Below are 88473 nucleotides of genomic sequence, written 5' to 3'. Positions count from 1 at the left end.
TACACCGGAACAAGAGAAGTCTTGTTCCACCCGTCAGCCGAAGGGCTGAAGGAATCAAGCCGCTAAACGTTTCGCAAACGTTCGTATCCAGTTTTCAGGGTGTAACAACCCTTATGATGATCGGTCCATAGCCGAGCCATCCCGTTTGGTAGCAATGGCGAAGGGGAACCACGCGTACCCATCCCGAACACGACCGTTAAGCCCTTCAGCGCCGATGGTACTTGGACCGCAGGGTCCTGGGAGAGTAGGACGTTGCCAAGCACGAGAAGCCGACCGCAGTTCTGCGGTCGGTTTTTTGTTGTCTGCTGGTATCCTCCCTGAATGGTATTTCACCCGGTTTGTTCCTTGCCCTCCAGTGATCCCCACTTCTGGCTATAACTCCTTTACAACTCCATGTATCGGTATGCTCATACTACATAGGAGAGCAATGATTGAGGATGATGGGGGGTATTTATTATCATTATGACTATATGGGTTAAACGATGCTTGGTCTTGGTGCTATCAAGTTTAATGATATCAGGTTGTGCAGGATGCAGCACCAATCATCGAAGCGGCAAGTCATCGGCTGAAATATCGGAAAAGAACCAAGCACAACAAACAATCGACCAATCATCCAGCCGTTCATTATCTACTCACTCTCAATCCCAACGAAAAGAACCTCCTTCTCTCCCCACTGTCTTGAATGCTGACCATAAAGAGCAGATTAGAAAGCCAAGCGAACCCGTCAGAGGGATATATGTCTCCGGATGGGTCGCTGGCAGCCGGAAGTACATGGACCGCCTCATTCACCTGATAGATACGACGAACCTGAATGCCATGGTTATCGACGTGAAAAATGACTATGGCGAACTAACGTATCGTTCCAATATTCCGGAGGTACGTACAATGGGAGCCGCCTCTCATCCAGCCATCAAGGATATTCATGCTTTAATCAGCAGGCTGAAATCCAGGAATATTTACTGCATCGGCCGTATTGTTGTGTTCAATGATCCGTTATATGTGCGGAAGAAGCCACAGATGGCATTTCAAAAGAAAAACGGTGGTGTATGGCTTGATCGTCAAGGAAAGGCATGGATCGACCCTTATCAACCGGAACCCCGTTCTTATAACATCGCGATAGCAGAGGAGGCGGCCAGCCTCGGGTTTGACGAGATCCAGTTTGATTATGTCCGTTTCCCGGACAATGGAGCAAAAGTGGACACAGAAGTGCGGTATGCAGATATAAATGGCAGCAGCAAGGCTGAGGTTATTCAGTTATTTTTGCAGCAGGCCAAAGATCGTCTTCACTCTGCGGGAGTACGCATTTCGGCGGATGTATTCGGCTTGGTAACATCATCCAAGGATGATATGGGGATTGGACAGTCATGGCCGGCCATAGCGAGCGTAGTCGATGTTATCTCACCCATGACATACCCGTCCCATTATTCGCAGGGAATGTATGGAATAAGCAGCCCTGATCTCCAGCCCTATAAGGTTATTCGCAAGGCCATGGCGGATGCGATGCGGCGCAATAAAGCGTTGAATGCCACCCCCAAAAAACAGGCTGCACAAATCCGCCCTTGGCTCCAGGGCTTTACAGCCACCTGGGTACACCCGCATCAGCGTTATGGGGCGCATCAGATCAATAAACAAATTCAGGCTGCGAATGAGCAAGGTGTAAAAGAATTCCTGCTTTGGAGCTCCAATTGTAAATATGATTATCGTTCATGATTGGAGTATTAAGAGGGCATCGCGAATCCTTGACAGCCCCTAACCCCTCTGCTAATATTGCAATAATATAAGTGAGTCGAATCAATTCATTCACAATAAGAAGCCCGATTTTGAAATATAAGAAAGTATCGATTAGCTCCATACTTTAATTATATTTTTAAGGGAAGGAACATGGCATACCGCCGAAAAGGAATAAAGGCGAGCGTAAGATGAAATGACTTTTCGGCTCGTCTGCGTTAACAAATGTTTTCTTGCACAGCGGTGGCCGTTTCTTCCCTCTTTCGGAAACCATTTGAAGGAGGATCATATCAGTGTGGGAAAATAAATTCGCCAAAGAAGGATTAACCTTTGATGACGTTTTGCTTGTACCCCGTAAATCGGAAATTTTGCCTCGGGAGGTTGATGTTTCGGTCAGCCTGAGCGCCAACGTGAAGTTGAATATTCCGCTGATCAGTGCGGGCATGGATACAGTAACGGAATCGGCTCTGGCGATCGCTATGGCCCGTGAAGGCGGTATTGGAATTATCCATAAGAACATGTCCATCCAGCAGCAGGCCGAGGAGGTTGACCGGGTTAAGCGCTCGGAGAGCGGCGTTATCACGAACCCTTTCTCCTTGACGCCTGATCATCATGTATATGACGCTGAGGAATTGATGGGCAAATACCGGATATCCGGCGTTCCGATTGTAGATGAGAATCAGAAGCTGGTTGGTATTTTGACAAATCGCGATTTGCGCTTTATTCACGATTATTCGATGAAAATCAGTGAAGTGATGACCCATGAAGAATTGGTAACCGCTCCTGTAGGCACTACGCTGCAGCAGGCGGAAGGTCTGCTCCAGAAGCATAAGATTGAGAAGCTTCCGCTGGTTGACGATACCAATACCCTTAAGGGACTTATTACGATCAAGGATATTGAAAAGGCGATTCAATTCCCTAACGCTGCCAAGGATACACAAGGCAGGCTGCTCTGCGGAGCGGCCGTAGGCATAGCCAAGGACACACTGGAGCGCGCTGAGGCGCTTGTACAGTCCGGTGTGGATGTTCTTGTTGTGGACACAGCGCACGGACATCAGATCAATGTACTGGATATGGTGAGAAAGATTCGTGAGAAATATGAGAATCTTGTTATCGTAGCCGGCAACGTGGCGACGGGTGAAGGTACGCGCGATCTGATCGAAGCCGGAGCATCGGTCGTTAAAGTGGGCATGGGACCTGGCTCGATCTGTACAACACGGATTATCGCCGGTATCGGGGTTCCGCAAATTACAGCTATTTATGACTGTGCCAGTGTGGCACGTGAATATAATATTCCGATTATCGCCGATGGCGGTATCAAATACTCAGGTGATGTTACCAAAGCAATCGCTGCGGGTGCAAGTGCGATTATGATCGGCAGTTTGTTCGCCGGAACGGAAGAAAGCCCGGGCGAGTCCGAAATTTATCAGGGACGGCGCTTTAAGGTTTACCGGGGTATGGGTTCATTGGGGGCAATGAAAGAAGGCAGTAAGGACCGGTACTTCCAGGAGAATGAGAACAAGCTCGTGCCTGAAGGGATTGAGGGACGCGTAGCATACAAAGGACCGCTTGCCGATACGGTACATCAATTGATTGGCGGTTTGCGTTCGGGTATGGGGTACTGCGGAACGAAAAGCATCGAAGAGCTGAAGCATGACACACAATTCGTTCGCATCACCAATGCCGGTCTGCGCGAGAGCCATCCGCATGATGTTCAAATCACTAAAGAAGCACCAAACTATTCTCTGTAATCTATCATTAGAGTTATTTAATCATATTGTCAGCTTCGCTTGTTGTAAACCGTGATACGGATCGGATAGAATTCTAGATAGAAGGTTCGTGCCCAGGCAGGAAGATGGTGGGATCACCATTTTCCTGCCTCTCTTTTTTCATGCGCGTTCCATGTGGTACAATAATAGATAGATAATCTACTGGAAGAGGGAGAGAAGACGTTGGAACGGAATAAAAGACCGGTACGTCTCGTATCGGCGATATCCGCATTGTTAGTCGGCTTGCTTTTTACTACGATTATAGGTTCGACGTCGGCTTACGCCGCTGCTGCAAAAGATGCATTCACACCGAATTCACTTGGACTTGAGGTTCAATCGGCCATACTTATTGATGCGGATACCGGTCAAGTGCTTTATCAGGTAGCGCAGGATGAAGTACGCCCCCCTGCCAGTATGACGAAGATGATGTCGGAATATATCGTTTTGGAAGAAATCCAGCAGAAACGTATTAAATGGGACGACATTGTAACGGTAACGAAGGAAGCAGCTTCCACGCCTGCGGATGGATCTCAAATCTACTTGGCTGAAGGCGATAAGCATACGGTAAAAGACTTATATATTGCCATGGCAGTAGGTTCAGCCAATGACGCGACTGTCGCGCTGGCGGACCATATCGGCGGCGGTACCGAGCAGGGATTTGTTCAGAAAATGAATGATACCGCAAAATCGCTGGGGCTGAACTCCGCTCATTTTACAACCGCCACAGGACTGCTCGACACAACGGTGATTTCCGCAGCTGATCTGGCGAAGTTCGCAAGGCTTCTTCTGCAGAAGCACCCGGAATTCCTGGACTATTCTAAAATTCAATCCTATAAATTTCGTGAGCGCGACAAAGAGCCCATGATCAACTGGAACTGGATGCTGGGCAGCAATAAGGATGTGCCGTCCTTTAAGAAATTTGCCTATGAAGGTTTGGACGGAATGAAGACAGGCTACATCGGAGCAGCCGGCTATTGCTTTACGGGAACAGCCAAGCGCGGCGATTTGCGCCTGATTAGCGTTGTCATGGGAACAAGTACCAAGGAAGCCCGTTTTTATGAGACAGCAAAGCTGCTCGATTATGGCTTTAACAATTTTGAGAAGAAAACAGTAGTCGCTCCAAAAACAGTGGTAAAAGATGCGGAAACGGTCAAAATAAACAAAGGCGTTTCGAAAACTGCTCCTATCGTGACAGCGAACGATATCACATTCCTGGTCAAAAAGGGTGCAGCACCGCAGATTTCCGCTCCTAAAGTAACCTTGCAGACAGAAGATAAGCTGGTAGCTCCAATCAAGCAGGGACAGGTTGTCGGAACAGCTACCTATTCGTATAAGGATGCAGATACAGGGGAAACCATTGAAAAGAAGGTTGACCTCATTTCTTCCGAGAATGTGGATAAAGGAAGCTGGTGGCGCCTGATGTTCAGAGCGATCGGCACTTTCTTTGCCGGACTGTTTAATGGGATAGTGGACTTGTTCTAATTTAATCCAATACCAAGCATTTCACTATGGATTAAATGGTTGTCGATTTTGATTGGATCATGTAAAATAAATGGTTAGAGCTAACTCGGATATTCGAGGGATGAGAACATTATTTTAGGAGGACTTGGGAACATGGAAACAGGAACATCACGTGTAAAAAGAGGCATGGCAGAAATGCAAAAAGGCGGCGTCATCATGGACGTTATGAGCGCCGAGCAAGCCAAAATTGCTGAAGCGGCAGGAGCTACAGCGGTTATGGCCCTTGAGCGTGTGCCTTCCGATATTCGCGCCGCAGGCGGCGTTGCCCGCATGGCCGATCCAACGATTCTCGAAGAAGTTATGAAAGTCGTATCCATTCCGGTTATGGCCAAAGCCCGTATCGGACATTATGTAGAGGCGAGAGTGCTTGAAGCACTCGGCGCTGACTACATTGACGAGAGTGAAGTGCTTACGCCGGCAGACGAAGTGTTCCATATCGATAAACGCGACTTCACTGTTCCCTTCGTAAATGGCGCCAAGGACCTGGGAGAGGCGCTGCGCCGCATTCAGGAAGGTGCAGCTATGATGCGCACGAAGGGTGAGCCTGGAACGGGTAATATCGTTGAGGCGGTCCGTCATATGCGTATTATTACAGGTCAAATCCGTAAGGTGCAAAACCTTGCCAAGGATGAGCTGTATGCGGAAGCTAAAGTGCTGGGTGTGCCTTATGATCTGTTATTAGAGGTTCACGAGACCGGCAAGCTTCCGGTTGTAAACTTCGCGGCAGGCGGTATTGCAACTCCTTCCGATGCTGCACTCATGATGCATCTGGGTGCTGATGGCGTATTTGTAGGCTCGGGTATTTTCAAATCCGACAATCCGGAGAAATTTGCCCGTGCTATCGTAGAAGCAACAACCCATTTCACCGATTACAAGCTGATCGCGGAAGTGTCCAAGAATCTTGGCGCTCCGATGAAAGGCATTGAAATATCCAAGCTTGATCCAGCTCAGCGAATGCAGGATCGCGGACTGTAAGAGCAGCTAGCCGGTAAAGAAAGAAGGCATAACGAATGAAGATTGGCGTATTGGCGCTGCAGGGTGCTGTTGCTGAGCATATGCGAAGCATTCTGGCAGCTGGCGGTGAGCCTGTTGCGGTCAAGCAGTCCGGGCAGCTGGACGAGCTGGACGGTCTTATTATTCCTGGTGGAGAAAGTACTACGATCGGCAAACTGATGCGCAAGTATGATTTTATGGATGCTATTCGCAGCTTCTCAGATGCCGGCAAACCGATTTTCGGTACATGCGCAGGGCTTATTGTGCTGGCCGACCAGATAGAGGGTCAAGAAGAAGCGCATTTGCAGCTGATGAATATGACGGTGGCGCGCAATGCCTTCGGACGGCAGCGGGAAAGCTTCGAGACGGATCTAGCCGTTATCGGAATCGATGAGCCGGTAAGGGCCGTCTTCATCCGTGCGCCGCTTATTAAGGAAGTGGGCGAGGGTGTTGAAGTGCTGTCCACTTATAACGACGAGATCGTAACCGCAAGACAAGGGCATCTGCTAGTATCTTCCTACCACCCGGAACTTACGGATGATTATCGTCTGCACGCGTATTTTTTGGACATGGTTAAGGAAGCGGCTGCCGAGTCCGCGCGTTAGAAGAGCCGGAGACTGCGAATTCGCAGTCTCTTTGCCAATAGATACGAGTGTTTAATTAGAGAGGGGTTACCTTTTCGTGTTGGATGTTAAATTGCTAAGAAATGATTTTGGTAAAGTTGAACTGGCACTCAAAAAACGCGGGAAATCTGCCGAGCTCATCAGTGAATTCCCGATTCTGGACACCAAGTGGCGCGATCTGCTGCAGGAAAGCGAGCAGTTGAAAAGCCGCCGCAACACCGTCTCTCAGGAAGTGGCCAAGCTGAAGAAAAGCGGCGGCGACGCAGAAGCCCTTATTGTGGAAATGCGCGAGGTCGGGGACCGGATTAAAGTGCTCGATGAGGAAGTGCGTGTAGTCGAAGCGGAAATTGCCGAGCTGACGCTGGCTATCCCGAATATTCCGCATGAAAGCGTGCCTGTTGGTTCTTCTGAGGCAGATAATGTGGAGATTCGCCGTGTCGGTGAAGTGACGGAGCTGCAGTTTGAGCCAAAAGCCCATTGGGAGCTTGCTCAGGAGCTCGGTATTCTTGACTTTGAGGCCGCCGGCAAGGTAACAGGCTCGCGGTTCGTGTTTTACCGCGGACTGGGTGCCCGTCTGGAGCGTGCGCTTATCAACTTTATGATGGATTTGCACAGTGACAAGCATGGTTATGAAGAGTTGCTTCCACCTTACATCGTAAATCGGGATAGTCTGGTTGGGACCGGTCAGCTGCCAAAGTTTGAAGAGGATCTCTTTAAGCTTGCAAATACCGAGTATTATTTGATTCCGACGGCGGAGGTACCGGTAACCAATATTCACCGCGACGAAATCTTGTCAGCTGATGATCTGCCCAAAAATTTTGTCGCCTACAGCGCATGCTTTCGTTCGGAAGCCGGCGCTGCCGGCCGCGATACCCGCGGACTTATCCGCCAACATCAATTCAATAAGGTGGAGCTGGTAAAGCTGTGCAAGCCGGAGGAGTCGCATGCGGAGCTCGAATCGCTGACTCTAAACGCGGAGACTGTGCTTCAGCTGTTAGAACTGCCCTATCGAGTCCTGACGCTCTGTACGGGCGATATGGGCTTCTCATCGGCCAAGACCTATGATATCGAGGTCTGGCTGCCAAGCGGCGGTACATACCGGGAAATTTCCTCCTGCTCCAACTTCGAGGACTTCCAGGCCCGCAGAGCCAACATCCGTTTTCGCCGCGATTCCAAGAGCAAGCCGGAATTTGTGCATACCCTTAACGGCTCCGGACTTGCTATCGGCCGAACGGTCGCCGCGATTCTGGAGAATTATCAGCAGGCTGACGGCTCGATTATCATTCCACAAATCCTTCGTCCTTATATGGGGGGATTAGAGGTAATCGGCGTACGTACCTGATCTGTTGCCACAGGTCAAAATTGGTGTTGCATATCCATTTTGGCCTGTGGTACAATATATCTTGTGGCCAAAAGCCACATCTTATCTGGAGAGGTACCGAAGCGGTCATAACGGGGCGGTCTTGAAAACCGTTAGGGCGCAAGTCCACGTGGGTTCGAATCCCACCCTCTCCGCCAACTATAAGAAACCAACGTCCGGGCATTTTGCCCGGGCGTTTTTTGATTTCTCTGATATGCCAAATTTCATAAGAAGATAACGGGTTCCGATTTTTTCTTTGTGTCCGCTTCTACACTGGAGGGACTGCATAAAAACCGCCCCATGTCGGCATATTATCCGCATGGAGGTGGTAAGGGATGAGTAAACAAGATGAGCTTCAGATGGATCAGCAGCAGTTGGTTGATGCCTGGCAGCGCACGCTTCCGGAATATGTGAATGAGGCGGATCGCGTGTCTGTTTTGGCAGATGAGGCTGATGCACAGACACTGCGTATTACGTTGGATACCGCAGGCCATCAAATGTACAGCTTTGACTTTAAAGCGACCTATGTGGACAGCCGTGAAATCAAGGTCACGTTGATTGATGTGGAAAAAGACGGCCGCTCGGTTGACGAGAGAACGCCGATCATCCAGCAGCTTATAGAAGATTACACCCGTCATATTCATGAATGCGCCCAGGCGCTTCACGTACTGACGAATGTATAGATAGACGATTGGACAGCTACTGAAGGGGAGGCTACACCGCTATGACTAAAAATAAAGGCAGCGCCGATAAAAACTTGAGCAATGTTGTAGAGGCGCTTGATATCAATCCCGTTAACAGCCATCATGCCCAGCAGCTTCAGCAGGACAAGAACGATCGCCGCCATCAGGATGCGCTCAATCATGATGAGCCGACCGATTTGAAGCATCCGCGCAGCTAGAAACCAGCAAGAAAGGAGGGCAAAGCGATGAGCAAGCCAGACAGTACTCCGGTCCCTAATCCTTATGACCATCAGGAGAAGCCAAAAACTCGCAATCAACAAGAGCCATTGTCGGGCTCCAAGAAGGTGAAGCAGCTCAATCATACCCGTCATCACAATCCTCAAGGCTGATAAGCTAAAGATTTGGTAAATAATGATTATAGCCCTTTTTTTCCGGTTAATTAACCGGGAAGCAGGGGCTTTTTTTATATGCCTGAAAACAGACAATAGTCTTTTCGAACTGGCAATTATGGTTTAGAATGAGAGTTGCGTTAGAAAATGGAGGGGAAATCCGAGATGAAGAGAATCAAAACCGGATTCATTGTTTTACTGGCTGTCATGATGGTTGTCGTGGCAGGCTGCAGCAAGGGGAAGCCGCCTAAAGAAGCTGTTACATCGGCATTGACCAACATGCAGGAAGCCAAATCCATGAGCTTCAAAGGAACCTTTGGCATTGACAACGTTACGCTGCCGGACAGTGCCGCAATGGACAGTACAAATGCTGCCGTGGCATCAGGAGTCGTTAATTTTCTTAAAGGCGCTACGATTAATATGAATGGTGTCATTCAGACGGACCCGCAGCACGCCGAGTTCACACTGGATATGGCGCTTGGCAGTGAAGATATGAAATTCAATCTGAAAATTCCGATTATCGTGACGGATGAAAAGGTATGGGTTAAAGTGCCAACTATCCCGGGCTTCCCCATTCCCGAAACGATCGCCGGGAAATTTGTCGAGATTGATGTGAAGAAGCTCGCTGAAGAGCAGGGCGGAGCTGCCATGCCGGATGCGGCAACCATACAAAAAATGAGTCAAGACATGATGAAAACAACCCTTGATAATTTTGATGAAAAGACCTATTTCAGCGAGCCCAAAGCCGGAGATATCAAGTGGCTACCGGAGGACTATAAAGCTGACCAATTTGTCCGCTTTTCGATTAATCCGCAAAACTTTGAGACAGCGATCACCACTGTAATTGAAAAAGTTGCACCCCAGATCATCGATCTTATTCTTAACAATGAAGCGTATATGAAAACACTCCAGACCAGCAAGGAAGATCTGGAGCGGGCCAAAGCGGAATTGGAAGGCAAGGAAGAAGGCGAAGTGAAGGATGCGATCGCTGAGGTCAAGAAATCCCTTAAGGTCAATGAATTCACGTTGACAAGCGGTATCAAAGACAATTATCTGACGTATCAGGATATGACGATGAATATGGACTTTATTGATGAGACCGATACAACCAAGCTCGCGGCTCATATGTTTATGACGTATGCGGATATCAACAAGGACGTGACATTCGAGTACGGAATCCCGACAGATGCGATTCCTGTGGAACAGCTTCAGGAACTGCTGGTCCCGCAAGGATTGGGCGATATGTCTGGCATAGAAGAGCTGCCGGATTCCACGAAGGGACTTTGAGTTGATTTTGCGCATTGCCATGCAATAATTTAAAAGTGCGTTCTTCGAGCCCGAGCTCAAGAGCGCACTTTTTGATTATTTAGACGAGTTATGAAACCGTACCCTGCTTATTGTTTGCTGATTTGGCGGTAGCCGGAGGGTGTGAAGCCGCTATGCTCCTTAAACAGGCGGGAGAAATAAAATAAGGTCATCCCTACACGCTCTGCCACTTCGGAGACAGGCATGTCCGTAGTAGACAGCCATTGTTTGGCTTTGTCGACACGCATGGCGTTGAGATATTGAATGGGAGAACTCCCGGTGAACTGTTTAAATACCTGGATGAAATAATTGGGATGGTAATGAACCAGCTTGGCCAATTCGTCGATTGTCAGCTGTTCTTCAAACCGCTGCTCCATGTAAGAGATCGCGGTATGGATTTTATCAACGACAGCAGAGCTCCGATTGAGCTTGATTTCCCCGATTTGCTCGATGAAGCAAGCCATGATCTCCATAATCAGCGAATTGACACGAAAGCTCGCGGCGATCGTATCACGCTGGATATATTGCTTCAGCGAGGCGAAAAGAAAGATCCAATGCTTCCAGCGCTCTTCGTCGTCGACAGTGAGAATATATGGAGTTTCCATAATATCGAACAATCTCAAATCTCCCAAAGTAGCGGTGAAATGACACCAGTACTTTCCGTAGGTTTCATCGCTGATGGTGGAATAGCTTTGGCGTACGCCTGCAGGCATCAGTACCACCTGTCCCTTGACGGGATAATACTCCTCGTCCTTGATACGAATGAGACCTACACCCTCCTGGATCAAATAAAAACGGTTAAAGGTGGGAACATGATCGAATTCCTGCCAGGAACGCTGTACTTTGGTATATTCTGCGGTCCATACCCGGAAGCGGGCAGAAGCCAGAAGTTCTTCCCACAAGCGGCTGTTTTCATCCGGCATAAAGGTTGTACTCTCCCTTTTTGGGCATATATTTAGACATATCCTGAAAAAATAATTGCCCTGCTTCGATGGCAGAGATCGAGGCAAGGCAAGAGGCTTCTGGTAAAATGGCGCGCCCGATACGATTCGAACGTACGACCTGCAGTTTAGGAAACTGTCGCTCTATCCTGCTGAGCTACGGGCGCGCGGCAACATTTATAATATCACGTTTCCTTTAGGCCGTGCAAGCCTTAACGAGGAACAGTGAGAAGCAAACGCGGGGAAACAGTTAAACAGCGGTAAACGTTGGAGTAAGAACAAGATACTAAAATTTCTTGATCCTCCACAAATAATCCTGACAATCAAACGATTTTTATCGAAAGAAGCGGGTTCCTGTTGTTTTGTGTCGAAATATTCCCTAAAATACTGTCGAATCCTCGACATGTTTTTACAAAATCCTGTAATCGATAGGGGTATAATTAACTTGTTACTGTTTGTAACCCAAGAGGTGATAGGAGCGATTAGCAAGGAGTCATGAACGACAAAAAAAAGCTGCTCGACGAGTTGCACGTTCTTCGCATCAGACTATTGGAGGCTGCGGAGACGCGCGGAAGTTTAACCGACCCAGAAGTTCTTGCTATCAGTGAAGCAGCCGATCAGCTTATTGTCACCCTACAATATATCCAGAAAAGAGAGTTAAACCGGCAGAGGCATCCTACTCCTTTATCATAGCAAATCATCATCTACAACCGCCCTCTTAATCGACGAAAAAATTGCGTGAGCAAAGCTGAGCATTCTTCCTGCAATAGTCCGCTGACAAGCTGGGTCTCATGATTGAACCGCGGTTCCTGCAATAAATTCATTAATGTACCCGCACAACCCGCTTTAGGGTCTGCTGTGCCGTACACGACTTTTTTTACACGACTTTGGATAAGGGCTCCCGCACACATCGGACAAGGCTCCAGGGTGACATACAGGGTGCAATCCAGCAGACGCCAGGCGCCAAGCTTGCGGCTGGCCTCACGTATGGCAATGATTTCGGCATGCGCGGTGGGGTCCATAGAGGTCTCACGTAAATTATGTCCTCTACCGATGACTTCATCGCCATGTACGATTACCGCCCCGATGGGAACCTCCCCGAGCCGTTCGGCTTTCAATGCTTCTTCAATTGCTTCCTGCATCCATTGCCGGTCTTTGTCCTGAAAATAAAAGTTATCCATAGAACGTCTCCTCCATCTACTCGACATATTGTGCCACGAACAGATATTCGTTGTTAACAGCATGTGTATAGAATTGTGTATAACCGATCCGTTATGCACAGATTTATACACATTACCGAAATTAATTTGTGGATTTGGGGATAAAATTGTGGATAACTATGTGAATAGTCACTTTTTTGACCCATTTTTAGTCTGTAATCATGGCTGCAGTTACTTTCATTTTATGACAAATATGTTATGATCCAAGTAGATGTCCACAAGCGTGCAAAAGGGTGTGTCGTTAGTTGTCGGTAAAAACGAAGCTATCGTTCATGATTTCGTTCATCGTATTTTTGCTGCTGATTGTTAATGTGATTTTGAACGAATATTCGACCAGAGTCAACATGAAGGCTGAGGTTGAATCAAATATGACCCATATCAGCGAGCAAATCGCCGCCTCCGTAGCCCAGCACACCAGAGAGTATGAATTATTGCAATCGGTATTCGACGAAAAACTGAAGATGGCTTCAGCGGAAACAGCCAAGCGGCTGCAAGACAGCGCAAATCCCGTTACCAGTGAACAGCTGGGACAGCTGGCCAGTCAGCTGGGTGTGACCCAGCTCTCGCTCATTGTACCCATAGATGGAGAATATATCATCAAGCAATCTTCCGATTCGCAGTTAAGCGGACTTAATATGAAAAGCCTGGGGAAGCCTGAGCAGCTGCTAAAGCAGGGACTTACCAATCATTCAAGTGAAGCGCTGCAGAGACTGGGTTATTATTTCTGGTCCGGACCCATCGAAATAAATACAGCTTCAACGACTATGGCCTATCCCGGCAAGTGGGGATTCTATATGCTGAACGATCAGGAATCTATCATTGGCAGCTATATTCAAAATAATCAAACGGAGGGTTATGGGGAAATTAACAGTCCCACTTCCGTATTATCCCAAACCATGACTAATAATCTGATTATTCTGGAGATCAGCGGCTTCAATCCGTTATTATTTGGCAAAGAGCCCGTCGGTGAAATCCCAAAAATGACCAGCGCGCAGCAGATGGCGGAACATCCGGTTTCATTCGGCAGCTATCATTACAGGCAGCCCCAAATGGATGAGAGAAATATTCTTGCGGCATCCCGGGGCCAGAACGTTTTTCGGTATACCACCGTTCAGGGCAAGGATGTGATAAAAAGCTTCGTCAAAGTCGCCGCTTCTGTCCCTTATGTCATTGGCCTGGTGTTGGATGGACAGCCGCTAACGAATAAAATCGATGAACAGCGCAACAACCAGATTTTTATTTCCGCTATTCTTCTTATTATTGTCGTGTTCTGCAGCTATTGGTTGTCCGATATTCTGATACGTCCCATCCGATCGATTTTATGGAAAATCAACGAAGTTTCCTATGGACGTTTTGATAATTCAATTGAAGTCAAGCGCAAGGATGAGCTTGGGCAGCTGGCCCAGCGGGTCAATGCCATGTCCAAGAACCTCGGGATTTATATGACCAAGCTCAAACTGGCATTCGAAGAGAACCGTTCAATGAAAGAATATTTGGAATCCTTCATTAACCATACGACGGATGCGATCCATGTGGTTGATCTGAGCGGACGCATTACCCAGGTGAACCGGGCATTCGAGCAGCTGTTCGGATACACAGCGGATGAGGCAACAGGTCATACCCTTCCACTGGTTCCGGAGCATTTGCATATGGAAGAGCTGCAAATGATGGAAGGGCTCAAGTCGGGCAAACATTTGACAGCCAGGGAAACGATCCGGGTCAACAAAAGCGGGGAGTGGATTGCCGTCAGTGTGACGACATCGCCGATCAGGGACAAGCATGGAACGATCCACGCGATTGCGAGCATCACCCGCGACATGACGGGCCGCAACAAAATGGAGGAGCTGCTGCGCCGGTCAGAGAAGCTCACGACGGTCGGACAGCTGGCGGCAGGGGTCGCCCACGAAATCCGCAACCCGTTGACCACGCTTCGCGGATTTCTGCAGCTCCAATTGGAGACAAACAAGCTGAATACCCGGCATGTCGATATCATGCTCTCCGAGCTGGATCGGATCAATCTGATTGTGGGAGAGTTTCTGATCCTCGCCAAGCCCCAGGCTACCCGGTTTGAGGAGAAGGATGTCCGTTTTATTCTGGGGGATGTCATTTCCCTGCTGGACAGCCAGGCTCATCTATGCGATATCGAATTTATTGCCAACTTCAACATGGACTCCTGCCTGATCTCCTGTGAGGAAAATCAATTGAAGCAGGTCTTCATCAACCTGCTGAAGAACGCCATCGAGGCGATGCCGGACGGCGGGGAAATTCAGGTCAACATCGACAGCAAGGGAAGCAGCGAAGTGTCCGTATCCATAATCGATGAAGGAATCGGCATCCCGGAGGAAATGATCTCGAAGCTTGGCGATCCTTTTTTTACCGGTAAGGATAGCGGCACGGGGCTTGGGATTATGGTCAGCCAGCGGATTATTGAAAGCCATCATGGTATGATGGAGATCAAGAGCAAGGTCGATGTCGGCACAACGGTAACGATCACCCTGCCGCTTATTCAGAAGCCTCGGGAAGAGACAAGCGAAGATCAACCGAATCATGTACAATAGTAGCTGCAGCGACATACAAAGCAAACGGTGCGGGGTGAACTTTCAGCTTGAGAATTAACAAATTTATTAGTGAAACCGGATATTGTTCCAGACGGGAAGCAGACAAGCTTGTCGAGTCGGGACGCGTGACGATTAACGGCATAACAGCAGAGCTCGGGAGTCAGGCGGAGCTTGAGGATGATGTAAGAGTGGATGGGAAGCCGATAGGCGAGCAGAAGAGCCATGTGTATCTTGCGCTCAACAAGCCGATCGGCATTACAAGCACAACCGAAGCTCATATTGAAGGCAATATTGTTGATTTTATCGGTCATGAGGAGCGGATATTTCCGATTGGGCGTCTGGATAAGGATTCGGAAGGACTCATTCTGCTGACCAATGACGGAGATATTGTGAATCGTATTCTGCGGGCAGAAGGAAGGCACGAGAAAGAATATATCGTAACCGTTGACCGGTCGCTAACGCCGCGGTTTCTCAAGGCGATGAGCGAGGGCGTCCGGATTCTGGGCAGCATGACGCTTCCCTGCAAAGTGACGAAGGAAGGGGACCGTGTCTTTCGTATTATTCTGACTGAAGGTAAAAACCGCCAGATCCGGCGGATGTGCGCAACCTTCGGTTATCAGGTGCACGGCCTTCGCCGCGTCCGCATTATGAATATTCATCTTGGTGAGCTCGGAAGAGGCAAGTGGCGTGACCTGACAAAAGGCGAGCTGCAGGAGCTGATGGCGCTGCTGGAGAACCATGGGTGAGAGGGCAGGCAATAACAAGCTTTATATGCCAATGCCTCTTGAGAGCAGCATAGCTGAGGTTGGCCCGCAATCTCGCATATAAATGAATAAACCAAAAACCAACGTTTCCAGCAGATATGCCGGATTTACGTTGGTTTTTTTGTAAGGTACCTTTATATAAGTTATGCGGAGGATTGACCAAGACTTGAAATAATAAGAGTCTTTAGGCTTTTGGGGTTGCTGGAATTTCCTGAGCCTTGGTGGCATCCATGAATTTACGGATAATGGATACTTCCACGCGGCGGTTCTTGGAGCGGCCGAGCGCCGTATCATTGGTGTCCACGGGACGATACTCTCCGTACCCGATAGCGCTGAACAGCTTCGGATTCAGGTTCTTGTTAAGCAATAAGACATCCATGAAGCGTATGGCGCGTGAGGAGCTCAAATCCCAGTTGGATTGAAATTCCGCGGTCGAAATCGGCTCATTGTCGGTATGCCCGGATACGACGATTTCATAGTCGGAATAAGGCTGCAGCATGTTCGCGATCGCTTTCGCAAGTATGCGCGCTTCCGGCTTGACTGTGGAGCTGCCGGATGGGAAGAGCGCATTGTCGCTTATCGTAATCATAAGCTGCGATTGATTAAGCTTTGTATCGAGCTGAGTTGTGAGGCCGTTCGTCTGGATGTATTTATCAATCTGCTTCTTGAGGTCCTCCAGCTCCTGCTGCTCCTGCTTCATCAGCTCATTGCGCTTCGCATCGGTGGTGGCATCCTCCGGCTTGGTATGGTTTTTGTCATCCCGGTCCAGATCCTCGCCATTACTGACGACGGAGGTATTATCCAGAACGCCGACACCGCTGTCGAGTGCCACGTTAAACGCTCTGCTCATATCCTCAAACTTCTTGGAATCAACAGAGTTCATTGCATATAATACGATGAACAAGGCGAGCAGGAGGGTAAGCAAATCGGCATAGGGGATCAGCCACGACTCGTCGGCATGTTCTTCGTGATGCTCGCTTTTATGCCTTCTGCTCATTGCCCTCCGCCCCCTTCTCACTCATTTTCAAACGTTGAGTAGGTGTTAAGTATACAGACAGCTTCTGATTGATTGCGATGGTCGATACACCGGATTGAATGGACAGGAGGCCTTCAACCATCATCAGGCGAAGCTCGACTTCACGTTTGGAGAGACGCTTGAGCTTGTTGGCAATCGGATGCCACAGCACGTAACCGGTGAAAATCCCGAGCAGAGTAGCAATGAAGGCCGCTGCGATTGCATGCGCCAGCTTCTCCATGTCGCTCATATCTGCCAGTGCGGCAATCAGACCGATAACGGCGCCGAGAACCCCAAGCGTAGGGGCGTACATGCCGGCCTGGGAGAAAATAAGGGCTCCGGCGCGGTGGCGCTCTTCTGTAGCGGATATATCCTCAAGCAGCACGTCGCGTACAAAATCCTGATCGTTCCCGTCTATAATCATCCGCATTCCGTTGCGAAGAAAAGGATCCTGGATATCATCGACCTGGGTCTCAAGTGCAAGGAGGCCTTCGCGGCGGGTGATGGTAGCCCAGTCCATGAATAAGCTGATAAGCTCTTCACGCGGCAGCAGCTTCTGTGCGATGAAAGTCATCTTGAGCAGCTTAGGGAATTTTGCGATCTCGTTCATGGGAAAAGCAATGAAGAGAGAAGCTGCGGTACCCACGATAATGATCGTGAACGCAGCGGGATTGACCAGACTGCTGAGCGGCGCATGCTTGAGCGCCATACCAAGAATAACAGCCACGAGCCCAAGCACAATACCAATAATCGTTGATTTTTCCATGACACACCTCGTCCGATAAAATATTGACAATGGGATAGCTGCCGAATTAAGGCAGCTCGGATCCCGTTGTTAGAATTGCAGGGCGGTACACGGAGTGTCCGGCTGACAAAATAAAACTTCTTTCGACAATGCAGTCTATATCTATTTATCGTCAAAATCAGCGTGTAGATTAGAGCAATTTGGATGTTTTAGAAGCAATTGATTATTTTTTATGTGATATTCGTGTAAAATGATGATGAAGAAGCTCCATTTGAGGGTAAAGGTGGTTATAAGAGATGGGCGTTAAGCACGCTAGAGAATATACCGACATTTTGAAGGATCTGACCGAGGCAATCGGGTCGATTGAGGACAGTTATACTTTTTTTGAAATGGAACGGGCGGACTGGATGGCGCTTGAGCCGCAGCAGCGGACCGAGCTGATGGAGGTTCTGGCGGATGACCTGTTCTATGCGCTTGGCGAGGATTCCGTCATTGAAGTCGGGCAGGGAGTGGTCAATTACCGTTCCAAACACCATTGCATCGAGGTATCGGTCGATGGGAAGGAAAGCCGGATTGTCCGCCTGATTTAAACCGTTGGATGAAGGAGTGAGTATCGTGGCCAGAGTGGAAAAACTGCCGAAGGCGATAGTGGATGAAGCGATATCGGGACTTGAGAACTGGGATCGCGAGGATGAGAAATGGATGCGGGGCAGCTACAAGCTGGGATCGTTCAAGGATGCGATGGCATTCGCCCAGCAGGTCGCCGTCATTGCCGAGGAGATGGATCATCATCCATATTTCATCATCGATTTCAAGAAGGTCATTCTTCGATTGAGCACTCTGGATGCTGGCGGCTTGACAGAGCTGGATATCCAAGCCGCCAAACGCTACAATGAGGCCTCGCTTGCTTATCTTTAGGAAATAGAAGGCAAACAAACAGATGTGTGGACTCCAATGCCGTGTGCCTAGGGCAGTTCTTGCCCTTTACAACGATTCGACACTATTTTACAATAAGAAAAAAGTGTTAATTGTTAGTAAACATGACATTAAGATATCATGAGGGGCGCGGCGGCGATGACGGAAGCACACAGCATGACGTGGTCAATGGAAGAGAATACGGTTGATCAACTCATCCCGTTTTACCAGCCGGTGCTTGCGCTCGATACCAGGCTGATTATGGGCTACGAGGCGCTTGGCCGTATTCGAACCCGTCAGGGAGTACGCAGCCTCGGGCCATTTTTTGAAAACAAGGCAATATCGATGGGGGAGCAAATTCGCGTTGACCGGCTCTTGCGAGAGCAGGCGCTGGCCAAATTTGCCGCGGATTCCGCATCGTCGGACCCGGGGATGCTGTTTCTGAATTTAAAGCCCTCCTGGATTTTTCAGACCTATGCGAATACCGGGGAACTGCCGACGCTTCAGCTGCTGGATAAGTATGGTGTCGATCCTGCCCGTGTGGTGATCGAGATTACGGAGGAGTCGTTTCTGGATCCTATGGAACGGCTGCGGGCTGTTGTCGACGTTTACCGCAAGGAAGGCTGCCGGATTGCCATAGACGATGTAGGCAGCGGATTCAGCAATATGGACCGGATTGCGCTGATTCAACCCCATATTCTGAAAATCGACATCCATATGCTCCAAAAAAGCGAGCTTCACAGCGGCTATTACGGCGTTCTTCGTTCCTTCTCCACGCTGGCCGACCAGATCGGCGCTTCGCTGCTGCTTGAAGGTGTGGAAACGGAGCAGGAGCTGCAGCGCGCCATCGAGATTGGTGCGAGGTATGTACAAGGGTATTTGTTTGCTCCGGCAGAGCCGGAATTCAGGCCCTCGGACAGCTTTGCCGGATTGATCGAAAAAGGGCTGGAACAGCGTCGCTCGCGCATCATTCTGGCTGAGCGTTATTGGACTTTCGAGGCGGAGAAGCTGCGGCTAATTGTGGAAGCGGCCTGGGAGGCAAGAGCGGAAGGCTGCCCGGAAGAGGCGGAGGATACCGTTATCGAGCAAATTCTCCCCAAACTGGAGTCATCCTGTATCCGCGTTTATATGTGCAGGGAAGACGGCATTCAGATCTCATCCAACTATCATCGGATTATGGGAGAAGACTGGAAGCGGGAGGCAGCCTTCCGAGGGCTGAATTGGAGCTGGAGGCCTTATTTCATCCCGACTTCAGTGGAGCTCGAAGGAACGATGCGCGCCGCGGTGTCCCGAACCTACACGGATCTAGACTCCTTCGACCGCATTCGAACAATCTCTATGCCGGTAGGCAGACGCGGTCTGTTATTCGCGGATTTAATCGACCCTGAAGGGGAAAGCTGACAATCTCGCGGCATGACATAATAAAGAAGACATACCAGCTGCTCGGCGAGAGGAGCGGGTATGTCTTTTTGTTATGATCGAGGGAAGAAACTAAGCTAGGGCCGCCAGGGACGGCGAAGCGATCACTTCTTATAAAAAACGTGTTGTTAATTCTCAGAGGATACTTTAGGAAATAAGGACAGGGCATAGAGCGCGGACAATCCTACGATAATGTAAACGATTTTGGCGCCGACTGTGTCCGAACCGTCGAAAATTTCCGATACCACATCATACTCGAACAGACCGACCAATAGCCAATTCAACCCTCCAATGATGAGAATAATCAAGCCAATGATATTCAACGTTTTCAAATGGACCCGCCTCCTTGAAAATGGTATGCGAAGCACGAGAACGAAGCTGATGGATATGCTGCGCTCTTCACACCCCATAATACGATTATGCAAAGCGGGGATATTTTAGTACGTATCGTGAGTGCCCGCATTCTTATGAGGCATTCATCGGCTCGGGAGAGTAGGTCATGCAGTGCACTTCGATTGGGCCGTCAACCGTCCTCCTGATATAGGTATCGGTAATCACAAACCCGGCTTTCTCATAGGTGCGGATCGCCCGCAGGTTCCACACATGCACTTCAAGATCCAATATATCTTCAGGCGCGCGGCTGATTCCTTCTGCGATGATGGTTTGCAAAAATTGCAGGCCAAGCCCGTGTCCGCACAGATCCGGACGCATGCCCAGACCAATCCGGGTAACGCCGAGCAGAGGGAAGAACTGGATAAATCCGATCAATTCGCCATCCGCATCCACGACTGCGCAGTACTGCTTCTCCCGGATCTCGGGATCGCCGAACTCCAGACCGAGCTGCAGCATGACCTCCCATGACGACCAGTTATAGAAATCAAAAGGAGGCTCATAATGCCAGCTGCAGAGCTCTTCGGCCTGCTGGGGCGAGAGCGCCGTTACGGTAAAGCTGGAATTATTGGCTGTACGTATGAGATTCATGTTTAGGCAAGCCTCCTAATGGGGATCATGACGGAAAGGATGATTGTTATTATAGCAAATTGGTACGAATTCTAGTGGAGGAAATATCCGCCTGATCGGTTTGAAATGTCTTCCTGACGGTTAAATAATAATAGGTATTGCCGAAGATGTCCACACAAGGAGGAATTACCATGCTTTTTTCTCATATCGTGGTCGCTTATGACGGTTCTATGGCTTCTGTGAAAGCACTTAATACCGCAATTGAGCTGGTGGAAAAGAAGCAGGCGAATAGAATTACCGTGGTTCATGTATACAGTGTTCCCTACATGGCGATTGCGGATTCGGTTGTATCGGTGCCGAACTCCGTACAGCGGGAATGGCTGGAGAAGGCGCAAAAATTGCTCGCTGATGCCAGCGAGAAGATCTCGCAGCTGCCTTATGCAAATACGGTTATTCTGGAGGGCAGTCCGGCTGAAGCCATTCTGCAGTATACGGAACAAAACGGGGGCAATCTGATTGTGATCGGCAGCCGCGGACTTGGTGGACTACGCGAATTTATGATGGGCAGCGTAAGCCACAACGTCGCCCAGCATGCGAGTGTCCCGGTGCTTATCATTAAATAAAATTGCAGTGAAGATGTCCATTAGGAAGCAGTTAGAATAGATAGTAAAAGGGCCGTAATCCCGCGCTGCAGCGTTGGATTTACGGCCCTTTGTTCACGAAAATAACCAGAAAGGCGGCTCCTGCTTGCAGCAGGGTTTATTTGCCCAGCAGAATCCGGGTGTAAGGCGAATCAATCGGCATGAGAATAACCGGCTCGTTGGAGAGCGTCGTCACATAGCTTTCCAGGGTACGGTAAAAGCTGTAGAACTGAGGGTCTTTTCCGTACGCCTCGTTATAGATTTTGGCGGCTTCCTGCTCGCCCTGGGCAATAATTTTCTTGGCGTCGGCTTCTGCCTGGGCCAGAAGCTCGGTTGCCGTGCGGTCGGCCTTGGACGTGATTTTGCGGGATTCCTCGTCGCCTTCGGACAAGTAGCGGGCCGCGATCGACTGACGGTCCGAAATCATCCTGTTATATACGCTCTGCTTGTTCTCTTCCGGCAGATCGGTCCGTTTGATCCGGACATCGATAATTTCGATGCCGTAGTTATCGCGTATGAGGGCAGTGGAAACGTCAGCCGTAATTTCATCGTTAATATTGCCGCGTTCCGTATTCTCGCTGATAATATTGTCATAATTGATTTCCGACAGCTTGCGCCGGACCGAGTTGTATACGGCTTCGTCGATCCTCTGGATGCCCACCGATATGGTCTGGGCTGTCTTGAGGAAGAATTCAGGGTTGTCAATCCGCCACACCGTATAATTGTCAACGATGATCGGCTTCTGGTCTTTGGTCAGAATGGCAGTAGGATTGCTTTCATATGTCATCTGGTACTTTGGCAGTGTAGAGACATTTTCGATAAAGGGAATTTTGAAGGCCAGGCCGGGTGTCTTCTCTACCCTGACAGCCTCGCCGAATTTGAGCACCACCTTGTACTCGCCTTCTTTGACAATGAACATGGAGGTGAAGATCAGGATGATCACAACGACAGCTCCGGCTAAACTCAGAATCATTCGTTTACTCATGGCGTTGAACCTCCCGAGGTCGTACCAGATGAAGTTGTAGAAGGTGTGGTCGTTGTCGTTGTGCTGCCGCTGCGCAGAAGCTCATTGATTGGCAAATATTTCACGGTATCCCCGGCTGAATCAGAGATGAAGATTTTGGCCTTCGGCAAAATTTTCTCCAGCGTCTCGACGATCAGACGGCTTTCAGTGACATCGGGATTTTTCTTGTATTCGGTGAAAATGGCGTTAAACTGGGCGACATCGCCCTCTGCGTTCAGAATCCTGGATTTCTTCGTTCCTTCCGCATTCTCGAGCAGCGCCTGCGCTTCACCGCGCGCTTTGGGGATTTTGTCATTCTCGTATTTGGTTGCATTGTTGATCTTCGTATTCTTCTCCTCACGGGCGTTGGTAACCTCGCGGAAGGCTTCTTCGACCTGACCGCTTGGCGGTTCGATGTCCTGGAATTTAATATCGATGATCTGCATGCCGGTGTGGTATCTGCCCTGCAGCTCGAGCAGTCTTTCGCGGACTTTATCCTGGATCTCGGTCTTCCCGTCGGTGATGGCATAATCGAGCTTCTCTGACCCGATTACCGAGCGGATGGAGGAGCTGGAGGCATTGCGCAGAAATTGCTCCGGATTATCAATGTTGAATAAGTATTCATGAATATTGCTGATTTTCCACTGGACGACGGCGTCGGCAGAGACAATATTCTCATCGCCGGTAATCATCATGGCTTCTTCATCAACCGGCGTAATGGTCGCCCCGTCCTGACGGTAGCCGATGTAAATGCGCTGCGTCAGCTCGGCGGGTACGATAATGACCTGCTGAATTGGAAAAGGCCATTTGAAATGCAGCCCGGCCGTTGTCTCGCCTGTATATTTGCCGAAAGTCAGAATAGCGGCTCTTTCCTGTTCCTGGACCGTGTAGAAGCTTGAATATCCAATAATAATGACAAGCAGGATCACGACCCCGATCGCGATCTTTTTGAACAAGCCTGGCGGCAATTCGGGTTTGTTCTTTTTACTTTCCATTCCCACGAGTTCCATTCAATCACGTGCCTCCCTTATCTTATTACTGTATAAATCTGTCTCTGTAGGAAGTCTATACGCAGCGAGGGGTATATAGGTCTCATAAATAAATTTTACCCGGATAGTTAGGTCTTCCTTGATAAATTCCCCGCGTGGTATGATAACGTGGTCTGCATATGGGAATCAGGAAGGGAATTATACGTATGGCTCGATTGGTTTTTTTGGGTTGTGTCGCTTATTTTGTTGTCGGGTTAGGGCAGCTCGTTGTTGGAGCTGTAATGGAGCCCATGGTCCATGCTTACGGGATTCATTACGGAGATGGCGGACAATTGGTCATGAATTCGTTCCTGGGCGGCATGGTGGGCGTTCTGCTGGCGCCCTGGATGATCAGACGGATCGGCAAGAAACCGCTGCTGCTGCTGGCACTGGGCATCATTGTGGCAGGGGAAGCGGTATACGCGCTGCAGCCGACCTGGGGATGGATGCTGACTGCGGCACCGTTCGCCGGATATGGTCTGGGAACGATGGAAGCGATCGTCAGCGCCTTCATCATCGGCGCATCTGCCGGTAATGCCAACGTGGCGATGAGCCGGGTGGAGGTATTCTTCGGCGTTGGAGCGCTGCTGATGCCATTCGCCGGGGCGGCGCTCATTGCAAGCGGGCATTGGGTCGCGGCTTTCGGCGTCGTAGGCGGAATGGCTATCGTAACTTTGGTCCTGTGGCTGCTGTTCTGGCCATCTATTCTGGATCGTCCAGCCGTTCATCAGGCTCATGAAGCGAATGAGGCAGGGCAAATGCCTAGCCGTTCGCGCATCATAGCTGTGCTGACCGCTTGCTGCACCTTCTTCATCGTGTATGTCGGAATGGAGATGAGTTTTGTTCATTATCTGCCATCACTGCTGGTGCAGAGTAATGGACTTACGGAGGAAGCGGCTTCGCTGTCCTTAAGCGCCTTCTGGGGCGCGATGGTGCTGGGCAGGCTGGCAGCCGGCCAGATGGCGGACCGATGGGGCGGCGCGGCGTATCTGTTCACAACCTGCGCCGTGACTTTTGTGCTCTTCGTGCTGATGGGCGGCTTCGGGGGGCCGTGGGCGATGTTTCTGTTCACCTTCGCGGCCGGGCTTGCGATGTCAGGGATGTTCGCCATTGCGCTTGTGTTCGCCAATCGCGCGCTGCCCGGCATGACTGAGCGGACCATCAGCCTGCTGATGGCCTGCGGCGGGATCGGCGGAGCGTTCATGCCCCGGCTAACGGGATGGTTCCTGGACGAAAATGGTGCGGACGCTACGCGCTGGCTGTTCGCAGGCTATGCGCTTCTCATGTTTGGCGTCGTAATTTGGGCGCTGCTTGTATCAAGGCCAAAAAAGCAGTCCATGCAGACTGCAAACCATGTAAGACTTCATTCCACTCATTCGTAAAGGAGACAGGCCTATATGAAAGCTATTGTAACGGCAGCCTGGCTGGCCGGGCATGCACAGGACAAGGACTTGGTCATCGCGGATTGTCGATTCCGACTGGATGATGTCGCTGCGGGAGACAGCGCCTATCAAGAGGCTCATCTTCCCGGGGCTGTCCGTCTGGACCTGGACCGCGATCTTACGGGGGCGAAGGGCGAGCACGGGGGCCGGCATCCGCTGCCGGACCTGGCGCAGCTGGCCGCGAAGCTTGGCAAGCTTGGCATCGGCAACGGGACAACGGTTGTGGCTTACGACGACCAAGGCGGCGCTATGGCCTCGCGTCTATGGTGGCTGCTGAGGTATATGGGGCACGATGCCGGGGCTTACATTCTGGATGGCGGGTATACCGGATGGGAGAAGGCGGGTTATCCGCTGGATTCGGCGGTTCCTGAGCCGAATCCGCAGACGTTCCGTCTGCAGGTCCGCGAGGAGCTGACCGCGGATGTGGAGGAAGTGCGCGGCAAGCTGGGCCAGCCGGGCGTCGTGCTGGTCGATTCCCGCGAAGCGCCGCGCTACCGCGGCGAGGCGGAGCCGATTGACCGCGCAGCCGGGCATATTCCCGGCGCGGTCAATCATTTCTGGAGCGAAGGGCGCGGCGCAGACGGAGCCTGGAAGAGCGCCGAGGCGCAGCGGGAGCGCTTCGCGGATCTGTCCAGGGACGATGAGATCATCGTCTACTGCGGCTCTGGCGTGACCGCCTGCCCGAACGTGATGGCATTGGAGGCGGCGGGTTTTACCCGGGTGAAGCTGTATCCGGGGAGCTGGAGTGATTGGATTTCGTACGAGGGGAATCCGGTGGCGGTAGGGAACGAAGAAGAGCGAAAAGACGGATAGTAGTATGCGGAGTGCAAATACAGAGCGTGGCGGGATGACCGCGCGCTCTGTATTTTTGTTGTCTTCAAGTCAACATGGAGTCAGTAGCTAAAGAAGCGAACGTATCTGCTTTTGCTATTCGACACTTCAAAAAACAATGGTGGTGTATAAATGAACATGATCAGCCTGCTGGATGATAAATCGCTTAAGTCAATCGAAAAAAGAGAAGCGATCGTTGACGCAATAAAGAGCGGGGAGATAACGACCGCTGCTCTGTATTTTTTTTGAACAATCAGAAAGGCTGAAATGTGGCCTCATCTTTTCTGATCGTTTGGAGGAAGAAACTAACTTTACGCATAAGGACGGCGAAGCCTTTTCTTCTTATATAAACACAGGGACGGCCGGAACTCCTTCTCTAAGGAACGGCTATTTTAACAACAAAAATATATCTAATATCGTCACAAACATATTGTAAAACGATAAATATATGTTAAAATCGAATTAATTCTTCTAAAGTGAGGGGCTTTTTTATGAAACGAGGAACAACACTATTTTTAAAGGTAGCTGTTATTCTGATTGGAATCCCAGTTCTTGCTTTATGCATCTTTTTGGTGCCTGAGATTGCGAATTATGCGGTTGAATTGTATCCGGATATTACGTATTTGAAGCATCTCGTGTTTATCGATATTTATGCATCGGCGATCCCTTTTTACTTCGCTCTGTATCAAGCTTTTAACCTTTTGAGCTACATTGACAAGAACACGGCGTTCTCGGAATTATCCGTGCGGGCTTTAAAGAATATCAAAAACTGCGCGATCGCAATCAGCGGCTTGTATGCGGCAGGCATGCCGCTCTTTTATCTCATCGCGGAGAAAGACGATGCCCCGGGAATCATCGTCATTGGATTGACTATTATTTTTGCCTCTATGGTGATTGCCGTTTTTGCCGCCGTTCTCCAAAAGCTCTTAAAAGAAGCTATCGATATCAAATCGGAAAATGACCTGACGGTCTGAGGTGAATATTATGGCGATCATAATCAACATTGATGTGATGTTGGCTAAACGAAAAATGAGCGTAACCGAACTTTCGGAGAAGGTTGGAATCACAATGGCTAACCTGTCCATATTAAAGAACGGAAAGGCAAAGGCGATTCGATTATCCACTTTAGAGGCGATTTGTAAGGCTTTAGCATGCCAGCCGGGAGATATTTTAGAATACAAAAGCGACGAGACCGAAGCATAAGGGAGGCATAACGATGGACAATAACAATCTCATTACCGAAAACATGGATAATCCCCGTGAGCTGGAGAGAATGTTTAGAAAAACCCCCGAAGCCTTTAAAAAGTCATTCTCCTACGCATGGGAACAAAACCCCGATTCGCAGGTTCTTGCCGTTTGGCAGGAAAGGCTGCATTTCAAGGAGACGGAAAATACTGAAAAGACTTCTTTGATTCAGAAAAGTTTCTTATTCATCGGTATTTTAGCAATCCTGGCGGGGATATGCACGAGGCTCCTCTTTCAGTTTACCGAACAGGAAGCAATAGCCCCGGTCAACCTTGTTTTCGGCATACTTCCCTTTATGGCTATCTATTTTGTATACAATAATCCCTCCAATAAAAGCGTGATCTATACCCTTTCATCGTTATTCCTGATCTCCGGATTTTATCTGAATATGCTCCCGCTAGAGAATAAAGACAGCATTATCATGGCTTATCTTCACCTTCCCATTTTCTTGTGGGTAGTTATGGGGCTGGCATTTACAGGAAATGAATACGGCAGAGGCAGCGCAAGATTAGCCTATCTTAAATTTAATGGGGAATTTGGCATCCTGTACGCCTGCATGGCCATAAGCGGAATGGTGCTAACCGCAATAACGATGCAGTTATTTAGATTTGTCGGTACGGATATTTCGGAATTCTACTTCAAAAATGTCGTTTTATTCGGTGCTGCCGCCCTGGCAATCGTGGCTGCATATTTGGTATCAAGGGACATTAAGCTTGCAAAAAATATAGCGCCCTATATAGCCAAAATTTTCAGTCCGCTTGTACTGGCAACATTGCTGGTCTACTTTATAGCGGTTATTTGGATTGGAAAAAATCCATTCCTGGACCGCGATTTCCTCTTGGTTTTCAACGGAGTGCTCCTTAGCGTATTGGCCGTCACCATTTTCTCCATTACCGAACGCGGCACGGACGAGAAAATGAACGTTTCCGATTATATTAATATTGCCCTCATTGCCCTTGCTCTTATCATTGACGGTGTAGCCTTATCGGCCATCGTGTTCAGGCTTTCTTCCTATGGGATTACGCCCAACAGACTTGCTGTTTTAGGCGTAAACCTGCTGATTTTTGCCAATCTCATTTGGATTATTCTTTCTTATGTGCGTTTTCTACGAAACAAAACCGGACCGTCAGCTATTCAGGATGCCGTTACGAAGTATTTGCCGGTCTACGGACTGTGGGCTGCTTGCGTTACCTTTACTTTCCCTTTGTTGTTTAGGTAGAAAGGATTTGCATTACTATTGCGACTGTTATTCAGCATATTGTCGAATGCCACAAGACCGTGCAGTGAATCCGAAATGAGTGAGGTAGTGCAGTTGGAGTGACTGGATCAGCTATGAAGGGAATCCCCGCGTGCAGCTGATTCAGCTCAAGTTATCTTTCGACCGCGACCCTATCAAGTAGCCGATAATCGTCGATTCGACGGGGATCACCACGAGCGTCCACATATCCTTTAATCCAAAGTCGGCCGAACGGTATCGGTCGGGCGTCAACGTATAGACAAGGGCGATGAGAAGAACGCCGAGTGCGATCGTCCCTACGATATACAGGCGAACATTTTCTCCTGATCCGAAAAATTTGCCAAGAAAGCCGAGCTCCGCTTTGCGTTTATCACTTTCCGCGTTCGCCGCTATGATCTTGCTCGCTACTTTCGGGTCCTGGATTTCGATCTTATTCATGCTCCGCGACCCCCTCGCCCGAGAAAAATGTAAACGTCAGCGCCCAGGACGACGCATCGAAATTTATGGTCACCTCGTAACGCAGAGAGAGTTTGCGGTTGTTCAGGACGCCAAGATGGACCATGTCGTCGTTGCCGGTCGGCTTGCCTCTTGGAAAGTTGACACACGCGATCCGGACCTCATTGTAACGAACAAGCCGGATATCCGTCATGAAATCGTCCCTCGACGGTTCGTGTTCGATGCAGAAGACGAATGTTAACGGATCGTTTTCTTCCGACAACACGATTTCGATGGGACTCATCCCATAGGCGAATACTCTGCCGTGATACACAACTTCGAATCCTCCAGACGTAATTTTCATCTTTATCCCTCCGAGGCGATCTGTCATCGTACGAGCTTCCTTGTTATAGTGTACGAACGAGTGGACGGGATCATGTCAACAGTCGGTCTGCCCACGTGAATTGCACATCGGGGAACGACCGGCTAAACTGTATGGCGAGACGGCTGTGTTTCTCCTTGCGCCAAGGAAACACGGCCCTTTTTGTTCGCTGCATAATTTTTCGTCCTAATAGTTGCAATAACCTTCTATCTCGCATATACTGAAATTAGTTGCAATAACATCCTATATTAGGAAGGTGAATCAGATGGAAACGGATGGGGCCCATGAATCCAAGGGAGCTGTTGAATCGCACGGGAAGTACATTTCGGCCATTTATCGCCATATGCAGGTTCTGATCGCAGCCGAGCTGGCGCCTTTTCGCATCGGGAGCGGGCAGTATATTTTTCTGATGGCGATCTCGGGCCAGGAGAAAATCACGCAAAAGGCGCTGAGCGAGGATCTGCTCATCGATAAGACAACGACCGCGAAGGCGATCGCCAAGCTTGAAGCCGAGGGATACGTGCGGAGGGAAGCCGATCCCGCCGATAACCGCTACCAGCTGCTCTATCTGACGGAAGCGGGCAGGGCGGTGGTTCCGAAGGTTCAGGAAGGATTGAACCGCATCAAGAACATCGCCCGAAAGGGCATCAATGACGAGGAGTATGCGTTCATGCTGAGCCTGTTGAAAAAAGTGCTCCGCAATGTGAGCGAATAGAAGGGAGGCGTTGATCCATGAGTGCGAGTGAAAAGGCCGGCTTGACCGATGAGCTGCTATCTTGGGCAGGCGTGACGGTGCAGCCCCACCGGTTCGGAGGAATGGAGTTTCAGCTGGAAGGCAAGGAAATCGGGCATCTTCACGACGATCGCCTCTTCGATCTGCTTTTGCCGAAGGCTGAGCGCGATGTGTGGATCCGTGCGGGAAAAGCGGAGCCGCATCATATTTATCCGGAGTCGGGCTGGATATCCATTTATATGAGAACTGAGGAAGACATTGCCCATGCAATCGAAATTGCGCGTGCCAAATACGAACGTATGACAAGAAGGAGGATGGAATCATGATTATGGCTTGCCCGTTTATCGTGGTCGATAATTGCAAAGAAGAGATTAAGTACTATCAGGACGTGCTTGGCGGCGAGATTAACATTTTGAGAAAACAGGGGGAGGAGGTCTTTAACGCGGATCTGCATCTGGGCGGCGTTACGATTAAATTTGGCGACACACAGGCAGCCAGGCCTTCATTGAAGGGCGATTATGTGAGGGTCTTCCTGAAAATCGAGACGGAAGAAGCGTTTCGCCACATATACGGACAATTCGCGGCAGGCGGCCATATTAATACGGATGTGTACGAGGCTCCGTTCAACGGATTGCTGGCCGTCGTCACGGATCGGAACGGCGTTTGCTGGGTGCTTTCTTATTATCGGGAGTAGTTGAAAGGATTGGAGTCAGAAAGGTGTAAAAAATATAAAACCGGGAAAGCCTCCGCTGAAAGGGAGCTCCCGGTTTTTTGTCAGCCTTATCTTCTTATATCCAGACGAATTAGACGCACGTAAACGATTCGATCCGCTGAAGATCGAGGCCGGAGAACATCCAGAAGAAACCGTTCCAGCGAAATCCGGCTACGGACGTCCGGCCGACGAAGACGGGGTAAAACCAGAAGCCTGGACCGCCGCGGGGCCAAATGTACGTATAACGGAACATGCAGCGGGAGATCGCGCCCGGATCAATGGCAAGCGTCGACGCTAGGGGCTGCACTGGGATGTTTTGAGGCGGCGGTGAAGAGGGGGGCTGCTGCCCGCCTTGCATTTGGAAGGGAGGCGTAAAGGCCAAGATAATCACTCCTTAGTGGTTGGTCAGTTGCCCTGCACCCTTAGAGCAGGGAGATGGTGAGAAGATTAAACAGAACGAGAGGGAGCACAAATCTGTTGTAATAAGGATTAGGGGGAACGGGAAAGAAACCGCGGTTGTGGACCTCGTTCAACAGGCAGATGTAGACAATTCCCCTGTCGCAATGAACGATGTGTCCCTCGAAGACATCGCCGTCCATGGTCTCGATCCTGACCAGCCGGTTGGCGTGGCGGCCGCACAGCTGATGCAGATGGTCTCTAATGGACCGCAGCGTCTCATGATGGTTGGAATCACACTGATAGATCGGGCTCAGCTCGGGCTGAACCGTAGTTTTCGAGCTCATGGCAAAGACCTCCGTATTCATTCGAACATGGAGTATTCTATGCAGGAGCCCAGTTAGGCGTTACAGATATCCCGAACAAGGGCAATCACGCGGGGATGATCGGGCAGATTGCAGAGGTCAATACGTGGAGCTTCCGATTTACAATTCACGACTTGGGCGCTTGCCCCCGTTCAGGTTTCAAAAATCACTTCACCCGTGCGGGACAAGTCGTAGCCCTGGATGGATTTGAGCTCATGCTTGAAGGAATCGGACCGCAGGATTTGTTTTAAATATTCGATCCATTCGAGGTTTTGCGGCAGTTTTAGCATCACAAGATCGTATCTTTCCGTAATCAGCGGGATAAAGTCAACCCCTGCCACCATATAGGCTGCTTTCTCGATTCCAACGCCAACATCGGCCTCACCCAAAGCGACTTTTCCGGCAACGCCCATATGATTGGATTCCTCTGTCTCATAGCCCTGCAGGTCTCCAGGCAGGATGTTATGAAGCCGGAGCTGCTCGTCCAACAGGATGCGCGCCCCGGATCCTGGCTCACGATTAACCAGGGAGAGACCCCGTTTGCTCAGATCCGCCCATGCCGTTATGTTTTTCGGATTTCCCTTTTGCACATAAATGCCTGCGGACCGCATGACGAGATTGATGACCAGCAGCGGGCGGCCTGTAAGGATTTTGCGAATATAGGATATGTTGTACTCCCCGGTGTCTCCGTCAAGCAGATGGGTGCTGACCAGATCAACCTCGCCCCGGTAGAGGGCGATCAGGCTGTCCAGACTGCCTACATAGGAGCGAAGGGGACGAATGGCTTTGGTCGTTTTTTCAAAATGCTTGGCCAGAATATCCAGACTTGCATCCTGGCCGGTGATGATCATGGATTTTACCCCTCCATGCTGGATGTCCCCACTCCTGAAACCATGATCGGCCGACACCGCTGATGGCGCGAATGAATCCCCTTTCTCCCGCTTTTTATACGCCTCCAGATCCACCGCATCCACCCGCATCTGTCTGCCGACCCGATAGGAGGGGAGCTTTCCTTTTTTAATCAGATCGTAGACCGTCAGCTTGGAAATTTTCAAAAGCGCAGCGATTTCCTCGGTCGTATAGGAATCATTGTTCATTCGGATGTCCACCTCAATGTATAGCTTGATGTATTCTATGATAGCAGGTTTTCATTTTTCCGTGAATATTTATGTCTGTTTATGGCTATTTATATGTAAACCGTATTAGATATATTTAAAAAGCTAAAGATCTGTGCTAATATTCTTCCTATACCTATCAAGTTGAATAAGGCGGGATGAAGCGGATGAAAAAGAAATATTTCATTGTTTTAAGTTTGGTATTGATGATGGTGATGAGTCTGGTTCCGGCGGGTGCATTCGCTAAAGAAGCCCGGACTGAACTGGTGATCTCTGCAGCGGCCAGCCTTCAGGATAGTCTGCTTGCGATCCAGCCTCAATATGAGAAGGAGCATCCGGGGGTCAAGCTGTCCTTTAATTTTGGCGCATCCGGAACGCTCCAGAAACAAATCGAGCAAGGCGCGCCTGCCGATGTTTTCATCTCTGCCGGCGCCAAGCAGATGAAGTCTCTGGTGGATAAAGGCCTCATCGATTCGGGCGATCAGACCACTATTCTTTCCAATGATCTAGTGCTGGTCATGCCCGTTAATACCAAAATCAAGCTTGCGAAGCAAACCTCCGCAGAATTGACAAAAAGCGAATTCAAGCATGTTGCCATTGGAATTCCCGAGACGGTTCCGGCTGGACAATACGCGCAGGAAACGCTGCAATATTTGAAGATTTACGATAAATTGGGACCCAAGCTGGTGCAGGCCAAGGATGTCCGCCAGGTGCTCACTTACGTAGAAACGGGCAACGCGGATGCGGGATTCGTATACCGGACTGATGCTTTGACCTCCAAAAAAGTGAAGATTGTGCTTACGATCGCCCGGAAGGCCTACGAACCGATTGTTTACCCTGCCGGCATCATTCAAGATACCAAGCATCCCAAAGAAGCAGCGGATTTCTACAGTTATATTCAAGGTAAGGCCGCAACAGCGGTGTTCCTGAAATACGGATTTAAACTCCCTGCAGCATCTTGATATGACGATCAACTGGCATGATTTTATATCGCCTGTTCTATTGTCATTGAAGATCGGATTCGTCTCCAGCATTGCGGTGTTTCTGTTAGGGACTGCTGCTGCATGGCTGATGACGATAAAGCGGTTCTATGGCAAAACGCTGGTGGAAACCGCGTTTTTGCTGCCGCTGGTGCTGCCCCCGACGGTTGTCGGGTTTGTGCTGCTCATTGTGATCGGCCGAAGAGGCTGGATTGGCGAACTATTCGAGCGGCTTTTCGACAATACCCTGGTATTTACCTGGTGGGCTGGGGTTCTGGCTTCCATTGTCATTTCCTTCCCATTGGTCTATATGACCATCAAGACAGGCTTTCTCTCCATCGATAAAGATCTGCAGGATGCCTCGCGATCCATTGGCGCGGGAGAGTGGCAGGTGCTCCTGTGGGTAACCCTGCCTTTATCGGCCAGAGCGCTGGTGTCAGGCTATATCCTGGGTTTTGCGAGAGGGCTGGGGGAGTTCGGAGCGACGATCATGGTTGCCGGAAACATTCCAGGCAAAACCCAAACGGTACCCACGGCCATCTATGTGGCCGTCGATAATGGCAAAACGATGCTGGCCTGGTATTGGGTCATCTCGATTGTAATTACTTCATTTTTCATGTTGTTGATCGCAAATTTGAAGAGGAATTAAATGATAGTTGCCATATTGCGCTATTATGGTGAAATAGAGGAGCGGCTGCAGTCTTGATGGATGCAGCCGCTCTTTTTTGCATTTCGAGCCGATTCAGCCGCATTCTTGCAATACTGAATGCGGACAAGGAAAATACCAGTTATTTGTAGAATTTATTGAGGGATATAGTGAATCAGAAGACAATGGAAGCAAACGATTCCCAAATTGCGTGTGAAAGGATAAATATGGAAATATCCGACCTTGATCTGCCTCAAATCAAGCAGAAAATATATCGGTATTGTTTGCGGATTACGCAAAATCAGTGGGAGGCTGAGGACTTATCGCAAGAGGTTCTCATTAAGATATTTCGTGCGGTGGAAGCGGTCCCCTCCAGAACAGTAACGAATGCTTATCTGTATCGCATCGCCAGCAACGCCTGGAAAGATAAAATAAAGATGGATAGTCATCGTGTGCAGATAACCGACGCGGCTTTGATCGATACAGCCGTCCATGATGGAGAACTATCCACACGGGAGCTGCTGGAGGCTCTTGCTGACCGGATATCGCCACGGGCTATGGTCATTCTTTTGCTGATGGATGTGTTTGATTTTACAGCCAAAGAAACGGCAGAATTCCTTTCATCCACAGAAGGAACCATACAAGTGACATTGGGACGTGTACGGACAAGGTTGAAGAAGCTGGCGCTGCTTGCGGAAATGGATATGAAGCCGGGAGCACATGATCGGAATACGCATTCAGGGTTACTGGATCTGGACTCGCTTGTGGAAGCCTTTAAACGGAGAGATCCTGAAGCGATATGCAAATCGTATCTGGGGCTTGTCAGGCAGCGGGTGAGAATCAGCAAATTAAGCTGGGTAGAGGGCAAGCTTGCTTTCTATATTGAGGATCCTGATGGAAACCGGTTCTTGGTGACGGAATAATAAGATAATTAAGGGGAGGCTGATTATGAAAGGTCCGGATTTTAATTTCGATCAACAAGAACAGGTGCAGGTCATTGAGGCCGCGGAACGATTTGCCAAAATGGCCCTGGAGAACGATCCAACGGGGCATGATTGGTGGCATATCTACCGGGTCGTCAATATGGCAGGAAGATTGGCGCGGGAGGAAGGAGCCGACCGCTTTATCTGTGTGTTGACCGCGCTGCTGCATGATGTTGCGGATGAGAAGCTCAACGAGTCCAAGGAAGCGGGACTCCGGAAGGTCAGCGATTGGCTGGAATCCCAACCACTATCAACCGTGGATCAAGAGCATGTGATGGAGATCATCTCCACGATGTCCTACAATGCCGGGACAAACCCGCCCATGCGTACGTTGGAAGGAAAAGTGGTGCAGGATGCGGATCGTCTTGACGCGATCGGGGCCATAGCAATCGGAAGAACGTTCCTCTACGCGGGATGGAAGGGCCATCCGATTCATGACCCGCACCTGCCGCCGCGCGATGCAATGACAACCGGGGAGTACCGCCAGGATAAAAGCTCGGCCATCAATCATTTTCACGAAAAGCTCCTTAAGCTCAAGGACCGAATCAATACCTCTTCGGCCAGAGTGATCGCGGAGGAGCGGCACCGCTATATGGAGCAGTATGTAGAGCGGTTTTATCAGGAGTGGGAAGGGCAAGTGTAAGCGGGAATGCAGGCGCTGCAAGTAATAATAGTTATTCAGGGGCTGTGACAGGCTGCCGCAAGGCAGCTTGCTGCAGCTCTTTTTTTCATAAAGGGTGTTGAAAATAAAACCCTTCTTGTTGACACTCTGTTGTCAACAAGGATGGTCTAAGATAAGTATAAATTTGGTAATGAAAGGGGATATGGAAATGAATCGGAAGTTGGAGATGCAAGATACGGGTGGAAATCAGCGGGCAATAACAAACTCCGCAGAAAATTTCTTTGTGAATTCAGCTTGCATTGGCTGCGAAGTCTGCAGTCAGTTAGCGCCGGATATATTTTCTGTAACAGACAGTCATGCGATCGTCACACAGCAGCCTGAGCAGCAGGAGGATAAGCGCCGCGCTTTCCATGCATTGTTGGCCTGCCCGACAGCAGCCATAGGCAGCAGGGAGAAAGAAGGACTCTCCACAGCGTTAACGGACTTTCCGCTATGGCTAGCGGAGAATGTATACGATTGCGGCTTTACATCGGCCAAATCCTATGGGGGCCACAGCTACTTCATTGTGCATCCGGATGGCAACTGGCTGATTGATTCCCCCCGCTTTGTTCCGGCCTTGGCCAAAAAGCTCTCAGAGCTGGGAGGGGTGCGAACGATCTTTCTCACACATTATGATGACGCCGAGCATGCCGATGCCGTTATTTATGCCAAAAAGTTCGGAGCAGAGCGTATTGTTCATATCGAGGAACAGTCAAGGATCGGGGAACAGTCAAAGACTTCACAGCCGGAGGCAGCCGAGCATTTAATCGAAGGGAACGCCCCGGTAAACTGGCATCCGGATTTCCGGTTTCTAATCGTCCCGGGACATACCAAAGGTCATATGGTACTGTTATATAAAGGAAAATTCCTGTTTACGGGAGATCATCTCTTCTGGCATAAAAGGACCCAATCCCTTGGAGCCATCCGCGAATACTGCTGGTATTCCTGGCCTGAGCAGGTGAAGTCCATGGAGCGCCTGGCTAAAGAAGAGTTCGAGTGGGTTTTGCCGCGTCACGGGGACCAGATTCAACTCGAAGAAAGTCAGATGAAGCCAGCAATGGAACGGTTGCTCCAGCATATGAATGAGATCGACTGAACCGCCGCGGCTTGGCGTGGGGCGGTGTCTTGCACGAATTGCTGCTGCCTCGTGCTGAGAGCGTCCGGCACCGTGCCGGAGTATGGGCGAATCGCCGCTTAGGGTGAATATTCGGAGTGGGAGGGGCTGCAATGAAGCTGGAACGGCTTATGGCGATCACGATGCTTCTTTTAAACCGCAAACGTGTGCAGGCGCAGGAGCTGGCTGATCGGCTGGAGGTATCCTTGCGTACGATTTATCGTGATATGGAGTCATTGAGTCTCTCCGGAATTCCGATTGTATCGCACACGGGGACGGACGGCGGCTTTGAAATCATGGAAGGCTATCGGCTGGACCGCCAAATGCTTACTTACGATGAACTGACTGCCTTGATCACCGCTCTGCGGGGTCTTCAGTCGACGCAAGCGATGGATCGCCTGAATATGGATCGTCTGCTTCAGAAAGTCGGCGCATTGGTCTCACAGGCGGAACAAGGGCGTCTGGCTGATCGCGATCACATACACATTGACTTTACTCCCTGGAAGAACAGTGAGTCCGAACGAAACAAATATGACGCTCTGCTCAAGGCTGTACAGGACTATAAGTTGATCAGCTGTGCGTATACCGACAGCCAAGGGGGGAATACGAAGCGGTGCATTGAGCCGATAGGGCTGGTGCTCCGGCGGTACGATTGGTACCTGCAAGGCTATTGTCTGGACCGTGAGGATTATCGGACATTCAAGCTTTCCCGTATCCGGGGCCTGAGCGTGTTGGAAGATTCCTTCCAACGCAGGAATGTGCCGCTTTCCAATCTGAATGAACGATGGAAAGCGCCCGGGTATACGGAGACAATCGACCTTGTACTCAGATGCTCAGGCGAGTCTATAGCTTCGGCTGCGGACCATTTTGACGAGAGTGAGCTGGAAAGGCTGCCTGATGATTCCATTATGGTGCGGACTACACTCCCGAATGAGAAGTGGGTGATCGGTTTTTTGCTGCATTTCAAGTCCGATGTGCTCGTTCTTGAACCCGCTTACATTGCGGCAGAGGTCAGGAGGGTAGCGCTGGAGATATCCGCTTTGTATCGCGATTCCGGACAGAGAAGTGTGATGGGCAGCCCGGAAGAACCGTCAGAGGTTAGAGGCCGGTAACGTGGGGTTTTTCACTTGAGAGCTGAGGGAGGCCGGGTTCAGCCGGTTCTTTTTATGGATTTTATACTTTATTTATAGTTTGTTTACAGATTGCAGAGAGCGGGGGATTAAGATAAGAATAAGAACGTCAGCAGAATGAAGCCTGGAGTGGAATTCGTGAAACAGAAGAAAAGCTGGTGGATTTTGATTTTGGTCTCTTTTGGAATTATGATCCCGTTCATGGTTCCCTATTTGACCCTGAACCCTGCGAACAGCCGTATTAGCATTACATCGGGGACGGTGCAGTATCCGGTGCTGGTTGCTCATATTGCTTTTGCGTGTATAGCGTTAATCGCAGGGTTCCTTCAATTTGCGGACCGTATACGGCTTCACCGCCCCAAGCTGCACCGCTATGCGGGCCGGGTTTACGTAGGAAGTGTTTTGACAAGCGGGCTTCTTGCCCTGGTATTGGTCTTCTATGTCGGGGATTTCACCAAAGCTGTGTCTTTCCTGGTGTTATCGATTCTGTGGATGCTCACATGCTGGAGAGGTTACCGGACCGCTGTTCAACACAAATTCGACGAGCATCGCATATGGATGATACGCAGCTTCGGGTTCACGTTAGTGGCCGTGAGCGCCAGGCTCCTGGTGCCCCTTCTTCTTCTGACCTACTATATGTTGAATAATTTCTCCCTGCCGGGAGGCCGGGAAAGGATGGTCGGGGAAGTATTGAACGTGAACATCTGGGCCGGTATCGCCTTGAATGTCGTCATTACAGAGTGGGTTGTGCTGCGAAAAATCAAGAGAGCAGGAATATAAAATAATTTTCGTCCCTGTTTGGTTTTCATTCGCATTCTCGTTTATTAGAGGTGAGTCTATTAGGGAAAGGGTGTTAGGTATGTCAAGTAATAAGCTGCAAGGCAATGGCTTGAAGTGCATCTGCTCGGTGTATGTGCCTGTTAAAGACCCGATCAAATCTGCCCATTGGTGGCAGCAGCATTTCGGGTTGGATTTTGCCGTTCCTTTCAACCCTGAGGAAGCGCAAGCGATCATGAAGCTTTCTGACGGACAATGGCTGCATCTGGTTGAAACGAAAGGCAATATTGATAATCGATTTGTCAACAAAGCAGGCTACGAAATGTTCCGCTTAACCTTTGAAGTCAGGCAGATCGAGGTGCTGCATGATCATTTGCTGGCGAATGGCGTGAAGGTTGACGAGCTCAAAGACCGGGGCAGCTGCGGCATTAACTTTGTATTTTATGACCTGGATGGGAATAAATTTGATATCAATGAAAATGTGAGCGTGCAGCGGGGACCCGAAGAAATTGACAAAGTGAAGCAGCATTTATTCTCGCATGCGAGATAGGAAGGGCAAAAAAAAAGGAAAATGCGATCCCAAAGGACGCATCTTCCTTTTTTTGTTTGTAATCGATTATTAATAAGGTGCGGATATGGCAACCGCTTGGTAGGATTTCGTTCCATAGTTCCATACAATATAAGCAATTACACAGCCATCGTTTGCGGTGATGCTCGTTGAATAGGGGCTGCCTGCATCCGCCCACTGCCATCCGCCGTATTTATAGGTGCCGGAAGGATCGTTTTGAGCATTCTCCGCATTCTCAAAAACGCCAACCCAGTCCCACCTTCCATAAACTTGAGGCGTTACGCTCCAATTAAGTATAAAATCTCCTTCATGTACTCCCAAATTAACAGAATAGGAAACGTTACTTTCGGATGCCTGCAACGGTGCTGCTTGATCCTGCAGTAGTTTGGCTTGTTCTGCCGGATTCTCGGCTCTTGCAATTAGATCTTCACTCATCAATTATGCCTCCCATCAAATATAAATCTTTCTATATTTTAGAATAATTACATTTTATGTATATGATTCTAAAGTATGCAACATGCGGCAAACCAGAAAATAAAGCGTTGGATTTTGCAGCTGATACCACATCAAATCAGGTTATGTGTTTTGCTTCTCCTGCAGCAAGGTGATCCAGGCCTTTGTTTATTCTCTCGTACTTAAATACTGCCATCTCCAATCAGGAGTTCTCCGCTGCCGGGCCGCCCATGCGGGGCCATTGCTCAACTCTTGTCCGTTTGCCCGTGCAGGACGCTTCACAACTATGCGGTCATTTTGAAAAAGAGAGCATTATCGGTTATTCACAAATGGGACGTATCCTACTATACTGTTTATAGAGAGAATGATAATCAATATCAATTAAAACGAGTAGGGAGTTAGAAAAAAATGAAGGTCATAAACCGTTTCATGTACACTGCTATCACGATTGTAATCATCAGCATGCTGGCTGCATGCGGCAGCTCTGTCAACGATCCGGAGACATCCGCCTCTGCAAATACGGAGCAGCCTGCCAACGCCGCAGACACTGCAAACTCCGCAAATACTGCGGACACGGAAGGAAGCGCTCCGGCCGATGCCGACTCATTCCGTCTGCTGACGGATGTCATGGGCCATGAAGTGAAGGTGCCGACCCATCCGCAGCGCGTTATTGCTCCATTCATAGAAGATCCGCTAACAGCCCTCGGCATAAAGCCCGTTGCCCAATGGGGCGCAGCGGGCGTTCCGCAGCATTATTTGCAGGACAGGCTGGCGGATGTGCCGGTACTGGACATGGCGGGAGGCTTGAAGCCGGAAGAAACGCTTTCTTACAATCCGGATCTCATTATTTTTCTGGCTCCAACCTATCTGGCCAACGGCACCTACGAGCAGTATGCCAAAATAGCACCAACCTTCGTGCTGTCCGACAATGAGGCTGATTGGAGAGGAAATCTTCAGAAGCTCGGCGCTTTGCTTAATCAGGACGAAGCGGCGGAGAAGGCGATTGCCGACTACGATCAGAAGCTAAAAGAAGCCAAGGAGCAGCTGGGAAGCATACCCGGCAGCAAGACGGCCATTCTCATGCAGGCGGGCGACGAGAAAGGCTTCAAGCTGTTCGGCCCCAAATTTTATGGAGGCTCGATACTCTATGAGGCGCTAGGCTTCAAGCAGCCTCAGGTACTTAAGGGCGACTACGAGACCTACTCGCTTGAGACACTTGCACAGTTAAACGAGGTCGACTATATCTTCGTGATTTCGGGCGAGGGACGCGCCAAGCCGCCGGTTGACAACCCCTTGTGGCAGGGATTGCCTGCGGTCAAAGCAGGCCGCGTCTTCGAGGCGGATTCCGGGCATTGGTTCAATGCCAATCCGATTGCGAACGGCTTGATGATTGACGATGTATTACGGGATGTTCATGAATAACAGGCGCGAGATCGACCTGCAGCATTCTGCTGCGGGTCTCATTTGCTATAAGCTGCTGAATGTCGGAATCGTCAGGAGCACCTTGCGTTCTCCCCTGCAGGAGCGTCATTTCGTAGAGACGAAGTCCCATCTGCTCATTCTCACTACTGCCCGCAGCGGGCAATTGGTCATCGATGGACGCCCCTGCCCCCTTCGCCCCGGAGCGGTATTCGTCTGTTCGCCCGGCCAATTAGTTGAAGTGACCAACTTTTCAGGCAGCGAATCGGGGCTGCTGCTGCTCTATTTTCAGATACATATCCTGCCGCCGGAAGAAGGGGCCGTTATCTCCTCGCCGCCGCCGGAAGCTGCTTTCCCTTTTTTGGGTGAAGCCCTGGTAAGCCCGACTTCACTGGTCATCCAGCTGTTCGACATGATAAGCTCCAATTGGAAAGAAGGGGTTTCCTCGGCAAGGCTTCGCTGTGAAGCGGGACTCCTCGAGCTTCTCAGCCTTGTATTGGGTTATCAGGAGCAGCAGGTGGCCCTTGCGCTTGAGAGCGCCCGCCTGGAACTGGAGCGGCATTACCGGAGCGAAATCACCATAGACAGGTTGGCGGGTATCGCCGGTCTGAGCCGGTATCATTTTATGCGGTTATTCAAGGAACGCTATGGCAGAGGCGTTATGGAATACCGGACGGATCTCCGGCTCATGGAAGCCAAACAGCTTATGGAAGGACCGGCTGCCCTCCCGTTAAGCAGCATTGCCTATCAGATCGGCTATAAGAATGAGAACTATTTCAGCAGCCTGTTCAAAAAGCAGACCGGCATTGCCCCAGCTGTCTACCAGCGCAACCAGAAATGCAGGATTGCCGCCTACAGCTGGATCAATTTCGGACAGCTGCTTGCGCTGCAGATCATTCCCTTCGCCGCGCCGTTCGATCAATACTGGACGGATTACTACAGAAACAGGTACAAATATGAAGTAAAGGTGCCCTTAAGCCATCAGTATGAATTCAACCGCGAGGCATTGCGCAAGGCGGAGCCGGACTATATTATCGCTATGGACAGTCTGATTCCGCCGGAGGAGCAGGAGAAGCTTCGGCATATTGCGCCGGCCCTGTTCCTTTCCTCGGAGGAGGATTGGCGCCAGCATCTGCTGCGCATAGCGGAATTTCTGGGAAGAGCGGAAGAGTCGCTCCAATGGCTGAACCGATATAACCGCAAAGCGGCCGCGGTAAGGGAACAGCTTAAGCCCGTTGTAGGCGGAGATACCGTGCTGGTTCTCCTGATCAGCCGCGACCAGCTGCATGTTTGGGGAAGCAGGGCGGGAACGGTGTTGTATGATGATCTGCAGCTTGCCATGCCGCAAGCTGTGGCTGATTTTGATTGGAAGAAGCTGATTCGACTGCATGAGCTGGAGGCCTTCCATGCGGACCGGATTCTGCTTCATGTTGAGGGGGACGATGGCTCGCAAGCCGCATGGAGCATGCTGTCCCAGAGGGATGGCTGGAGAAATCTAAAAGCCGTTCGGGAGAACCGGGTTCACCTGATTTCCGGCTATCCGTGGTTCGAGGTCCCTTGGAGCGAGTATACGGCGGATAATTATGACCGTTTTATTGGTGAGGTGCCGGGGTTGTTTGACAGCGGCGCCTTTCTAAACTAACAGGCAGGAATCCTTTCTGATCGTTTTTAAAAGACATTTTCATACCTAATCCGGAAAGGGGCGAACCCATTGCACGCGATACTAATCAATCCTCCCATTAAAAACCACGAGGTGCCCGACCTGAGAGAGCTGGTCGGCTGGGAGAGACGGGATCAAGACTTCCCGGCTTTATTGGAAAAATGTAATTTCTGGGCTGGATTGAGGGATGCAGACGATACCCTTATTGCTTTTGGATATATTTGTGGAACGGGATTACAGCATGGCTATATGGAGGACATCATGGTGCACCTGGGTCACAGGAAGCAGGGGGTTGGCGTGGCCCTGGTAAACGGCTTATTGAGGGAAGCGGAGCGCAGAGGGCTGGAGATTGTGACAGTGACCTATGCTCCCGAGCATGCCGAGTTTTATAAGCAAGGAGGGTTTATCCCCTGCCCTGGCGGAATTTGGAGAAAATAATTTTATACTTGTTTGCATGCGGTCCCGCTTATCTAACCTGACGGTTAGACAGACGGGGCTTTCTTTTTTCTCATGTAATTATGTATAGTAGTGTCTACAACGACATGACGGAAGGGAGTACAGGATTTGATCAACCTCGGACGCTTAAACACGCTGCGCAATCAAATCTTCCTCGGTTTCATGCTCGTTATGGTGATTGTGCTGACATCAGTGGGGGTTTTTATGTATGATCAGGTCTCGGTCCTGCTGCGCAACAGTGCGGAAAAGCATATTCAGCAGACCGCCGTTCAGGCGACGGGCAAGCTGGATGTGCTGCTGCAGCAGATTGACACGCTCACAGGGCAGGTGGCGACGAATGCATCGGTCCAGCGGCTGCTGACGCAGGAGACCGAAGGGAACCCGATCAGCTTCGAAGAGCGGCAATCGCTCCAGCAGGAAGTGCGCAAGTATGAGGCGTATGCCACCGGCATACGTTCGCTTGAGCTGTATACGACCAATTACCAGCGGCTGCTGCCGCTCGATGACGTCAGTTTGAACAGCCGTGTGCCGGATGAATGGATCCTCCGCGTGGACGATGGAAGAGGCCGCCTTATCTGGTTCGGACTTGATCCGCGGGATCCGGATGTTGTTATCGCGATCCGCAGCATCCGGCTGATCGACCGCTCGTTCTCGCATGCCGGATATATCATGGTTTATATTGAGAAAAGCAATTTTCAGCTTACGGATCGTGCCTCGGCTGCCGGGAGCGGGACGCGCGAATCGATGGGGCTGTTCGATGAGGCGGGGCAGCAAATCTTTTCCGATTTCACCACAGAGGCGGATGCGGCTGTGATGCTGAATCATGGGGGAGAGACGATTACAGTGGGCGGCGAGGATTATATTGCCGTTCAGAAGCTGTCGGAGGCAACAGGGTGGAAGCTGGTCATCCTGACTCCGGTCGATTATGCGACAGAAGGCATCTCCGTACTCCGCACGGCTGTTATCGTATCCGGCGCTGTCGGCGGCTTGCTGTTTCTTGTTTTTACCTTTATTCTATCGACCATGATTACGCGCCCGATCCTGAATCTGATCAAGGTGATGCGCGGCGCCCGGTTCGGGACACTCAGGCCAAGTACGATAACGTCCACGACGATGGAAATCAACGAGCTTAACAATACGTATAACCAGATGGTCGCTTTTCTCAACGAATTGATTGAAGTCGTTTATCAGAAGGAAATCATCCAGAGCCGTACCGAGCTCAAGGCGCTGCAGGCGCAGATTAATCCGCATTTTCTGTTCAACACCCTGGAAGCCTTCTATTGGGCCCTTGATGAAAAAGGAGAAGAGGAGCTCGCGCAAATTGTCGTCGACATGTCGGGGTTATTCCGGTATGTGATCAACCGGACGGACGATGACGAATGGGTGACGATCGGGGATGAGCTGGATCATGCCGAGCGGTATTTGAAAATCATGAAAATGCGCATGCTCGACAGGCTGTCGTGGCGGATTGATTCGGATGCCGCCAGCCGAAGCGTGCCGCTGCCGAAGCTGCTGATTCAGCCGCTCGTCGAGAATGCAATTTTACACGGAGTGGAGCAGCGGGTAGGTCCGGGCAGCGTAATCCTGCGCGTCGAGCCCTCCACTCGTCCTGGATATACGCTCGTAACGGTAACCGACGATGGCCCGGGCATGGATGCCGATAAACTCCGTTCCTTGTATGCTTCCATGCAGGCTGGCCGCAGCAGCTCCTCCAAGGGCAAAGGAATAGGCATTGCCAACGTAGAGCGGAGACTCAAGCTCATTTATGAATCGGAGTCAGGCGGACTGGATATCCGGAGCGGGGAAGGTCAAGGCACTGCCGTCTCCTTCGAAATACCGAATGAATACAGGGAGGATATTAGACGTGAAGACGATATTGATCGTGGATGATGAGCCAAGAACGAGAGAAGGCGTTTGTAAAACATTGAAAGCGTGGTCATTGGGCCGACATCATATCGAGACCGCATCAAGCGGTGTTGAAGCGCTGGCATGGCTGCAGGAGAACGATGCGAACCTTCTCGTAACGGATATACGGATGCCGGAGCTCGGGGGACTTGATCTGGTAGAGAGGATCAGCGGCATGGCTCATCCGCCGGTCGTCATCTTAATCTCCGGCCATCCGGAATTCGATTATGCGCATAAGGCGCTGCAGTATGGCGTCGTGGAGTATTTGCTGAAACCGCTGGATAAAATAAAGCTGGTTCAGGCGGTGGAGCTGGCCCTTGCGCGCGAGGAAAATATGAATCGGATCCAGCGGATGGAGAAGCTGGTCGATTCGAAGCTGATGGGAACGGCGCAGCAGGACAAGGTCTACAGCGTACAGGTGCGCGAGGCAATCCGTTACCTGGACGAGCATCTCCCGGAGTCGGTATCGATGAGCGAAATGGCGGATCATCTGCATATGAACGCCAGCTACTTCAGCGTCCTGTTCAAGGAACAGACGGGGCTGACGTACAGCGAATATTTGACCAGACGCAGGGTGCAGCTGGCCAAAGAGCTGCTCGCGAACACGCGGCTCTCCATTGCCGAGATCGCCGAACGGGTCGGCTACCAGACGGCCAAATATTTCGTGAAGGTCTTCCGTGCCCTCGAAGCTGTGAGCCCCGGTCAGTTCCGCCAGGGCATCATGGATTCCAAGGAGGATCGAATCCAATAATAGTGGTATTAGTCCCAATCCCTGTGACCTTATGGCGCTGCCGCAGCCTTGCTATACTTTTATTAAGCGGTTTCAAGCCGCCTGACATCATTAGAAATGGGGTTGTAAACGTGTTCAACAAAAAATGGACGGTACTGCTGCTGACATTAAGTCTTGCTCTGTTTGCCGCAGGCTGCGGTCAAAGCGGGAATGGCGGAAACGGCGGAAATGAAAGCGCCGGTGAATCCCAAGGCGGCGCAAACGAAGGCGCCGAGAAGATTACAATCAACTTCATGCATCTGTGGCCGGAAGGCGTATCCGCCGGACAGAATAAAATCGTCAATCAGATCATTACGGAATATCAGACCGAGCATCCGAATGTAACGATCAAGCAGGAAGTGCTGGAGAACGAGCAGTACAAGAACAAGCTGAAGGTGCTGTCCGCATCCAATGAACTGCCGGATGTAGGCGTAACCTGGGCAGCGGGATTCCTGCAGCCTTACGTGGATGGACAGCTGTTCGCACCGGTAGACGATCTGCTGAGCGGCGAGCTGAACGGGAAATTCGTAGCGGGCACAACAGAAGCCTATGCGATTGGCGGTAAAACGTATGCGCTTCCACTGGAGTTCAACATCGCGCCGATCTATTATAACAAAGCTATCTTCGAAAAATATAAGCTTGAGATTCCGCAAACCTATGATCAATTCAAGGCTGTTGTGAAAACGTTGTCCGACAACGGCGTCGCTCCGATTGCACTCGGCAACAAGGACCGCTGGACCGGATCGCTCTGGTATATGTATCTGGCTGACCGCATCGCAGGCCAAGAGGCCTTGACCCAAGCGTTCAGCGGCGCCGGATCATTCAAAGACGAAGGGCTCGTGAAGGCCGCTGCCGAGGTTCAGTCGCTTGTTGACAGCAACGCCTTCATCAAGGGCTTTAACGGCTTGTCGAACGAGGAGGCTAAGTCTGAGTTTCTCAACGAAAAAGCCGCCATGTACATGATGGGGACATGGGAGCTTCCGAACTTCACGACAAACGAAGATATTCCGCAGGAGTTCCGCGACAGCGTAGGCTTCTTCAAATTCCCGACAGTCGATGGCGGAAAAGGGAACATCGACAGCTGGGTAGGCGGTCCGGGCGTAGGATTATTCGTCGCCGAGAACTCCAAGGTCAAAGAAGAAGCGAAGGCATTCGTGGAATACTTCGTTACCAAATGGGGCGATCAATCCGTAACCGGAGCGGGCGTTATTCCGGCAACGAAGGTCGATACGGCCTCGCTGCAGCTGCCGCAGCTGTACATCGATCTGTTCAATGAAATGAATCAGGCAAGCAGCATCACGTTGTTCGCAGACGTTCAACTGCAGGCGAACGCTGCGGAGACGCATCTTAATATGATCCAGGCGCTCTTCGGCAAGGAGACAACGCCGGAGAAATTCTCGGAGGAGCATGACACGGCCGTCTCCCAAGGCAAATAACGGTTTTTGACAATTGTGCAAATGGAGCCGGACTTGAAACCCGTCAGAACCGCGGTCTCAAGCCCGGCTCCAAATGACTGTTAAAGAAAGGAGCCTGGCCAACTTGGATAAAGTGCTTTCCAACAAAAAAATAATCGCATTGTATGTGCTGCCTTCCCTGCTTTTGATTCTGGCTATTATCTACATTCCGATTGTTCTGACGGGCTATTACGGGTTAAACGAATGGAATGGAATAGGCGCCATGAAATTCATCGGGCTGGACAATTACGCAGCCTTGATCAAGGACCAAACGTTCTGGAACAGTGCCTGGCACTCGTTTCTGCTAGCCTTATTTTCCGGCATCAGCCTTATTTTCTATCTGATTGTTGCTATGGTACTGGCCGCCCGCATCAGGGGTGCGAATCTGTTCCGCAAAATCTACCTGATTCCTATGCTGCTGTCGTCCGTTGCGATTGCGCAGCTGTGGCTTCGAATTTTCCACCCGACGAACGGGATTGTGAACAGCTTACTGGAATCCATCGGCATTGCGAACCCTCCCGCCTGGCTTGCAGAACCTTCACTTGTTTTGTTTGCCTTGTTTATTCCGATTTTATGGCAATATGCGGGTTTCTATATTCTGATTTATTACGCTGCGCTCAAGAATACCCCGGCTTCTCTGGAGGAAGCGGCGAAGATCGACGGAGCCAACGCGCTGCAAATCGCATGGAAAATCAAGCTGCCGCTAATTATGGAAGTGTTCAAAGTGACTATCGTGCTGGCGGTTGTCGGTTCATTAAAATATTTTGACCTGATTTTCGTTATGACGGATGGGGGTCCCAATGGCGCGAGCGAGGTCATGGCATCTTATATGTATCATGAGGCTTTCCGGGCTTATGATTTTGGCTATGGCAGCGCGATTGGCTTCTTCCTGCTTGTTATCTGCCTCGTCGTCACTTGGGTCATTCGTAAACTAACGGTTACGAAAGATACGATCCAATACTCATAAGGAGGGAACATTCATGATTTCCGGAACCGCAGGGAAGCTGCAGGGATTAACGAAGAGCCCGGGAGCAGGAATGGTTGGCAAGCTTGGCTACGCCTTGCTGTATTCGGTGTTAACCGTCGTGGCCGTGCTGCAGTTGTTCCCGCTTGTGTGGCTGCTGTTCTTCTCGCTCAAAAATAATCAGGAAGTCTTCAACCTTCCGCCATTGTCGCTGCCCGTGCATCTCCGCTGGGAAAATTATGAGAAAGTATGGAGCGCCGGAAATATCGATGTTTATTTCTTCAACAGCGTATGGATAACGATTGCAGCTACGCTGCTTACCGTTGTCCTGGGCAGTCTGGTCACCTTCGCCATTACGAGGATGAAGTGGAAAGGAAGCTCCCTCGTGCTCGGCCTGTTCATGGTGGCCATGATGATTCCCGTCCACTCTACGCTTATTCCGCTGTTCAGTCTTTTCAACAACATCGGCTTGACGGATCAACCGTTATCGCTCATTTTGACTTATGTCGCATTCAACATGCCGATCACCATAATGATCTTGTTAGGCTTCTATTACGCATTGCCGCGTGAAGTGGAGGAAGCGGCGGTCATTGACGGCTGCTCGGTAAACCGGATGTTCATCCAGATCGTATTCCCGATGACGAGCTCTGTTCTCGCAACGACCGCGATCATCAATATGATCTACAACTGGAACGAATTTATTTTCGTCAATACGTTCATCAGCTCGGATGCCTACAAGACGCTGACCGTCGGCGTTCAGAACTTCATCGGGCAATATTCCACCGATTGGGGGGCCATCGGGGCGACGCTCATGATCAGCATTCTGCCGATTCTGGTCACCTTTCTGTTCCTCAGCGACCGGATTGTGGAGGGCATCGCCGCAGGCTCGGTCAAAGGCTGAGGCGCAGCACAGCAATGCACAGTACACTTGCTAAGCGTTCATAGCCGACTCGACCATACGGGAATGGCCGCGGGCTTGCTGCAGTTAAAGCTCATGCGGGCTGCCTGCCAGAACAATGATGGCAGCATGATGAAGGAGAAGGACGCCGGAGCTATGACCGACCAGAAGGACAATATGTCCAGCGGGAACATGGCAAAGAACGATGGCATGTCATCGAATAATGGAAAGTAAACGGATCTGAAAAATGAAGGCCGGGTCCCTCCTAACTGGAGGAATCCGGCCTTTTAACGTTTAGGGTCTGGGAGGAAAGACGCCTTCAAGCGAAATAATGAAGCTTAAGCCCAAATATGGCTGCATATTGTTATGAGGCTGGCTACCTCCGCTTATCCCGAGGGCAGTCTGGTTCATCTGCGTATTGGGGGTCGTCCCGTAGACGGCGGAGACCCCGCGTCCCTGTACAATTCCTGCCCATACTGCATGTGCAGGAGAAGTCGCAACGCCAGCAGCAACCGCGGCAGGGGTATGAGAGTGTGAGGGGATCTGGGCAGCTAATAACGCTGCGGTTTGGCTTCCGCCTGTTTCTCCCAGATAGCGTTCTGTAAGTCCAGGACCGGTACCCTGCTGCATAGGCGCCATACCCGACAAATTGGGAAGAGCGAAGTTTGATTTGCCGTCGCCGCCATAAGTCGTACCTAATATAGAGAATAAAGCCGTGTTTGAAGCGATCGGCATTAATTGCCCATTGCAAAGCGCCCAGCCCCTTGGCGCAAAGTTGCCTGCGAAGATACGAATTTCACCAAAATACGGATCAGACATCTGTTTAGCCTCCTTACGATTTTTTAATTGCGTGACGGGAATATGCCTTGGGTGCAAATACAATAATTCATGGTTAAGTAGGGCTGCATATTCGTGTGAGCCTGACTGTTTCCGGCTGTGGTGAGCGCGTTCACACTCATTTGGGAATCGGCTGATGCCGCAAAAGAGTTGGTGCCATTTCCGGCAGGGGCCCACGTATCTCCAGTTGGCGAGTAGGAGGAAGAGCCCTGCTCACTAGCCATGGCTGTATGATGATGAGCGGGCATTTCATTAATGGTTAACGTATGGCTTTCTTCCCCGCCCATTTGCCCCAGGCTAATCCCATTACTGGTATGTACAGGAGCTCTCCCTCTCAGATCAGGCAGCTTAAAGTTGGTCATACCGTCGCCGCCATAGGTGGTGCCCAGAATTGAGAACAAGGCCTGGTTCTGATTGATGGCCAGCGTCTGGCCCATGCATGGCTGCCAGTAGCGGGGAGTAAAGCCGAACCCGAACAACCTGATATCGCCGATAAATGATTCTGACATCTGATTTTCCTCCTTTTATGCTTGCTGCGGGTAAATACCGGTTGTCGACATAATAAAATTGATCGCCAGAAACGGCATGACATTATCATGCGGCTGACTTCCGCCTGCAGCCAGTACGGATTGCGCATTCATCAGCTTAGTCGGCGTTTCGGACGAATAAATGTTTTGATTGGTCTGGGCGGCCCAAACCGCTCCTGAAGGCGATAGCTGGGTACCTGGCTGTGATGAGGCATTAGGAACATGGGTATGAGCGGGGAGCTCATTTGGCGTAAGTGTAACCGTCTCCGTTCCTGCTTGCTCACCTACGATAAAAGTCGTTCCCGTTTGAGGATTTGTACCTTGGCCAACCGGAATACGACCCGTTAGATTAGGCACTGCAAAATTGGTTACTCCGTTTCCTCCATAAGTCGTTCCGAGCAGGTTGAATAATACATCATTCTCTGAAATGGACAGCAAACGGCCATCACATAATACCCAACCTTGCGGAGCAAAATTGCCGGCGAACATTCGTACTTCTCCAACATACGGATTCATGTCATCTTCTCCTTCTCAAATTCTGCATCTATTAAGAAATCGGCAGGCAATATGCTTATACCGAGAACTTCGTAATCAGAACAACGTTTATGGACATGCTGGCTGCTTCGTATTGTTCGTCCACACCATCCGGCAGTGAAGCTGTTCTTCCATCACGACAGTGAAGCCCAGTCTGGTGTATAAGCGTTTGGCCGGATTATCGTGCTTGACCGTTAAGCGCAAGGACAAGCCCGCTGCACGGGCTTCTTGCTGAAGCTGCTTTATGATTTTGGTGCCGAGTCCGGCATTCCGGAATGACGGAGCAATAATGATATCCACCAAAACAAGCTCATGCCCATCTGCTGCCGTCTGTAGCTTTCCTGCACACCGTCCATGAGACTGGATGAGGCGGATCCGATTATCAGGATACTGCATGCGGTAGGATTGCTGCTGGAACTGATACTGCATAGCAAGAAAGGCCTGCTGCTGCTCCGCATTCCAGTCCCAAGCAGCGACTTCCGCTGCACGGGTGGAAGCATACAGCTCATAGAATAACGGTTCGTCATCCTGAGTATCCTTCAACTCAATTCGCATAGCTTCCCCCTCTAGATGAATTGGCCTGTTTGAAGCAACTTGACGATCACAGCAGCAAGCTGTGCCCGGGTCATCGGCTCAGCGGGATTGAGCCGGTTATCGCTGCCGTTCACGATACCCAGCTTGATTGTAAGTCCCGCTGCGGACCTGGACCAGTTCTTCAGCTTGTAGCTATCCTTGAATGACGACAGCGCCGCATTCTGGTCTGCCTCGGAAAAGTCGGGATTCAAGTCCATCACATGGAGCGCGCGGGCCAGAATGACCATGGCTTCCTCCCGCGAAATATTTCCTCCAGGTCGGAAGGAACCGTCGGCATAGCCGCTTATAAGATCATATTCGGAAGCCAGTTTCAATGAAGATGCGAACCAATCATCCTTGCTCACGTCCGAGAAGGTATTGTCTCCCGTTTCCGTTTCATTGTACAAGCCGAGCGCTCCGGTAATGATGGCGGCGAACTCTGCGCGGGTTACGCCGCGGTTGGGCTCAAAAGCATCCTCGCCCGTGCCCTGGACGATTAAGCGCGATGCCAGGTCGTCGATATACGGTTTTGCCCAGCCGCCCACATCGCTGAATGTTTTCTCGAAATCGATAAGCGCGAATACCCCGTTCGCAAAGCTGTGGACCTTTATGGCAAACTGGCCGTTCTTGCTGCTGATTTTGGTTGGGACATGAACCAGCCTCCCGTCAGGCAGTAAAAGCACGGCGGTCTTGGGTGTTTTACCCTTGAGCTCTTCCTCGCCATAAGTAATGGTAATGTACCCTTTGACCGAAGATAGATTAACCCTTGAATCGCCAGTCTGGTAGTACAGCTGATAGCTCATTGGAGTAACTAATAATTCATAGCCCTTTACCTTGGCCAGGTCCGCCAAATGGCCGGTGGTGGTTTGATCAGCCGGTTTAATTTCAATTTTCAGCTGCGTGTCAGCATCCCCCCAGCCGCCCAGAATGTCACGAATAGCGGAGGAGGAAAGTCCGTAGCCCGTTCCATTCACGATGAGATTGAGCGATTTGGTCCCATGATCCAGTTGGTTCAGCAGGTCCTTATCCAGTCCCAGCTCAACATGGCCACCATAAGCGCCAACATCGATCGTAAGCTCTCCATCTTTAACTTGATCAATGAGCTCCTTTACTTGGCTGCCCATGAGGGAAATGGCGAGGATTTCGTGGCCATCCTTCGTGATCACTTCTGTCTTCACATCCGTATCATCAAGTCCTTCGATCTTGACAGGAGGCTTCGCCGGCGGCGGGCTTTCATCTTGACCGCTGCTTCCTTGATCATCGTCATCTTGATCGTCGTCGTCTCCGCCTCCGCTGACAGGCGGCGGATTATTCACAATCGTGACCGTTGCCAGGCTTGAATCCGCTTGCCCGTCACTGGCTCTGTATGTGAAAGTCACATTTTCGTAGTACCCGTACTCCGGTACGTAGCTGAACGAGCCGGCAGCGGGATCCAAGGTCAGCACACCTTTGGCAGGCTGGTCGACGACCTGATAAGTTAATGCATCTTGTTCAACATCCCCGGCAGTAAGCCGGTCTTCAATCCTCTGGCTCGAGGACGTCTTGAATTGCAGGCTGTCTGCAGCCGGCGCATCATTCACGGAAGCTATCGTTATCCTGGCAGTGCCTGGAGTTGAAGACATGACCGATGCTGCGGCTGCCGTCCATTCAAAAGAGGTCTCGCCAAACCAGTTTGCCGCAGGTACAAACTGCAGGTCAGAAATGTCCGTTATGGCGATTCTGTCGCTCGCCAGGACATCGGTCCCTTTAACCTGCAGCTTACCGTTTGCGGGAACCGAAACGACAGTGATTTCGTCCAGCGCTTGACCGTCTGCATTGGTGATGGAGAGGTCGGCAGCGCTGAAGATATATGAAACATCTTCCGCCCCGTCAACACTGCTTTCATTCACGACAGGGATGGAGCGATAGGTGATATTGTCCGAGAAGGCAGCCGCATTTCCGGCTTTGTCCCGCAGCTGCACGTATACGCTTTTGTCGCCGAAGCCGCCCGCAAGCGTCCAATCAGCCGTTCCAGCCGCTTCGACCCAATCGTCATCGTCCCATGTTGTGCCATCGTTCGACAAGCGCATCTCGAGCGGACTGGCATCTGTGCTTGCTACAGCAAGCTGCACCTGGGCATCAGTAGTCCTTGCATCATCGTTGTTTATCACAAGGCTGCCTGCCGGCGCCGTTTTGTCGATCGTGAACGACACCGAAATACTGTTGCCATAAGCGTCGGTAACGACGAGTGTATAGGTTCCTTCCGCAGTAACGCCCGTTCCGCTTGTGAAGGCTGACCCATTCAATTTCGCCGACACTCCTGTATGATTATCCTCGAAAGCCGGAGCGACAGCGGTTTTGTAAAATCCCCCATTCGTTATTCCACTTACTGTGGGCTTCGTCTTATCCAGACTAAAATGCACGGTAGCCTCATTGCCGGCTTCATCTGTCACAATGAGCGTATGATCGCCCTCGTTGGTGACTGCGGAGCCGCTCTCAAATGCAATACCGTCCAATTCTCCATTTCCTTCATTAAAAGTCACCGTCACATTGTCTTTCAATTTGTCGTCTTCACTTACGCCAGTGACAACCGGAAGGACCGTATCCACCGTAATCCCGTCACTGTACTGAACCGTATTCCCGGCTGCGTCCTGCAGCTGCATATACACGGATTTCTCTCCGTCTCCGGCTGTTAATGTCCAGCTGTAGCTTGCCGCCGCACTGACCCAGCTGGCCGAGCTCAAGTCACTCTCAACATTGGCGAACCGCATTTGAACGGCGGAGGTATCAGAGTAATCGACCGTCAAAGCGACATTCGTCTTATTCGTCGAATTCCTGCCCGCTTCGATGGAAACAGATCCCGCCGGGTCGGTCTTATCTATCGTGAACACCGCCGTCTGCGAATTGCCGTAACCGTCATTAACAATTAAAGTATGGGGTCCTTCTGCTGAAATGCTGCTTCCGCTTGTATACGGATTACCATCCAGAGTGGCCGTTGGAACGGCATCCGGATTGGAGTCACTGAAGGTCGGGGATTGATCCGTATTATAAAATGAACCGGTTACAACCCCTGTTATCGTTGGGGCTGTTTTATCGATGCTGAAGCTCACGGTCGTTGTGTTAGCTGCCAGATCTGTTGCAACAAGTGTGTAATTGCCCTCAGCGCTGATCTGATTCCCGCTGGTGAAGGCAGAGCCATTCAAGGCGGAGGATTGCAGATTGGGCTCTGTGATGGAGATTGTCACGGTCTGATTCGTTTTCAACAGATTAGTGACACCGCTTACAATTGGAGCTGCTGCGTCCAACGTAATCGTGCTGCTTTTGTTCGTGACATTGCCTGCCGCGTCGGTTAATCGCATGTAGACTGTTTTGGAACCGTCGCCTGCAGACAGCGCCCAGGCCTTCGTTGTGCTGAAGGCTTCTTTGGTGCTCCAGCTCAAATTATCATTCGAGAATTGCATCTCGATACTGTCATTGTTGGGGTCCGACGCCGTTAAGTTTAATGCCACAGCGGTGCTGTTGGTGAATGTAGCTCCGTTATTGATGACGATAGTGCCAGTCGGCGGTTCATTCGGCATATACACATATTCGAGATAAGGACGGCCGATACTCCCGCTTTCCTGATCATCCAGCATAATGATGTTTTGTTTAACCCCGCCGGGATCAGTAACATTGTTGATATCAGCTTCCGTCGCTCCGGTTAGAGCAAAGGACGCTATATTATCCGGGACTCCAAGCTGAGCTTCGATAAAATCTGTTACATCAAACGCCAGCTTGATGTTATCGGAAGCATAAGTCGCAAAAACAAATGATTTTGTTCCCAGAAAATCAGTGGCCGGATTATAGGCGGGTATATCGTTAAAAGTCGTTCCCTCCTCCGTCCAATTATCCAATAAGGTGCCATAAAGCTTCACGTAAGGTTCTATTGTGGATTGCGCGCGTGAAACATAGCCAGGAAGGATAGGGATGATCAGCTTGACTGATTCCAGAGCTCTGCCAGCTTGTATAGCCGCTAGCGGGAATTGCAGATATGTGGAATGAGTGCCGTAAGCGGCATCGTAGCCGATGTAATTTTTGTTCGCTTCTCCATCGAGAACGAGGCTCGTGTCGTCGAATTTATCCTTCGCAGGATAAATGGGGGCTTCGGCACCCGCCGCATATACCGCAGCCGGGGGAATAGCCTGCTGGAACAGCATAACAACGAGAGTAGCGATTAATAAGATGGCTAACTGCTTCTTCATCATTTCCCTCCTTGTTTGCTTGAAAATGCCGGGATTTCATTTCACCAAAAAAATAAGCGGTTCTCCAGAAAGACGGAGAGCCGCTGTATCGATGATGACTATTTCCTCATGGTGGTGTATACAATGCCCACTGAGTATGAAAATGGATTTCTTAGATTACATTAACATGAATTGAATAAATTTACACTAAGGATTTTATGGGTTTTTCCGCTGTCATATTTACTAGAAATTTAGGGGGGATACTGGATTGGACTTCCTTGTGTGCCCTCCAGGAGCTTGGGTTCAAAAATGTCTGACGGTGGAACGAATCATTGACAGCCCATCAGAAACAGCTTAAATTAACATTGACTGACTAAATCAATCTGTTATCTTTTGCTATTTTTCCACTGTGTAACTTGAGACTCGGAACTGCTATGATGAGATCAGAATATGTCCAAGAGGGAATGAGAACATTGGCGCCATTAAACGAAGAACAATTGATACACATCCGCGATGAACGCACAGAACAAATTATGGCCGCGGCACTTCAAGTATTCGCCCGCAGGGGGATCATCGGCACCAAAATGAGCATGATCGCTGCGGAAGCGGGCATTAGCCACGGTCTCCTCTACCATTACTTCAAGTCAAAGGACGAGCTCTTTACGACGCTCGTTCAGCGTGCGGTGACGGAATCGATATCCGCATTGAAGAATGTTTACCAGCTGCCGGGATCACCGATCGACAAGCTGAGAAGTTTGACCGAATCTATGATAGAGGCGGAAGGCGCTCCTTTTTTTATGCTGGTTCATCAGGCGCGTACGTCGGATGGCGTTCCGGAGGAATCCCGGCAGCTGCTTAAGGAATATCCGATGAACGCCTATGTGGATATCCTGCTTCCTCTATTGAAGGAAGGCCAGGAGGCCGGAGAGATTGCGCCGGGCCGGCCGGAGGATCTGATTGCAGATTATTTGTCTGTGCTTTCCGGCCTTATGGTGCTGGATGCGAAGCAGACGGAGGATTACCGGATGCCGGAGGTAGACAGACTGCTGCGGATATTAACGTAAATGAAGTCGAGAGCAGCAAGGGATAAATTCAATGACTTCACTGGCCGTTATTGTCAGCATAGCCGGGGTATAATGTTGATATAAGCGTATCGAATGGAGGGACCAGGATGGAATGGAATTACTATAATACGTTCATTACGGTAGCCCGTGATTGTCCTGCCGAGAAGGGCATGACACCGCCTGACAAGAAAAGCGGAAAAACAAAGCCCGGCATTGAGTTCGAGCTGGTCGCGGATCATCCCTATGCATACACGCAAGAGGAACTATTATTTGAAGTGCACATCAGGCACAAGGAAATTCCGGAAGAGGAGCTGGAGGCGCGGGGGACGCAGATGAAAGATGAATTTTATCAGAAGCCGATGCCCTGCCTGCGGGCATCCATGCTACCGAAGAAATACGGGTGGGGCATCCATTTCAACGCCGAGGGGAAAATGGCGCTCATCCCGGTGGACTCCCCGGAATATCACCGTTTTGTGAACGGGGAATACGAGGATGTAAGGATCGTGCCGGCGATGAGCAACAGCAAGGCAAAATAACACCGCTTACGCATCAAACAGGCCGGGAAACGCCGTCATGGGTTCCCGGCCTGTTTGTGTTGTCCTTTGCCGACAAAGGGCGGTAAGCCGATTCTTCTTAACCTTATAGCATTTGTTTCACGCCTGTAAATGTCTATAAGGTTTGAGGGAAGAAACTAACTTTGCCGCCAAAGCACGATATGGCCGTTTCTTCCTACGGAAAAAATCTGGCTGCTCATGCGAAGAAATGTTCTGCGTACGCTGCGACAGTTAATCATGTTCCCATAAGGAAAGGTTTGTATTGACAGGAGAAATAGGGTCTGATAACATGCTAAATGATAATGATTCCCATTATCATTTAGTGGCGAATGATTAACTGATGATTACTCCGGGAGGTTTACCATGTTACAGAGAAAGTCGTTTTTTATTACTTCGGCAATCATTATGATGCTGTCCGTGCTCATTACAGCTTGCGGATCAACGAACAGCGAGACGAACGGCGGCGCTGAGCCGAACACACAGGCAGAAGCGAACAAGACCGCAGAGGAAGCAGCGGAAACAGATAAGGAAGAGGAGCCTGCGGCTGCTGAATTCCGTACCTTCGAGACTGATAAAGGGCCAGTGGAGATACCGGTGAAGCCGCTCCGCATCGTGACGGATTATTATGGCGGGGAACTGCTTTCTGTAGGAGCAAATGTGATCGGCATTGAACCGACGACCTTCGACAATCCATTCCTGAAGGATCTGCTGAAGGATGCCAAGGATGTAGGCGCGCCTATCAACTCGGAGAAGGCATTGGAGCTGGCGCCCGATCTCATTGTCGTCATGTACGACGACAGCTACGAAGCGTTATCCAAAATCGCGCCGACGCTGCATATCCCCTTTGGCACCGCAACCAACATTCGGGAGACAGTGAGATTGTTCGGAGACATCGTAGGCGAACCTGAGAAAGCGGAGCAATTCCTTGCGAATTACGAGAAGAAGGCCGAGGAAGGCCGTGCGAAGCTGAAGGGGGTTGTGGATGAGAATGCAACCGTGGGCTTGTACGAGCTGACTGATAAAGGGGAATTGTGGATATTCGGCGACAATGCCGGCCGGGGCGGGCAAGCGGTATACGATGCGCTGAAATTCAAAATGCCGCACAAGGAAAGCTCGGGCGAGCAAACGCTGCAGCTGTCCATGGAGGTGCTGCCGGAATATGCGGCCGACTATATGTTCCTGACGACCTACGATCCCGAGAAGAAAGGGGATCAGCTCAAGAAGCTGAAGGCCTCTGGCGTCTGGTCGGGGCTGGATGCCGCGAAGAACAACCGGATTTTTTATAATGATTATGATACCTTCTACCGTTATGACCCGATCGCCATTGTCGGACAAATTGATCTGATTGCCGATATGCTTATTGAACAAGCCAAGGAGAGTCAAAAGTAAGACTCGCCCTCGTCCCCGATCAAAATGAGAAGGCGACTCCCCGCTAAGCTCAAAGAGCCCCATACCAAGGCAGCCTGCCTCGGATGGGGCTTCTTTGAAAGCTTCAGGCTTGCGTGTCCGCCAGATTCAGAACAACCGGGCAATGGTCGCTTCCTGTAATATCACAGTCGATCTGCGCGTCAAGCAGCTGGCTGCCCAGCCTTGCGGATATCAGGAAATAATCGATCCGCCATCCGACATTGCGCTCTCTCACCTTCGGCATATAGGACCACCAGCTGTAAACATCTGTCCGCTCCGGGTAGAGATGCCGGAAGGTATCGATAAATCCGGCCTCCAGCAGCCGGGTCATCTTGTCACGCTCTTCCGCGGTAAAGCCCGAATTGCCGTGATTGGCTTTGGCATTCTTCAGATCGATCTCCTGATGGGCCACATTCAGATCGCCGCAGACAATAACGGGCTTCTTGGCATCCAGCTCCAGAAGATAGGTCCGGAAGCGGTCTTCCCATTCCAGCCTGTACGGCAGCCGGGTCAGATCGCGCTTGGCATTGGGGGTATAGACATTCACGAGGTAGAAGTCTTCGAATTCCAGGGTAATGATGCGTCCTTCGGGCTCTTCATCCTCCTCCATGCCGTAACGGACCGACAGCGGCTTGATCCGCGTGAATACGGCTGTTCCGGAATATCCTTTCTTAACGGCATAGTTCCAATACTGCGTATAGTCTTCCCCATGATCCAGGCTGATTTGTCCTTCCTGGAGCTTCGTTTCCTGAATGCAAAATATATCGGCTGCCGTTTCCTTGAAATACTCATTGAATCCTTTGTTCACGCACGCTCTCAGGCCATTCACATTCCATGACACCAGCTTCATAATTCCCAGGTCTCCTTGCTGATCGTTAGATGATTGCTTCTACCAGTTTATCATAGAAAGCCGTTCTTCTTATTTCGATTTAGTAGATCTCGGCATTCTTCTCCTTCGTCGCAAGTTAAACAAAGGCCGGGATCACTCATCCAGTGAGAGATTCCCGGCCTTATTCATGCTCTGCTTCAAGGCAGCGCATAACGCTTCTGAAGCTGCGCGCACATCGCCTCCAACGCGTCTGCCTCCGGCATGCGGAAGAGTCCCGCTGGAGCAGCTGTCTCCTGCGGGTTCCGGTTCGCATGGACCGCTTCCTGAACAGCATGCGCGAATACGGCTGATCCGCCGGCTCCGACGACGGATCTTTCCTCCAGGCTGGTCATCCGGTCATCTTCGACCTGCGGATAGGCAGAGGGGGCCGCCCCTGCGGCTGCCCGCGCATAGAAGGCCTGAACCAGCTCTGCGCGTGATCGTCCCGAGCCTTCCACTATAATGAAGGCCTGAATGATGGTGGCGCGAAGCTGCCTGCGCTGGGCAATTCCGCAGAACTTTAATCCCTGGATATGCAGGTCATAATCGCCCGGGCAATAGGAGCCCGCTACCTCGCCCTTATTCGCTTCAGCGCCCAGAGAAGCCACGGCTCTCCGGATCAAGGCGTACATCCGGTCAAAATCGCGGTAAATCCCCTGTCCCTTAATGCCCTCACCAGGCAGGATCAACGAAAGATTCACGACGCCCATGTCCAGCGGAACGGCGGCTCCGCCTGAATGGCGGACAAGCGTCGAATAGCCTTCGCCCGCAAGCCAGCGCACAGCGTTGGCAGCGCCGGGCAAACGGCTGTCCCGGGAGCCGATCACGAAGGCCCGGGGATGCCGCCAGAGATGGCATACCGGCGGGCCGCCATCTCCGGTCTGCCTCCCGATCAGCTCGTCCAGAGCGAAGGGATAGCTTATATCTTGGTCATTCTTTTCATTCGTGCGGTCGAGCAGCACCATGCCGCGGGTCCAATCCCATTCATCCTCGGTCACTGCAAGCTCCCCTGTCCGGTCCTATTTTCCCCATGAAGAGGAATGCTGGCTAACAGGTTTCAGTATAAACAACAAAAAGAGACTCTTCAACCGGATGGAAGAGTCTCTTTTTGCCGCTATGCAAGGAACTTGCCGGCACTCATGGTTTCGCCAGCCGATGAATATCCTCACATTCCAGAATGGACGCATCATAGCCCTTATTTATGGTATGGATCATGGCCATTCCCAGTTCATTCAAGGAAACCGCGTATTTGGGCAAAAACCGCTTCAGGAAGGGATAAAACAAGGACAGGACGGAGTAATAGCCATGCGTGTTTTTCATTCCCTTGATGGGATGGATATAACCTGGGCGGAACATATACGCTTTTTTGAAAGGGAGCTGCAGCAGACGGTTCTCCGTTTTTCCCTTTACCCTGGCCCACATGCTTCTGCCTCTTTCGCTGCTGTCTGTGCCGCTTCCCGAGACGTAGCTGAACACCATATCCGGATTTAGGCGGGCAAGCACACTGGCCGCATGAAGAGTGAGATCATAGGTCAAGCGGCTGTATTTAGCCTCCTTCATACCCGCCGAGGATACGCCCAGGCAGAAGAAACAGGCATTGTACCCGGTTAATTGCGGCTCTATAAGGGACAAGTCAAAGAAATCCTGGTGCAGAATTTCAACAAGCTTGGGATGGGACACGCCGCAGGGCTTGCGGTTGATGACCAGAACGCGTTCCACATCCGGATGCGCTAGACTCACATGCAATACACCTTCTCCAACCATTCCGGTGGCGCCTGTAATAATCACTCGAATGTTGGAGGTATCAGAACGCAGAGGCATCATGTTCTCCTGCTTTCTTTATCGGATTCATCTTATAACTCGCATGTTAAATGATCATTCAATTAAAGTCAAATTGTAATGTTTAAACCGGCTGGAAGAGGCGGTCCAGATGGCCGGAGATAATAGACATCATCTGTGCTTGGCTGAACTGCTCCGGGTAGACGGTATGATGCAGGACCAAACCGTCCACAAGCGCATGGAGCCTGCCCGCCTCGTACTCAGCATCGATGCTTTCCCTGACCAGCTTGCCGGCAATCAGAGAATCGATCATTTGGCGAAAAGCGGCACGAAGCTCGTCATGAACCTCATGACTCAATGCCCGGATTGCAGGATCAGAGATCGCTTTCCCCGCAAAAACCAGCCAAACCTCGGATTCGCAGCGCCGTTCTTCATCAAGAGGTACCAGCTCGGCAATGATCATTTCCATATCAAGCCGCGAATTCCCGCTGAACGGCAGATTTTTAATACGATGGTTTACACGCTGTGAAACAAGCCTCATGGCAAAAGCCAGAAGCTCATCCTGGGTAACAAAATAATGCCGCAGGGATCCAAAGGAAATACCCGTTTCCTCCGCAATCCGGCGGACGGTTGCACCATCCAGGCCATCCCGGCGTATGACCCGCCAAGCGGCTTCGGCAATTTGTTCTTTTCGCTGCTGGTGATTCACAATTTTAGGCATAATTTATTATAACACGGTTGTATTATAAAACAAACGCGGTATAATTTATATCGTACAGTTGTATTAAGAAGAAACAGTCGAAGTCTATATATGTATAAAAAAGGAGAATCAAAGATGATCACTGTCGTTATCATTGGCTGCGAAATTGCATTCTGGATATTTGTGCTGGCCGGACTGGTATGCCGATACATCCTGAAAGCGAAGAGAACAGGCGCCATACTGCTGTATTGTACCCCTGTCATTGATCTCATACTCCTTATTGCTGCCGTCACCGATTTGCGGGGAGGCGCGGAAGCCAGCGCTGCTCACGGTCTGGCTGCCATCTACATCGGCGTCTCCCTGATCTATGGCCACGGGATGATAAAGTGGGCGGATATCCGCTTTGCCCAGCGTTTTGCCAATGGTCCGGCTCCAGTCAAGAGAGTCAAGCATGGAAAGGAGCATGCCAGGAATGAGCGGAAAGGCTGGTTTCAGCACGCGCTTGCCTGGGGAATCGGCTGCGCGATCCTATATGGAATGATTGTGATGGTGAATGCGGGAGACCGGACGGAGGGGCTTATGCAGGTAATTCGGATATGGTCGCTCGTGCTCGCTATAGACTTTGTGATCAGCTTCAGCTACACGTTGTGGCCAAAGGCCCGGAAGGATACTGCCTCTTAATTCACCGATCGGATTGAATGGCGGGCAGAGCAGTTTGTGAGCCAAGCTTCACTTATGAGGCGCAAAGATACCTTGAATTAGCGGGGCGCAGCTGATGTGGAAGCAGCCTGAAAGCCGCGGATTTACTGGACTTGTAAGAAGATATTGCTTTTTTGTAATTCCGAATAATACTAAATGATATCAAGTGTTACTATTTAATAAAGATGATTTTTTCAACAAACGAGAATGGAAAAATCTTGCTTGCTGATCGCTGACATTCGATACCCAGGGTCATTTTCTCTGCCCTCCGCGATGAGGACGGGGGCATCAACGCCAAGCGGAGGGATGTCTGTCAGCTGGCTGTTTGTGGCTCAATTAGGTTCGGTTGACCCTTCTTAATCGGATCATAAGGGATATATACGTCATCAGCACCGGGATGCTGATGACAGCTCCGAGTGCAATCAGGACTCTCAGCGTGTTTGCCAGAGCCAGCGCAGCCTCGTCAATGGATGGAACAAACAGAAGCAGCGCCAGCAGGACGAGCGTCAGGACAGGCGCCAGCAGCAAGGGCCTCATCATCTTGACAGAGCTATTGTACTTCTCGTAATGGGTGTCGTTATCCGTGTAAATCGGCGCAGTTCCCTTCCTGGCGGAAAAGATGTGGATTCGCTCGCTTGAGCAGACCTTGTGCCAGCCTCCAGCTTCGAATAGTTCCACGTAATCAGTCATATCGCGTTCATTCACCTGATTGTAATCCACGCAGTAGGTTAACTGCTGCGGCTCGCTTCGCCGCAGGCGGTATCCAAGGAAAGCAAAGGATTCGAGAATCCATCCCTTGGCCGCCAGGCGGCTCAGTCTGTCCATGTCTCGTTCCTCAGTGAAGGCAAGTCCCCCGGAAGCCATATATTTGTATCGTTTACTCATAACCTGATTCCTCCTTCGAAGAATGTAAAGCTTGCAATCCATGCTGCGCCATGCGGGAGCGGCGCTCAATCTCCTCCGCGACAATTCGCCTGCCTTTCTCCGTAATCATGTAAGTTTTGCGCCTATCGTTATCCTCTTCCTCTGACAGCACGATATATTGGCTTCCCAGCAGCTTTTTGATCAAGGTATAGGCCGTAGCAGGCCCGATAATGACTTCTTTATCCGTCAATTGCTCGATGTAGCTCATAATGCCATATCCATGTCTGGGAGCGAGCACGGACAGCAGAATATAATAGGCGGCATCCGTTAATTGCTCATTATCCAGAGAGTTGCTTCGGGACAAATAAATACCACCCTTCCACTTTTATATCCATAATGGATATATCTATTACGGACATAATAACAAGCCGTTTTGCGGCTGTCAAGCTTCCTTGTGAAAAATGGGCAGCGAAAGCGCGAAAACAGCAATGCAGAGGACGGCGAAGCCGTTTCTTCTGATATTTCTGAGGGAAGAAACTAACTGCGCCGCCAAAGGACGGCACGGCCGTTTCTTCTTAGGATAAAAAAACAAAAGCCGGGCACCGCTCACTGATGGAGGGGAAACCCGGCCTTATTTTGTAACTAGCTTTACCAGAGGCTTTGCAGCGCCTATCCCTCAATCAGGACAAAGGGACCTTTACCGAAAAATTGCCGAGGATCTGGATCGGTTAGTTCTTTCTGGCGGCCAGAAGAAAAAGGCCTCCTGTCAACATGCACAGGAAGCCTGGTAATCAATGTTATTTTTTGCGCCAGGGGAAATGTATAAGAAGGCAGAACAGTGCTGGCTTCCGCTACATATACGGGCCAGGGGCCGTGATCCTAAATCTTCTGGCCATCAAATTGTTGGGCCAATAGCATAGCGAGGCCAGAGTGGCTTAACCATTCTGCGTCATGGACTGCGCTGCAACTACAGCTGCTAAACGACCAGCTGGCTGTCATAAATAAATCTCCGCCTCATCCACTTTCCGCTGGCCGGAGGTTATGGAGGGAGCGTCTCCAATGACCGGCGCCGCTTCTCCTGCCTGCAGCATTCGTCTGATCAGTGTTTCACGGAGATGGTCCGACACCGCGCGGTGGGAATCGAAGCCTGCCAGATTCGTAAGCTCATAGGGATCGGCATACAGATCATATAGAAATTGCTCGATATACCGGTCGGCGGATGCCGCAGGTGGCGCGTCGGTATCCGAGGCTGTTACGCCGTACTTCCAGCGCTGTGTGCGAACCGCCCGACCCGTCTGGGATTCGCTGATCTGCACGAATACTTCGCCGGGCCAATCGCTGCGCCCGCCATTTAGCAGCGGCATGATCGATCCGCCCTGCATATGCCCGGGAACCGGAATACCGGCAGCCGCAAGCAGCGTCGGGGTAAAATCGACCAGACTGACCAGCTCCCTGATCTGGCCGCCTCCAGTAAACCGGCCGCCGTAGAGCGCGGCGGGAACGCGGATAGAGCTTTCGTGGCAGGAGCGCTTATATTCGGAGTTGCGCGTTTTGAAATGCGAGCCGTGGTCGGAAGTAAACAGAATGATGGTGTTCTCCGTCAAATGCAGGCTTCGAAGCGCGTCCCGGATCCGGCCCAAGGCCTCATCCAGGCGCTTCACCATGCCGTAATAGCCGCCAAGCTGCTGATGCGCCGTCCCTCCGAGCGCGGCCAGGTCAGGCGGAGTCCATCTGCCGGTATAGGCATCGCGGTACACATCCGGAGCGGGATAATCGTCCCGGCGGTTCTGATGGTGGGGCTCCAGATAGGACAGGAACAGAAAAAACGGCTTGTCCTTGCGCTTGTCGATAAAGCGCACCGCCGCATCCGTTAGCGCGTCGACGCGGTATCCCGGCAGGCTGACAGGCTGCTCATCGTTGTCATAAAGCAAAGTCTCGTACGCATCCGACGTATGCTCCAGCGCGTCCGCAGCCAGCCAGTAGTTGTAGCCGCCGCGCAGATGCTCCGGCACCGGCTTGTCGCGGGTGACGGCCAGATGCCACTTGCCGATATAGCCGGTGTCGTACCCGGCTTCGTTGAAATAATGGGCGAGCGTCGGCAGGTCCTGACGCAGGGGTATCCCATTGCGGTAGCAGCCGGTCTCGGTGGCATACAGCCCGGTCTGCAGGCTGGAACGGGCCGGCGCGCATACCGGCTGGCATGTGAAGGCATGCTCCAGATGCGTTCCGGAACGGGCCATCTGGTCGAAATTCGGCGTCAGCCCCAGCGGATTGCCGTGCACGCCTGTCGTGTCCCAGCGCTGCTGGTCGGTAAAAAACACAATCACATTCGGCTGCTCTGCCGCTTCTTTTCCGGTTCTGCGGGCAGCAGCGTCCTTTTCAATTTCCGCCACTACGATTCCTCCTAAAAGTTATTGCATGATTAACCTTAAGCATTCCGACCCTGCCGGATGCCCAAGCGACCACTCACTTCGAAAGCGATACTTAAGATCGTCATGTTCAACCCTTCAATCCCGTTGTGGAAATTCCTTCGATAAAATACTTTTGCGCCAGAAAAAAAACGAGCACACAGGGCATAATGGCCACGACGGACATAGCCATCACCTGGTTCCAATGAACCGCCCCTTCATTGTCAAGCGTCATGCGCAGCCCGAGGGAAACGGGGAACTTCGACACGCTGTTGATATAGATCAGGGCGTTGAAAAACTCGTTCCATGTCCATATAAACTGGAAGAGCGCAGCGGTAATCAGAGCCGGCACGGTCAGGGGCACCAGCACCTTGGTCAGAATACCCAGCGAGCCGCACCCGTCCATTACCGCGGCCTCGTCCAGATCCCGGGGAATGCCGCGCAGGAACTGGATCAGCAGAAAGATAAAAAAGGCGTGTACGGCCAGCAGAGCGGGAACGTAGAACGGCAGATACGTGTTGAGCCAGCCGAAGCGGCGGAACAAAATATACCGCGGGACGAGGACGACCGCATCAGGCAGCATCAGAGTCGAGATCATCAGGGCGAACAGGAGCCGCTTCAGCGGAAAGCGGAAACGGGCAAATCCGTACGCCACAAGTATGCTGGACAGCACGGTCAGCACCACTACCGGAATGACCAGAATCAGCGTATTGCGGAAAAAAACGCCAAAATTATTCGCGCCGATACCCATCCAGCCCTTGCTGTAAGAATCCCATACAAAAGATGACGGCACAAGGCCGATCGAGGAAAATACTTCGGCGTTCGGCTTGAACGATGCCGACACAAGCCAGATCAAGGGATAGACAAACAAAATGCCGAATACCGACAGCAGCAGAACGACTGTCGTATTTCGCCGCAGCGTCACAACCGCCCACCCCCGTCCTCATAATACGTCCAGCGGCCCGAAAGCTTCATCAGGACGTAGGTAACCGTCAGAATAATAAGGAACAAAATCCACGACAAAGCGGAAGCGTACCCCATTTTGAAATAATGAAAGGCGTTATCATACAGCATCAGTCCGTACAGGTATGTCGATTTCACGGGTCCCCCGCCCGTTATGACGAATGCGGCGGTAAACTGCTGGAAGGCGCCGATCGTCTGCATCACGAGGTTGAACAAAATAACGGGTGTAAGCAAAGGCAGCGTGATATGAAAAAACATGCCAACCCTCGAAGAGCCGTCTACTCTTGCCGCCTCGTACAGCTCCTTCGGAACCTGCTTCAGGCCGGCCAGGAAAATAATCATGGACGAGCCGAATTCCCAGACCGGCAGCAGCGCGATCGTAAATAAGGCAAGCTTCGGATCGCCAAGCCAATTGACAGGGGGAATGGAAGCCGCCGCAAGCGCATGATTGACCAGTCCGTCGCGCATGAACAGAAACTTCCATAACACGGACACGGCGATACTGCCGCCCAGAATGGATGGCAGATAATAGATTGTCCGGAACCAGGCGATTCCCCGTACCGGCAAATTCAGCACAAGCGCCACCAGCAGGGCGAATATCAGCTTCGCCGGAACGGCCATCGCCACATAGATGGCCGTGGCCTTCAATGATTTGATGAAATCGGGATCTTTGGTGAAGATCCCGATGTAGTTTTGCAAGCCCACCCACTCAGGGGGACGGATCATGCTGTAATCCGTGAACGAATAAAACAGCGACGCGCCAAACGGATAAAGCGTCAATACGAGGAAGCCGATCAGCCAGGGACTTATATAGACCAGTCCGATATATTTCTTCATTGTCTCTATTTAATATCCTTCAGTTTTTCCGTCATTCTGTCCATCAGCTCCCGGGCCGCCTGCTCCGGCGTTATCCCGCCGAACCCGACCTGCTGCAGATAGTCCGTCGCCAGATCCGACAGCTCCTGATTGCCGCTGATGCCGTTCACGGGATCCCCTGGCTTGGCCAGCGCCAGCTTGACTGCTTTGGCGACCGTCGGGTCAATTTTATTGTTCTGGACCAGCAGCTCCGAATTGCTCTCCACCGGCGGTACGCTGTAGACGTCGCCCAGAATAAGCGCGGCTTCGGGGTCGGTCAGCAGCCAGCTCGCGAATTTGGCGGCTTCCTCCGGATGCTTGGAGGCTTTATTGATGGCCAGCGGATTGCTTGGATTGACGAGCACAGCTGAAGTCTTCGCATTCGCGGGAATCGGATATGTCGTGACGTCGATATTCGGAATGACCGATTTCAACGCGACCAGCGTGGAGGCGAGGCCGAAGCTGAGGCCAATATTGCCTTTTTGCCATGCGGTATTCTGCGTGATATCCGGGTACAGACTGCTCTCTGCCAGAGGCTCAAGCACGCCGTCGTCCAGCAGCTTCTTGTAATACGCCAGCGCGTCGGTCAGCACAGCCTGATCAAAGCCGAGCGTCTTGTCGTCCTGAATCCACTGCTTGTTTGTTTGCTGGCGGACGTAAGGCTGCAGAAATCCGCGGACATCCAACGATGCCAGCAGATAGGCGTCCGGATCCTGCTGGTGAACCTTCCTGCCGATTTCGTCAATTTTCGCCCAATCCCAGTTCGTGTCCTCGGGAATGCCGAATTTCTTGAAGAAATCCTTGTTGTAGGCGATCACCATGCCGTTGACGCCCATCGGCAGACCTACGAGCTTCTGATCAAACACCGTATACTTATTCAGAAAATCGGGATCAAACGCATCCAGATTGATGTTTTGCTTCTGGGAATAAAGATCAAGCACCAGATTGCCCTTAACGGCGATATCATCGATCCAGTCAACCGACAGCGGCGTCAGATCAGGCGCGGTTCCGCCCGAGAGCTGAGTCACAAGCTTCTGGTAATAACCGTCAAATCCGCTGTATTCCGGCTCAATCGTAATGTTCGGATTCTTCTTCGTATACGCGTCGATGGCTGCCAGCAGCGCTTTATGCCGGTCCTCCGAGCCCCACCAGGCAAATCTCAGCGTCACCTTTTCGTTAGACTGTCCCGCGTCATCCGCCTGTGTTGCATTGCCCGTCTGGGCCGGATTGCCGGCAGCGTTTGTCCCGTTTTCGTTTGCTCCCGTGCCACAGCCCGAAAGCGCGGTCGTCAACAATAATATGAAGCTTATAAGACTTATCAGTTTAATCGGATTTCTCATTGCAGGTTTCCTCCCCTTTGTCTGTTCATGCCTATATTCAAATATAAGCGGAATACTCGGAAATAAAAAGATGTGCTTCTTGGTATTTGGTATCACTCGCGGGCCATTTGGTGTTGAAAGGTATCCTGAACCGGGATCGCACCATCTGCGGAGAATTTATCCCGATTCCGCAGGCGATAAGCGAAGGCAAACGCCGCCTGATGCAATTTTTCTGTACAAGATCCGAAAAGTCCGCTATCCTTTTTAATATATCCGATAGGATTACTCTTATTTAAAGAGGCTTGTATTCTGCAGGAGATGAGCGATAATGTACAAACTTGTATTGGTGGACGATGAAGTCGAAATCCGCAGCGGATTGGCGCAATATTTTCCCTGGAATCAACTCGGGTTTACGATTGCGGGGACGTTCGGGAATGGACGCGAGGCGCTCGATTATATTTTGGCGCATCCCGTGGATGTTCTGCTGTGCGACATTGCCATGCCGGTGATGGACGGACTTGAGCTTGCCAGAACACTTCATGAGAGCGGCCGCCGCATCCGCATCGTACTGCTCAGCGCCCACAAAGAATTCGAATATGCCAGAAAGGCCCTGGCTTATGATGTGAGGAGTTATATTGTCAAGCCTACCGGCTTCGAGGAGCTGTACGGCGAGTTTTCGAAAATCCGGTCAGAGCTGGATGAAGCAGCAGCGGCACAGCCGCATGACGGCGGACTGTCTGATTCAGACAACGGCGGTTCCTTTCACGAGAAAGTGATCGAAACGATAAAGCGGTATGTGGAGCAGCATTATGCCGAAGCGTCCCTGGATGAGGCGGCGCGGCTCGTGAGAATGAATCCGGACTATGTCAGCAAGTTTTTCAAAACGAGGACGGGCCGGAATTTCTCGGATTATATCGTGGAGGTCCGGATGAACAAAGCGGCCGAGCTGCTGCGGGACATCCGCTACAAAACGTTTGAAATCAGCGAAATGGTCGGCTACAGCTATCCCAAAAATTTCACCCGCACCTTCAGAAAATATTTCGGCATGAGCCCCCGGGAATACCGTAATGGCCGGGAACAAGAAAGAAGCCCCGAATGAGGACCCGGTTTTTTATTAAAAATCTGCTGCTGTTCCTGTTTCCCCTCCTGATCCCGGTCATCATTCTGGGCACATTGTCGATTGTCGTCACCAAGCAGTATATTCAGGGCGAAATCAATAAAAACAATCTGGTTTTGTTCAATCAGATCGACCGCAATATGGAGCTTATCGTGGACGAAATGAATTCGCTGAACGTCAGTCTGGGCAACTCGGAGGTCGTCTTCAGACTGGGAGAGATCATGCGCACCCAGACCCTGACGCTGGAAAATCTGCGGCTGATGAAGACGATGCTCAACTACATCAACGGCCCCTCCAACGCCAAGCCGTATATGGAGTCGATCTATGTCTATGTCAACAATCCCTATCGCCAGTTCCTGGCAAGCGGCGAGGGGCTGGTCCGGCTGCAGGGATTTAATGATCCCTCATGGATGGACAGCTTTGCCGCGCATCCGGATCGGACGGCCATATGGACGGAATCCAGGAGGATCAGGCGTTATTCGTTCGAAGCGCCGGTCGCCGTCACGACCTTGTATCAGAATCTGGTGTCGAATGTGCAGGATCGTCCGAGCGGCGTTATCGTGCTCAACATTGATACCGGTTGTATCGAAAAGCTGCTTGCCGACATGACGACTTATCCTGATCAGCAAATTTTTGTTATGGACGAAAGCGGCAGTCCTGTCTTTCAGACGCATACCCAGACCGGTTCCCCGATTCCGGATATCGGCCGGATTCCTTATTCGGACCACTCCGCCAATTGGAAAACGGGAGGGACGACATATCTGGTCTCCCAGTTTAAGGCAAAGTCCGGATGGACCTACATCTCGGTGACGCCGAGGCTGTCGCTCAACCGGATTCCGTTCCAGCTTAGCGCGCTCACTGTGTTTTTCGTCCTGCTGTCCTTTGTATTGGGACTTGCCCTGACCTGGCTGCTGACGCAGCGCAGCGTCAGACATATCCGCCGCATTATCGAGCTTATCCAGCATGCGGAGACTGGCGCGCCGCTGCCCGAAGCCGATTCCGCCCGCAAGACGGACGAATACGGCTATATCGCGCAGAGGATTATCAAAAATTTTATCGAGCGTCATTACCTGAGTGCGCAGCTCGCGGAAAAAAAATATAAGCTCCGGACGGCCGAGCTGCTGGCGCTGCAGGCCCAGATCAATCCCCATTTCCTGTTCAACACGCTGGAAACGATCTATTGGAAGGTGCTGGGCCTGACGGGCAAGTCAAACGAGGCCAACCGGATGCTGGAGAATCTGTCGGCGCTGCTCAAATATTCGCTGGACACGCCCAATGAGATCGTGCCGCTGGCGCAGGAAATCGAGTCCGCCAAAACCTATATCCGAATCCAGCAGATCAGGTACAAGGACCGGTTTGAAGCCGTCTGGCAGTATGATTTCGAGGAGCTTCAGGATGCCGGCATAGCCAGACTGCTGCTGCAGCCGCTCATCGAGAACTGCATGAGCCATGGGCTCCGGGAGCAGGAGGTCAAGCTGCGGATCAAAATCAAGCTGGCGCGCCTGCCCGGCCATATCCGCATTGCCGTCATCGATGACGGGCCAGGGATGGATGCTGCGATTCTGCAGGAGGTGCGAAGCCGTCTCGAATCGGAGGAAGAGGTATACCGTCATATCGGATTGGTCAACACCGACAAACGGATCAAGCTGACGTACCAATCCGCCGAGGGTCTGACGATTCGCAGCAAACGACGCTGGGGAACCGTCATTACGATGGCCATTCCGCTGCAGCGGCCGGACGGGGGCGGGGAGCCTGAATGAAGCGTTCCCCGTTATCGTCGGCTTTCCGGAAGGCAGGAGCTTGCGAAGCGCCGCCCGAGCATAACCTGAAGATGAAGCTTTATGAAGGTCAGCGGGATGGCCAAACCTCTCCGCTTCTTGGGGTATCATGGCGGAAATCGGAATATTTGCGCTCCAGGATCTCACGCCCAAGCTGCTCGGCGGCAGACACGGGGGAACTCGGGTCGCGCGTTACCTCGCCGCGGCTGTTGCCAAAGCCGCGGACAACACCTGCAAATTCAGAACGGGTATAACGGGAAAACTCCTGAATCTGATGAATGATGCCGAGCGACGCACCCGGATACGTTTCCTCGGAGGCAAGAACGAGACCGATCCGCTTGCGGGTCATTCCCTCGGCGACCTGGACGGATTCCGGGTGCGAGGCTGCATAATAGCAGAATGTACGGTCGAAAAAGGATTTCATCTGGCCGGACAAGCCGTACCAATAGATGGGCGAGCAGAAAATCACGCCCTGCGCGGGAAGGAACTCGTCGATGAACAGAGAACGGAAGCTGTCGTTAATGGAGCATTCGCCGCTTGGAAGACGGCAGGTCCGGCAGTCGCGGAGAAAGCTGGAAATATAGTCGTCAACGAAGCGGAGCTGAACCTGCGTACCCGCTTCCTCCGCACCGCGTTGAACGGCGGCGGCAAGTGCCGCTGAATTCCCGTCGCGCCGAGGGCTGCCGACAAGAATAAGCAGTTTTGGTGATTCGGTCAATGTATTCATTTCTTTTTCCCCTTTGCTCTTCGATTTGCCTATCCGTATGGCTGATTTCATTGTAAACAAGGATTTTCATATCGTATAATGATTGATATTCATATTCCTATCATTATTTTTGATATCAAATCGGAGGATCTGCTCATGGAATTGACTGACCTTAACGTTTTTAACATAACCGCTGAGGAGGGCAGCATATCCCGCGCGGCTGAGCGGCTGCTGTACGTGCAGTCCAATGTCACGGCGCGGATTCGCAAATTGGAGTCTGAGCTCGGGGTTGCGCTGTTTCACCGGCATTCCAAGGGCGTTGTTCTTACGGAGAAAGGAGTCCTGTTTCGGGAGTATGCCCACAGGATTCTGAGCCTGTCCCAGGAAGCGGTAAATGTCGTTCAGGAGACATCTTATCCGAGCGGCCCGCTGGCTATTGGAGTTGTGGAGACCGTAACCTGCGGCAATTTCATGAATGCCCTGTCTGACTTTCAAACCAGCTATCCCGATGTCTCGCTGTCGTTATCGACCGGGAACCCTTCGGAACTGCTTGCAAAAGTGGTGAACCACCAGCTGGATGGAGCGTTCATTACCGGTGAAATAAAGTCATCCAGGCTGGTATTCGAATACAGCATGCAGGATGAAATCAAGCTGCTTACCAAGCATACGCTGGAGGGTGATCCCGACTTATCGGGTATGAAATGGGCGGTTTCTCCACGGGGCTGCCCCTTTCGGGCGATTTTGGAAGAGTGGCTGTACAGAGAAGGGATTCCACTTGTGAATATGATCGAGATCGGTTCGCTAGAAACGCTGCTGAGCTGCGTGCGGTCCGGACTTGCTTCCACGCTGCTGCCGGAAGCCGTCTTGGCAGGAGAGTATGCGGTTCTGCGCAGCAGCCCCATTCCAGAGGATTTCCGGTATATCCAAACGAGCCTGGTCCGCCGCGATGACCGGTATTCCAGTAAAGCCTTTGCCGCCTTCGTGGAGCTCATTAAAGAAAATGGCTTGTAATCCTGCCCAGCGCCTGATCGCCGGAAGGCATCCATATTGCTTGACTGACTGCAGCTGTCAGTGAAGGCTCTGTATAGTTAGCGGTGTAAGGAAATTGGAACCGGAGGGATCGGATATGTTTACAAAAATCGATGATTTTGTGCAGGAATTCGAAATGGAGTCTGCTGTCACCATGCGGGTTCTGGATTCGCTTACCGATGAATCGCTGACACAAGCCGTTTCGGCAAATCAGCGTACTTTAGGCCAGATTGCCTGGCATCTCGTAGGCTCCATTTACTACATGACCTATCTTGGATTATCCTTTGACGAGCCTTTGGAGGATAATGGCGCGCCTGCCTCGGCGGCAGAGATTGCCGGTGAATACCGCCGTATCGGACAAGCCATGCTGCGCGCGGTAAGAAGCCAATGGACCGACGAATCCCTTGCTCAGGTGGTTAATATTGCAGGCGAGGATTGGCAGAACGGCGCTTCTTTACGGTATTCGCTGCGGCATGAGATTCACCATCGCGGCCAAATGACGGTCCTGATGCGTCAAGCCGGTTTGCGCGTTCCCGATGTGCTGGGCCCGACTCGCGATGACTGGATTGATAAAGGAATGGAGCCTTATGCCTGATGGAACAAGAGCGCCCCTCGCGAGGCGCTCTTTCCTTTTCGTTACCAGTACGGCAACTCTCCGAAAAAAAACATACAACCCCATGATTGGAGTCGGTGTTTGCATGAACCGATTCAGTTTGCGCCTGCATTCATGTAAGCACGATGCCTGAGTCCAATAAAGCAGCCCCAATATGCCTGCCATGCCATTCGTCGACAGTGTAATCCTGCTTGGCGGTTGGCAGGTAGGTAGAAACGTTATTAACGATAGAGAAGAGGTATAAGCCGCACAGGAATCAAACGCCTGCCCCGCTGACAGACGCCGCCTGCTATAATAGAATCAAGCAAAATAGAGGCAGAGGAGTGTTTATAATGCCTAAGCTGGTGCCTTACATTTTTTCTGAGGATGCGCATGCGCAAGGGAATTATTATGCAGAGGTTCTGCGCGGCGAGATCGTAAACTTGAGGCATTATTCCGATCTGCCGGATATGCCGCAGGAGATGCAGGAGAGAGTGCTCCATCTGGAGCTCAGAGCCGGGGATCTGAAGCTGTATATGGCGGATATGACTCCGGCAAGAGCGGGTAACCGGATTGACCTCACGCTCGAATGCGGGTCGGAGAAGGAGGGCACCGGTATATTCGATAAGCTTGCCCGGGAAGGGAAGGTTATTTTTCCGTTTGGAAGGATGCCGTGGGGCGCCTTGCTTGGGCGGGTGGAGGACCGGTTCGGCATTACCTGGCAGATTGCCGCCGACTGATGAAAGGTTTAGGCGGGCTTTGGCTAATACGGCTTAACCGCGCAGGAAGTCCGGTCCCATTTATCCTTAGCGTTGACGTTCTGGCTGTAGCTGTTATGGCTATTGCCGCCAGGTCGGGGAGTTTCTTCTTTACAAAGATCTCATGGGAGGATACGGTGCTGGCCTTTTGTCCAGATGCCCCTCACACTAATGAAATTGGATATCATGTTCGGCGGCGTCAGCTGCAGCGAAGCCCAGCAGCCGCTGGCCTTCCTGGGCAAGAGCGGCAAGGTCCTCTTCGGACAGCGGCTCAAAGGGCTCGATAACCAGAGTGGCGCTGTTCCGGCGGCGCTCTATTCTCCATACTCCCCGGGCCAGCCCGTCAACCAGTATCACAGCCCGAATGATTCCGTTGATGGTAAAGACCAAGGGCCGGTGCCGGTCGGCGATGATCCTGCTGCGGTCGGCATAGGATAGCAGCATGTTGTCGAACTCGCCGAGGAACCGCGGCGGAGCGGGCGTATCCGGGTCCGGCAGCGAAGCGTCCGGCAGGTCAAACAGCTCCCGGCCATGCTCGTCGCGGAATGTTCTTAAGCCGGGCCGCATAGCTTCAATGACCCCGCGCAGCCGGGTAAGGCCCGACCACACCTGCATATCCTGAACAGACGCGGGCCCGAATGCTGCCAGATAGCGCAGAAGGACATGGGCGACCGAAGTATTTTGGTCAAGCTCCTGTCCGAGCCAGGACTCTGCCGAGGTATGGGCAGCCTGCCCGCTTTCGCCCCAGATTCCTCTGGGCGGAATCTGGACGAGCGGCACCCAGGTGCGTGCGGCCGCTGCAAGGGCGCCGGGCTCGCGCCCGGGCCACCGCTCGCTGAGCTTTGTGCCGAGCTCACTGAAGGTCAGGGGATGCTCATCGGCCAAAGCCCGGGCGGCAGAGGCGAGCTCTTGCGGATCCAGCCCTGTCAGATGCTTGCCGTGGTTGCCCTTCAGTCCCCGTTCCAGAACAGGCTGCAGGAGAGGGCGCAATGCCAGGCAATCACGGGCGGTGACCAGATGGATCGTGGAGCGCATCAGGGCTATGCGCACGGCGCTCCGATCCCTGATCATCGCTGCCAGGTCGTCCTGATGGAAGCCGCTCAGCCGCGACCACAGCCCGATATAAGGCGGATTCGGCGCCTGGGCCTGCATGCCGACCAGATGCTCCAGAGCATCCGGAACAGACAGCTTCGAGCGTCGCAGCAGAAGCTGCCGCTCAAGCAGCGCCCGTCCCAGCGCCCGAGGTCCCAGCACAGCGGTCTTGCCGCCCGTACCCCGCCCATTAGATGCGCCTCCCGAAACCTGCGATCCCATCGTCAATCCAGTGGAAGCGGCTGAAGCCGGAATTGAGCCGGACAGATCGTCTGTGGGCGGATTTGATTGATCCGATGGAACGGTGGCGATGGCGGGCGGATATATATCGTTCTCTGATGCAATTTTACTGCTGTCTGAGGGTAATTCATTGTGTATGATCATTTTGGATAACCTCCTTGTACATGGCTCCCTACCTTTACAAGTATGAGTATATAACAAGAACCCTGACCACCTATTGTCAGGGTTCCCATTGAGGCTAATCAAATTAGAAGCTATACCACGCCTTGGTCGATCATCGCATCGGCTACTCTGATGAATCCTGCGATATTGGCTCCGGCGAGCAGGTTCCCGGGACGGCCGTATTTCTCTGCCGCCGCCACGCTGATATCATAAATATTTTTCATAATGACATGCAGCTTCGCATCGACCTCTTCGAACGTCCACGACAGGCGCATGCTGTTCTGGGACATTTCCAGGGAAGAAACGGCTACTCCGCCTGCATTTGCTGCTTTAGCAGGGCCAAACAACACATCATTGCTCAGGAATAAATCGATTGCATCCAGGGTGGAAGGCATGTTGGCTCCTTCGCCAACCGCTTTGACCCCATTGGCCACCAAGGTACCCGCCATCTTGACATCAATTTCGTTCTGAGTTGCACAGGGAAGCGCAATATCGCATGGAATGGACCAGATACCCTCACAGCCTTCGGAATAAGTGGCATCGGGGTGTTCATTCACGTATTCGCTCATGCGGCCCCGCTCCACTTCCTTGAGGCGTTTAACGGTCTCAAGGTTAATTCCGTCCGGATCATAAACATAACCGGCTGAGTCGCTGCAAGCCACGACATGGGCTCCCAGCTGCTGCGCTTTCTCAATGGCATAGATGGACACATTTCCTGAACCCGAAACGATTACCCTGCTGCCTTCGAAGCTCAGACCTTTGGAGGCCAGCATTTCTTTTACGAAGTACACGCAACCATAGCCGGTAGCTTCTGTCCGACCCAGGCTTCCGCCATAATGAATGCCTTTGCCTGTGAGGACGCCGGATTCATTGCCGCCGCGGATTCGTTTGTATTGGCCGAACATATAGCCGATTTCCCGGGCTCCCACGCCGATATCGCCTGCCGGAACATCGGTATCCGGACCGATATATCGATATAGTTCCGTCATGAAGCTTTGGGTGAAGCGCATGATTTCGTTATCCGATTTGCCCTTGGGATCAAAGTCGGAGCCGCCCTTGCCGCCGCCGATCGGCTGACCGGTCAAGGCATTTTTGAAAATCTGTTCAAAGCCCAAAAACTTGATTATGCTTGCGTTGACGGAGGGGTGAAAACGCAGACCTCCCTTGTAAGGGCCAAGCGCGCTGTTAAACTGTACGCGGTAGCCGCGGTTTACCCGGACCTTGCCGTTGTCATCAAGCCAAGGAACCCGAAAATAAACAACACGCTCCGGCTCAACGATCCGCTCCAGAACGCTGTGCTCCATATATTTGGGATGATGCTCAAACACAGGGACAAGGGAATCCAGTATTTCTTTGATTGCCTGGTGAAATTCGCTTTCATAAGGATTGCGGTGAATGACTGTTTCATAAACAGACTGGACATATTGTTGGGCTGAGGTTTGATTCACAGTAGTTATCAAGTAAACAGCTCTCCTTTTTTGGTAACTCCAGATTGGTAATGACAAGGTCCAAGGTTATTTACAGCAGTCCGCGGCGAAGCTCCTCCGGTGATTTGGGAGATAAAAGTCCAAAAGGAATATCGAATACGGTTTTGGCTCCGGCAACCCCTTCGCTGCTTAAGCGGTAAGCTGCCCGGGCATAGGCGACCAGGACGCTGGCTGTAAATTCCGGATTGCTCTCCAGCTTCAAGCCGAATTCCATAATTTGTTTCGTTCCTTCACCCGTGACGCCGCTGCGGATAACGAAGCCGCCATGCGGCATGCCCTGATGCTCCGCTGCCAGCTCCTCTTCAGTAATGAAGGTAACCGTGGTGTCATAATCGGAGAAATAGTTCGGCATGTTAACGATGGTTGCACGGATTTGTTCCTGATCCGCGCCTTCCTCCGCCACAACATAGCATTCTCTCAGATGCTTCTCCCGGGTAGGCAGCTCTGGTGTTTCCCCGGAACGGATACGGTCAATGACAGACTGAACAGGGACGGTATACTGGACTCCTGCCTTCACGCCTGCAACGCGGCGAATGGCGTCGGAATGGCCCTGACTAACGCCTTTGCCCCAGAAGGTGTAATCCTTGCCTTCGGGCAGGATCGCTTCGGCCAGCAGCCGGTTAAGCGAGAACAATCCCGGATCCCAGCCTGTCGAAATAACGCTGACGTTGCCGCCTTGCTTTGCTGAAGCATGCACGGTATCGAAGAATTCGGGAATTTTAGCATGGGTGTCGAAGCTGTCGACGGTGTTGAACATCCGTGAGATGAACGGGGTTTGCTCAGGGAGATCCGTTGCCGATCCGCCGCATAGAATCATGACATCTATATGGCCCTTGAATGCTTCGATCGTAGAAATATGTTCAAAACGGGTGCCATCTCTGCCTGCGTCTAATTGTTCGGGTTGTCTGCGGGTGAACACGGCAACCAGCTCCACATCCGGATTCTGGCCAATTGCTTTGTGAACCCCTTTACCGAGATTTCCATAGCCTACAATTCCGATTCTAATAACTTTTTGCAGAAAAAGCCCTCCTTGTGCCATACTTCAGATTTTTTTAAAGATCTTTATTCATTATAAAGATCTTACACGAAATGTAAACTATGAAGCTGTGAAAATGGCTAAAATAACGGTTAAATGCCATGGGCTGGGCGCTCTTTTTAATGAATTCTTTGTATCAACTGACAGATGCATTCCATTAAATTGCACCACCTGATTTTATTTGCCGCATCCTATACATAAACAGGCTCTGTCCTCCCGATGAAAGGAAGGCCAGAGCCTGCAGCTTGTCATTATGCAGATTGCTTTCGTGAGTTTATAGCGGATTCTCGCCCGTACTCTGGAACAGCTCGATAATTTCGCCGTCCGGTCCCTTGAAGAAGGAGAGGCGCACCGGTATTCCGCCAAGCACGGCATTCTTGGGCTCTACCGTAATTTCCATGCCCGCTGCTCTGGCGAGCTCTGTCGCGGCATCCACGTCATCCGAACGCAGGGCCAGATGGAGAAAAGCGCCTTCCGGTTTCGGACCTTTGGTTCCGCCTGCGAAGACCTCCAGATAATTGCCGTCGCCGGTATCGAGCATAATCGCCCGGCTGTCGCCTTCGCCCCAGCGGACCCTGTCCGTGAAGCCAAGAACTTCCGTGTAGAATCGTACGGTTGCGTCAAAATCATAGACCCGAATCGCGACATGATGAAAACCGCCGCCGCCTATTTTCGTATTGCTGCCCATAAGGCCACCCGCTTTCATAGAAAGTTAGTCCTTCCCTAGTATAAACGGTCCGGGTATGGATGCCAACGGGTTGGGGCTGGACAGCGGGGGAGAGGCATGATAGCATTCACGAACAAGGCCCATATGCATGGATGATTTCCGGGTAATTTCCAATCCGGAACGGGCGGGCTTCATCATACAATATCAATTGATAGGAATGAGTGAGCAGGGAAATGAACAATTCAACCTCTATAGCCAAAACAAACCAATCTACCAGCCGGCTGCGGCTTGCTATTATACTTGGCTCGCTGGCTGCTTTCGGACCGCTTTCCATGGATATGTATCTGCCTGCGCTGCCGGCTCTCGCTGCTGAACTGGGCTCCGCCACCTCTGTCACACAGCTGAGTTTGACCGCCTGTTTGCTTGGTCTGGCGCTTGGCCAGCTGCTTGCGGGTCCGGTCAGCGATGTGCGCGGCCGCCGGATTCCTCTTATAATCGGCGTTGCTTTATATGCCATTGTCTCTCTTTTATGCGTATTCTCCCCGAATATATGGGTCTTTATCGGGTTGCGGTTCATCCAGGGTCTGGCGGGCGCTGCGGGAATAGTAATCTCCAGAGCCAGTGTGCGCGACCTCTATTCGGGTGTGGAGCTGACGAAGTTTTTTGCCCTGTTAATGCTGGTCAATGGGGCGGCCCCCATACTGGCGCCGATTATCGGTGCGGAAGTACTGGAATTCACCTCATGGAGAGGCGTGTTCAGCCTGCTCAGCATCATCGGCGTGCTCATGCTGCTGGCAGTCCTGTTCGGTATGAAGGAAACATTGCCCGCAGAGCGGAGATCAAGCGGCGGAATGCGCCACACACTGACGACCTTCCGGCGTTTAACGCGTGATTCGATGTTCATTGGCTATGCCTTGACGCAGGGCTTTGTGATGGCGGCGATGTTTGCCTATATCTCCGGCTCGCCGTTTGTGCTGCAGGAGTTATTTGGTGTTTCTCCACGGATGTTCAGCCTGATCTTCGGCATTAACGGGGCGGGTATTATCGCGGCCAGCCAAATCGCCGGCCGTTTGGCCGGCCGGGTTCATGAGCGGAAGCTGCTCGGCAGCGGCCTGATGATGTCATCGGCCGGGGGAGCTCTGCTGCTGCTCGCTGCCGCGCTGCAGGCAGGGCTTTATATCGTCATTCCGGCCTTCTTCCTGGTGGTTTCGAGCGTGGGCCTGATTGCAACGACGACCACATCCCTGGCTTTGCAAAGCCAGGGCCAATCCGCAGGCAGCGCTTCCGCTCTGCTGGGAATGCTCTCTTTCATTATCGGGGGCGCGGCGGCTCCGCTTGTCGGTATCGGGGATAATCAGAACGCCTGGCCGCTGGCCATTGTCATGTCGGCTCTGGTAGGTGCAGCGGTGTTATGCTTCTTCTTCGTTGCCAGAACGAAGAAACAAGCTGCAGCTTCTCCGCACCCGCGATAAGATATCAGATACCAGAAACCCTGTCCGGCCCTGCGGCCGGACAGGGTTAGGCTTTATTTTACACGCCGGAATGTACGAGTTTCACAGTTATTTATTTCGATAAGGTCTAAGGGAAGAAATTTATTCTGCTGTAAAAGAGCCGGTTTTTCTTTTCTTCTGTTGCTCAAAGGATTGTGCCAGCCCCTGCCTCGAGTATCCTCTTCAGCTCCCTGTTCCGGTGCTCCAGGAATTTCTCCATATAGCGCTTTAATACAGCGCGTTCGGCTATCCGCCCGACCCACCCCAGCGGAGCTTCAAAATATAACGTATCCTTCATCATAGTGATGCCGCCATGCTCCTCAAAGGTATGGATATGCTTCAAATATTTGAAGGCACCCCGCTGCATTTCATCGACGAAGCGGAATGGCGCGTTGAATTCCGTTATTTTGGAGGTCAGGCTCTGCCGGATGCCGAAGTGGGTCGCCCGGAAGGTGACCGTCTGATGGGCGTCTATCGGCCCCGATGTAACGCCGCCGAACGCTTCTTCCTTCGTATGCTTCCATACTGTACGGGTATGGAGGCTGATATCTCTTGCCGAGTCGAAGCATAGCGTTATCGGAGCTTGAATGTCGATTTGAGTTTGTACCTTTACCATAGCGGTATTCGCCTTCTTCTCTTAAGGATCAGGATCGATCGAGGGCAGCCTTTGAAACGAGAATACTGATCCGCGAGGAGAAATCCATTCTGACCTTTTGGCCAAAAATGAATTCTGGAGCATCGCAGCTGTTTTTGTTAGAATGAGAGCAGTTGGTTTTTGTACACGCGCAAGCAAATTTCTATAACCAGACGAAGGAGCTGAACACAGATGACGCAAGAATGGATCCAGCATTCCGTTATTTTCAATTTGAAGCACAAGAAGGGCTCCGAAGAGGCCAGGCAGTTCCTTGCCGACGGTCAGGAAATTCTCAGCTCCATACCGGTTGTGAAAAATTTTCGCGTATACCGCCAGGTCAGCGCCAAGAACGACTACGACTACGGCTTCTCCATGGAGTTCGCGAATCAGGAGGAGTACGAAACCTATAACGCGCACCCGCTCCATACCGCATTCGTACAGGAGCGCTGGGTGACAGAAGTGGAGCGTTTCCTGGAGATCGACTACCAGCTGTAAGCACTTCACACGCAGCGCGCCGCAGCAGATTTCATATAAAAAAGAGCAATGAGCGAAGCCGGGCTTCCGTGCATAGCTCTTTTTTGCTGCTGTCAGCCTAATGTCCGCTGCAGAAATTCCATCACTTTGCGGCCGTGCTCTTCTCCGGTCTCATGGCCGTTAAAGGGATAATCGAGGATCTGCTTGCTGCATTGCAGCTTATTATAGACCGCATAGATCGTTTCGGGGATGCACACCGTATCCTTCCAGCCAACAGACATTAGCAGCGGAGCGGTGATGCGCGGAGCCAGATTCAGCATGTCAAAATGGGCCAGCGTATCCAGGACGCGCTCCAGCTGATGGGGATGCCGCTTCAAATATTGGGCAATTTCCGTCAGCGAACCGGTAGAATGCATGAGGCCGTAATCCATATGGCACATATTGGGGATATCGGCAACGACGGCAGCCACCTTGGGATTCAGCGCGGCTGCGAGCAGCGAGAGCCCGCCTCCCTGGCTGCCCCCGACAACCGCGACTCTTGCCGGATCAATCTCTGGCTGCTGCGCTGCGGCATTGACGCCGCGGACAGCATCCAGCGCCAGCGCTTGATAGTAGCTGTACTCCTTGTCCAGCACCCCCATGGATACCCAGCCTTTGGATGATCCATAGAGCTCCTTCATCTCGTTGCCGGTTTCTCCGCCCTGGCCTCTTGCATCCAGCGCCAGAACGGCATAGCCCAGCAGCAACCAGGCGGCATAACGCTCAGGCAGTCCGCGGTCGCCCGTATATCCCTGAAACAGGACGATGCATGGCGGCTTGGCCTTCCCTTCGGGCTGCTTGCGCGGTACCATAAACCAGCCATGAAGTGGCGTATGATCATAGCCTTTGTAGGTGAGCTTATCAACAGCAATAGTGGGAAACGGAGAGTCCTGTTTTTCCCGTTTCACCTCCAGCGGTCTCTCTGAATCCTGCCGCAGAACCGTTTCCCAGTACAGATCGAGCTGTGCCGGATCCATGGTGGAGGCTGGGGCATATTGCTCCAAATCCCTTTTACGCCGCGCTATCGCGTTCATCCTGATCTTCCTCCTTCAATTGGACATGCAAGAAGAGATGTGTTCGGCCCATAACAGACACGTATTTACAATAACATGATTGCTGGCGGCCGAGTAGACTTCTCTTTCAACCAGGTACTCCGGCAGGCTCTGCACGAGAAAATAAAAGAAGCCAAGCCCAGGTCCAATTGGACCCGAGCTTGGCTTCTTCGAATGCATAGAAATTATATAGCTAGAGCACCTATAAATTTCTATTATACGCTGCTTATATTTCGGAGGGAAGAAACCTGGCTTGGCCGCCAACGGACGGCGCAGCCGTTTCTTCTTATCCGGCCATTAACAAAGGCAGGGCAGCTTCTTTGTCCTAATCCTGATGTCTGGAGGGATCGGAGGAATTCTCTTCGAATACCTCTGCGGCTTCCTCCGCGGAGAACTCCGTATCTTCTTCCTCTGCGAGAGGCATTTTATTCAACTCCGTAGACTGTACGTCTGCTTTGGATGCTTTGTCTTGTGGGTTTGCCACGTAGACACCTCCTTTTTCAGTATAACAACAATCATTAGTTTTCCGTATTTTGGGGATTTTATGCAAACCTCCCATTCATTGAATTTCTCCCTGCGCGTTCTGCATTCAGTTAATATCGCTTGCCCACAAGACGAGCGCCCGATTGTCGCGTTCGGCGCCAAGAGCGCGCAGCTCGGCGGCCATATCCGATTCGGCAATGTCCTCGCCGTTCCAGCGTTCAATCTTGATCCTGCTCAGCCCCTGCTGGCGCAGTACGGTCCGGAACATATGCTTCAACAGATCGGGCATATCCACGGATTTGGTTATGGCTTTCGGCCGGGCAGAACCGGGTTCGGATTCGGGAGGAGATTCCAGCTCCACGATCCGGCGGCCATTGTTCTCGATCCAGAAGCGCCACTGGCCCCGGTATAGCACCATATAGTTGCCCCTCTTGCGGGAAAAGCTTGCCCCCTGGACGGCAGGCCAATCTGCGGCCAAACCAAAAGGATTGGCGGGATCGACGGCGGCGAGCACCGTGATGGAATCGCCACTACGGGCCGATACCGGCTCACGTACGGAAGCGATCTGCTCCCGTCTGGCAAACTGCAGATTAGGCACGCCCTCGACAAGAAGGCCGCGCGTTACCACGCCCCAATGCTCCAGCTGCCGCAGCACGGGCAGCAGCTCATCCCAGCTGAACGGCGAGAGATGCGAGACTAATTCCTTGGATATAATGCCGTAGCTGTCCAGTAAATGCTGTGTCCAGTACAAGGCAGGCTCAGCCCCGGCTTCAACCGCCGACGGATTCTGGGCAGCTTCGGGCTGCCCGCGGCCGGGCTCCGCGCTGTCATGATCGTGCAGGGAGCCAACCCAATACCAGCGCCCAAGGCCTGATCCGGTCTTGGCATGCTGTTTGCCCTTGGCGATCAGCTGCAGGCGCAGCGGCGCGAACTGGTCGTTCGAGACGCGGCCCTCCCACACCAGATCGATCAGGTCGGCCAGCAGCTCGGAAGGCGGCTTGCCATAGTCGCGGCTCAGCTTGGTGAGGAAGCTTGCCCCGCTATTTTGAAGCAGAGCGAGCAGCTTCGGGTTGCCGGACTGCTCAGCCGGCGGCTGCTTCACATAAGGCGTATAAAGCGGCTTTGCATCAGCGAGGAAAAAGGCGATTTTACCTTCCTTCTCGCCCTCATCCTTGCGCCCCAGCCACAGGACTTCACCGGATGCGCAGAGCAGATCCAGATCCTCCTTGCGGTAGCCCGTGATCCGGGCAGGGAAAATAATCGATTCCCAGTGCGATGCCGGCAGATAAAATCCCTGCAGCCGCTCAATAATAGTCCGCAGGCCGTCAATGCCGCTGAGCTGCGTCCCGGGCAAAGCATGCTGCAGCATCGACATATGCGCGCACCATCGAATCGGATCGACGGGCTCCGCCTGCTTGCGAGCCTGCTCCATGGTCAGCCGGATCAGCCGTTTAGCCACGCTCCGGCTCGTCCAGATCCGCTCGTCCCTGTCAGCGGCGAAGGGGGCCTGCTCGATAAGATCCAGCCGGATCAGCGCCAGAATAACATGCTCGGCATCCGTTGCAGTGAGGGCCGGATACCGCCCGCGGAGCTCCTCCTCGGTGAAGGAGAGTCGGTGCTGGGCGAACCGTCCGGCAACGAAGGCAATCGAGCCGTCCGTCCCGGGAAAGCTCTCGTACATATCATTCTCGTCCGTACAGATATAACGGACTTCCCCGCCGAACGTCATGGTCATCACGCTGCCCGATTGCTGCAGAACGTTAAGCCAATCCGAACAATCCCCGGCAGCGCCCGCAATTGCTGCGATTTCCCCGAAAGAAAGATCCCCCCGCCATTTGAGCAGCGTGTACAGCTCGCTTGAGGAAGAGGGGATGAGATCCCCGCTTTCCAGCCGCTTGGCCTCATCGTCGGCAATCAGCGGATCGATGGCCCGGCGCACGGCATCCTCGCCGAACAGCTCGCCTGCAAGCGTCCTGCTGACGCTCATCAGCTGCAGCTGCGTAGCTTCGCTTAAGCCGTCGCCTTCATAGATTTGCGCATTCACGTATTCCCACAGGAACTGCGCGGCAAAAGGCGACGGGTTATTCGTTTCCTGCACCACGATATCCATATATCCCGTCGAGATGTCTGTGAGCAGCCGCTTCAGGCCGTTGATATCCAGGTACAGATGAAGGCATTCCCGCATCGCTTCCTGCAAATAAGGAAAATGCTCCGCGTACGGCAGGGATTGCTTCAGCAGCTCTTCGCTGCGAAGGCGCTTCTGCCACATGGGCGTGCGGGTAAAGCTGCGCGAGAGCAGCAGGGACGTCTCGGCTATACGCCGGAAGGCGATGGCCAGCAGCGGCGATCCGGCGATCGCTTCCGTCATAAGCGGCTCGATGCTCTCCGGCGTGATATGCCACAATGTCTTCAGCCAGGAAGCATCCCATTCCGGCAGCACCAGCTCGATGCCGTTGTCTTTGGCATTGCCGTACATCTTGTAAGGAAGCAGCCGCTTGAACTGATGTTCAATGGCAAGCAGCCAGGTCCGGTTGATCCGGCGGCCGAACGGATTGTGGATAATAACCCGCGTCTGGTTCATCAGATCGCGGTAATGCTCAATGACGATCCTGCGGTCAGTGGGCAGAGCCAGCGCCCGGTGCTGGGATTTGGCAAATCCGATGAGCTCTGTCGCAGCATTTGCATCTAGTCCGTACTCCGTGTCCAGCCAGAGGATGGCCGCGATTTCCGATTCATCCGGCAGGGGCTGATCCGTCCCGCCCCCGCCGGAATTTCCCGGCAAAGAAACGGGCTGCACGCCGGTGTCCTCTTCCCCCCAATGCATGCGGGCCTCCAGCTCGCCCATGAATTGTCCCAGCTTTACGCCGAGCTCATAGCCCCGTCCCCCGGATTCCGCACGCCAGAAGGGAATTTCACTGAAGCGGTTCGGCGCTTCCCTCACATAAACCCGGTCGTTCTGGATGGAGCTGATCATCCACGAGGACGTGCCGAGCTGAAACACATCTCCAACACGGCTCTCGTGGATATATTCCTCGTCCAGCTCGCCCAGATGGACGCGGCTATCCGCGTGGTGAACCGGATACGCGGAGCTTTGCGGAATCGTGCCCGCTCCGGTGATCGCGGCCATGGCGGTATTCGCCCGCTTGCTGAGCAGGCCGCGGCTGCGGTCCCAATCCATAAGCGGCTTGGCGAAGGGATAAAAGCCGGCCAGCACCTTCAGCGAAGCCTCCAGGCGCCCCATTGGAAACTCGCGGTAGCATTCGCTCCGCGAAATAAGCGCGTGGAGGCGGCTAACCTCCAGATCCTCCGCCGCGACCATCGCTGTAATCTGCTGGGAAAGCACATCAAGCGGCTCCTGCGGCAGTACGATCTCCTCGATATCACGGCGTGTGATATCGCGGCAGAGCACGGCGGATTCCGGCAGCTCGCTGCGGCCGCGGGCCAGGATGAAGCCGCGGCTCACATCGCCCACGGCATGCCCGGCGCGCCCGATCCGCTGAATGCCGGCTGCGGCCTGCTTCGGGGAATCGATCTGAATGACCAGCTCGACATGTCCGACATCGATGCCGAGCTCCAGTGACGAGGTGGCCACGAGGCAGCGCAGCTCGCCTGCCTTGAGCATGTCCTCGATCGTTAGCCTGCGCTCGCGAGCGAGGCTGCCGTGATGGGCGCGCGCCATTTCATAGCCGGCATGCTCGTTGAGCCGGAGCACAAGCCGCTCGCACAGCCGGCGGCTGTTGACGAAGATCAGCACAGACCGGGCGTCGTTCATTAACTGGAACACCCGGTCAACGATCGGCAGCCAGACGGCTTCGCGAGTCTTGGCCGGCTTGCTGAGATCGGGCATCGTAACCCGAACCTCAATGGACTTTGACATTCGGCTCAGGACGACCGTAACAGGCCGCTGACTGTAGCCAAGCGGGTGCGGGTGCTGCCCGGTCTCTGCACCCACTCCGGCTGCAGGTGGCATGGAGCCGCTATTTTGTACGGAATCCGGTGTTGCTGAGGAGAGAGGAAGCCCGCCCGCCTTGTGCCCGGAGCTCGTATCCGCTTTCTGCGGGCTGACGGCTTCCTCCCGGCCGCCGGCCGCCCGCGGCGCGTCCGCAGCTGGATGGCCGGCCGCCGCATCGGCCCGCTGCTCCCAGCCTCCGAGGAAGCGGGCAACGCGTTCAAGCGG

90 protein-coding genes, 2 tRNA genes and 1 rRNA gene (1 of these 93 cut by a window edge) are annotated in these 88473 nt (G+C 51.8%); 55 read left to right on the top strand and 38 right to left on the bottom strand.

The genetic code is table 11. The annotated features are described in order from the left end of the window. The first annotated feature begins 144 nt into the window (after positions 1 to 144). From rrf to AC0YOA_RS33840, 12 genes are all read left to right on the top strand, one after another. Positions 145 to 261, top strand: a 5S ribosomal RNA gene (rrf, locus tag AC0YOA_RS33895). A 201-nt stretch (positions 262 to 462) separates the two neighbouring features. Beyond that, complete coding sequence (locus tag AC0YOA_RS33890; RefSeq protein ID WP_475790335.1) at positions 463 to 1710, top strand: putative glycoside hydrolase; 1248 nt, start codon at positions 463 to 465, stop codon at positions 1708 to 1710. Between the two features lie 311 nt (positions 1711 to 2021). Further along, positions 2022 to 3479, top strand: coding sequence for an IMP dehydrogenase (gene guaB, locus AC0YOA_RS33885; protein ID WP_210046888.1), 1458 nt, complete (start codon positions 2022 to 2024; stop codon positions 3477 to 3479). Positions 3480 to 3680: 201 nt separating this feature from the next. Continuing rightward, a complete protein-coding gene (locus AC0YOA_RS33880) occupies positions 3681 to 4979 on the top strand; it encodes a D-alanyl-D-alanine carboxypeptidase family protein (RefSeq protein WP_379113794.1) in 1299 nt (432 codons plus the stop codon). A gap of 132 nt (positions 4980 to 5111) precedes the next feature. Beyond that, entirely contained in the window at positions 5112 to 5993 is an 882-nt protein-coding gene (gene pdxS, locus AC0YOA_RS33875) for a pyridoxal 5'-phosphate synthase lyase subunit PdxS (protein ID WP_210046887.1), read from the top strand. 35 nt (positions 5994 to 6028) lie between these two features. Next, positions 6029 to 6616 carry a pyridoxal 5'-phosphate synthase glutaminase subunit PdxT gene (pdxT, locus tag AC0YOA_RS33870; protein ID WP_475790334.1) on the top strand — a complete coding sequence of 196 codons (588 nt, stop codon included), beginning with the start codon at positions 6029 to 6031 and terminating at the stop codon, positions 6614 to 6616. 76 nt (positions 6617 to 6692) lie between these two features. Beyond that, positions 6693 to 7976 carry a serine--tRNA ligase gene (gene serS, locus AC0YOA_RS33865; protein WP_475790333.1) on the top strand — a complete coding sequence of 428 codons (1284 nt, stop codon included), beginning with the start codon at positions 6693 to 6695 and terminating at the stop codon, positions 7974 to 7976. A gap of 87 nt (positions 7977 to 8063) precedes the next feature. Beyond that, positions 8064 to 8152 (top strand) — tRNA-Ser (locus AC0YOA_RS33860). Between the two features lie 177 nt (positions 8153 to 8329). Continuing rightward, a complete protein-coding gene (locus tag AC0YOA_RS33855) occupies positions 8330 to 8677 on the top strand; it encodes a hypothetical protein (RefSeq protein ID WP_475790332.1) in 348 nt (115 codons plus the stop codon). Between the two features lie 41 nt (positions 8678 to 8718). Then, complete coding sequence (locus AC0YOA_RS33850; RefSeq protein ID WP_210046883.1) at positions 8719 to 8895, top strand: hypothetical protein; 177 nt, start codon at positions 8719 to 8721, stop codon at positions 8893 to 8895. Positions 8896 to 8922: 27 nt separating this feature from the next. After that, entirely contained in the window at positions 8923 to 9066 is a 144-nt protein-coding gene (locus AC0YOA_RS33845) for a small acid-soluble spore protein P (RefSeq protein ID WP_475790331.1), read from the top strand. Positions 9067 to 9231: 165 nt separating this feature from the next. Next, positions 9232 to 10353, top strand: coding sequence for a hypothetical protein (locus tag AC0YOA_RS33840; RefSeq protein ID WP_475790330.1), 1122 nt, complete (start codon positions 9232 to 9234; stop codon positions 10351 to 10353). Positions 10354 to 10460: 107 nt separating this feature from the next. On the opposite strand, the gene AC0YOA_RS33835 is transcribed toward AC0YOA_RS33840, so the two are convergent. Both AC0YOA_RS33835 and AC0YOA_RS33830 read right to left on the bottom strand, forming a co-directional pair. Next, positions 10461 to 11294, bottom strand: a complete 834-nt coding sequence (locus AC0YOA_RS33835) for a helix-turn-helix domain-containing protein (RefSeq protein WP_475790329.1) — start codon at positions 11292 to 11294, stop codon at positions 10461 to 10463. Between the two features lie 108 nt (positions 11295 to 11402). Then, a tRNA-Arg gene (locus tag AC0YOA_RS33830) sits at positions 11403 to 11479 on the bottom strand. A 328-nt stretch (positions 11480 to 11807) separates the two neighbouring features. On the opposite strand from AC0YOA_RS33830, the gene AC0YOA_RS33825 reads away from it, so the two are divergent. Continuing rightward, positions 11808 to 12005, top strand: coding sequence for a Spo0E family sporulation regulatory protein-aspartic acid phosphatase (locus AC0YOA_RS33825; RefSeq protein ID WP_210046879.1), 198 nt, complete (start codon positions 11808 to 11810; stop codon positions 12003 to 12005). Positions 12006 to 12016: 11 nt separating this feature from the next. Here AC0YOA_RS33825 and tadA read toward each other — a convergent pair whose 3' ends face one another. Beyond that, complete coding sequence (gene tadA / locus AC0YOA_RS33820) at positions 12017 to 12493, bottom strand: tRNA adenosine(34) deaminase TadA (RefSeq protein WP_379113796.1); 477 nt, start codon at positions 12491 to 12493, stop codon at positions 12017 to 12019. Between the two features lie 284 nt (positions 12494 to 12777). Here tadA and AC0YOA_RS33815 point away from each other — a divergent pair, with 284 nt between their 5' ends. Then, positions 12778 to 15090, top strand: a complete 2313-nt coding sequence (locus tag AC0YOA_RS33815) for a PAS domain S-box protein (RefSeq protein WP_475790328.1) — start codon at positions 12778 to 12780, stop codon at positions 15088 to 15090. A 47-nt stretch (positions 15091 to 15137) separates the two neighbouring features. Then, positions 15138 to 15836 (top strand): pseudouridine synthase, encoded by a 699-nt coding sequence (locus AC0YOA_RS33810; protein WP_475790327.1) that lies wholly within the window; start codon positions 15138 to 15140, stop codon positions 15834 to 15836. Positions 15837 to 16038: 202 nt separating this feature from the next. On the opposite strand, the gene motB is transcribed toward AC0YOA_RS33810, so the two are convergent. Both motB and motA read right to left on the bottom strand, forming a co-directional pair. Then, a complete protein-coding gene (gene motB / locus AC0YOA_RS33805; RefSeq protein ID WP_475790326.1) occupies positions 16039 to 16851 on the bottom strand; it encodes a flagellar motor protein MotB in 813 nt (270 codons plus the stop codon). Next, positions 16835 to 17635 (bottom strand): flagellar motor stator protein MotA, encoded by an 801-nt coding sequence (gene motA, locus AC0YOA_RS33800; protein WP_475790325.1) that lies wholly within the window; start codon positions 17633 to 17635, stop codon positions 16835 to 16837. Before motA ends, motB begins: the two co-directional genes overlap by 17 nt. A 275-nt stretch (positions 17636 to 17910) precedes the next feature. Here motA and AC0YOA_RS33795 point away from each other — a divergent pair, with 275 nt between their 5' ends. The 3 genes from AC0YOA_RS33795 (at position 17911) to AC0YOA_RS33785 (ending at position 19930) form a co-directional block, all read left to right on the top strand. Beyond that, positions 17911 to 18204, top strand: coding sequence for a hypothetical protein (locus AC0YOA_RS33795; protein WP_210046875.1), 294 nt, complete (start codon positions 17911 to 17913; stop codon positions 18202 to 18204). Positions 18205 to 18229: 25 nt separating this feature from the next. After that, a complete protein-coding gene (locus AC0YOA_RS33790; protein WP_475790324.1) occupies positions 18230 to 18532 on the top strand; it encodes a 4a-hydroxytetrahydrobiopterin dehydratase in 303 nt (100 codons plus the stop codon). A gap of 156 nt (positions 18533 to 18688) precedes the next feature. Beyond that, positions 18689 to 19930: an EAL domain-containing protein gene (locus AC0YOA_RS33785; RefSeq protein ID WP_475790323.1), complete on the top strand. Its 1242-nt coding sequence runs from the start codon at positions 18689 to 18691 to the stop codon at positions 19928 to 19930. Positions 19931 to 20076: 146 nt separating this feature from the next. Here the strand turns inward: AC0YOA_RS33785 and AC0YOA_RS33780 are convergent, their stop codons facing one another. Both AC0YOA_RS33780 and AC0YOA_RS33775 read right to left on the bottom strand, forming a co-directional pair. Then, positions 20077 to 20280, bottom strand: coding sequence for a DUF378 domain-containing protein (locus AC0YOA_RS33780; RefSeq protein WP_475772025.1), 204 nt, complete (start codon positions 20278 to 20280; stop codon positions 20077 to 20079). A gap of 133 nt (positions 20281 to 20413) precedes the next feature. Continuing rightward, positions 20414 to 20929 carry a GNAT family N-acetyltransferase gene (locus tag AC0YOA_RS33775; RefSeq protein WP_475790322.1) on the bottom strand — a complete coding sequence of 172 codons (516 nt, stop codon included), beginning with the start codon at positions 20927 to 20929 and terminating at the stop codon, positions 20414 to 20416. Between the two features lie 170 nt (positions 20930 to 21099). On the opposite strand from AC0YOA_RS33775, the gene AC0YOA_RS33770 reads away from it, so the two are divergent. Beyond that, on the top strand, positions 21100 to 21531 hold the full coding sequence (locus AC0YOA_RS33770) for a universal stress protein (protein ID WP_210046871.1): 432 nt from the start codon (positions 21100 to 21102) through the stop codon (positions 21529 to 21531). A gap of 136 nt (positions 21532 to 21667) precedes the next feature. On the opposite strand, the gene hflC is transcribed toward AC0YOA_RS33770, so the two are convergent. Then, positions 21668 to 22534, bottom strand: a complete 867-nt coding sequence (gene hflC / locus AC0YOA_RS33765) for a protease modulator HflC (protein WP_210046870.1) — start codon at positions 22532 to 22534, stop codon at positions 21668 to 21670. Further along, positions 22531 to 23562: an FtsH protease activity modulator HflK gene (gene hflK, locus AC0YOA_RS33760; protein ID WP_475772028.1), complete on the bottom strand. Its 1032-nt coding sequence runs from the start codon at positions 23560 to 23562 to the stop codon at positions 22531 to 22533. The genes hflC and hflK overlap by 4 nt, the downstream gene beginning before the upstream one ends. Positions 23563 to 23747: 185 nt before the next feature. Between hflK and AC0YOA_RS33755 the strand changes: the two genes are divergently transcribed. The 5 genes from AC0YOA_RS33755 (at position 23748) to AC0YOA_RS33735 (ending at position 28317) form a co-directional block, all read left to right on the top strand. Further along, positions 23748 to 24962 carry an MFS transporter gene (locus tag AC0YOA_RS33755; protein ID WP_475790321.1) on the top strand — a complete coding sequence of 405 codons (1215 nt, stop codon included), beginning with the start codon at positions 23748 to 23750 and terminating at the stop codon, positions 24960 to 24962. Positions 24963 to 24977: 15 nt separating this feature from the next. Continuing rightward, complete coding sequence (locus tag AC0YOA_RS33750; RefSeq protein WP_475790320.1) at positions 24978 to 25835, top strand: sulfurtransferase; 858 nt, start codon at positions 24978 to 24980, stop codon at positions 25833 to 25835. Between the two features lie 509 nt (positions 25836 to 26344). Continuing rightward, positions 26345 to 26827 (top strand): DUF2975 domain-containing protein, encoded by a 483-nt coding sequence (locus AC0YOA_RS33745; RefSeq protein WP_475790319.1) that lies wholly within the window; start codon positions 26345 to 26347, stop codon positions 26825 to 26827. Positions 26828 to 26837: 10 nt separating this feature from the next. Beyond that, complete coding sequence (locus tag AC0YOA_RS33740) at positions 26838 to 27056, top strand: helix-turn-helix domain-containing protein (protein WP_475790318.1); 219 nt, start codon at positions 26838 to 26840, stop codon at positions 27054 to 27056. A gap of 13 nt (positions 27057 to 27069) precedes the next feature. Continuing rightward, a complete protein-coding gene (locus tag AC0YOA_RS33735) occupies positions 27070 to 28317 on the top strand; it encodes a DUF4153 domain-containing protein (protein ID WP_475790317.1) in 1248 nt (415 codons plus the stop codon). A 141-nt stretch (positions 28318 to 28458) separates the two neighbouring features. Here the strand turns inward: AC0YOA_RS33735 and AC0YOA_RS33730 are convergent, their stop codons facing one another. Beyond that, positions 28459 to 28773, bottom strand: coding sequence for a hypothetical protein (locus AC0YOA_RS33730; RefSeq protein ID WP_210046862.1), 315 nt, complete (start codon positions 28771 to 28773; stop codon positions 28459 to 28461). Next, on the bottom strand, positions 28766 to 29134 hold the full coding sequence (locus AC0YOA_RS33725) for a DUF6864 domain-containing function (protein WP_475790316.1): 369 nt from the start codon (positions 29132 to 29134) through the stop codon (positions 28766 to 28768). Before AC0YOA_RS33725 ends, AC0YOA_RS33730 begins: the two co-directional genes overlap by 8 nt. Positions 29135 to 29417: 283 nt before the next feature. On the opposite strand from AC0YOA_RS33725, the gene AC0YOA_RS33720 reads away from it, so the two are divergent. From AC0YOA_RS33720 to AC0YOA_RS33710, 3 genes are read left to right on the top strand one after another with little or no spacing between them, the layout of a single operon-like run. Next, entirely contained in the window at positions 29418 to 29867 is a 450-nt protein-coding gene (locus AC0YOA_RS33720; protein ID WP_475790315.1) for a MarR family winged helix-turn-helix transcriptional regulator, read from the top strand. 17 nt (positions 29868 to 29884) lie between these two features. Beyond that, positions 29885 to 30211, top strand: a complete 327-nt coding sequence (locus tag AC0YOA_RS33715; protein WP_475790314.1) for a luciferase domain-containing protein — start codon at positions 29885 to 29887, stop codon at positions 30209 to 30211. Beyond that, positions 30208 to 30579 carry a VOC family protein gene (locus AC0YOA_RS33710; protein ID WP_475790313.1) on the top strand — a complete coding sequence of 124 codons (372 nt, stop codon included), beginning with the start codon at positions 30208 to 30210 and terminating at the stop codon, positions 30577 to 30579. The genes AC0YOA_RS33715 and AC0YOA_RS33710 overlap by 4 nt, the downstream gene beginning before the upstream one ends. Positions 30580 to 31019: 440 nt before the next feature. Here AC0YOA_RS33710 and AC0YOA_RS33705 read toward each other — a convergent pair whose 3' ends face one another. Together AC0YOA_RS33705 and AC0YOA_RS33700 are read right to left on the bottom strand one after the other, a co-directional pair. Beyond that, positions 31020 to 31340, bottom strand: coding sequence for a hypothetical protein (locus AC0YOA_RS33705; protein ID WP_210046857.1), 321 nt, complete (start codon positions 31338 to 31340; stop codon positions 31020 to 31022). Between the two features lie 170 nt (positions 31341 to 31510). Beyond that, complete coding sequence (locus tag AC0YOA_RS33700) at positions 31511 to 32455, bottom strand: substrate-binding domain-containing protein (RefSeq protein WP_475790312.1); 945 nt, start codon at positions 32453 to 32455, stop codon at positions 31511 to 31513. A 185-nt stretch (positions 32456 to 32640) separates the two neighbouring features. Here AC0YOA_RS33700 and modA point away from each other — a divergent pair, with 185 nt between their 5' ends. The 8 genes from modA to AC0YOA_RS33660 all read left to right on the top strand — a co-directional run bounded on the left by modA (position 32641) and on the right by AC0YOA_RS33660 (position 39314). After that, complete coding sequence (gene modA, locus AC0YOA_RS33695; RefSeq protein WP_475790311.1) at positions 32641 to 33435, top strand: molybdate ABC transporter substrate-binding protein; 795 nt, start codon at positions 32641 to 32643, stop codon at positions 33433 to 33435. A gap of 1 nt (position 33436) precedes the next feature. Continuing rightward, positions 33437 to 34102: a molybdate ABC transporter permease subunit gene (gene modB / locus AC0YOA_RS33690; protein WP_475790310.1), complete on the top strand. Its 666-nt coding sequence runs from the start codon at positions 33437 to 33439 to the stop codon at positions 34100 to 34102. A 224-nt stretch (positions 34103 to 34326) separates the two neighbouring features. Continuing rightward, positions 34327 to 35022 (top strand): RNA polymerase sigma factor, encoded by a 696-nt coding sequence (locus AC0YOA_RS33685; RefSeq protein WP_475790309.1) that lies wholly within the window; start codon positions 34327 to 34329, stop codon positions 35020 to 35022. Between the two features lie 25 nt (positions 35023 to 35047). Beyond that, positions 35048 to 35725, top strand: a complete 678-nt coding sequence (locus AC0YOA_RS33680; protein ID WP_475790308.1) for an HD domain-containing protein — start codon at positions 35048 to 35050, stop codon at positions 35723 to 35725. Positions 35726 to 35912: 187 nt separating this feature from the next. Beyond that, positions 35913 to 36839, top strand: coding sequence for an MBL fold metallo-hydrolase (locus tag AC0YOA_RS33675; protein ID WP_475790307.1), 927 nt, complete (start codon positions 35913 to 35915; stop codon positions 36837 to 36839). Positions 36840 to 36970: 131 nt separating this feature from the next. Then, positions 36971 to 37969 carry a helix-turn-helix transcriptional regulator gene (locus tag AC0YOA_RS33670; RefSeq protein WP_475790306.1) on the top strand — a complete coding sequence of 333 codons (999 nt, stop codon included), beginning with the start codon at positions 36971 to 36973 and terminating at the stop codon, positions 37967 to 37969. Between the two features lie 156 nt (positions 37970 to 38125). Then, complete coding sequence (locus AC0YOA_RS33665; protein ID WP_475790305.1) at positions 38126 to 38767, top strand: DUF2306 domain-containing protein; 642 nt, start codon at positions 38126 to 38128, stop codon at positions 38765 to 38767. Positions 38768 to 38846: 79 nt separating this feature from the next. Next, the gene (locus tag AC0YOA_RS33660; protein WP_475790304.1) at positions 38847 to 39314 is read left to right on the top strand and encodes a VOC family protein; all 468 of its coding nucleotides are present in this window, start codon (positions 38847 to 38849) and stop codon (positions 39312 to 39314) included. 69 nt (positions 39315 to 39383) lie between these two features. On the opposite strand, the gene AC0YOA_RS33655 is transcribed toward AC0YOA_RS33660, so the two are convergent. Beyond that, positions 39384 to 39770, bottom strand: coding sequence for a hypothetical protein (locus tag AC0YOA_RS33655; RefSeq protein ID WP_475790303.1), 387 nt, complete (start codon positions 39768 to 39770; stop codon positions 39384 to 39386). 423 nt (positions 39771 to 40193) lie between these two features. Between AC0YOA_RS33655 and AC0YOA_RS33650 the strand changes: the two genes are divergently transcribed. The 9 genes from AC0YOA_RS33650 (at position 40194) to AC0YOA_RS33610 (ending at position 49544) form a co-directional block, all read left to right on the top strand. After that, a complete protein-coding gene (locus AC0YOA_RS33650) occupies positions 40194 to 41207 on the top strand; it encodes an ABC transporter substrate-binding protein (RefSeq protein ID WP_475790302.1) in 1014 nt (337 codons plus the stop codon). Continuing rightward, entirely contained in the window at positions 41200 to 42846 is a 1647-nt protein-coding gene (locus AC0YOA_RS33645) for an AraC family transcriptional regulator (RefSeq protein WP_475790301.1), read from the top strand. The genes AC0YOA_RS33650 and AC0YOA_RS33645 overlap by 8 nt, the downstream gene beginning before the upstream one ends. Positions 42847 to 42915: 69 nt before the next feature. Beyond that, on the top strand, positions 42916 to 43302 hold the full coding sequence (locus tag AC0YOA_RS33640) for a GNAT family N-acetyltransferase (RefSeq protein WP_475790300.1): 387 nt from the start codon (positions 42916 to 42918) through the stop codon (positions 43300 to 43302). 126 nt (positions 43303 to 43428) lie between these two features. Next, entirely contained in the window at positions 43429 to 45210 is a 1782-nt protein-coding gene (locus AC0YOA_RS33635; protein ID WP_475790299.1) for a sensor histidine kinase, read from the top strand. Continuing rightward, positions 45185 to 45976 carry a response regulator transcription factor gene (locus AC0YOA_RS33630; RefSeq protein WP_475790298.1) on the top strand — a complete coding sequence of 264 codons (792 nt, stop codon included), beginning with the start codon at positions 45185 to 45187 and terminating at the stop codon, positions 45974 to 45976. The genes AC0YOA_RS33635 and AC0YOA_RS33630 overlap by 26 nt, the downstream gene beginning before the upstream one ends. Before the next feature lie 110 nt (positions 45977 to 46086). Next, a complete protein-coding gene (locus AC0YOA_RS33625; RefSeq protein WP_475790297.1) occupies positions 46087 to 47430 on the top strand; it encodes an extracellular solute-binding protein in 1344 nt (447 codons plus the stop codon). 103 nt (positions 47431 to 47533) lie between these two features. Continuing rightward, on the top strand, positions 47534 to 48415 hold the full coding sequence (locus AC0YOA_RS33620; RefSeq protein WP_210046842.1) for a carbohydrate ABC transporter permease: 882 nt from the start codon (positions 47534 to 47536) through the stop codon (positions 48413 to 48415). Positions 48416 to 48428: 13 nt separating this feature from the next. After that, on the top strand, positions 48429 to 49313 hold the full coding sequence (locus tag AC0YOA_RS33615; RefSeq protein WP_475790296.1) for a carbohydrate ABC transporter permease: 885 nt from the start codon (positions 48429 to 48431) through the stop codon (positions 49311 to 49313). 75 nt (positions 49314 to 49388) lie between these two features. Next, complete coding sequence (locus AC0YOA_RS33610; protein ID WP_475790295.1) at positions 49389 to 49544, top strand: hypothetical protein; 156 nt, start codon at positions 49389 to 49391, stop codon at positions 49542 to 49544. Positions 49545 to 49604: 60 nt separating this feature from the next. On the opposite strand, the gene AC0YOA_RS33605 is transcribed toward AC0YOA_RS33610, so the two are convergent. From AC0YOA_RS33605 to AC0YOA_RS33585, 5 genes are all read right to left on the bottom strand, one after another. Beyond that, entirely contained in the window at positions 49605 to 50129 is a 525-nt protein-coding gene (locus tag AC0YOA_RS33605) for a phage tail protein (protein ID WP_475790294.1), read from the bottom strand. A 23-nt stretch (positions 50130 to 50152) separates the two neighbouring features. Then, complete coding sequence (locus AC0YOA_RS33600) at positions 50153 to 50656, bottom strand: phage tail protein (protein ID WP_475790293.1); 504 nt, start codon at positions 50654 to 50656, stop codon at positions 50153 to 50155. Between the two features lie 15 nt (positions 50657 to 50671). Further along, positions 50672 to 51190 carry a phage tail protein gene (locus tag AC0YOA_RS33595; protein ID WP_475790292.1) on the bottom strand — a complete coding sequence of 173 codons (519 nt, stop codon included), beginning with the start codon at positions 51188 to 51190 and terminating at the stop codon, positions 50672 to 50674. 87 nt (positions 51191 to 51277) lie between these two features. Then, positions 51278 to 51763 (bottom strand): GNAT family N-acetyltransferase, encoded by a 486-nt coding sequence (locus AC0YOA_RS33590; RefSeq protein ID WP_475790291.1) that lies wholly within the window; start codon positions 51761 to 51763, stop codon positions 51278 to 51280. 11 nt (positions 51764 to 51774) lie between these two features. Further along, the gene (locus AC0YOA_RS33585) at positions 51775 to 56004 is read right to left on the bottom strand and encodes an S-layer homology domain-containing protein (protein ID WP_475790290.1); all 4230 of its coding nucleotides are present in this window, start codon (positions 56002 to 56004) and stop codon (positions 51775 to 51777) included. A gap of 449 nt (positions 56005 to 56453) precedes the next feature. Between AC0YOA_RS33585 and AC0YOA_RS33580 the strand changes: the two genes are divergently transcribed. The 3 genes from AC0YOA_RS33580 to AC0YOA_RS33570 all read left to right on the top strand — a co-directional run bounded on the left by AC0YOA_RS33580 (position 56454) and on the right by AC0YOA_RS33570 (position 58987). Further along, on the top strand, positions 56454 to 57044 hold the full coding sequence (locus AC0YOA_RS33580; RefSeq protein WP_210046840.1) for a TetR/AcrR family transcriptional regulator: 591 nt from the start codon (positions 56454 to 56456) through the stop codon (positions 57042 to 57044). Between the two features lie 107 nt (positions 57045 to 57151). Next, positions 57152 to 57580: a DUF6157 family protein gene (locus tag AC0YOA_RS33575; protein ID WP_475790289.1), complete on the top strand. Its 429-nt coding sequence runs from the start codon at positions 57152 to 57154 to the stop codon at positions 57578 to 57580. A 381-nt stretch (positions 57581 to 57961) separates the two neighbouring features. After that, complete coding sequence (locus AC0YOA_RS33570; protein WP_475790288.1) at positions 57962 to 58987, top strand: ABC transporter substrate-binding protein; 1026 nt, start codon at positions 57962 to 57964, stop codon at positions 58985 to 58987. 103 nt (positions 58988 to 59090) lie between these two features. On the opposite strand, the gene AC0YOA_RS33565 is transcribed toward AC0YOA_RS33570, so the two are convergent. The 4 genes from AC0YOA_RS33565 to AC0YOA_RS33550 all read right to left on the bottom strand — a co-directional run bounded on the left by AC0YOA_RS33565 (position 59091) and on the right by AC0YOA_RS33550 (position 62373). Further along, positions 59091 to 59855, bottom strand: coding sequence for an exodeoxyribonuclease III (locus AC0YOA_RS33565; RefSeq protein WP_475790287.1), 765 nt, complete (start codon positions 59853 to 59855; stop codon positions 59091 to 59093). Positions 59856 to 60031: 176 nt separating this feature from the next. After that, positions 60032 to 60871, bottom strand: a complete 840-nt coding sequence (locus AC0YOA_RS33560) for a lipoyl protein ligase domain-containing protein (RefSeq protein WP_475790286.1) — start codon at positions 60869 to 60871, stop codon at positions 60032 to 60034. A gap of 139 nt (positions 60872 to 61010) precedes the next feature. After that, on the bottom strand, positions 61011 to 61697 hold the full coding sequence (locus tag AC0YOA_RS33555; RefSeq protein WP_475790285.1) for a Rossmann-fold NAD(P)-binding domain-containing protein: 687 nt from the start codon (positions 61695 to 61697) through the stop codon (positions 61011 to 61013). 79 nt (positions 61698 to 61776) lie between these two features. Further along, positions 61777 to 62373, bottom strand: a complete 597-nt coding sequence (locus tag AC0YOA_RS33550; protein WP_475790284.1) for a TetR/AcrR family transcriptional regulator — start codon at positions 62371 to 62373, stop codon at positions 61777 to 61779. 114 nt (positions 62374 to 62487) lie between these two features. Here AC0YOA_RS33550 and AC0YOA_RS33545 point away from each other — a divergent pair, with 114 nt between their 5' ends. Next, the gene (locus AC0YOA_RS33545) at positions 62488 to 63033 is read left to right on the top strand and encodes a hypothetical protein (RefSeq protein ID WP_475790283.1); all 546 of its coding nucleotides are present in this window, start codon (positions 62488 to 62490) and stop codon (positions 63031 to 63033) included. 354 nt (positions 63034 to 63387) lie between these two features. On the opposite strand, the gene AC0YOA_RS33540 is transcribed toward AC0YOA_RS33545, so the two are convergent. From AC0YOA_RS33540 to AC0YOA_RS33515, 6 genes are all read right to left on the bottom strand, one after another. Continuing rightward, on the bottom strand, positions 63388 to 63936 hold the full coding sequence (locus AC0YOA_RS33540; RefSeq protein ID WP_475790282.1) for a DUF2812 domain-containing protein: 549 nt from the start codon (positions 63934 to 63936) through the stop codon (positions 63388 to 63390). Further along, a complete protein-coding gene (locus AC0YOA_RS33535) occupies positions 63929 to 64279 on the bottom strand; it encodes a PadR family transcriptional regulator (protein WP_210046205.1) in 351 nt (116 codons plus the stop codon). Before AC0YOA_RS33535 ends, AC0YOA_RS33540 begins: the two co-directional genes overlap by 8 nt. Before the next feature lie 631 nt (positions 64280 to 64910). Further along, positions 64911 to 66308 (bottom strand): sulfatase family protein, encoded by a 1398-nt coding sequence (locus AC0YOA_RS33530; protein ID WP_475790281.1) that lies wholly within the window; start codon positions 66306 to 66308, stop codon positions 64911 to 64913. Between the two features lie 106 nt (positions 66309 to 66414). After that, positions 66415 to 67248 (bottom strand): carbohydrate ABC transporter permease, encoded by an 834-nt coding sequence (locus AC0YOA_RS33525; protein WP_475790280.1) that lies wholly within the window; start codon positions 67246 to 67248, stop codon positions 66415 to 66417. Continuing rightward, on the bottom strand, positions 67245 to 68123 hold the full coding sequence (locus tag AC0YOA_RS33520; protein WP_475790279.1) for a carbohydrate ABC transporter permease: 879 nt from the start codon (positions 68121 to 68123) through the stop codon (positions 67245 to 67247). The genes AC0YOA_RS33525 and AC0YOA_RS33520 overlap by 4 nt, the downstream gene beginning before the upstream one ends. Positions 68124 to 68128: 5 nt before the next feature. Further along, positions 68129 to 69481, bottom strand: a complete 1353-nt coding sequence (locus tag AC0YOA_RS33515) for an ABC transporter substrate-binding protein (protein ID WP_475790278.1) — start codon at positions 69479 to 69481, stop codon at positions 68129 to 68131. A 307-nt stretch (positions 69482 to 69788) separates the two neighbouring features. Here AC0YOA_RS33515 and AC0YOA_RS33510 point away from each other — a divergent pair, with 307 nt between their 5' ends. Continuing rightward, entirely contained in the window at positions 69789 to 70559 is a 771-nt protein-coding gene (locus AC0YOA_RS33510; RefSeq protein ID WP_475790277.1) for a response regulator transcription factor, read from the top strand. After that, positions 70556 to 72337, top strand: a complete 1782-nt coding sequence (locus tag AC0YOA_RS33505) for a cache domain-containing sensor histidine kinase (RefSeq protein WP_475790276.1) — start codon at positions 70556 to 70558, stop codon at positions 72335 to 72337. The genes AC0YOA_RS33510 and AC0YOA_RS33505 overlap by 4 nt, the downstream gene beginning before the upstream one ends. An 88-nt stretch (positions 72338 to 72425) precedes the next feature. On the opposite strand, the gene AC0YOA_RS33500 is transcribed toward AC0YOA_RS33505, so the two are convergent. After that, positions 72426 to 73082, bottom strand: coding sequence for a flavodoxin family protein (locus AC0YOA_RS33500; RefSeq protein WP_475790275.1), 657 nt, complete (start codon positions 73080 to 73082; stop codon positions 72426 to 72428). 135 nt (positions 73083 to 73217) lie between these two features. Here AC0YOA_RS33500 and AC0YOA_RS33495 point away from each other — a divergent pair, with 135 nt between their 5' ends. The 3 genes from AC0YOA_RS33495 to AC0YOA_RS33485 all read left to right on the top strand — a co-directional run bounded on the left by AC0YOA_RS33495 (position 73218) and on the right by AC0YOA_RS33485 (position 75422). Next, positions 73218 to 74072 carry a LysR family transcriptional regulator gene (locus tag AC0YOA_RS33495; RefSeq protein WP_475790274.1) on the top strand — a complete coding sequence of 285 codons (855 nt, stop codon included), beginning with the start codon at positions 73218 to 73220 and terminating at the stop codon, positions 74070 to 74072. Positions 74073 to 74187: 115 nt separating this feature from the next. Further along, positions 74188 to 74685 carry a DinB family protein gene (locus AC0YOA_RS33490; protein ID WP_475790273.1) on the top strand — a complete coding sequence of 166 codons (498 nt, stop codon included), beginning with the start codon at positions 74188 to 74190 and terminating at the stop codon, positions 74683 to 74685. Positions 74686 to 75035: 350 nt separating this feature from the next. After that, on the top strand, positions 75036 to 75422 hold the full coding sequence (locus AC0YOA_RS33485; RefSeq protein WP_475790272.1) for a VOC family protein: 387 nt from the start codon (positions 75036 to 75038) through the stop codon (positions 75420 to 75422). A 186-nt stretch (positions 75423 to 75608) separates the two neighbouring features. Here AC0YOA_RS33485 and AC0YOA_RS33480 read toward each other — a convergent pair whose 3' ends face one another. The 4 genes from AC0YOA_RS33480 to AC0YOA_RS33465 form a co-directional block, all read right to left on the bottom strand. After that, a complete protein-coding gene (locus tag AC0YOA_RS33480; protein WP_475790271.1) occupies positions 75609 to 76916 on the bottom strand; it encodes a winged helix DNA-binding domain-containing protein in 1308 nt (435 codons plus the stop codon). A gap of 110 nt (positions 76917 to 77026) precedes the next feature. Continuing rightward, the gene (gene gdhA / locus AC0YOA_RS33475) at positions 77027 to 78394 is read right to left on the bottom strand and encodes an NADP-specific glutamate dehydrogenase (protein WP_475790270.1); all 1368 of its coding nucleotides are present in this window, start codon (positions 78392 to 78394) and stop codon (positions 77027 to 77029) included. A 58-nt stretch (positions 78395 to 78452) separates the two neighbouring features. Then, a complete protein-coding gene (locus tag AC0YOA_RS33470; protein WP_475790269.1) occupies positions 78453 to 79460 on the bottom strand; it encodes a diaminopimelate dehydrogenase in 1008 nt (335 codons plus the stop codon). Positions 79461 to 79731: 271 nt separating this feature from the next. Continuing rightward, complete coding sequence (locus tag AC0YOA_RS33465) at positions 79732 to 80163, bottom strand: VOC family protein (protein ID WP_379114237.1); 432 nt, start codon at positions 80161 to 80163, stop codon at positions 79732 to 79734. 194 nt (positions 80164 to 80357) lie between these two features. Between AC0YOA_RS33465 and AC0YOA_RS33460 the strand changes: the two genes are divergently transcribed. Further along, positions 80358 to 81596: a multidrug effflux MFS transporter gene (locus AC0YOA_RS33460; protein ID WP_475790268.1), complete on the top strand. Its 1239-nt coding sequence runs from the start codon at positions 80358 to 80360 to the stop codon at positions 81594 to 81596. Between the two features lie 163 nt (positions 81597 to 81759). Here AC0YOA_RS33460 and AC0YOA_RS33455 read toward each other — a convergent pair whose 3' ends face one another. After that, on the bottom strand, positions 81760 to 82230 hold the full coding sequence (locus tag AC0YOA_RS33455; RefSeq protein ID WP_475790267.1) for an SRPBCC family protein: 471 nt from the start codon (positions 82228 to 82230) through the stop codon (positions 81760 to 81762). A gap of 210 nt (positions 82231 to 82440) precedes the next feature. On the opposite strand from AC0YOA_RS33455, the gene AC0YOA_RS33450 reads away from it, so the two are divergent. Further along, positions 82441 to 82743, top strand: coding sequence for a Dabb family protein (locus tag AC0YOA_RS33450; RefSeq protein ID WP_210046190.1), 303 nt, complete (start codon positions 82441 to 82443; stop codon positions 82741 to 82743). 92 nt (positions 82744 to 82835) lie between these two features. On the opposite strand, the gene AC0YOA_RS33445 is transcribed toward AC0YOA_RS33450, so the two are convergent. The 3 genes from AC0YOA_RS33445 to AC0YOA_RS33435 form a co-directional block, all read right to left on the bottom strand. Beyond that, a complete protein-coding gene (locus tag AC0YOA_RS33445; RefSeq protein ID WP_475790266.1) occupies positions 82836 to 83795 on the bottom strand; it encodes an acetylxylan esterase in 960 nt (319 codons plus the stop codon). A 343-nt stretch (positions 83796 to 84138) separates the two neighbouring features. Beyond that, the gene (locus AC0YOA_RS33440; RefSeq protein ID WP_210046188.1) at positions 84139 to 84297 is read right to left on the bottom strand and encodes a hypothetical protein; all 159 of its coding nucleotides are present in this window, start codon (positions 84295 to 84297) and stop codon (positions 84139 to 84141) included. A 105-nt stretch (positions 84298 to 84402) separates the two neighbouring features. Next, a protein-coding gene (locus AC0YOA_RS33435) for a DEAD/DEAH box helicase (RefSeq protein ID WP_475790265.1) crosses the window boundary here: on the bottom strand, positions 84403 to 88473 show its 3' portion. The gene runs 660 nt beyond the window's last position; the window shows 4071 of its 4731 coding nt (coding positions 661-4731); the start codon falls outside the window, past its right edge; its stop codon occupies positions 84403 to 84405.

Source organism: Paenibacillus sp. JT22N12 (genome assembly GCF_056269365.1).
The sequence above is the reverse complement of the archived record's forward strand: the minus strand, read 5'-3'. Positions and strand labels throughout refer to the sequence as shown.

Bases quoted from the DNA above. Each gene is read 5' to 3' on its own strand.
- AC0YOA_RS33890 (WP_475790335.1), top strand. From the start codon at position 463: ATGACTATATGGGTTAAACGATGCTTGGTCTTGGTGCTATCAAGTTTA.
- pdxS (WP_210046887.1), top strand. From the start codon at position 5,112: ATGGAAACAGGAACATCACGTGTAAAAAGAGGCATGGCAGAAATGCAA.
- pdxT (WP_475790334.1), top strand. From the start codon at position 6,029: ATGAAGATTGGCGTATTGGCGCTGCAGGGTGCTGTTGCTGAGCATATG.
- AC0YOA_RS33855 (WP_475790332.1), top strand. From the start codon at position 8,330: ATGAGTAAACAAGATGAGCTTCAGATGGATCAGCAGCAGTTGGTTGAT.
- AC0YOA_RS33850 (WP_210046883.1), top strand. From the start codon at position 8,719: ATGACTAAAAATAAAGGCAGCGCCGATAAAAACTTGAGCAATGTTGTA.
- AC0YOA_RS33845 (WP_475790331.1), top strand. From the start codon at position 8,923: ATGAGCAAGCCAGACAGTACTCCGGTCCCTAATCCTTATGACCATCAG.
- AC0YOA_RS33840 (WP_475790330.1), top strand. From the start codon at position 9,232: ATGAAGAGAATCAAAACCGGATTCATTGTTTTACTGGCTGTCATGATG.
- AC0YOA_RS33835 (WP_475790329.1), bottom strand. From the start codon at position 11,294: ATGCCGGATGAAAACAGCCGCTTGTGGGAAGAACTTCTGGCTTCTGCC.
- AC0YOA_RS33825 (WP_210046879.1), top strand. From the start codon at position 11,808: ATGAACGACAAAAAAAAGCTGCTCGACGAGTTGCACGTTCTTCGCATC.
- tadA (WP_379113796.1), bottom strand. From the start codon at position 12,493: ATGGATAACTTTTATTTTCAGGACAAAGACCGGCAATGGATGCAGGAA.
- motB (WP_475790326.1), bottom strand. From the start codon at position 16,851: ATGAGCAGAAGGCATAAAAGCGAGCATCACGAAGAACATGCCGACGAG.
- motA (WP_475790325.1), bottom strand. From the start codon at position 17,635: ATGGAAAAATCAACGATTATTGGTATTGTGCTTGGGCTCGTGGCTGTT.
- AC0YOA_RS33795 (WP_210046875.1), top strand. From the start codon at position 17,911: ATGGGCGTTAAGCACGCTAGAGAATATACCGACATTTTGAAGGATCTG.
- AC0YOA_RS33785 (WP_475790323.1), top strand. From the start codon at position 18,689: ATGACGGAAGCACACAGCATGACGTGGTCAATGGAAGAGAATACGGTT.
- AC0YOA_RS33775 (WP_475790322.1), bottom strand. From the start codon at position 20,929: ATGAATCTCATACGTACAGCCAATAATTCCAGCTTTACCGTAACGGCG.
- AC0YOA_RS33770 (WP_210046871.1), top strand. From the start codon at position 21,100: ATGCTTTTTTCTCATATCGTGGTCGCTTATGACGGTTCTATGGCTTCT.
- hflC (WP_210046870.1), bottom strand. From the start codon at position 22,534: ATGAGTAAACGAATGATTCTGAGTTTAGCCGGAGCTGTCGTTGTGATC.
- hflK (WP_475772028.1), bottom strand. From the start codon at position 23,562: ATGGAACTCGTGGGAATGGAAAGTAAAAAGAACAAACCCGAATTGCCG.
- AC0YOA_RS33755 (WP_475790321.1), top strand. From the start codon at position 23,748: ATGGCTCGATTGGTTTTTTTGGGTTGTGTCGCTTATTTTGTTGTCGGG.
- AC0YOA_RS33750 (WP_475790320.1), top strand. From the start codon at position 24,978: ATGAAAGCTATTGTAACGGCAGCCTGGCTGGCCGGGCATGCACAGGAC.
- AC0YOA_RS33745 (WP_475790319.1), top strand. From the start codon at position 26,345: ATGAAACGAGGAACAACACTATTTTTAAAGGTAGCTGTTATTCTGATT.
- AC0YOA_RS33740 (WP_475790318.1), top strand. From the start codon at position 26,838: ATGGCGATCATAATCAACATTGATGTGATGTTGGCTAAACGAAAAATG.
- AC0YOA_RS33735 (WP_475790317.1), top strand. From the start codon at position 27,070: ATGGACAATAACAATCTCATTACCGAAAACATGGATAATCCCCGTGAG.
- AC0YOA_RS33730 (WP_210046862.1), bottom strand. From the start codon at position 28,773: ATGAATAAGATCGAAATCCAGGACCCGAAAGTAGCGAGCAAGATCATA.
- AC0YOA_RS33725 (WP_475790316.1), bottom strand. From the start codon at position 29,134: ATGAAAATTACGTCTGGAGGATTCGAAGTTGTGTATCACGGCAGAGTA.
- AC0YOA_RS33720 (WP_475790315.1), top strand. From the start codon at position 29,418: ATGGAAACGGATGGGGCCCATGAATCCAAGGGAGCTGTTGAATCGCAC.
- AC0YOA_RS33715 (WP_475790314.1), top strand. From the start codon at position 29,885: ATGAGTGCGAGTGAAAAGGCCGGCTTGACCGATGAGCTGCTATCTTGG.
- AC0YOA_RS33710 (WP_475790313.1), top strand. From the start codon at position 30,208: ATGATTATGGCTTGCCCGTTTATCGTGGTCGATAATTGCAAAGAAGAG.
- AC0YOA_RS33705 (WP_210046857.1), bottom strand. From the start codon at position 31,340: ATGAGCTCGAAAACTACGGTTCAGCCCGAGCTGAGCCCGATCTATCAG.
- AC0YOA_RS33700 (WP_475790312.1), bottom strand. From the start codon at position 32,455: ATGAACAATGATTCCTATACGACCGAGGAAATCGCTGCGCTTTTGAAA.
- modA (WP_475790311.1), top strand. From the start codon at position 32,641: ATGAAAAAGAAATATTTCATTGTTTTAAGTTTGGTATTGATGATGGTG.
- modB (WP_475790310.1), top strand. From the start codon at position 33,437: ATGACGATCAACTGGCATGATTTTATATCGCCTGTTCTATTGTCATTG.
- AC0YOA_RS33685 (WP_475790309.1), top strand. From the start codon at position 34,327: ATGGAAATATCCGACCTTGATCTGCCTCAAATCAAGCAGAAAATATAT.
- AC0YOA_RS33680 (WP_475790308.1), top strand. From the start codon at position 35,048: ATGAAAGGTCCGGATTTTAATTTCGATCAACAAGAACAGGTGCAGGTC.
- AC0YOA_RS33675 (WP_475790307.1), top strand. From the start codon at position 35,913: ATGAATCGGAAGTTGGAGATGCAAGATACGGGTGGAAATCAGCGGGCA.
- AC0YOA_RS33670 (WP_475790306.1), top strand. From the start codon at position 36,971: ATGAAGCTGGAACGGCTTATGGCGATCACGATGCTTCTTTTAAACCGC.
- AC0YOA_RS33660 (WP_475790304.1), top strand. From the start codon at position 38,847: ATGTCAAGTAATAAGCTGCAAGGCAATGGCTTGAAGTGCATCTGCTCG.
- AC0YOA_RS33650 (WP_475790302.1), top strand. From the start codon at position 40,194: ATGAAGGTCATAAACCGTTTCATGTACACTGCTATCACGATTGTAATC.
- AC0YOA_RS33645 (WP_475790301.1), top strand. From the start codon at position 41,200: ATGAATAACAGGCGCGAGATCGACCTGCAGCATTCTGCTGCGGGTCTC.
- AC0YOA_RS33615 (WP_475790296.1), top strand. From the start codon at position 48,429: ATGATTTCCGGAACCGCAGGGAAGCTGCAGGGATTAACGAAGAGCCCG.
- AC0YOA_RS33605 (WP_475790294.1), bottom strand. From the start codon at position 50,129: ATGTCTGATCCGTATTTTGGTGAAATTCGTATCTTCGCAGGCAACTTT.
- AC0YOA_RS33600 (WP_475790293.1), bottom strand. From the start codon at position 50,656: ATGTCAGAATCATTTATCGGCGATATCAGGTTGTTCGGGTTCGGCTTT.
- AC0YOA_RS33595 (WP_475790292.1), bottom strand. From the start codon at position 51,190: ATGAATCCGTATGTTGGAGAAGTACGAATGTTCGCCGGCAATTTTGCT.
- AC0YOA_RS33590 (WP_475790291.1), bottom strand. From the start codon at position 51,763: ATGCGAATTGAGTTGAAGGATACTCAGGATGACGAACCGTTATTCTAT.
- AC0YOA_RS33585 (WP_475790290.1), bottom strand. From the start codon at position 56,004: ATGATGAAGAAGCAGTTAGCCATCTTATTAATCGCTACTCTCGTTGTT.
- AC0YOA_RS33575 (WP_475790289.1), top strand. From the start codon at position 57,152: ATGGAATGGAATTACTATAATACGTTCATTACGGTAGCCCGTGATTGT.
- AC0YOA_RS33570 (WP_475790288.1), top strand. From the start codon at position 57,962: ATGTTACAGAGAAAGTCGTTTTTTATTACTTCGGCAATCATTATGATG.
- AC0YOA_RS33565 (WP_475790287.1), bottom strand. From the start codon at position 59,855: ATGAAGCTGGTGTCATGGAATGTGAATGGCCTGAGAGCGTGCGTGAAC.
- AC0YOA_RS33555 (WP_475790285.1), bottom strand. From the start codon at position 61,697: ATGATGCCTCTGCGTTCTGATACCTCCAACATTCGAGTGATTATTACA.
- AC0YOA_RS33550 (WP_475790284.1), bottom strand. From the start codon at position 62,373: ATGCCTAAAATTGTGAATCACCAGCAGCGAAAAGAACAAATTGCCGAA.
- AC0YOA_RS33545 (WP_475790283.1), top strand. From the start codon at position 62,488: ATGATCACTGTCGTTATCATTGGCTGCGAAATTGCATTCTGGATATTT.
- AC0YOA_RS33540 (WP_475790282.1), bottom strand. From the start codon at position 63,936: ATGAGTAAACGATACAAATATATGGCTTCCGGGGGACTTGCCTTCACT.
- AC0YOA_RS33520 (WP_475790279.1), bottom strand. From the start codon at position 68,123: ATGAAGAAATATATCGGACTGGTCTATATAAGTCCCTGGCTGATCGGC.
- AC0YOA_RS33515 (WP_475790278.1), bottom strand. From the start codon at position 69,481: ATGAGAAATCCGATTAAACTGATAAGTCTTATAAGCTTCATATTATTG.
- AC0YOA_RS33510 (WP_475790277.1), top strand. From the start codon at position 69,789: ATGTACAAACTTGTATTGGTGGACGATGAAGTCGAAATCCGCAGCGGA.
- AC0YOA_RS33505 (WP_475790276.1), top strand. From the start codon at position 70,556: ATGAGGACCCGGTTTTTTATTAAAAATCTGCTGCTGTTCCTGTTTCCC.
- AC0YOA_RS33500 (WP_475790275.1), bottom strand. From the start codon at position 73,082: ATGAATACATTGACCGAATCACCAAAACTGCTTATTCTTGTCGGCAGC.
- AC0YOA_RS33495 (WP_475790274.1), top strand. From the start codon at position 73,218: ATGGAATTGACTGACCTTAACGTTTTTAACATAACCGCTGAGGAGGGC.
- AC0YOA_RS33490 (WP_475790273.1), top strand. From the start codon at position 74,188: ATGTTTACAAAAATCGATGATTTTGTGCAGGAATTCGAAATGGAGTCT.
- AC0YOA_RS33485 (WP_475790272.1), top strand. From the start codon at position 75,036: ATGCCTAAGCTGGTGCCTTACATTTTTTCTGAGGATGCGCATGCGCAA.
- AC0YOA_RS33480 (WP_475790271.1), bottom strand. From the start codon at position 76,916: ATGATCATACACAATGAATTACCCTCAGACAGCAGTAAAATTGCATCA.
- AC0YOA_RS33470 (WP_475790269.1), bottom strand. From the start codon at position 79,460: ATGGCACAAGGAGGGCTTTTTCTGCAAAAAGTTATTAGAATCGGAATT.
- AC0YOA_RS33465 (WP_379114237.1), bottom strand. From the start codon at position 80,163: ATGAAAGCGGGTGGCCTTATGGGCAGCAATACGAAAATAGGCGGCGGC.
- AC0YOA_RS33460 (WP_475790268.1), top strand. From the start codon at position 80,358: ATGAACAATTCAACCTCTATAGCCAAAACAAACCAATCTACCAGCCGG.
- AC0YOA_RS33455 (WP_475790267.1), bottom strand. From the start codon at position 82,230: ATGGTAAAGGTACAAACTCAAATCGACATTCAAGCTCCGATAACGCTA.
- AC0YOA_RS33450 (WP_210046190.1), top strand. From the start codon at position 82,441: ATGACGCAAGAATGGATCCAGCATTCCGTTATTTTCAATTTGAAGCAC.
- AC0YOA_RS33445 (WP_475790266.1), bottom strand. From the start codon at position 83,795: ATGAACGCGATAGCGCGGCGTAAAAGGGATTTGGAGCAATATGCCCCA.